Origin of the sequence: Amycolatopsis lexingtonensis (assembly GCF_014873755.1) — a bacterium.
In the GTDB taxonomy this organism is placed as follows: domain Bacteria; phylum Actinomycetota; class Actinomycetes; order Mycobacteriales; family Pseudonocardiaceae; genus Amycolatopsis; species Amycolatopsis lexingtonensis.
In genome coordinates, this window is the sequence record NZ_JADBEG010000001.1 from 9,244,497 (window position 1) to 9,358,493 (window position 113,997).

Here is a 113,997-nt window from a genome sequence, read left to right on the forward strand (position 1 = left end):
CGCGCGTCGAACGACGAGTCGCCGATCCGGCCGGTGAACCAGTTGTCCTCGACGAACTTCAGCACCGACGTCTGGTCGGTCAGCGTGTGGTCGACGTGGTTCACCCGGCTGTAGGGCGAAATCACCAGCAGCGGCAGCCGCGGGCCGTAGCCGCAGCGGTCCGCGTAGCCGCCCAGGACCGTCGGCTTGCCCGTGCAGAACGCCTGGTCCTGCGAAGCGTCGTGCGAGCCGTTGACCACCTTCGAGGCCACGTGGTCGTACCAGCCGTCCGAGTCGTCGTAGGCCAGCACGATCGCGGTCGACTTCCAGTCCGGGGACTGCTGGATCTTGGTGACCTCGTCGATCACGAACTGCTGCTCGTCCAGCGGGTCGGAGTAGCCCGCGTGGCCGTCCTGGTACTCCGGGGCCTTCAGGAAGCTCACCGCGGGCATCGAGCCGGCCTTGAGGGCGTCGTCGAAGTCCGAGATGTCGTACTGGTGGTTCGCGCGGTCGGTCTGCCCGATCGCCTGCACCGAGGACGGCGGGAGGTGCTTCGGGTTCGCCGTCGACGGGTAGTACTGGAACGGCTCGTGGTGCGGGCTGTAGTCGACGACCGCGTTGCCGCCGACGTTCGTGTGCTTCTGGCCGCACACCGCGTAGCCGTTGGCCTCGCCGGTCGGGCGGAAGCCGCCCTGGAACCAGCCCCACGTCACGCGGCGCTGGTTGAGCAGGTCACCGATGTTGCGGCCCTGCATCGTGGCCAGGTTGTCCTTGCTCGTGTGGTTCTTGCCCGAGCAGTCGTCCCACGCCGGGTCGGGGTCGTTGATCACCGTGCCGACGCCGTTGGCGTCCGGCGACGACACCACGTAGGAGTCGCTGACCGGCTGGTGCGTCACCGGATCGACCGCCTGGCCGCCGTGCGTCTGGCCCGAAATGAGGTTCAGCGCGCCCGGGGTCGACGGGCCGAACGTCGTGTTGAACGAGTTGTCGCTCATCGCGTAGTGCTGGGCGTAGTTCCACATGCCGGTGACGGTGTTGCCGTCGTAGTAGTCCATCACCAGGCCGGGCTCGCCGAACAGCACCGGCTGGCCGGTGCACTTGTCCGTCTCGGTCTTCTCGACGAACTTGTCCATCTTGCCGCCGTTGAACGCGGCCTGTTCGGCGCCGTAGTTGTGGTTCTGGTCGCAGGTCATCGCCTGCTCGTGCGTGAGCCGCTTCGGGTTGTACGCGTTCGGGTTGGCGGTCAGCAGCTTCTTGTCGAGGCCGTTGACCTTCGGGGTGCCGTGCGCGGCGGTGAACGGGGTGCCGTCGGTGTTCGCCGCGTTCGGGTACGTGCCGAAGTAGTGGTCGAACGAGATGTTCTCGCCGAAGATGACCACGACGTGCTTGATCGGCGTGGCCGTGGGGATCCAGTGCGCGGGGAACAGGTTCAGCGGTTGCGCGTCCGCGGTGGTCGCCGCGGAGCCGGTGACGACGGCCAGCGCGGCGACCGAGGCGAGGGCCCCGGCGCCGAGCAGGCCGCGCCGTCGCCGTCGTGTTCTCTTGTCCACAGTGGAGCTTCCTTTCGTGGTGGGTGCGTCAGTCAGGTGAGCAGGGAACGCCCGAAGTGGTCGTCCGGGCCGGTGACGCCCGGCAGCGCGAAGAAGTAGCCGCCGCCGAACGGGGAGATGTAGTCGGTCAGGGGTTCGTCGGCCAGCCGCGTCTGGACCGCCTCGAACTGGCGCTCCAGGTCCTGCTGGTAGCAGACGAAGATCAGGCCCATGTCGAGGTTGCCGTTGCTGTCGACGCCCCGGTCGTAGTTCACCGCGCGCCGCAGGATCCGGCTCGGGTCCGTCTCCGGGGTGCGCGGATTGGCCTTGCGGATGTGGCTGGTCAGCGGGATCACCGTGCCGATCGGGTCGTCGGCGTAGCGGGGGACGTCGGTCTCCGCGGTACCGTCGAGCGGGGCACCGGTGTCGCGGCGGCGGCCGAACATGTTCTCCTGCTCGGCCAGCGAAACCCGGTCCCAGAACTCCACCAGCATCCGGATCAGCCGGACCACCTGGTAGCTGCCGCCCGCGGTCCACGCGGGTTCGCCGGCACCGGTCGTCCACACCAGACCGTCCACTTCGGACCCGGTCGGGTTGGCGGTGCCGTCCTTGAACCCCATCAGGTTCCGCGGGGTGCCCGCCGGGCGCGGCGGGGAGCTGAAGCCGGTCAGCTTCCAGCGCGGCTGCATGCCGCCGCGGGTCGCGCGGGCGATGTCGCGCAGCGCGTGCAGCACGGTGTCGGTGGAGTTCGCCGACAGCGTCAGGCTGAGGTCGCCGTGGCACTGCGCGGGGTCGAGTGCGTCGTTCGGGAACGTCGGCATCGGCTTGAGCTTGGCCGGCTTGAGCTTCGCCAGGCCGAACCGGTCGTCGAAGAGCGACGCGCCGGCCCCGAGGATCACGCCGAGGTCGCCGCCCGGCACGACCGGCCCGAGCACCCCGGAGTCGGCCGGTGGCGCGCTGATGCCGAGTGCCGCGGGAGCTCCGCCGGCGGTCAGGAACCGGGCCCGGTCGGTGATCGCGCGGAAGAGGTCGGTCAGCTCGGCCTTGGACTCCGCGACGACGTCGAAGGAGGCGACGATCGTCTGCGCCGGCGGGTTCCGCAGGATCGCGGCCTGGTTCTTGCCGTGGAAGGGAACGGGCGCCGCGCTGTCGATGACGGAGGAGGCGCCGAGCCCGGCCCCGGCGGCGACGGTCAGGCCGGCGCCCATGGCGGCGCGGCGCAGGAACGAACGGCGAGGCAGGCCGGTCACGAAACCCTCCTCGGCTCGGCGATGGCGGCGATCGGGGCGAGCAGCTCGGTCAGCTCGCCGACGTCGGCGTTCAGTTTCTGCCGCTGCGGCTGGGAAAGCTGCGCCAGGCGCGTCCAGCTGCCGTCCGGGCGGTGCGCGGCGTCCAAAGCGGACTGCGTGCGCGTCAGCCAGCTGTCCACCTTGGACAGCTCGGGGTAGCGCGGGGCCAGCAGCGGGCGGAGGACGTCGAGCACCGCGCGCGTGCCGTCGAGGTTGGCGCGGGCGGTGGCGAGGTTGGTGCCGCTGCCGTAGTCGGTGCGGCCGGTGAGTTCGAACTGCAGCGTGTTCTCCATGATCTCGTGCGCGCGCAGCCCGAGGTCGTTGCCGTCGACCTGGCTGCCGCCGAAGGACGCCTGCAGCGCGCGGGCGTCGGTGTCGAGCCGGTCGGCGAAGGCGGCGAGCGCGCCGAGGTCCTCGCCGTGCCAAAGGCCCTGCTCCAAGCGGTGGAATCCGGTGAACCCGGGATCGGCCGGGCCGGCGGGCAGGCCGTCGGCGGTGCCGTTGAGGGCGCCGTCGGAGTCGCCGAACGCGTCGTAGGCGGCGCCGAGGCGTTCGTAGGTCAGGTGCGCGGTCAGCCAGGCGGCTTCGCTCGCCGCGCGGTCGCCGCCGTGGACGGCGTCTTTCAGCGCGGCCGTGTTCGCGACCAGCTCGCCGAGCCCGGTCGCGACGTGCTGCTGGTAGGCCTTGAGCGGGCCGAGCAGGTCGTTGTGCGTCACCGGCGCGACCCCCGGCCCGGTCCGCTCGGCCCCGCCGGTGACCCGCACGGCGGGCCCGACGATCGCGCCCGCGTCCTCGGGCAGGCAGCGGAACGCGTAGCTGCCGTTGCCGAGGTTGACCTGCAGCGGGCGGGTGGTGTCCGGGCCGAGGCCCTCGACCTCGCCGTAGATCACGCCGGTCGCCGGGTCGATCAGGTCGACCTCGGCGGTCACCGAGCCGGTGTTGTGCAGGCGGAACGTCTGCGGCCCCGGCTTCGGCTCGGCCCAGCCGGTGCCGCACGCCGAGCGCGAAACCGCGATCTCCGGATCCCCGGCGGTGGCGCTGTCCGGCCAGGACACCACGACCGCGCCCGCCGCGACGGCGAGCACGACCGCCGCCACGATCCAGCGAGCACGTACTGACCCCGGCACGCGCACTCTCCCGTCACTCGATCGGACCATCACCGGTCACGGATTATGCGAGCCTAACGCCCGCGAAACCGCATCGGATGGCTTCGATCGGCGGGAATTCACCCGGACTTCAGCCGGGCGCCCACGAAAGGGGGAGGATTCAGACTTTTCCTTGTGCCAGATCTGTCGCGTTCAGGAGTAAAGACCGATTGGCCGGGATCACGGAAGGGGGACGCCGGTCTCCAGCAGCGTCTTCAGGCTCGACAGCAGCGCGGGCCAGCCCTGGCTGCACATCGCCAGCGTCGTGCTGTCGTCGTCGAAGCCGTCGTGCAGCACGGTGAGCTTCACCATTTCCCCGTGCGGTTCGATGGTGAACGTGACTTTCGTGCGGCTTTCGCTCTGCAGTTTCGCGAGCGTTTCGGCGTCGATCTTGTTTCCGTTCGCCCAGTCCGCGGTGAAGGTGTGCCAGGTGTAGGAAAGCCGGCCGTACGGCTCCGATTCGAGGACGACCTGTTCCGGGTCTTCCGTTTTCGCGCCGCTTTCGGCCCAGACCATCGTCGAGCCCTTTTTCCAGTCGGTTTCGAAGGAAACGCCCCAGTACTGGCGGGTGAAGGCCGGGTCGGTAAGCGCTTGCCAGAGCTTTTCCGGCGTCGTGTTGATGTAGGTCGTGTAGGCGAATTCGTTCATCGGTGCGGACTCCAGTGCTCGTTTCAGGTCGGCCAGCGCGCCGGCCCGCCTGCGGTCGTAGCGGGTCATCCAGCGGTCGGCGATCGCGTTGATCGGCGCGGCGTCGAGGTAGTGCAGCTTTTCCCGGCCACGCCGGGTGGTCGTGACCAGCCCGGCCGCCTCGAGCACGGCCAGGTGCTTGCTCACCGACTGGCGGGCCATCTCCAGTCCCGCGCACAGCTCGCGCAGGGTCTGGCCGTTGCGCTCGTTGAGCACGTCCAGCAGCCGGCGGCGGCTGGGGTCGGCCAGCGCCTTGAAGACCTCGTCCATCGCGCCCGCTTCCAATAGGCAGCCGGTTGGCTGCCTATTGACGATAGGCAGCCAACCGGCTGCCTGTCAACCGGGGGTCACCGGAAGCGGATCACCGTGATGCCGGCGAGGACGAAGAACACGAGGACGACCAGCGTGCCGGTCTGGCCGCCGGAGGAGCGGGTGACGACCTGGTCGACGGCCCCGGTCAGCCGCACGCCGCACTCGGCGACGACGGTGTGCCGCCCGGCTTCGATGCGGGTGAACTCGACGGGCGCGGTGAACGCGCCGGAGCTGTCGGTGTAGGCCGAGCCGACCTCGGCGCCGTCGGAGGTGAGCGTCACCATCCGCCCCGGCAGGCAGCCCCGCCCGGACGCGGCGAGGGACTCCCCGGGCTGGATGCTCGGCCGGTCGAGCACGAGTTCACCGGGCTGAGGCTCGGTGGTGGTCGTGGTGGGTGTGGTGGGCGGCGGGGTGGTCGTCGTCGGCGGGGTGCTCGTGGTGGTCGGCGGCGTGCTGGTCGTCGTGGGCGGGGTCGTGGTGGTGCCGGGCCGGGTCGGCCGCGTGGTCACGGGCGGCGGCGGGGTGGTCGTCACCGGCGGCGGGGGCGTGGTGGTGGGCGTTCCGGTCACGGTGAACCGGCTGCCCGCGCTCAGTGGCCCGCCGGTGCGGGCGTTGGTGCACGTGCCGGTGACCGGGTAGGTGCCCGGCTGGGCGCCGGCCGGCACTTTGGCCGCGACCGTGCCGCTCGTGTTCTGCAGCGTGGTGTCGGCCGACCACATCGGGGTGCCGTTCCAGGAAAAGGTGACCGGCCCTTTGCAGGGATAGAAATTCCAGGAAATGGTGAACCCGCTCCCGGCAACGCCGCTCGACGGTTTCAAACCAACCGACGAAGTGTATTGTGCGTTGGCGTTGCCCGCCGTCACGAGCAGAAGCAACGTTCCGGCCACGGCGCCGAAAAACAGCCGAACCACGAATCGCATCGGACGTCCCTCCCCGGTGTGTGCTCGCTGTAGCATTCCGGACGAGTTGGATTACGCAAGTAGGGGATGCCCAATGGGACGTGTCATCGCGGCGGGGGTTGCGTTGGGTTTGTGCGCGGTGGTGCTCGGCGCGCCGGCAGCGTCGGCCGATTCCGGCTCGCTCGAGGTGCAGGTGTCGATCGACCAGCGGCCGATCGAGGACGCCACCGTCCCGATCGACCCGGCGAGCCAGGTCGAGCTGAAGGTCGTGGCCACCAACTCCGGCACCGCGCCGGTGAAGGTCCGCAGCGTGCGGCTGTCGGGGGTCGCCCTCGCGCTGACGTTCTTCGCCTACGACACGACGGCGCCGTTCGAGGTGCCCGCCCGCGGCTCGGCGACCCGGACGTTCGTGCTCGACCTCGGCGACCTCAGCGGGCAGGCGACCGGGCTGCTGCCGTCGTCGGTGGAGCTGCTCGACGCGCAGCGCGCCACGCTCGGCGAGGCGACGACGGTCGCCGACGTCCGCGGCTCCGTCTGGTCGGTGTACGGCGTCTTCGGCCTGGCGATGCTCGTGCTGACGATCCTCGCCTGGGCGGCCGCGCTGCTCGCGCTGGCGCGGCACCGGCTGGCGCCCAACCGCTGGCGCCGCGGGCTGCGCTTCCTGCCCGCCGGGTTCGGCACCGGCCTGGTCGCGGTGATCAGCCTGTCGGTGCTGCGGCTCGTCCCGCCGGAGCCGGCGATCGAGATCCCGGTGGTGCTCGGCGCGGCGGCGATCGCGTTCCTGCTCGGCTACCTCACCCCGCACCCGGCACCCCCGGCGGTCACGCCCGCCGAAGACGGCTCCACGGTCCGGCTCCCGCTGCCGTCGACGCAGGAATTCACCCGATGAGCGCACCGGCCGAGCTGATCGCCGCCCTGCCGCAGTACGACATCGGGGCGGAAATCGGCGAAGGCGGCATGGGCGTGGTGTTCGCCGGCGTGCACCGGACGCTCGGCCGCAGCGTCGCGATCAAGCAGCTGCCCTGGGACATCCTCAACCACGCGGCGAGCAGCGAGCTCTTCGACCGCGAGGCGAGGGTGCTCGCGAGCCTGGACCACCCGCACATCGTCCCGGTGTACGACTACGTCCGCACGGGCCGCGAGCACCTGCTGGTGATGGAGCGCCTCGACGGCGGCACGGTCCACAGCCGCTTCCACGGCGACGGCGTGAGCGGCGAGCAGGCGTGCGCGATCGGCCTGGCGATGCTGGCCGGCCTGCACGCGGCGCACCTGGCGGGGGTGCTGCACCTCGACGTCAAGCCGCGGAACCTGCTGTTCAGCACGCAGGGCGTGGTGAAGGTGGCCGACTTCGGCATCGCCCGCGTGATCAGCGAAGGCGCCACCCTGGTGACCCACGGCGGCGAGATCCTCGGCACCCCGGCGTACATCGCACCGGAGCAGGCGATGGGCAACGCCCTGAGCCCGGCGGCGGACGTCTACGCGGCGGGCACGGTGCTCTACGAGCTGCTGTCGGGCCGCCTCCCGTTCGACAACACCCGCGGCGCGATCAGCATGATGCGCCAGCACATGTTCACCGACCCGATGCCGATCGCGGGCGTCCCGATGCCGATCGCGGGCGTGGTGATGCGAAGCCTGGCCCGCGAGCTGGATTCGCGTTATAGGGAGGCGGAGTCGTTCGCGGCCGACCTGGCCGCGGCGGCGACGGCGGTGTACGGGCCCGGGTGGCTGGAGCGGTCCGGGGTGCCCGTGCTGCACCTGCCGCCGAGGGTGATCGCGGGGTTGAACTCGACGACGGGCCCGGCTCCGCAAGCGGTCGGCCTCGGGCCCGCGACCCCTGACCCGTCCCGGACCCGCCCGGTCCAGCGTCCCGGCGCCCCCAACCCCACCCTCGCCGCACCGCACGCCCACCTCGACCCGAACCTCACCAGCGGCACCCCCGGTCGGCCGCCGGAAGATTCCCCCTCGGCAACCCCCATCGTCTGGCTGCGCGCCGGCGCGGCTCTCGCGGCCCTCGCCCTGATCGTCCTCGCCCTGCTCAACCCCGAACGGCTGCCGCATTCGGCGTCGCCGACGCTGAACCTCGGGGGGACCGCCGTCTCGGCGCCGGTCGAGGTGGACCTCAGCAAGCCGCTCATCTTCAGCGGCCCCGGCAACCCCGGCCCCGTTGCGATCGACCTGTCCGCGGCCGGGATCCCGCTCGGTTCGGCCGAAAGCGTCGCGAAACCCGAGGGCAACGGCTTCACCGCGGAGCTCACCCTGCCCGGGATCGCGCGGTGGATCGTCGGCGGCGCGGTCACGGCGACCGTCCGGACCGGCCCGATCACGCAGACCTTCACGCTCCTCACCAGCCAGCACCCGCTGGCCAGCGCGATGGGCGCGGGCAGCCTCATCCTGGCGCTGTTCGCGCTCGCCTACCTCGAATCCGGGCTGCGCACCATCCGCAACGGCCACCGCTGGCGCGGCGCGACGGTCGGCGGCCCGGTGCTGGGCATCCTGTTCGGCGCGGCGGTGTGGCTGTGCGTTTCGGTGCTGCGCCTGCACGAGCCGTCGCCAGGGTTCGGCGCCGGGTGCGCGGTGGCGGGGGCGCTCGCGGCCGGGCTGGTCGTCGCGGCGGCGCGGCGCCGGGCGTCCACAGTGAGGCTTATTCGGCCGTCGGCCGCCACATGACTTTCGCGGTGACCAGCGGTATCCGGTGTGGGCGTGGCGGCCTAACCAGAATAAGCCTCAATGGTCAGTCGACCATCCGGACGGTGACGTGCGGGCTGTAGCTCTTGCGCCGGCTCCACCCGGATTCGGCGCAGAGGCTCAGCTGGATGGCGCGGTCGGCGGGCGCCCAGTAGCCCGTCCGGACGAAGTAGCCCTCCATCGTGTTGAGCGCGGCCAGGCGTTTGCGGGCCGAGCACATCTCCCAACCCCACTGCCGCCCGGTCTTCTCGACGCCGTTGCGCCGCACGGACAGGCACGGATTGCCGACCGCGCGGATGTCGGCGTCACCCTCCGTGACGTAGACGACGCCGTCGATCTTGTAGAACCGGTTGTTGTCGAGCAGCGAAACCTGGCCGCTGAGGGTGACCGCGACCTTGCTGCCTTCCTCGCCCGTGAGCGTCCAATCGAGACAGAATTCCTGGACCGGGAGTTCCAGCGACTGGGTCATGACGAGTCCCCTGTTCTAGCGGTGTCCCCTTAAGAAGATAAGGATTTCCCGGGCACAAGGAAGGGGCGGACGGGAACTTCACCCGAACTGGCCGTCGACGAATGCGTTGTCCCGCATGGGTTTCGGGCCGCGCGGCACGGCGTGTGATGGCCGCGCGTCCGGCCGGGTGGCGCGCACGGCGCGGAAGACGTGCCCGTTACTGTCCGTGAGTCGATGGTAAAGGAACCATTACCTTCGGTCGGGCGTTGAGGGGGCATGAGCGAGCCCACCGTTATCGAACTCGGGCCACGCGACATGCTGGTCGTGGCGGGCCTCCCGGGCGCGGGGAAGACGACGATGCTCCGCCACGCGGCGACGGGCCTGCCGGTGCTGGACTCCGACCAGGTCCGTGAACGTCTCGGGGCGGTGGCCCCCGCGGTGCCGTACCGCTGTTACCGGCCGGTGGTGCACGCCTGGCACCGCGCGCGGATCGTCGGCCGCGCGCTCGGGGCGGGCCCGATCGTGGTCCACGAGCCGTCGACGCGGGCCTCGACCCGCGCCCTGCTGGCACTGGTCGGCGCGGTGAGCGGCCGCCCGGTGCGGCTGCTGTTCCTCGACGTCCCGGCGGAGCAGGCACTGGAGGGGCAACGCCGACGTGGTCGGGTCGTGCGGCCACGGTCGTTCGCGCGCCACGTGCGGCGGGTGGGGAAGTGGCGCGAGGAGCTGCTCGCGGAGCGGGTCCCGGCGGGGTGGAGCAGCGTCCAGGTGATCGACCGCTCCCGCGCGGGCCGGACCCGGCTGGTGACGAAGCTGCTCGTGGAACTCGGTTCTTGATCGCGGGCCGTTGGTCTGGACATTTTACATATTGGTCTAGACAATATCGGGTATCTCCCCGACTGGAGGACCCGATGAGGCGTTCCAGACTGTCCGCAACCCTCGCCGCCGTCGTACTGGCGCTCTCCGGTCTTCTGACCGGGAACGCCGAAGCGGCCAACCTCCTCACCAACCCCGGTTTCGAAGCCGGCTCGCTCTCCGGCTGGACCTGCTCCGGGGCCACCGCCGTCAGCGCGCCCGTGCACGGCGGCAGCTACGCCCTCGCCGCCACGCCGGTCGGTGCCGACTACGCCCAGTGCGCGCAGACCGTGTCCGTTCAGCCGAACACCACCTACACCGTTTCCGCCTGGGTGCGCGGGAATCCCGTCTACCTCGGCATCACCGGCGGCGCCTCCACCTGGTCCGGCAACGCGAGCGCCTACAACCAGCTGCAGCTCACCTTCACCACCGGCAACCAGACCTCCGCCCAGCTCTACCTCCACGGGTGGTACGGCGCCGGCAGCTACTACGCCGACGACGTCGTCCTCGACGGCCCGGGCGGGAACACCCCCGGCACGCCCGGGGCGCCCGGCGTTCCGGCCACCGGCAGCATCACGGCGAACTCCATCGCCCTGACCTGGGGCGCGAGCGCCGGCACCGTGACCGGGTACCGCGTCTACGAAGGCAGCACCGTCGTCGCGACCGTCACCGGGACCAGCGCCACCGTCGGAGGGCTGAAGGCCTGCGAAACCCACAGCTACGCCGTCGCCGCGTACAACAGCGCCGGGGAATCGCCGAAGTCCGCGACGACCAGCGCCACCACCACCGGGTGCGTCGACACCGGGCTGCCCAAGCACGCGCTCGTCGGCTACCTGCACGCCAGCTTCGCGAACGGCTCCGGCTACGTGCGGATGGCCGACGTGCCCGCCGCCTGGGACATCATCGATCTCGCCTTCGGGGAGCCGACTTCGGTCACCTCCGGCGACATCCGCTTCAACCGCTGCCCGGTCACCGAGTGCCCGAACGTCGAGAGCGACGCCGACTTCATCGCCGCGATCAAGGCCAAGCAGGCTCAGGGAAAGAAGGTCGTCATCTCCATCGGCGGGCAGAACGGCCAGGTGCAGCTGACCTCCACCGCCGCGCGCGACACGTTCGTCAGCTCCGTCTCCGCCATCATCGACAAGTACGGCCTCAACGGCCTCGACATCGACTTCGAGGGCCACTCGCTGTCGCTCAACGCCGGGGACACCGACTTCCGCAACCCGACCACGCCGGTGATCGTCAACCTGATCTCCGCGCTGAAGACGCTCAAGGCCAAGTACGGCTCGGGCTTCGTCCTGACGATGGCGCCCGAGACGTTCTTCGTGCAGGTCGGCTACCAGTTCTACGGCGGCTCCGGCGCCGGGGACGCGCGGACCGGCGCCTACCTGCCGGTCATCCACGCGCTGCGGGACGCGCTCACCGTGCTGCACGTCCAGGACTACAACTCCGGGCCGGTCATGGGCCTGGACAACCAGTACCACAACATGGGCGGCGCCGAGTTCCACATCGCGATGACCGACATGCTCAAGGCCGGGTTCAGCGTCGCGAACACCGGCCAGTTCTTCCCCGGGCTGCGGCCGGACCAGATCGCGATCGGCCTGCCCGCCGCGGTCAGCGCGGGCAACGGCTACACCTCGCCCGCGGACGTCCAGACGGCCGTCAACTGCCTGGTCAAGGGCAGCGGCTGCGGCTCGTACACGCTGCGCGGCGGCACGACGCCGGCACTGCGCGGGCTGATGACCTGGTCGATCAACTGGGACAAGTACTACAACTGGGAGTTCCAGAACAGCCACGAGCCGTTCCTGAACTCGCTGCCGTGAGCGCGGGAGTGTGCCCCGCCCCGGCCGGTGGGGCACACTCCTGACGTGGTGAAACGCGACTCCGTGCTGACGCGCGTCGTCCGGATCTTCGAGACGTTCGAGCCGGACGCGCCCGCGCTGCGCGTCACCGACATCGCGCGGCGGACCGGGCTGCACGTCGCGACGGCGTCGCGGCTGATCGAGGAGCTGGTCGGGCACGGCTGGCTGCGGCGCGACACCGATCGGAGGGTCCGGGTGGGCGTCCGCCTGTGGGAGCTGGCTTCCCGCGCCTCCCCGACGCTGGGGCTGCGGGAGGCGGCGCTGCCGTTCATGGAGGACCTGCACGCCGTCGTCGGGCACCACACGCAGCTCGCCGTGCTGGAGGACCGCGAGGTCCTGTTCGTCGAGCGGCTTTCCGCGCCCGGCGCGGTCGTCAACGTGACGCGCGTGGCCGGGCGGCTGCCGTTGCACGCGTCGTCGTCCGGGCTCGTGCTGCTCGCCCACGCGCCCGCCGACCTGCAGGAACAAGTGCTGGCCGGCCCGCTCGGCGCGTTCCGCCGGACCACGCTGACCGAGCCGGCGCGGCTGCGGCGCTTCCTCGCCGACGTCCGGCGGGACGGCTACGCGTACTGCGCGGGCTTCATCGACGAAGAGACCACGGGGATCGCCGTCCCGCTGCGGGGACGCGGCGGCGACGTCGTCGCGGCGCTGTCGGTGATCGTGCCCAACGACGACGCCGCGCGGATGCAGATCCCGGCGCTGCGCGCGGCGGCCCGCGGAATCTCGCGGACACTCTCTCACTGAATGAGAGTCCAGTGGTGGGGGCCGGGCCGCGCGGGGGATGCTCGGAGCCTCTTCGCGTGAAAGGACGTTGCCGTGCGCACCCAGGTCGCCATCGTCGGCGCCGGCCCGGCCGGGCTGCTGCTGTCCCACCTGCTCGGCCTCGAAGGCATCGACTCGGTGCTGCTCGAACGGCAGACCGCCGACTACGTCCAGGCCCGCATCCGCGCGGGCATGCTCGAGGCGGGCACGGTCGGCCTCCTGCGTGAGGCCGGCCTCGGCGCCCGGCTCGACGTCGAGGGCATGGAGCACCGGGGCATCCACCTGCAGTGGCCCGGCGAGCGCCACCACCTCGACTTCGTCGACCTCGTCGGCCGGTCGGTGACGATCTACGGGCAGACCGAGATCACCAAGGACCTCATGGCGGCGCGGGAAAAGGCCGGCCGCCCGGTGTACTACTCGGCCTCCGACGTCACGCTGCACGACGTCACCGGGACGCCGCACGTGACCTTCGTGGACGCCGAAGGACAGGCGCGGCGGGTCGACGCGGACGTCGTCGTCGGCTGCGACGGCTTCCACGGGCCGAGCCGCGCGTCCATCCCCGACGCCGAGATCTGGGAGCGCGCCTACCCGTTCGCCTGGCTGGGCGTGCTGGCCGACGTCGCGCCGTCGGCCGACGAGCTGATCTACGCCTGGCACCCGGACGGCTTCGCGATGCACAGCATGCGCTCGCCACGGGTGAGCCGGTTCTACCTGCAGGTGGCGCCGGACGAGGACATCGCGGAGTGGAGCGACGACCGGATCTGGGACGCGCTCGCCAAGCGGCTGGGGCACCCCGGGTGGGCGCTGGAGACGGGGCCGATCACCGAGAAGAGCGTGCTGCCGATGCGCAGCTTCGTCGCGACGCCGATGCGCCACGGCAACCTCTACCTCGCCGGGGACGCCGCGCACATCGTGCCGCCGACGGGGGCGAAGGGCCTGAACCTGGCGGTCGCGGACGTCGCACTGCTGGCGAAGGCGCTCACCGCTTCCCTGAAGGACGGCAAGGACGAACTCGTCGACGCGTACTCGGACACCGCGCTGCGGCGGGTCTGGCGCTGCACGCACTTCTCGTGGTGGATGACGTCGATGCTGCACCGCCACGGCGACGACTTCGACGCCCAGCTCCAGCTGGCCCAGCTCCGCCGCACGGTGACGTCGGCGGCCGCGGCGACCGAGCTCGCGGACAACTATTCGGGGTTGCCGCTGTAAGCACCGATTCCTTTCCGGTTCGCGCGGTGTCCAACTCTCGGCAGCACCGCAACCGAGCCGCGAGGAGTCCCGAGTGCGCGTCGAAACCCCGCCCACCCCGGCGGTACCGGAGGTAGGAACAGCGAAGCGAAGGTGGGTCCTCGCGATCACCTCCGTCGCTTCGATGATGGTCGTGCTCGACGCGCTCGTCGTGGCGACCGCGTTGACCGCGATCAAGGCCGGCACGGGTGCGTCGGTCGCCGAGCTCGAATGGACCGTCAACGCCTACGGCCTGAGCTTCGCCGTCCTGCTCATGACGGCCGCGGCCGCCGGGGACCGGTGGGGACGGCGGCGGGTGTTCGTGGCCGGCGTGAGCGTGTTCGCGCTGGCGTCGCTGGTCTGCGCCCTCGCGCCGGACGCCGGCACCCTGATCGCCGGCCGGGTGCTGCAGGGCGCCGGGGCCGCGTTCGTCATGCCGCTCGCGCTGGCGCTGCTGGGCGCCGCGTTCCCGCCGGAGCTGCGGCCGAAGGCGCTCGGCGTCTTCGCGAGCGTGAGCGGGCTGGCGGTGCCGCTCGGGCCGCTGCTGGGCGGCGCCGTCGTGGCGGGCATTTCCTGGCCGTGGATCTTCTGGATCAACGTCCCCGTCGGCGCGGTCCTGGCCGTCCTCGCGCTGACCCGGGTCGAGGAGAGCCACGGCCCCGATCGCGCCCTCGACGTGCCGGGCCTGCTGCTGGCCGGCGCGGGATCCTTCGGGGTGGTGTGGGGGCTGGCGCAGGTCGGCACCGCGGGCTGGACCGGCGTCGCGGGACCGGTCGCGGCCGGGCTGGTCGCGTTCGGCGGGTTCGTCGCCTGGCAGCGGCGGGCCGCCCACCCGATGCTCCCGCTCGGGCTGTTCCGCTCGCGCCGGTTTTCGGCGGGCAACGCGGTGATCTTCTTCCACTGGGCCTCGGCGCTGGGCGCGACGTTCTTCATGGCCCAGTTCCTGCAGGAAGGGCTCGGGTACGGGCCGCTGGCCGCCGGGGCCGGGCTGGCGCCGTGGGGGCTGACCACCGTGGCCGTCCCGCAGCTGGCGGGGCGCCTGGTCGGGCGGTTCGGCGAACGGCCGTTCATCGTCGCCGGCCTGGGCCTGCACGGCCTCGCCATGCTCTGGATCGCCGCGGTCGCCGGTCCGGCGAGCACGTACTGGGCGATCGTCGCGCCGCTGGTGCTCTCGGGCACCGGCATCGCGATGTGCCTGCCCGCCGTGCAGAGCGCGGTGCTGACGTCGGCCGGCCCGCGGTTCCTCGGCAAGGCTTCCGGCGCCTTCAGCGCGATGCGGCAGCTCGGCGGGGCCTTCGGGGTAGCCGTCCTGGTCGCCGGGTTCTCGCTGGCCGGCGGCTATTCCGCGTTCACCGAGGGGTTCACGGCCGCCGTCGTGCTCAGCGCCGCCCTCGCCGCCGCCGGTGTGCTGGCCGGCTGTTTCGTCCCCCGCCTCGAACCGAAGGAGAACTGAGCCATGACCGACTTGAAGGCCCACGCCGACCTGCTGCGCGAACTGCACCACGGCGAGCTGCTCGTGCTGCCGAACGCCTGGGACGAAGCCAGCGCCGAACTCGTCGTCGAGACCGGGTTCCCGGTGGTGGCGACCTCCAGCGCCGCCGTGGCCGACGTGCTCGGGCACCAGGACGGCGAAGCGGCGCCGTGGCGGGAGATGTTCGCGGCGGCGGCCCGGATCGCCCGTGCGGTACCCGTTCCGGTGACCGTCGACGCCGAGGCCGGCTACGGCCTGGCGCCGCACGAACTGGTGGACCGGCTCCTCGAAGCCGGTGCGGCCGGGTGCAACCTCGAGGACACCGACCACCGCGCCGGGCGGCTCGCGGACCCGGAAGCGCACGCGGACTGGCTGGCCGAAGTGCGCGCGGCCGCCGACGCGAGCGGGGTCCCGCTCGTCGTCAACGCGCGGATCGACGTCTTCCTGCCACCCGCCGGGGTGCCCGAGGCGGACCGGGTGGCGGAGGCCGTCCGGCGCGGCCGCGGTTACCGGGAGGCGGGCGCGGACTGCGTGTACCCGATCGGGGCGCCCGGCGACGCGCTCGGCCGGCTCGTCGCCGAAGTGGGCGGGCCGGTCAACGGCAACACGAATCCGGCGCTGGACCTCGACGGCCTGGCGGCGCTGGGCGTGGCCCGGGTGTCGTTCGGACCCCGGTTCTACCGCTCCGGCTTCGCCGGGATGAGGGAAGCTTTGGAAGCCATCCACGAACGGGGAGTGCGCGATGTCAGCTGAGGCGATGCCACTGGCCGGGAGCACGCGGCTGCGGGACGAGTTCGACGCGCTCCGCCCCGCGCTGCTCGCCCACTGCTACCGGATGACCGGCTCCTACCAGGACGCCGAAGACGTCGTCCAGGAGACGTACCTCCGGGCCGCGCGCGGGGTCGGCGCGTTCGAAGGGCGCTCTTCGCTCAAGACGTGGTTGTACCGGATCGCGACCAACACCTGCCTCACCGAGCTGCGGCACCACAGCCGGCGGATGCTGCCCGCCGGGCTGGGTGCGCCGTCGAGCGATCCGGACGTCCGGGTGTTCGGGGCCGGCCCGGTCGCGTGGCTCGAGCCGCTGCCCGACGCGGTGCTCGGCGACCCGGGGGAGGTCGTCGTCCGGCGCGAATCGGTGCGGCTGGCGCTGATCGCGGCGTTGCAGCACCTGCCGGCGCGGCAACGGGCGGCGTTCCTGCTCCGGGAGGTGCTGTCGTGGTCCGCCGCCGAAATCGCGGAGACGCTCGATGTCAGCGTGCCCGCGGTGAAGAGCCTGCTGCAGCGGGCCCGGCAGCGGCTCGACGAGCTGGATCTCGACGCGGCGCCGCCGGTTGCGGAGGTCGAACGTGCGCTGCTCGACCGGTACGTCGCGGCGTTCGAGGCGCAGGACACCGCGGCCATCCGGACCGTCATCCACGACGACTTCAGCCTCGAAGCCGTGCCGCACCCGGTGTGGTTCAAGGGGGTCAGCGTGTGCCTGCCGTTCCTGGAGCGGTACGCCTTCCGGGCGGACCAGGGGATCCGGCTGCGGCCCACGCGCGCCAACGGCCAGCCCGCCGCGGGCAGCTACCGCCCGGACGACGCGGGAATCCTGCGTGCGGAAGGGTTGTGGGTGTTCACGGTGACCGGGGATCGCTTGTCGCGCGCGGTCAAGTTCCCCGGCCCGGAACTGGTCACGGCCGCGGGCCTGCCGGCGTCGCTGGCTTGAACCAGGGAGTCCACGCGAGGAGAGCGATCAGACCGGTCAGTATGAACACCGGCCCTAGCCCGATGCTCGCGGCGGCCGCACCGGCCAGCGGGCCGGCCGCGGTCTGCCCGGCGCCCAGCCCGACGTAGGACCAGGTGACACCGCGGGCGGGCCGCTCCGGTGACAGGCGGGCCGCCCAGACGATGCACAGGCCCGTCAACGCCATGTACGTGCTGCCGAAGAGCGCGCTGGACACCAGTGCGCCGACCAGTCCGAGGCCGGGCACGGCCAGGAGGGCGAGGCCGGCCGCGGCGAGCGTCCAGGTCGCGAGGTTGGCGGCCGGCAGCCCGACGCGTTCGACGACCCGGCCGGCCAGGCCGCCGCACAGCCCGGCGACCCCGATCGCGAACCAGCACCAGGTCGCGGCCACCGGGCTCAGGCCGGCTTCGGCGAGCCGGGAGCCGGAGAAGGTCCAGTAGGGCGCGCTCGTCACGCCGATGAGCACGGCGTTGAGCACCAGCGGTTTGAGGCCCCGGCCTGCGCTGGTGGCGACGACGGCCGGGCGGCTGCGGGGGAGCGTGCGCCACGCGAGCAGCGTCACCACCGCGCCGAGCCCGGCGAACGCCGCCCAGACCACGGGCCAGCCGAGGGCCAGCAGCGGCGTGAACGCGGACGCGGCGAGCCCGAGGCCGGTGCCGGTGTTGGCCCAGGTCTGCGCACGGGCCTGGCCGGTGCTCTCCCCGATGAGCTGGGCGACGCCGGGCGACACGAGCCCCGCGCTGGCGCCCGCGACCACGATGCCGGCGGCGAACACGGCGACGGCCGGGGCCAGCGCCATGAGCGCGAGCCCGGTCGTGGCGGCCGCGCCGGCGAGCAGCACGGTGCCGCGCGCCGAGCGTGCCGACGTCCGCGGGGCCAGCAGCAGCCCGGCCGCGTAGCCGGCGGTCGAGAGCCCGCCGAGCACGCCGACGCCGACGGTGGTCAGCCCGAACGTTTCGCTGAACCGGGGCACGAACAGCCCGTAGGCGTAGCGCGCGAACCCGTAGCAGAGGGCGATGACCCCCGCGCCGGCCGCGGCGAGGGGCCACCAGGACGTCGTCTCTCTCGTCTGGGTCGCCATGACCTCCATCAGACAGACCGGTCTGTTTGCTGTCAAGGGCTGGTACGGTTGTGGCAGGTAGTGCGGCAGACCGGGAGGTGTGATGGGCCGGACTCGCCCCGGCGACGCGCGGGGGAAGGTGCTCAAGGCCGCGTCGACGCTGTTCTACCGGGACGGCATCCACGTCGTGGGGGTCGACGCGGTGGCCGCGGCGGCGGGCGTCACGAAGGCGGCCCTGTACGGCAACTTCGGTTCGAAGAGCCGGCTCGTGGTGGCGTACCTGCGGGAGCGCGACCGCGCGTGGCAGGAGCAGGTCGACGAGATCACGGCGGCGCATCCGGAGCCCCGGGAGCGGGTGCTGGCGGTGTTCGACGCTTACGAGGCGTGGTTGTCCCGGGACGGGTACCGGGGTTGCGCGTTCCTCAACGCGACTTCGGAGTTCCCCGACCCGGCCGACCCGGTGCGCGAGGTGGTCCGCCACCACAAGACGGCGCTGCACGGTTACTTGCGGGCACAGCTCGCGCGAGCTGGAGAACCGGACCGGCTGGCCGACGAGCTGATGCTGGTGCTCGAGGGCGCCGCGGTGCAGTCGGTGGTCGCCCAGGACGCGACCCCGTTCCGCACGGCGAAGCGCCTGGCCACGTCCATGCTCGGCGACCGGCCGGCCTGAGCGCCGGCGACGGCTTCGCCGACGTCTTGAATGACTCATTCAGGTCTTCGGAGGTCCTGAATGAGTCATTCAAGACATCGCAGGACCACCCGGTGCGACTTTGCCGGGACCCTGCCTGGTGCCCGCGCCTGATCGCGCGCTGTCCGGTTCTGTCTCTTGACTCGTCACCCTCCCCGTGCGCACCATACCCGCGTAGTAATTCGAATTATCACCGCGCGGGGAAGGCTTCATGAAGGAACTGGGCACCGAGATTCTCATCGTCGGCGGGGGACTCGGCGGCGTCGCCGCCGCGCTGGCCGCGGCTTCCCACGGCCGGCGGGTCGTCCTCACCGAAGAGACCGACTGGCTCGGCGGCCAGCTCACCGCGCAAGCCGTTCCGCCGGACGAAAACCCGTGGATCGAGCGGTTCGGGTCCACCCGCACCTACCGCGAGCTGCGCGCCGGCATCCGCGACCACTACCGCCGCCACTACCCGCTTCGCGCCGAAGCCGCGAAGCACGCCGAGCTCAATCCCGGGGCGGGGAAGGTCAGCAAGCTCTGCCACGAGCCGCGGGTCGCGCTCGCGGTCATCGAAGCCATGCTCGCGCCGCACGTCAGTGCCGGGCGGATCCTCGTTCTGCGCCACCACCGGCCGGTCGAGGTGCACACCGATGGCGACCGGGTCGACGCCGTGGTGATCGAGAACGGCGAAGACCGGGTCGTCGTCAACGCCCAGTACGTCCTCGACGCCACCGAGAACGGTGACCTCCTGCCGCTCGCCGGGACCGAACACGTCACCGGCGCGGAAGCCCGGAGCACCCACGGCGAACCGCACGCGCCGGACGAAGCCGCGCCCGCGAACCTGCAAGGCATCACCTACTGCTTCGCGGTTTCTCACCACGAAGGCGAAGACCACGTCATCGACAAGCCCGCGATGTACGGCTTCTGGCGCGACTACCAGCCGGACTTCTGGCCCGGCCCGCTGCTCGGCTTCGTCGCCCCCGACCCGCGGACCCTCGAGCCGGTCAAACGCACTTTCGTGCCGAACCCGCCCGGCGACCCCCTGGCCGTCAGCGCCGACCAGAGCGCCGACGCCGGCGACAAGGAGCTGTGGACGTTCCGCCGCATCCTCGCCCGCAACCTGCACACCGACGGCGCGTTCGACTCCGACGTCACGCTGGTCAACTGGCCGCTCAACGACTACTGGCTCAAGCCCGCCCTCACGATCCCCGGCCACGCGACCGAAGCCGACGTGCAGACCGCGCACCACGAAGCCAAGCAGCTCAGCCTGTCCGTCCTCCACTGGCTGCAGACCGAGGCACCCCGCGCGGACGGCGGCACCGGCTTCCCCGGGCTCAAGCTCCGCCCCGACGTCACCGGCACGGCGGACGGCCTCGCGAAGTCCGCGTACGTCCGCGAAGCCCGCCGCATCAAGGCCGTCACGACGGTCACCGAGCACGACGTCTCGGCCGAGATCCTCGGGGTCGACGGCCGGGTGCGCCGCGCGGACGCCGTCGGGGTCGGCAGCTACCGGATCGACCTGCACCCGTCGACCGGCGGGGACAACTACATCGACGTCGCCAGCGTGCCGTACGAGATCCCGCTCGGCGCGCTGCTGCCGGTGCGCACCCGGAACCTGCTGCCCGCGGGCAAGAACATCGGCACCACGCACATCACGAACGGCTGCTTCCGGCTGCACCCCGTCGAGTGGAACGTCGGCGAGGTCGCCGGGCTGCTCGCGGCCTTCGCCATCAGCGAGGACGTCGAGCCGAAAGCCGTGCGCGAAGACACCCGGCTCTTCGAGGACTTCGCGCGCGTGCTGGACGCCGCCGGGGTGGAACGCCGGTGGCCGGAAGTGCGGGGGTACTGACCGTGCCGCCGGTAAGGTCTGGCGGAGTCGCGCGAGAAGGAGTCACGGATGACGGCGGGTTCGGGCCGGGTCACGCAGGCCCAGGTGGCGCGCCTGGCCGGCGTCTCGCAGGCCGTCGTGTCCATGGTGCTCAACGGCTCCGACAGCCTGCGCATCACCCCGGAGACCCGCGACCGCGTGCAGCAGGTGCTCCGCGAAACCGGCTACACCGTGGACATCATGGGCCGGCGGCTGCGCGGGAAGTCCAACCAGATCCTCGGCGTCTTCACCTACGAATCGGTGTTCCCGTCCGGGGTGGCCGACTTCTACCGGCCGTTCCTGCTCGGCATCGAGGAGGAGGCCGAGCAGCAGGGCTTCGACCTGCTGCTGTTCACCAGCGGTGGCCGCCGCGACGGGCGCCGCCGCATCTACGAGGCGGGCACGAACCGGCTGCGCATCGCGGACGGCTCGATCCTGCTCGGCAGGCACAACGACCCGCAGGAGCTCGCGCAGCTGGTCGAGGAGCAGTTCCCGTTCGTGTTCGTCGGCCGCCGCGAGTCGCCGACCGGGCCGATCAGCTACGTCGGCGCGGACTACGTCGCCGCCACCCGTGAGGTCCACGAGTGGCTGTGGGGCCTCGGGCACCGCCGGATCGGGCTGCTCAGCGTCACCGAGGAGAACGAGCCGACGCTCGACCGCCGTGCCGGGTACGAGGCCGCCGCGCGCAAGCACCGCCGTCCGCCGCTGGTGTTCCTCGCGGACGACCCGGCGATCGCGTTGCGGCAGGCGCGCGACGAAGGCGTGACGGCGTTGCTCGTCGAGAGCTCGGCGATGGCCGACGGCATCCTGGCGTGCGCGCACGACGTGGGGCTGACCGTGCCCGCGGACCTTTCGCTCGTCGTGCTGGGCGACGCCGACCCGTCGCAGCAGCCGCACGCGCACGCCGTGCCGAGCACCGCGACCGACTGGTCGATGTTCCGCATCCCGCGCCACGAAATGGGCGTGCACGCGGTGCGCGTGCTCGTCGAGCTGTTGCGGAAACCCCAGTCGCGCCAGCTGCTCCTGCCGTGCACGATCCACGAGGGCGCCACCGCGGCCGGACCCTCCACAACAGACTCCCGCTGAGGCCGATCGGCCTGTTGACAGTGCACGGGGCGGCGCTTACCGTCCCTGCTAATTCGAATAACCAGGAGGCATCGTGGCCTACCGGAGAATCCGGCTGCTCGCCGCGGCCCTGTCCGCCGTCGCACTGGCTTCGACGGCGTGCTCGGGCGGCGCCGGCGACGACAAGAACATCGCACTGCGCATGACCGTCTGGACGACGGACAAGAACCAGCTCGCCCTCTTCGACTCCATCGCCACCGAGTACCGCAAGGCCCACCCGGAGGTCGCGTCGGTCAAGTTCGACGTCGTCCCGGGCGACACCAGCGCCTACTCGGCCGCGCTTACCACGCAGCTCTCCGGCGGCAACCCGCCGGACCTCGCGTGGATCCTCGAGCGCGACGCGCCCGACTTCGTCCAGTCCGGCGCGCTCACCGACCTCAAGCCCACCTTGGACGCCGCCGCCGGGTACAACGCGGCCGAACTGGTCCCGTCGGCGACGAAGCTGTGGACCAAGGACAGCGGCCTGTACGCCTACCCGTTCTCGACCTCGCCGTTCGGCATGTTCTACAACAAGAACCTGCTGACGCAGGCCGGGATCACCGAGACACCCGACCAGCTGGTCGCGAGTGGACGGTGGACCTGGGAGGCCGCCCGGCAGATCGCGACGCAGGTCGCCGCGAAGGACACCGGCAAGGCGGGCCTGGTGATCCGCGAGTTCGAGTACAAGCAGTGGGTGCTGCTCGCCTCGGTGTGGCGCGGCTTCGGCGCCGACGCCTGGGGCCCGGACGGCAAGACGTGCGGGTTCACCTCCCCGGAGATGACGTCCGCGATGACCTTCCTGCACCAGGCGATCTTCACCGACAAGGCGCTGCCCGGCCCGGGCACGACGGCGGACTTCTTCGCCGGGGAAGCCGGCCTGACCATCGCGCAGATCAGCCGCGCCGGGCTGCTCAAGGCCAAGCCGTTCGAGTGGGGCATCGTCCCGCTGCCCGCCGGTCCGAAGGCGAACGCGCAGGTCATCGGCCAGGCCGGGATCGGCGTGCCGGTGAAGGGCAAGCACGCCAAGGCCGCCGCGGACTTCCTCGCGTTCTTCACCAACCCGGCCAACTCGGCGAAGCTCGGCCAGTACTTCCCGCCGGCCCGCGACAGCCTGCTCAACGCGGCCACCCTGGCCAAGGCGAACCCGCTGTTCAGCCAGGAGCAGCTGCAGAACGTCGTGGTGAACGGGATCAAGACCGGCGCGGTGCTGCCGTCGCACACCGGCAGCGCGCGGATCGCGTCGCTCGTCCAGTCCGCTTTGGACCCGATGTGGAAGCCGGACGCGAACGTGCCCGCCGCGCTGGCCGGCGTCTGCCAGGCGATCGACCCGGCGCTGAGCCAATGACGTGGACCTCGAGGAAGCGCGAAGAGCTGGCGGGGTGGCTCTTCATCGCCCCGCAGGCTCTCGGGTTCCTCGCCTTCGTCGTCGCGCCGCTGGTCGCGGTGGTCTGGTACAGCCTCCAGGACGTCAACCTCCTCGCCGGGACGTCGACGTTCGCGGGCGCGGACAACTACGCGAAGCTCTTCGACGACCCGACCGCGCCGAAGGTCGCCCGCGCGACGGCGATCTTCTGCGTCGGCCTGGTCGTGCTGAACCTCGCGCTGGCGCTGTCGCTGGCGTTGCTGCTCAACCTGAAGCTGCGCGGTACCACGGTGTTCCGCACGGTCTTCTTCTCGCCGGTGGTCATCACGCTCGTCGCCTGGACGATCGTGTGGAACTTCCTCCTGCAGGACAACGGCGGGATCAACTCGCTGCTGCAGACGATCGGCGTCGACGGGCCGAACTGGCTGCGGGGCAACGGCACCGCGATGCTCTCGGTGATCGTGGTGCAGGTGCTGAAGAACGTCGGGCTCAACATGGTGCTGTTCCTCGCCGCGCTGCAGGGCATCCCGCAGTCCATTGTGGAAGCGTCGCAACTGGACGGTGCCGGGCCGTGGCGCCGGTTCCGCTCGGTGACACTGCCGATGATCAGCCCGACCACGCTGCTCACCGCGATCATCACCGTGGCCGGCGCGCTGCAGGTGTTCGCGCAGATCCAGGTGCTGACGCTGGGCGGCCCCGCCGACAGCACCAACGTCCTGGTCTTCTACTTCTACCAGCAGGCCTTCGCCAACCACGACCTCGGGTACGGCTCGGCGCTGGCGGTCGTGCTGTTCCTCGTCATCCTGGCGCTCACGCTGCTGCAGTGGCGGATGCGGAAGCGGTGGGTGTTCCATGAGTCGTAGGGCGAAGATCGCCTGCTACGCGGTGATGGTCGTGCTGGCCGTGCCGTTCGTGTTCCCCACCTGGTGGATGATCACGGCGTCGCTGCTGCCGGCCAACGAAGTCCTCGCGTACCCGCCGAAGCTGTTCCCGAACCAGCCGCAGTGGGAGAACTACCGGACGGCGTTCACCGACTTCCCGTTGGCGCAGCAGTACTTCAACAGCCTCTACATCGCCGTGCTCGTCACGCTCGGCACGATGTTCTTCTCCTCGCTGGCCGGGTACGCGTTCGCCCGCATCCGGTTCCGCGGCGAGAAGCTCTTCGCGCTGATCCTCATCGGACTGATGGTGCCGAGCGAGGTCACGATCATCCCGCTGTTCCGGGTGGTCGACGACCTGGGCCTGACGAACACGCACTGGCCGCTCATCGTCGTGCCGATCTTCGGGGCGCCGAGCGTGCTGGCGACGTTCGTGATGCGCCAGTTCTTCATCACGATCCCGGGCGAGCTCGAAGAAGCGGGCCGGCTCGACGGCCTCTCGCGGTTCGGGCTCTACCGGCGCGTCGCCCTGCCGATCGCGAAACCCGCGCTGGCCGCGGTCGCGATCTTCACCTTCCTGAACACGTGGAACTTCTTCCTGGAACCGCTGGTCTACCTGACCGACAAGAGCATGTTCACGCTGCCGGTGGCGCTGACGCAGTACGTCGACGTCTACGGCGGTCACCTCTGGAACGTCCAGCTCGCCGCCGCGACCACGACGGTCGTGCCGGTGCTGGTCGTGTTCATCATCGCGCAACGCCAGTTCGTCGAAGGGCTCGCCCAGAGCGGCCTGAAAGGCTAGGAGGCAGTCGTGATCGATCGCAGAACCTTCCTCGGCGGAGCCACCGCCGCCGCCTTGCTCGGCCTGGCGGGGACGGCTTCGGCCGCGGTACCCCCGCCGGCGGGCCCGTTCCCGCCGCTCGCCCCGCTGCCGCCCGGGGCGCCGGACCGGCGGCTCTTCTCGCCGCTGGAGCAGCGTTTCGCGCCCTACCTCGCCATTTTGCCGGGCATTGTCAACGATGTCAGCGTGGATCCGGCCACCCTGGGCTTCTTCGGGGGCGGCTGGTGGCGGACGCCGAGCGAGCCGTACAACGCCCGCGTCCAGGAGCACGTCTACACGCTGAGCTGGTTCTACGCGAACCGGCGGCCGTGGAACCCGTACCACCTGGACCCCGCCCTGCGGAACCGGCTCGACGCGGCGATCGCGCACTACCTGAACCTGCAGCACGCCGACGGCTCGTTCCCGGAGTACTCGATCACCGAGAAGTCCAAGGCCGCCACCGGGTTCGGCATGGGCTACCTCGCGAAGACCCTCGCCCACCTGCGGCAGGTCAACGCGCTGCCCGCCCGGCGCGGCGAGCTGACCGCCGCGCTGCACCAGGGCATGACGTGGTTCCTTAACCCGGCCAACCCGATCTGGGCGCACCCGGTCGAGTACGCCAACCAGAACGCGTCCGGGCTTTCGTCGTCCCAGCTGGCCTTGCGGCTGGACCCGGATCCCGTGCTGGGCAAGCAGCTGCGCGACCGGATCGAGTTCCTCGCCGCGAACGGCCAGAGCCCGGCGGGGTTCTTCTACGAGCCGACCGGCATGGACGTCAACTACAACTTCGAGGTGATGCTCCCGGAAATCGCGGAGATCTACGCACTGACCCGGGACCGGACGGTCGTCGCGATGGCGCGGAAGTTCGCGGACTGGTTCGGCTACAACGTCGTCCGCGAACCCGACGGCTCCGGCTCGCTGACCTACGTGGCCACGTCGAGCCGCACGCACGTGTCGTACTACGACGACGTCATCCCGGACCCGGACCGGACCAACCTCGCGTCGCTGTTCGTCCCGGAAGTACCGGACCTGGCCGCGTTCTTCACCACCCGCGAGGACCGCGCCGAGACGCGCCGGCAGTGGGCGGCGACTCCGGGCCCGGCGATCGGACCGGCCAAACAGGACACTTCCCCGCGCATTCTCGCGCACGTCTCCTACGGCGAAGCTTTCCCTTCACGTGGCGAAAAGCAGGCCGCGCTCCGGCAGCTCCCGTACCTGCGTTCGGCCGACTTCGCCGTGCAGCGCCGGGACGAGGGGCTGAACCAGACCTACGTCTACGTCCGGCGCCCGCAGCTGTACCTCGCGGGGTTCTGGGGCACGCGGCCGTCGAGCTACGTCCGGGGTGCGCAGGGAATGCTGTGGCACCCGCGGGCGGGCATGGTCGTGCATTCCCAGCAGGACGACACGCAGTGCTGGGCCAGCCTGCTGCCCAACGGGACCCCGGACGCGCGCGGCCTGCTCGACGCGACGTACGCCATCGGCGACCGCGCCTGGGACGGCGGCCGGCAGGTGCCCGGTTCGGCGCCGGTCGTCGTCCGGTACGGCTTGGACAGTCGCATCCGGACGGTCCTGACCATCACCCGGGACACCGTGACCCGCGAAGTCCGGGGGACCACGCCGCTGACCGAGCAGATCCCGCTGGTCCTGCACCCCGGCGACGACGTCCGGTTCGCCGACGGAACGCCGGTCGCCCACGGCGCCGGTGCGAGCGCGACGGCGTCAGGGCTGACGATCCGCCGCGGCGGCACGACGATCACCATCGGCTGGGGCGCCGCCCTGGCCGCGACCGTCACCGCGACCACCGTCATCTTCCTGCGTGACGGCGCCCGGCGGCTGCACGTCCTGCGGATTCCGCACCCCGGCACGCTCACCACCGCGATCCGCCTTCGGTAGCCGGACGGTGAACGTCGATCCGCTGTCCACTTCGGACTCGGCGGTGACCGTGCCGCCGTGGGCGTGCACGAGGTGCCGCACGATGGCGAGGCCGAGCCCGCTGCCGCCGGTCTGGCGGCTGCGGGACTTCTCGGCCCGCCAGAACCGGTCGAACACGTGCGGCAGGTCCGCGGCGGCGATTCCGGTGCCGGTGTCCGCGACGGCCAGCGCCACCTCGTCCACAGTGGACGAGACGCGGATCGTCACCCGGCCACCGGGCGGGGTGTGCCGGATCGCGTTCGTCACCAGGTTGCCGACGACCTGCCGCAGCCGCACCGGATCGGCCGTCACCGCGGCGTCGCCGTCGGCTTCGACGGTGAGCCCGATGCCGGCCGCGGCGGCCCGGTCGGCCTGCGCGACGGCGACGTGGCCGGCCAGCTCGGCCGCGTCGAGCGGCTCGGGGTGCAGCCGCAGCTGGCCGGCGTCGGCGGCGGCGAGGTCCTGGAGGTCGTCGACGATGTGCTGCAGCAGCACGGTTTCTTCGAGCAGGGACGCGCTCAGCGCGCGGTCGAAGGGCAGGTGGCCGTCTTCGGCGGCCTCCAGCCGGCCGCGGATGACGTTGAGCGGGTTGCGCAGCTCGTGCGCGATGTCGCTGACCATCGCCTTGCGCAGCTCCTCGATGCGCTCCCGCCGCGCGGTGAGGTCGTTGAACGCGGCCGCGAGGTAGCCGACCTCGTCGCGCGACTTCACCGGCGCCGGGCGATCCTGCTTCGCCGCTTCGGTCAGCGCTCGCAGCGGACGGGACAGCCGGGTCGCGACCAGCACCGTGAGCGCCATGGCCAGCACGAGCACGCCGCCGGTCACCGCGAGGATCCGGGTGAGGTTTTCCCGGGACAGCGTGAACGTCGGCAGCTGCGACCCGCCCGGCCCGAGCGTGAACAGCAGCGCGGGCGGCGCGACGAACGGCGTCAGCTGCTCGCGGCGGGCCGAGTCGAGGCAGCCCTGGGTCGGCCGCTGGTCGATGCCGCCGAGGACCTGCAGGTCGAGGCCCAGTTTCACCTCGTCCGCGCCCTGGCTCCGCAGGCAGCGGTTGACGGCGTCGTTGAGGCTGTCGAGCGCGACCTGCTCGGTCGGCGTCGGCTCGGCCAGCTCGTAGAGGCCGCACTTCGAAGCGAAGTAGCGCGCGGACAGCGGATCGAGCCCGGCGAGCTGCGGCCGCCCGCTCGGTGACTCGCGCACCTGGCTGGGGAGGCCGACCGTGGCGAGGCAGGCGGCGGTCTTCGTGGCCAGCGACGTGAGGTCCTCGCGCTCGCCCGCCGGCAGCCGGAAGGGCCCGGCCGCACGCGGGTCGATCCCGCTCGTCCCGGCCTGGGGCAGCAGCACCGGGTCGACGTGCAGCGGGTCGACCGACGCGGTCGCCTTGACCGGCAGCGTGACCGGGGTGCCGCCGGAGTCGCCGAGGACGTGCCGGTCGAGGGTGGTCAGCACGATCCGGCGGCCGGTCTGCTCGGACAGCGCTTTCAGCCGCGGGCCGACCTGACCCCAGGTGTGGTTGGCCGCCGCGTAGCCCAGCAGCTCGGTGTAGATCGTGGCGTCGCCGGAGAGCGCCTGGCCCTGCTCCTGCTGGATCGCGCGGGTGGTGGTCTGCACCGCGAGCCACGCGGTCGCGGCGATCGAGGCGAGCGCGATCAGCAGCGAGACGGCGGTGAGCCGGACGACGAGACTGCGCCGCCGCGGGAAGCTACGTTTCATTGTCCGCCATCAGCTTGTAGCCCACGCCGAACACGGTCCGCAGGTAGACCGGCTTCTGCGGGTCCGGCTCGAGCTTCTTGCGCAGGTTGAGCACGTGGACGTCGATGATCCGGGTGCTGACGAACCGGTCGTCGCCGCGGGTCAGCTCCAGCAGCTGCCGCCGGGTGAAGACGCGGCCCGGCTGCCGGATCAGCGTCTCGAGCAGCTGGAACTCGCCCGGGGTGGTCTCCACCGGGCGGCCGCCGACCGACACCTCGTGCCGGACCGGGTCGAGCCGCAGCGCGCCGGCGCGCAACGCCGTGTCCGGTGGTTCACGCCGGCCGGCGGTCCGCCGCAGCAGCGTCCGGACCCGGGCCATCAGCTCCCGCGGGCTGTAGGGCTTGGTCAGGTAGTCGTCCGCGCCGAGGTCGAGGCCGAGCAGCAGGTCGTCCTCGGTGGCGCGGGCGGTGAGCATCAGCACCGCCACGTCGGACTCCTGCCGCAGGATCCGGCAGACGTCGAGGCCGTCGACCTTCGGCATCATCACGTCGAGGACCAGCAGGTCGGGGCGGGTGCGGCGGGCTTCGTCGAGGGCAGCCCGGCCGTCCGGGGCCAGCACGACGGTGTGGCCCTCGCTTTCGAGGTAGAGCCGGAGGACCTCGGCCTGCTTCTCGTCGTCCTCGGCGACCAGTACACGTGCGCACACGGGGTCGAGGTTAGGCGTCCTGACACGGCCACCACCCGATCCTGACCGGATCTTCATACCTTGAGGGCACGAGCCAGGTCTTTGTCAAAGTGTTGACCGCGGGACCTGGCGCAGGCAAAGGTCGGATGACAAGGCTGTCGGCTCTGGGAGGCACCGGGTGCGGTACAGGTTCATGGCGGCGCTGGCCGCGACGGCGGTGATCGGGGTCCCCGCCGTCGCTTCGGCGGCTCCGACAACGTTGTCACCGCTGGTCGGCGACCCGGCGGCCTACGTCGACCCGCTGATCGGGACCGGTCGCGGCGGGAGCTCGGTCGGCGAGATCAACAACTTCCCCGGCCCGGCGGCGCCGTTCGGGATGATGCAGTTCTCGCCGGACACCCAGGGCGCGTACGCCGGCTACCAGTACCACTCCGACCGGATCCGGGGGTTCAGCCTCGACCACGCCTCTGTCGGCTGCAACGCGTTCGGCGACGTGCCGATCCTGCCGGTCACCGGCGACGTCGGCAGCGCGCCCTGGGACCGGACCGAGCACTTCGGCCACGACGACGAAAAGGCGAAGCCCGGCTACTACGCCGTGACGCTGGCCGATTCGAACGTCCGGGTCGAGCTGACCGCCACGACCCGCACCGGGCTCGCGGCGTTCACCTACCCGGCCGGCTCGACCCCGCAGGTGCTCGTCAAGGGCGGCGCCAGCCTCGCCGGGAACTCCGCGGCCACCCTGAAGATCACCGGCGACCGCGAAGTCAGCGGGTCGGCCACCACCGGCAACTTCTGCGGCAAGCCCAACAAGTACACGGTCTTCTACGACATCACCTTCGACCAGCCGTTCACCGCGCACGGCACGTGGGACGGCTCGTCGGTGCGGCCGGGCACGGACAGCGTCGACTCGCCGCGCGCGGGCGCGTACCTGACCTTCGCTTCCGGCACCGTGCACGCCAAGGTGTCGATGTCCTATGTGGGCGTCGACGGCGCGAAGGCCAACATGGCCGCGGAAGTCCCCGGCTGGGACTTCGGCGCGGTCCGGCAGTCCACACGGGACAAGTGGGCGCAGGCGCTGGGCAAGATCCGCGTCGCGGGCCGGGATCCCGCGCAGCTCAAGACGTTCTACACCGCGCTGTACCACTCGCTGCTGCACCCCAACACGTTCGACGACGCCGACGGCCGGTACATCGGCTTCGACGACCAGGTCCGGACGCTGCCGAAGGGGCGCCACCAGTACGCGAACTTCTCCGACTGGGACACCTACCGCTCGCTCGCGCCGCTGCACGCCATGCTCTTCCCGAAGGAAGCCAGTGACATGGCGCAGTCGCTGACCAACGACGCCGTGCAGGGCGGCTGGTGGCCGCGCTGGCCGATGGCGAACGACTACACCGGGCAGATGACCGGCGACAGCTCGGTCGCGCTGATCTCGAACCTCTACGCCTTCGGGGCGCGGGACTTCGACGTCAAGACGGCGCTGAAGTACCTGGTCAAGGGCGCGACCTCAGTGGACGGAACACCGGGCGCGTACCAGGAACGCCGGGGCATCGCCGACTACGTCGCCCGCGGGTACCTGCCGAACAACGACGCCTCCCGCGGCGACCACGCCCGCGTCGGCGCGTCGATCACCCTGGAGTGGGCGATCGACGACTTCGCGATCGCGCAGTTCGCGCAGGGGATCGGCGACCGCGACACCGCCCGCGAATTCACGAAACGCGGCCAGAACTGGCAGAACCTCTTCAACCCGCTGACCGGCTACGTCCAGCCGCGCGCGCAGGACGGGCGCTTCCCGGACGGCCCGGCGTACGTCCCGCCGCCGCCCGGAAAGTTCGGCCAGGACGGCTTCGACGAGGGCAACTCGGCGCAGTACACGTGGCTGGTGCCGCAGGACCCGGCCGGGCTGGTGACGGCGATGGGCGGCCCGGCTCTTGTGGCACAGCGGTTGGACACGTTCTTCCAGAAGCTGAACGTCGGCCCGAACGAGCCGTACATGTGGGCGGGCAACGAACCCGACTTCGGCGTCCCGTGGCTGTACAACCACGTCGGCCAGCCGTGGAAGACCCAGCAGGTGGTCCGCGAGATCGCGACCACGCTGTTCAGCGCGACCCCGGACGGCGAGCCGGGCAACGACGACCTGGGCGCGCAGTCGTCGTGGTACGTCTGGGCCGCGCTCGGCATCTACCCGGCCACGCCGGGGACGCCGGACCTGGTCGTGCACAGCCCGCTGGTCGAGCGCGCGGTGCTGGCGCTGCCGTCCGGGCGGACGCTCGACATCCGCGCGCCCCAGGCGCCCGCGACGTACGTCCACGCCCTGTCGCTGAACGGCCGCGACTGGAACCGGACGTCCTTGCCCGCGAACACCGTGCGGGACGGCGGGCGGCTGGACTTCTCGCTGGTGTCCACTCCGGACAAGCGCTGGGCGGCCGACACGGTGCCACCGTCCTATCGGGACGGTGAGAAGCCGTTCCTGGCCTCGGTGACCAACCAGGTCGTCGTCGCGCCCGGGAGCGCCGGGGAGGTCACCGTGAGCGGGCAGCGGCTCGGCGGGCACGACCGGGTGCTGGACGTCGCCACGCAGGCGCCGTCCGGGATTTCGGTGACCGGGCCGCGGCAGCTCCGGCTCGACGGCCGGACCGGCGGGGCGACCGCGAAGCTGAGCGTGGCGGTCGCCGCCGGGACGCCCGAGGGCTACTACCAGGTGCCGGTGACCGTCCGCGGTGGCGCGACGGCCGTGCCCGGCTCGGTGATCGTGCTGGTCGCGCCGCCGGGCGGCCCGGCGGCCGCGTACTCGAACGTGGGCATCTCCGACGACGGCGACGCCGGTTCGGCCGACATCGACGGCGCCGGGAACAGCCTTTCGCGCCAGGCCCTCGCCGCGGCCGGCCTGACCGGCGGCCGAACGGCTTCGGTTTCCGGTACCACGTTCACCTGGCCCGCCGCGCCTTTGGGACGGCCGGACAACGTGGTCCCGGCCGGGCAGACCCTCGCGGTGTCCGGGAAGCGCTTGTCGTTCATCGGCACGGCCTCGAACGGCGACCACCGGGCGTCGGCGACGGTCACGTTCACCGACGGCACCACCGCCCAGGCCGACCTGTCCTTCGGGGACTGGGTCTTCCCGGGCGGCGGCACGGACCCGGTGTTCGGCAACACGCTGGTGGCCCGCACGGACCACCGCAACCGGCCGGGCGGCCAGGGCGGCGGGGCGTCGGTGTACGCGACGGCGCCGTTCGACGCCCCGGCCGGGAAGACGATCGCCTCGGTGACCCTGCCCTCGGACCCGGACCTGCACGTCTTCGCGATCGGCCTCGCCTAGCGTCGTGCGTCCGAGGTTCGTTGACGGCCGGCGGCGCGTGCGAACGTCTTGAATGAGTCATTCAGGTCTTCGGAGGTCCTGAATGACTCATTCAAGACCTTTGGTTCGGGTTGCCGAGCCGGACTTGCTGGGTCAGGAAGAGGGCGGCGCGGTCGAGGGCCTGGTCGGCCTCGTTCAGGACCCCGGCGAAGCACTGGAACACGTGCGGGACGTCGGCGGTGACGTCGAGGACGACGTCCACCCCGGCGGCCCGCGCGCGGGCGGCCAGGCGCGTCGAGTCGTCCAGGAGCAGTTCGTTCGTGCCGACCTGGAGCAGCATCGGCGGGAAACCGGTGAGGTCGGCCAGCACCGCGGGGCTGATCAGCTCCTGGTGCGGGTCCTGGCCCGCGAAGTACATCGCGCCCGTGTGGTCCAGGCCCTCGCGAGTCAGGATCGGGTCGGCGGCCGCCTTCGTCCGCATGCTTTCGCCGGTCCGGGTGCCGTCGAGGCCGGGGGAGAAGGCCACGATCGCCGCCGGCATCGGGAGGCCGGCGGCGCGGGCGCGCAGGCAGGTCGTGACGGCGAGGCCGCCGCCGGCCGAATCCCCGGCGAACGCGACGGCCGACGGGTCCGCGCCGCTTTCGAGCAGCGCCCGGTAGGCCTCGAGCGAGTCGTCGCTCGCGGCCGGGAACGGGTGCTCCGGCGCCAGCCGGTAGTCCAGCGACAACGCCGTGAGCCCGGTCCTGGCCACCAGGTTGCCGGTCAGCGAGAGCGCGGTCTCGGGCGAGCCGAACACGAACGAACCGCCGTGGAAGTACAGGATCGTCCCGGGACGCGGCTCGCCGGCCGGCTCGACCCGCAGGGCCCGGCGGCCGCCGAGCGTGGCTTCCGCGGTCCGGATGTCCTCCGGCACGATCATCGTGTCCATCAGCGCCGCGAACCCCGACCGGATCTCCTCGACCGATCGCGGCCCCGCGGGTGCCGGTGCGCGCAGCATCGCGTCGATCTTCGCGCGTTGTTCCTTGCTCATCGTCGCCCTCCGAAGTAGATGCCGCTACAGTATATGCCGTGGCATCTAAATCGGCGGACCCCTACGTCTTCTTCTCCGACCTCGTCCGCTGTGAGACGCGCCTCTACAACGCGCTCAACGACCGGCTGCGCGAGCGGCACGGGATCGTCACCTCGCAGTACGAATTCCTGCGCCACCTGCGCGAACACCCCGGCGCCCGTGTAGCCGACCTGGCCGCGGAGTTCGCCATCGGCATCGGCGCGACCAGCAAGGGCATCGACCGCCTGGAGCGGCACGGGTGGATCGCCCGGCAGCCGAACCCGGCCGACCGCCGGTCGTCCCTGCTGGTGCTGACCGCCGAAGGCGCGAGCCTGACCGAGGCGGCCGGCCGGACCGTCACCGAGGTGCTGACCGAGCTGGTCGGCGACGCCTTCGACGACGCCGCCGTCCAGGCCGTGTCCCGGCTGCGCGCGACCCTCGAGCGCGACCGGATCGGCTTGCCGACGGGCTGACTCAGCCCGGGGAACCCACCGCGCAGACCTTGATCGGCGCCGCGTTCGCCGGGTCGAGGGCGTTGCGCACCAGGTGCCAGACGTTCAGGTCATACGCCTCCCCGATGTGGCCGACCGGGTCGAACGGGCACGAGTCCTGGACGTAGGTGTTGTGCACGCCGGGCTCGCGGATGAACGACGTCTCCGTCGGGGTCACCAGCTCGTCGTAGCGGGAGGTGATGATCGTGTAGTCGATGCCGGGCTGGGCGACCGGGCCGGTGTTCAGCGCGACGATCGCCGCGCCGCCGTCCAGCTCGTCGGCGAAGATCGGCAGGCCGATCGTCTTCACGATCGTGTCCCAGGTGGACTTGCCGAGCAGCGTGTAGGCCAGCGTCAGCAGGCCGGAGGCGTTGGCGCCGTGCGTCGGCGGGGCGATCGCGACGACCTTGCCGATCTCGCTCTGGATGCCCTGCATCTTGGCCAGGTAGATCGACTGGAGGCCGCCTTCGGAGTGCCCGACGACGTCGACCTGCGCCGCGCCGGTGGCCGTGCGGACCTTCTCGACGAAGTTCTTGATCTCCAGCGACGACTCCGCGACCGGCTTGAGGCCGCCGACGAAGGGGAACTGGGGGTAGGCGCCGTAGGTCAGGGAGAACGTGCAGTAGCCGCGGGAGGCGAGGTCGGCCTGGAGGAAGTTCAGGTCCTCGTAGTAGGTGGAGAAGGTGCCGTGGAGCAGCACGACCGGGTTCGGGTGGGCGGCGCTCGGGCGGCACGCGAAGTCGTTGTTGCCGCCCGCGGCCGCCTGGGCCGGGACCGCCGCGCTCAGCACCAGTGCGCCCGCCAGTCCGATCGCGGCCAGCCATCGTTTCGTTCCCCGCGCCATTGCGAAGTCCCTTCGTCTGGTTGTCATGCACAGCATGCGCTCCTTGATCAACGCTGTCTGCTGGCAAAACGCGCAGAAACTTGCCGTGGCCGTTTGTGCACGGTGACAATGCCGGACATGGATGCCGTCGACGCGCTGTTCCCCCGGGCCGGGGAGATCGCGGCCGCGATGATCGCCCGGTGCGCCGCCGAGATCCCGGCGTACCGGTTGCTGCCGGCGAGCGTGCTGGAGGGTGACCTGGTCGCCAACGCGCGGGCGGTGTTCGAGCTGTTCCTGACGACGGTCGCGGAGGACCGGCGGCCGACCGAGCAGGAGCTGGCGCTGCCGATCGCGTGGGGCGCCGAGCGGGCCCGCGACGGGCTGCCGCTGGACGCCGTGCTGAAGATCTACCCGCTGGCCGCGAGCGTTGCGTGGGACCTGGCGGCGGGGGACCGCGCGCTGCTCGGCGCGCGGATGCTGGACTTCCTCGGCGAGGTGATGCCGCGCGTGGCCTCGGCGTACCTGAAGGAGCGCGACGACCTGGACTGGGAGCGGCGCGAGGATCGCCAGAACCTGGCCGCCAGCCTGCTTTCGGGCCGCCCGGTGCGGCGGCGCGACCTGGCGGAGAGCTACGACGTCGTCGTCTTCCACCTGCCGTCGCTGCCCGCCTCGGCGGGTTCCCGTGCGGCGACGGACCTCTTCCGCGCGGTCCGGTCCGATTTGGACAGCCAGCCGGGCGTCCTGGTGACGTTCAAAGGCGACGGCGGGGTGTTGCTGGTGCCCGCCGGGGTGGCGGCCGACGCCGTCGCGGCGCGGGTCGACCGCGTCTGCGGGCGCCCCTGCACCGCGGCCGCCGCCCACGCGCGGCGGCTCGCGGACATCCCGGCCGCGCACGCCGAAGCCGGCGAAGTCCTCGGCCTGGCGGAGAGCCTGCGCCGGCCGCCCCGGCTGTACCGCCTGGCGGACCTGGCGATCGAGTACCAGCTGGCCCGGCCGAGCCCGGCGCGGGAAGCACTCGCCGCCGTCCTGGTGCCGCTGGCGGAGCACCCGCACCTGATCGACGCCCTGCGCGCGTTCGTGACTTCGGGCTACAACCGCGGCGAAGCGGCGACGGCGTTGAACATCCACCGCAACACGCTCACCTACCGGCTCGGGCGCGTGCAGGTGATCACCGGCTACGACGCGACACGGCCCGAAGACGCCCGCCACTTGGCCGCCGCGATGACGGCGTACGACATCTCCCGACAGGAGTTGTCGGGATAACGCTTGCGTCGCGGTTCTCCGGATCCGTTGCGGATCCCGCCGGCCGCCCGATTCCAGGAGGCGGACACGGAAGAAGGTGATGGCCGTGAACGCGACCAGAATCACCGTGGCCGCCCTGGTACTGCTGGGCGCGGCCGCGTGCGGGATCCCCGTGACCGGCGTGCCCGTGCCGGTCACCGTGGTCCCGCAAGCACCGGTGACCAGCACCGCGACGGTCGCGGTGCCCGCCCCGGTGTACGTCCAGCCGCCGGTTTCCTTGCCGCCGAGGCAAACCGCGGAAGCGGGCGTGGTGCTCGCGTACTACGACGCGATCAACCGGCGCGACTTCGCCACCGCGTGGTCCCTCGGCGGCAGCCGAATCGCGGGCGGCGGCGGATTCACCAAGTACGCCAACGGTTTCGCGACGACGGCGTGGGACACGCTGACGGTCACCGACGTCCGTGGCAGCACGGTGTACGTGGTGCTGTCGGCGGCCCAGACCGACGGCACGACGCGCACGTTTTCCGGCACGTACACCGTTTCCGGCGGCGTCATCGTCGGCAGTCACATGACCAGGACGGGATGAGGACCGCCATGCGTACACTTCGGACAGTCGCGGCGCTTTCCGCCGTGCTCGCGCTGGCGTCGTGCGACTTGCCGCGCACGATCGCCGGAAGCGCTTTCCAGGCCCCGGTTTCGACCGCGACGGTGACGGCCCCGAGCACCCCGACGGTGACCGCGCCGGTCCCGCAGACCGTCTTCGTGCCCCCGGTGACCGTCGCCCCGGCGGGCGTCGCGGCGTCGAGCCAGTGGTACGCCCAGCCGGGCTGGATCAACGCCCAGCCGTGGATCGCCATCAACCCGGCGCCCGGCCAGACGCCGTGCCAGTGGCTGCACGCCGCGGGATACAGCTACGCGCAGGCGTACGCGGCCTGGGCCCAGAACGGCTACCCGGCGAGCTGGTCGGCGACGAACGACGGCTACCCGTGCCAGAAGTCGTACGGCATGCAGCACTGAAACGAAACCGGGCCGGGAGCTTCGCGCTCCCGGCCCGGCCCGGTCCGGTACCTAGGTCAAACTCGAACAAGGTCTCGCATCAGGATCCTTCGCCCCGTTGGGGACCCACCGCACGTTCGCGAACGACGCCTGGAACGCGGCGTCGGTGTAGACCAGGAACGGCGTGTTGATGTGCTCGAAGTCCAACCCGTTGTTGAAGCAGGACAACGGGATCTTGACCGTCGTCTTCGGACCGCCCGCCAGGTCGGTGAACAGCTTCGTCGCGTTCACCTCCGAGAAGCACGGGTAGACGCAGTGCATGCTGATCACCGTCCGGTTGACCGGTGCCTGCTGAACGGTCGTGTCGAACTCCAGCGCCCCGTCCGCGTTCAGGTAGCTGCGCAGGTCGTTCGTGCCCGCCGTGTTCTGCATGTAGAGCTGAGCCGCTCCGGCACCCGTCCAGGTCGCCTTCAGGCCGTCGCCCTGCACGTTGACGTCCGTCGGGACCGTGTTGATCTCCGGGTGCGAAGCCGTGCCGTCCGGGCCGATCACGGTGCCGCCCCAGTTCGAAGCCGAGCCGATCTGGCTGGTGTACGGCGGCACGTCGGTGCGGTCGTAGATCGACAGGTCCTCGGTCGCGGTGCCGCCACCGCCGGTCGAGCCGCAGGCCGCGGGGCCCGGGGTCTCGTCCAGCTGGCCGATCGTGACGCGCTGGCCGCTCTTCAGGCCGTAGCCCAGCTTGAACAGCGGGTCGTAGTCCGGCGACCACGGGTTGAGCGGCGACTGGCACGCGCTCTTCGGCCACGAGTACGACAGCGTGCCCTGGTAGCCGGTGCCGTCCTTGCCCTTGACCAGCATGTCGGCGACGCCGCCGCCCTCGGTGCCGGGCAGCCAGGCCGCCACGAACGCGTCGGAGCGGTTGATCTCCTTGTTCATGTACAGCGGGCGGCCGCCGACGTAGACGGTGACGACCGGGGTGCCCTTGCCGCTGACCTTGTCCAGCACGGCCAGGTCCTCGGGGTAGAGCTTCGACGCCTCGAGGGTCTTGCGGGTCAGGTCGCCCACGCCCTCGGCGTACGGCGTCTCACCGATGACGGCGATGACCGCGTCGTAGCCCTTCGGGTCCACGCTGCCGGTGGCGTCGAAGGTGACGTTCGCGTCGCCCAGGTCCTGCTTGATGCCGGACAGGATCGAGGTGGCGTTCGGGAAGTCGGCGTTGGTGTTGCCGGTGCCCTGCCAGCTCAGCGTCCAGCCGCCGGTCTGGTTCTGGATGTTGTCGGCGCTCTTGCCGACCACCAGCACCTTCGACGTCGGCTTGAGCGGCAGCACGTTGCCGTTGTTCTTCAGCAGCGTCTGCGACGCGCGGGCCGCGTCGCGGGCCAGCCAGTTGTCCTTCAGCGCCTCGTCGGAGTTCGCGTAGGAGCGGTCGGACGGCTTCTGCGACTCGAACAGGCCGTCGCGGAGCTTGACGCGCAGGATGCGCGTGACGGCGTCGTCGATCCGCGCCATCGGGATCTGGCCACTCTGGACCTGCGCGACGGTGTTGGTGATGAACGCCTTCCAGTCGGCGGGCACCATCACGATGTCGATGCCGGCGTTGATCGCCTGCGGGCACGAGGAGTTCGTGCAGCCGGTGACCTGGCCGATGCCGTTCCAGTCGGACACGACCAGGCCGTCGAAGCCCATCTTGCCCTTGAGGATCTGGTTCAGCGCCTTGTCGCTGCCGTGCAGCTTGCCCTCGTTGATGCCGAGGTCGGCGTTGGTCCAGCTGTTGAACGACACCATCACGGTCTGGGTGCCGGCGGCGAGCGCGCCGTAGTAGCCCTGGCCGTGGATGTTGATCATGTCCGCTTCGGACGACGGGTTGACGCCCTGGTCCTGGCCCTTGATCGTGCCGCCGTCGCCGATGAAGTGCTTGGCGGTGGCGATCACGCCGTTGTAGCCGATGCGCTTGGTGGCGCCGTCCTGGAGACCGTCGATGGCTTCGAAGCCGTAGGAGCGCGTGATGCGCGGGTCTTCGGAGAAGCCTTCGTAGGTGCGGCCCCAGCGGTCGTCCTGGACGACGGCGAGGGTGGGCGAGAAGGCCCAGTCCTGGCCGGTGGCGCGGATCTGCCGCGCGGTCGCGCCGGCGATGTCGCGCACCAGGCACGGGTCGTGCGCGGCGCCGAGGCCGATGTTGTGCGGGAAGACGGTGGCGCCGTAGACGTTGTTGTTGCCGTGCACGGCGTCGATGCCCCAGATGACGGGGATCTTGGTGCGGCTGGTCTTGGAGGCGTTCCAGTAGGCGTCGGCGAGGTTCAGCCAGTCCTGCTGGGTGGCGTGCTTGTTGCCGCCGGGCCACGCGCCGCCGCCGTTGAGGACGGAGCCGATGGCGTACTGCTTGACCTCGTCGGGGGTGATCGAGGTGATCTCGGGCTGCGTCATCTGCCCGACCTTTTCCTCGAGGGTCATGCCCGCGAGGATCTTGGCGATGCGCGCCTCGTCGTCGGCCTTGCCCTTGAACCGGCTGTCGACCTTCGGCCAGTCCGCGAGGGTGGGCAGGCTCTTCTCGATCTTGGCGCAGCCGTTCGCGTCCTTGGCGGGCTGGCCGATGACGGGCTGGGCGGGTGCGTCTGCTTGAGCCGGCGTCGCCTGGGCGATCCCGCCCAGCAGGCTCAGGCTCATCAAGGTGACGAGCGAACTTCGGCGCGCACGGACCCACGCGCGGGATCTTCTGGCCATGGTCTGGTCCATTCTGCGATGAACGGCGGACCGGCCGATCCTCACCGGGCGGGCGAGCGACGTCAATAGGTTTCGAGCTAGTTATTTCTCGACATAAAATAAGAGTCGGGCGGCGACGGGATCACATTTAGTCGCTGCGGCGATGAAGTACAAGGGTGCTGCCGGGCAAGGGTTCTGCCCGTTTCGTCAGGGGTGCCGCAGCAGTTCGGCGACGGCCTGGACCCGGATCAGCGTGATCCCGTCCCGCTGCTCGACGGCGAGCGGGTGCCCGGTGGGTTCGACCTCGATCAGCGGCCGCTGCCCGGGCGGGCGGGTGTGGAGGTTGGTCTTGAGGTTGAGGGTGCCGGGCTCGTAGCCGGGCAGCTCGGTCGCGAGCCAGCCGAAGTACGGGGGCTCGGTCGTGCGTTTCGGGTCGTCCCAGAGGTCCTCGGCGCGGAAGAAGTTGTCCTTGCTGACGGAGACCCAGACGCCCCACTCGAAGTCTTCGTCGGCGTCGAGGACCGGGAGGACCAGGCGGCCGCGGAGGAAGTAGTGCTCGCCGCCGATGACGCAGCGTTCGGGTTCGAGGACGTCGGTGGGGGAGTTTTGCCAGAAGGCGGGGGCCGGTGCGCTGTAGGCGAAGGGGAGTTCTTCGTGGTGCTCACCCCAGCACCGAGCCCGGCAGTTCCTCGAAGATCAGCCAAGTCCGCGTCGACCGCACCCCCTCCAGCGCCTGCAGCCGCTCCAGCACGACATCCCGCAACGTCTGGTTGTCCGGCGTCCGCACCAGCAGCAGGATGTCGAAGTCCCCACCCACCAGCGCCACATGGTCGACGTACGGGATCTCATGCAGGTCCGTAGCCATCGTCCGCCAAGACGTCTGCTCGACCGTCACCATGATGTACGCCGACGTCCCCAGCCCCGCGCGCCGCGGATCGATGCGGGCGCCGAAGCCCGTGATCACGCCCTCCGCCATCAGGCGCTCCAACCGCGCGTAAGCGTTCGTGCGCGAAATGTGCAGGCGCTCGGCCAGGGCGCGCACCGCCAGGCGGCCGTCCGCGGACAGCTCCGCCAGCATCGCGCGGTCGACCTCGTCCAGGGCCGGGACCGTTCGTCCTGTCGGCCCGCCGAGAGCCGACGTCGAAAAAGACGTTTGGTCCGCCGAGGCCCCCGTTGAAGACTGTTTGTCGCTCATTTCGCCGAACCCTTGAACACAACACCGCCGAGAACCACCATTTCAGCATCATATGTCTGCGAGAGGTGGTGCCCGTGGAAAGCCTGCTGCCGTCCGCGTCGCCGGTGCGGTTCGTCGCCGAGGACGGGACGCCCGTCGACCGGCACCACGGGTATGCCGAGCCGGCCGGGGAGCGGCTGAAGGAGGCCTACCGGCTGATGGTCCTGGGCCGCCGGTTCGACGTCCAGGCGACCGCGCTCACCAAGCAGGGCCGGCTCGCCGTCTATCCCTCCAGCGCCGGCCAGGAGGCCTGCCAGGTCGCCGCCGCGCTGACGCTGCAGGACAACGACTGGCTCTTCCCCACCTACCGGGACTCCGTCGCCCTCATCGCGCGCGGCCTCAAGCCCGGCGAAGTCCTGACGCTGCTTCGCGGCGACGCGCACTGCGGGTACGATCCGGCCGAGACGCGCGTGGCGCCGCAGTGCACGCCGCTCGCGACGCAGACCCTGCACGCCGCCGGGCTCGCGCACGCCATGCAGCGCCGGGGTGAGGACGCCGTCGCGCTCGCGCTCATCGGGGACGGCGCCACCAGCGAGGGCGACTTCCACGAGGCGCTCAACTTCGCCGCCGTCTTCAAGGCGCCCGCGGTGTTCTTCGTGCAGAACAACCGCTACGCCATCTCCGTCCCCTTCGAGAAGCAGAGCGCCGCGGAAGCGCTCGCGTACAAGGGCGTCGGCTACGGCATGCGCGCGGAGCAGGTCGACGGCAACGACGCCGTCGCGGTCCTCGCCGTCCTCGACGACGCCGTGAAGCACGCGCGCGAGGGCAAGGGCCCGGTGCTCGTCGAGGCGCACACCTACCGCATCGACGCCCACACCAACGCCGACGACGCCACCCGCTACCGCGAAGCCGAAGAGGTCGCGAAGTGGCGTGAAGCGGACCCGCTCAAGCGGCTCGAGGCCTACCTCGGAGACGCGCTGAGCGAGCACGAAATCGAGCTTTGCCACGCCGAAGCCGAGGAGTTCGCCCAGACCGTCCGCGACACCCTCAACGCCGAGCCCGAGCTGGACCCGATGTCCCTGTTCGACCACGTCTACGCCGAGCCGACCCGCCAGCTGGAAGCCCAGCGGGCCGCTCTCAAAGCCGAGTTGGAGGCCTGATGACGACCACGATGGCGCAGGCGCTCAACGCCGCCCTGCGTGACGCGCTCAAGGACGACGACCGCGTGCTGGTCTTCGGCGAGGACGTCGGCGCGCTCGGCGGGGTCTTCCGGGTCACCGACGGGATCACCGCCGACTTCGGCGAGAGCCGCTGCTTCGACACGCCGCTGGCCGAATCCGGCATCGTCGGGTTCGCCGTCGGGATGGCCATGGGCGGCTTCCGCCCGGTCGTCGAGATGCAGTTCGACGCCTTCGCCTACCCCGCGTTCGAGCAGATCACCTCGCACGTGGCGAAGCTGCGCAACCGCACCCGCGGCGCGCTCTCGCTGCCGATGGTCATCCGCATCCCCTACGCCGGCGGCATCGGCGGCATCGGCGGCGTCGAGCACCACTGCGACTCCAGCGAGGCCTACTACACGCACACGCCGGGCCTGCGCGTCGTCACGCCGGGCACCGCGCAGGACGCCTACGACCTGCTCCGCGACGCCATCGAGTCGCCGGACCCGGTCGTCTTCCTCGAACCCAAGGCGCGCTACTGGTCCGGCGAAGAGGTCACCTTCACCCGCACCGGCCCGGCGATGGACAAAGCCGTGGTGCGCAAGGCCGGCAAGGACGTCACGCTCATCGCGTACGGCCCGATGGTCGCCACGGCCATGGAGACCGCCGAAGCCGCGAAGGACGAGGGCTGGGACGTCGAGGTCGTGGACCTGCGTTCGTTGAGCCCGTTCGACGACGGGACCGTGACGGCGTCCGTGCGCCGCACCGGCCGCGCGGTCGTCGTGCACGAGGCCGCGGGCTTCGGCGGCTACGGCGCCGAGGTCGTCGCGCGCGTCACCGAGCAGTGCTTCCACCAGCTGCACGCGCCCGTGCTGCGGGTGACCGGGCTCGACATCCCGTACCCGGCGCCGAAGCTGGAGCGGCACACGCTGCCCGACGTCGACCGGATCCTCGACACCATCGCGCGCCTGCAGTGGCACGACACCCCGGTGGTGGCCGGTGCCTGACTTCCTGCTGCCCGACCTCGGCGAAGGCCTGACCGAGGCGGCGATCCTGAACTGGCACGTGAACGTCGGCGACACGGTCAAGGTCGACCAGATCGTCGTCGAGGTCGAGACGGCGAAGGCCGCGGTCGAGGTGCCGGTGCCGTTCGCCGGCGTGGTGTCCGCGCTGCACGGCGAGCCAGGGCAGCTGCTGCCGGTCGGCGCGCCGCTGCTGAGCGTCGGCGGGTTCGCCGAACCCGGCGTGACGACGTCGGCCGGCAGCGGCAACGTCCTCATCGGCTACGGCACCGCGCCGGCGAGCCGCCGCAAGCGCGTGCGCCGTCCCGAAGCGCCCACGCCGAAGGCCAAGGCGCCCGGCGTGATCTCGCCGTTCGTCCGGAAGCTGGCTTCGGACAACGGGATCGACCTCGCGAAGGTGACCGCCACCGGCGCGGACGGGATCATCCGCCGCGCCGACGTCGAGGCGATGCTGAAGAAGCCCGTCGCGACGGGGAAAGGCAAGCGGATCCCGCTGACCGGCGTGCGCAAGGCCGTCGCCGACAAGCTGACGACGTCCCGGCGCGAGATCCCCGAGGCCACGGTCTGGGTGGACGTCGACGCGACCGGGCTGGTCGCCGCCCGCGCGGCCCTCAACGCCAAGTCCGACCGGCCGGTGAGCCTGCTCGGGCTGATCGCGCGGTTCGCCGTCGCGGGGCTGAAGAAGTACCCGGAGCTGAACTCGCGCGTCGAAGGCGACGAGATCGTGCTGCTCGACGAGATCCACCTCGGGTTCGCCGCGCAGACCGACCGCGGGCTGGTCGTGCCGGTGGTGCGGGACGCCGGGGCGCTGTCGACCCGGGACCTCTCGGCGGCGATCGGCGACCGCGCCCGCACCGCGCGGGACGGCAAGCTGGCGCCCGCGGACCTGACCGGCGGCACGTTCACCGTCAACAACTACGGCGTCTTCGGCGTCGACGGCTCGGCCGCGATCATCAACCACCCCGAGGCGGCGATCCTCGGCATCGGCCGGATCATCGACCGGCCGTGGGTCGTCGACGGCGCGCTGGCGGCCCGGAAGGTCTGCGAGCTGACGCTGGCGTTCGACCACCGCGTCTGCGACGGCGGCACGGCCGGCGGGTTCCTGCGGTTCGTCGCCGACTGCGTGGAGTCACCCGTCACCGCGCTCGGTGATTTGTAGACGCACCGGCGGAGTTGGCCGGTGGTGACGGCCGCGGCACTTAAAGTGTTCGCGTGACGACTCCAGCGCAGCACGACCGCGACCTCGCGGAAGGGCGCGTGGCCCGGCTCAAGCAGGACCTGCGCGCCGGGCTGGCGACCCCGCCCGGCGACGTCGAGGCGATGGACGGGCTCGTCGCGAACGCGCACCGGCTGCTCGACGCCGAGCTGGCGTTCGACGAGGCCAAGCACCGGCTCGCCAACGCCCAGCTCGAGGCCCGGCACGCGGCGACGCAGCGCGCGGTCGTGTGGTTCGCGGCCGCGCCGGTGCTGGTGCCGCTGGTCGCCGCCGCGCTCGTGCTGTTCGAGGTGCTCTCGCCGGTGTGGCTGCTCGCGCTCGTCCCGCTGTTCGCCGCGGGCCTGTGGATCGGCTTCGCGCCGGTCCGCCGGGTCGGCGACGTCATCCGCGAGCGCACGCGCGCGGCGTGGGCGGGCAGCGTGACGGCCGGGCTGCTGATGGCGGCGCTGATCCCGTGGCCGCCGGCGGCGGTCTGCACGATCCTGACGGCGCTCGGGGTCGCGGCCACGGCCGGGCTGCTGTGGCGGGAAAGCCGGATCCCGTGAGCCACGGCTACGCGACCTACGGCGACGACCCCGGGTTCGAGCAGGAGTATGTCGAGCCGGTCGACACCACGCGGCGCGACCTAGACGAGCTGTTCGCGGCGGTCGACGGGCTGCGCGCGGCGGTCCAGGAGACCGACGACCGCTTGCGCGAAGACGTCGCCGACCTCAGCGAGCGGCTCGAAAGCGGCGGCGCGACCCGGCAGGAGGACCGGATCGACCTGCTCGGCCGCCGCCTGGAGCGGCTGCAGCAGCAGGTCCACGCCCTGGAACGCGCGGTCCGCGTGGCCGACGGCGTCCCGCGCGTCGACCTCGACGACGTCGGCGCGGAGACGCGCGCGCTCGCGGCCGAAGCGGCGCGGTGGGACGACCTGCACAAGGAACTCGTCACGAAGGAGCAGCGCGCGCGGTACTCCGACGAAATCGCGCGTGTTGCCTCGGTGCAGGCGGCGTTGTCCCGGTGCGACGCCGACTTGCTCGACGTCATCGGCGTCCTGGCGGCCACCGACCGCGGCTCCCGCGGCCGCGGCGACGCGGAGTCCCGCCTGCGCGCGCTGACGACCCGCCGCCGCACGCTGCTGGACGAGGAGATCCCGGCCGCGGAGCAGGCGGCGGAACAGGCCCGGCTGGCCCTGCGCGAGGCGGACGCGGTCGAGGCGCGGGTGGTGCCGCAGCTGGAGCGCGCCGAACGGGCGTGGCACGACCTGCAGGTTCGGCTCCGCACGCGCATCACCGACGCGCTGGGCTCGAACGCGCTGCTCCCGACCTGGTTCGGCCACGCACTGGGCGTCGCCCCGCCGACCGGCACGACGGGCGACACCTGGCTCCGCACGGCGGCTTCGGTGCTGGCGTACCGGGTGACGTTCAAGATCACGGACCCGGCGCTGCCGCTGGGGCCGCCGGCTTCGGAGGGCGTGGACACGACCGAGCGGCGGTGGACGTGGCGTGCCCGCCTGGAATCCGACCTGGACGACCTCGCGCTGTAGCACCGGTGGCGGCGGAGTCAGGTACGCAGGGCGGTCTCCAGTCGCCGGTGCAGTTCGCCGAGGCGGGTGCGGCCGGGGTTGCCCGGCGGGAAGCGGCGGAGGAGATCGGCCACCTCCGGCGGGGCTTGCGAAAGGGCCCAGCGGATCTCCGCCTCGGCATCGCCGCCCGCCAGCTCGCGCGCCGACGCGGCCTGCTGGGCCGGGCCGACGATGTGCTTCACCTGGTGCGGTGACTCCAGCGGGTGCAGGTAAGCGGCCCCGGCCGCGCCCACCGCCGCCCGCGCGGCCGCCGATGCCACGGGGTCGGTGGTCTCGCCCGCGGCCGCTAGGGCGGCCCAAGCCGTCGTGCGCAACGCCTTCGTCCGCGGATCACCGCCCGCGAACGCCTCCGCCGCGGCGATCGCCGAGCGCGGACGCGGATCGCCGGGCACCCGGGCTTCGTACAGCGGCAAGACCCGCGCGGCGCAGGCCGCCGCCCAGCCCGTCAGCGCGCGGAGTTCGGGAAGGGTCAGCTCCATGTGGCTGAAGCGTATCCTTGAAACCTCGGTTGAGACTTTCAGACGGTCGCGGGCCGCCGGAGGGACTGGCGGCGCAGGCGGTTGAACAGCTTCGCGTTGTTCAGCGCGAACACCCCCACCGTCTCCCCGTCCCGCTGCCACACCGCCACGAACGACGAGGACGACGGGTCGCCGTCGACGAAAGAAACCGTGTCGTCCGGGCGCGGGTGCCCGGCCAGCTGCAGCGTCCCCGAATACTGGTCCGACCAGACGTAACCGCTCGGTTCGTACGTCCGCGAAGTCCGCCCGGCCAGCAGGTTGGCCACCGCGACCGGGGCCTGCTCCGACGCGTTCGTCCAGTGCTCGTGCCGCCGGCCCCCGTAGCGGGCCACGTCGCCCACCGCCACCACCTGGGGCAGTGCCGTGACCAGTCCCGCGTCCGTGTGGACGCCGTTGCCGACCTGCACTCCGGAGCCCGCCAGCCACTCCGTCGCCGGGGTCATGCCGACGCCGGTGACGACCACGTCGGCCGGGACGAGGGAGCCGTCGGCCAGCTCGACGCCGGCCGGGGACAGGCCCGAAACCCGGACGCCGCAGCGCAGGTCCGTGCCGTGGTCGAGGTGCAGCCGGGCGCAGACCTCGGCCAGCGACGGGCCCAGCACCGGGGCCAGCGGCGCGGCCAACGCCTCCAGGACGACCACGTCGAGGCCCAGCGAGCGGCACGTCGAGGCCACCTCGGCCCCGATGAACCCCGCGCCGACGATCGCCACCCGCACCCCGGGCACCAGGGCCGCGCGCAGGGCGACGGCGTCGTCGAGGGTCCGCAGCACGAAAGCGCCCTCGAAGCCCGGCAGCGTGCGCGCCCGGCCGCCGGTGGCGATGACGACGCCGTCCGCGTGCACCGAGCCGCCGTCCGACAACAGCACTCGACGCGAAGCCGGCTCCAGCGCCGTCGCGCGGACGCCGAGCCGGAAGTCCAGGGCCAGCGAGGCGAGGTCGCCGGCGTCGAGCAGCTCCAGGGACGCGGCGGACGCCGTCCCGGCGAGGAAGCCCTTGGACAGCGGCGGCCGGTCGTAGGGCAGGTGGGGCTCCTCGCCGATCAGCACGATCCCGCCGTCGTAGCCCTGCGCGCGCAGCTCCTGCGCGGCGCGGACCCCGGCCAGCGAGGCCCCGACGACGGCGACCCGCTTCACGCGGCGTCTTCCTTCGCCGCGTCGCGGACGTAGACCACACCTTCGTCGACCACGACGGCGTACGTGCGCACGGGCTCCTTCGCCGGCAGGCACGTCGGCACACCCGTGCGCAGGTCGAACAGCGCCGCGTGCAGCGGGCACTCGACGAAGCAGCCTTCGAGCCAGCCGTCGGCGAGGGAGGCGTCCTGGTGGGTGCACGTGTCGTCGATGGCGTACAGCTCCCCGTCGTCGGTGTGGAACACCGCGATGGCGGGAGTCCCGGGGATCCGGACGGACTCACCGGGGGGCAGCTCGTCCACCGTGCACGCGCGAATCATGACGCCTCCGTAAAAGTTGCGCATGGGGGAACATCAACTGTGATACGCAACAAAGTCTGAGTCTCGCGAAGGGCGTCGTCAAGGGGGTACGCCCCGGTAGTTTTCGTTACCGGGTAACGGGTATTCCGGGCATGCCGAACGCCCGTACCGGGGATGGCGGTACGGGCGTCCGTGCGTCCGGGTTACTTCGCGGCGGCTTCGCCGTGCCGGTAGAACGGCAGCTTGACCGGGGCGAGCGGGGTGTTGCCGAGGATCAGGTCGGCGGCCTTCTCGGCGGTCATCATCACCGGCGCGTAGATGTTGCCGTTGGTGATGTAGGGCATCACCGACGCGTCGACCACGCGCAGGCCCTCGGTGCCGTGCACCCGCATGGTCTGCGGGTCGACGACGGACTTCTCGTCCACGCCCATCTTGGCCGTGCACGACGGGTGCAGCGCGGTCTCGGCGTCCTTGGCGACCCAGTCGAGGATCTCCTCGTCGGTCTCCACCGACGGCCCCGGCGAGATCTCCCCGCCGTTGTACGGGTCGAGCGCGGACTGGTTGAGGATCTTCCGCGCCACCCGCACGGCCTCGACCCATTCCTTGCGGTCGGTCTCGGTCGACAGGTAGTTGAACTTGATCGCCGGGTGCTGCCGCGGGTCGGTCGAGGTGATCCTCACCGAGCCGCGGGTGTCGGCGTACATCGGGCCGACGTGCACCTGGTAGCCGTGCCCTCCGGTGGGCGACGAACCGTCGTAGCGGATCGCCACCGGCAGGAAGTGGAACATCAGGTTCGGATACTTCACTTCGTCGTTGGAGCGGACGAACCCGCCGCCCTCGAAGTGGTTGGTCGCGGCCGGCCCGGACCGCAGGAACAGCCACTGCGCGCCGATGTAGGGCCGCTTCCACTTCGCCAGCGACGGCTGCATCGACACCGGCTGCTTGCAGGCGTACTGGATGTACACCTCCAGGTGATCTTGGAGGTTCTCGCCGACGCCCGGCAGGTCCTTGACGACGTCGATGCCGAGCTTCTCCAGGTCCGCCGCGTTGCCGACGCCGGAGAGCTGCAGCAGCTGCGGGGTGTTGATCGCGCCGCCGCAGAGGATGATCTCCTTGCCGTACACCTCGGCCGGCGCCTTCCGGCCCTCGGCGTACTCGACGCCGATCGCGCGCGTGCCGTCGAAGAGGATCTGCGACACGAACGCGTGCGTCTTCACCGTGAGGTTCGGCCGGTGCATCACCGGGTGCAGGTAGGCGCCGGCCGCGGACAGCCGCCGTCCTTTCCGGACGTTCCGGTCGAACGCGGCGAAGCCCTCCTGCCGGTACCCGTTGACGTCGTCGGTGCGCGGGTAGCCCGCCTGCTCGGCGGCGTCGAAGAAGGCCTGGAACAACGGGTTCGACGCCGGGCCGCGCTCCAGTTCGAGCGGGCCGTCGTGGCCGCGCCACTGCCCGTCGGGGGCGTCGGCGAGACAGTTCTCCATGCGGTTGAAGTACGGCAGGCAGTGCGCGTAGTCCCAAGTGGACATCCCGGGGTCGCCGCCCCAGCGTTCGTAGTCCATCGGGTTGCCGCGCTGGAAGATCATCCCGTTGATGCTGGACGACCCGCCGAGCACCTTGCCGCGCGCGTGGTAGATGCGACGGCGGTTCATGTACGGCTCGGGTTCGCTGCGGTAGCCCCAGTCGTAGAACTTCGACCCGATCGGGAAGGTCAGCGCGGCCGGCATGTGGATGAAGACGTCCCACTTGTAGTCCGACCGCCCCGCCTCCAGCACGAGGACCTTGTTCGCCGGGTCGGCCGACAGCCGGTTCGCCAGCGCGCAGCCCGCCGAGCCACCGCCGACGATGACGAAGTCGTAGGTATCGGAAGTCATGCGTCCTCCTGGAGAACCTTATTCAGCCGTCGGCCGGCGCGAGAGTCACTGCCGGCAGGTATGTCACGATCCATAGCGCCGTCCTAACCAGAATAAGATTCTCAGCCGGGCAGGGTGTCCGGGGCGTTGTCGGGCATGTGCTCGGGGCTCGTGTGCGACGAACCCCAGGTGCGGCGCCGGACGTAGAGCATGATCGCACCGATGATCACGATCAGCCCGGTGACGATCACCGCGCCCCACTGGAAGTACCAGTGATCGTCGCCGTAGACCTCGGCGCGCGGCCAGATCAGGTTGACCGTCATCGCGGCGCCGTAGAGCACCGCGACCAGGTTCACCAGCGTGCCCCAGCGGCCGAGCTTGAAGTACGGGCCGTGCTCCGGCCGCGGCCAGTGCCCGCGCAGGCGCCGGACGAGCATCGGGCCGGTGACCATCAGGTAGGGGATGTAGAACAGGATGATCGCGGTCGAGGTCAGGATGAAGAACGCCCGCTGGTTGCCCAGGTTGATCAGCAGCACCACGACGGTGAGGCCGCCGGTGAGCAGCGCGGGCAGCACCGGCACCTTGGACCGCGGCGAGACCTTCGCCATCGCCCGGCTGAACGGCAGGCGGCCGTCGCGGGCCATCGCCCAGGCCATCCGGATGGCGGCGGTCTGCACGGCCAGGCAGCACACGGTGATCGCGATCGCCGAGCAGATCAGGAACGCGTCGCCGAGGCCTTCGCCGAGGGTGCTCTTGAGCAGGTACGGCATGCCGGACGTGCTCAGCTCCTTGGCGCTCAGGTCGCCGACGGCCATCATGCCGAACAGCATGATCAGCCCGCCCACGATGAACGCCGCCGTGATCGCCCGCAGGATCGCGCGGGGCGCGTGCCGCCGCGGGTGGGTCGTCTCTTCGGCCAGTGAGCCCGCGGTGTCGAAGCCGTAGAAGACGTACGCGCTCATCAACGACGCCACCAGGAACGCCCCGAGATACCCGAACGAGTGACCCTCACCGGTGCCGGCGGTGTCGAAAACGAGGCTGGGACCGCGCTTGATGTGGATGGCGAGCGCGATCACGAGCAGGATGCTCGCGCCGAGTTCGACCGCGACGCCGAAGTTGTTGATCTTCGCCATCAGCTTGACGCCGATGATGTTCACGACCGTGGCGAACACGACGAGGATGAGGGCCAGGATGATGGCGTTCTGCGCGCCGCCGGGTGTCGACGTCAGACCGGCGTCTTCGTCGCTGCCGACGATCTGGAACGCGGTCGAGACCTGCGGCAGGATGATCTGGTAGGCCACCGCGACGGCCGCCGCCGTCACGATCGCGCCGATGATCATGATCCAGCCGGCCAGCCACGACGTCGCCGGTTTCGCGATCTGCTTGGCCCATTGGTACACCGAGCCGGCGAGCGGGAACTGCCCGGCGAGCTCGGCGAAGCACAGCGCCACGGCGGCCTGGCCGACGAAGACCAGTGGCCACGTCCAGATGAAGGCCGGGCCCCCCGACCCGAAGCCGAAGAAGAAGAGCTGGAACACGCCGGTCAGGATCGAGATGTAGCTGAACCCGGCGGCGAAGCTGGAGAACGACCCGAGCGAGCGCTCGAGCTCCTGGCGGTAGCCGAACTTTTCGAGTTCGGAACTGTCGTCGGCAGCAGGCCCCCCGCCCGCCGGAATTTCTTGCGTGGTCATGGCAGCGTCCTTACGTGGTGGGTGGGGGACGGGTCAGCCTTTGAACCAGTGCTGCGGAACGGGATCGATGTTCTGGTAGACGTGCTTGCTCTCCTGGTACTCCGCGAGCCCGGACGGTCCGAGCTCGCGGCCGATGCCGGATCTGCCGAACCCGCCCCACTCCGCCTGCGGCAGGTAGGGGTGGTAGTCGTTGATCCACACGGTGCCGTGGCGCAGGGCCCCGGCGACCCGCTGGGCGCGGGACGCGTCCGACGTCCACACGGCTCCGGCGAGCCCGTATTCGGTGTCGTTGGCCAGCGCGATCGCGTCGGCCTCTTCGGCGAAGCGTTCCACGGTGACGACCGGGCCGAAGACCTCTTCCCGGACGATCGCCATGTCCCTGGTGCAGTCGGAAAACACGGTCGGGCGGAGGAAGAAACCCTTTTCGTACTCCGGTCCTTCGGGGCGCTTGCCGCCCGCCCGGAGCGTGGCGCCGTCCCGGAGAGCGCTTTCGATGTAGCCCTCCACCTTCGCGCGGTGCTGCGCCGAGACGAGCGGGCCCGTCTCGGTCGCGGGGTCGAGACCGTCGCCGACCCGGATCTTTTCGGCGCGCGCGGCGAGGTCCGCGACGAACCGGTCATGGATTCCATCTTGGACGATCAACCGCGCGCCCGCCGAACAGACCTGTCCCGAATGGACGAACGCGGCCATCAGCGCGTAGTCCAGCGCGGTGTCGTAGTCGGCGTCGGCGAAGACCACGTTCGGGTTCTTGCCGCCGAGTTCGAGGGCGACCCGCCGGACGCCCTTCGCGGCGGCGGTCATGATCTTCTCGCCGGTCGCGTAGCCGCCGGTGAAGGACACCAGGTCCACGGCCGGGTGCTCGACCATCGCCGCGCCGACGTGGCCCGGGCCGAGCAGCAGGTTGACGACGCCGGGTGGCGCGCCGGCCTCGTCCAGCAGGGCGACCAGCCGGATCGTGGTCAGCGGCGTGACCTCGCTCGGCTTGAGCACGATCGTGTTGCCCGCGGCGAGGGCGGGCGCGACCTTCCAGGACATCTGGAGCAGCGGGTAGTTCCACGGCGCGATCAGCGCGCAGACGCCGACGGGCTCGTGCACGATCCGGCTGACGACGGTCGCGCTGCCCGCGTCGACCAGCCGTCCGGCGTCCTTGTCCGCGAGGCCGGCGTAGTAGCGGAAGACGTTCGTCACGTCGTCGATGTCGATGCGGCCTTCGCCCAGCGTCTTGCCGGTGTCGAGGCTCTCGGTGCGGGCCAGTTCCTCGCGGTCGCGGACCAGGAGGTCGGCCGTCTTGCGCAGCAGCGCGCTGCGCTCGGCGGCGGTCGTGCGGCGCCACGGGCCGTCGTCGAAGGCCCGGCGAGCGGCTTCGACGGCGGCGCCGACCTCTTCGCGGCCGGCCTCGGCGACGGTCTCGATGACCTCGCCGGTGGCGGGGTTCAGCACGTCGGAGTGCGTTCCGGCCGCGGCGTCCGCCCAGCTCCCGTCGATGTACAGGTCTTTCATGCGGCCCTTCCCGGATCGGTAGTGGCTGCTCGGTGCCTGGAGTGCGTACATTTGTACGCGAAGTGTGTACAGATGTCCACAAGGGGGCTCGATGGCCAAGAGCGAACCCGGCGCGACGCGGCGCCGCGGTCCGAACGACCCCGAACGGCGCGCGCGGATCGCCAAGGCGGCGATCGAGGTGGTCGCCCAGCGCGGGATCGACGGGGTCACGCACCGCTCGGTCGCCGCGGCGGCCGGCGTCCCGCTCGGCTCGACGACCTACCACTTCGCGACGCTGGACGACCTGCTGGAGGTCGCCCTGCACGAGGCCGCCGAGAAGAACGTCCACGCGCTGAAGGAGTGGGAGGCCGCGCTCCCGCCGGACGCCGACTTCGCCGCGGCGCTCGCCGACCTGGTGATGGGCTACATCACCGAGCAGTACCGCGACACCGTGGTCGAGTACGACCTGTACGTCGCGGCCCTGCACCGGCCGGCGCTGCGCAAGGCGAGCGCGGCGTGGGACGAAGCGCTCATCGCGTTCTTCGGCTCCCGGACCGACCCGCTCACCGGCCGCCTGCTGGCCGGCTTGTTCTGCGGCCTGCTGATGCAGCTGGCGCTGGCCGACCCCCGGCCGGGCCGCGCGGAGATCGAAACACTGTTCCGGCGGGCGATCGACGGCCCGGCCGCCTGAACCTCCTGCGGGCATTGAAAAACACGGGTTGACAGCCGTGCGTGGCGGCAGTCACTCTGTTCCGGAGTGAGCAACAAGACGCGTTCTGCGCAACTCCCGAACTGATCCGCGGAGAGGACCACGCCGGTGACCGCAATCGATCTCCCGCCGAGCCTGCTCGCCACCCTGCCGGGCGCCTCCTACACCGACCCGGCGATCTTCGCGCTGGAACAGGCGAAGATCTTCGAGGCGGACTGGTTCTGCGCCGTGCGCAGCGCCGACCTCGCCGGGCCCGGGGCGTTCGAGACCGTCCAGGTCGGCAAGGAGAGCGTCCTCGTCTCCCGGGGCCGCGACGGCAAGCTCAACGCGTTCCTCAACGTCTGCCGCCACCGCGGCGCCCGGCTCTGCACGGCCGAGAGCGGCACGGTGAAGCGCGCCTTCCAGTGCCCGTACCACGCCTGGACGTACGGGCTGGACGGCAAGCTCGTCGCCGCGCCGAACCTCACCGGGATGCCGGACGTCGACCGGACCGAGTTCGGCCTCACGAAGGTCCACCTGCGCGAGTGGCTCGGCTACGCCTGGGTCTGCCTGGCCGACGAGCCGCCGTCGTTCGAGGAGACCGTCGTCGGCGCGGTCACCGAACGGCTCGGCGGGCCTGCCGAGATCGACGCCTACGGCATCGACGGCCTCGCGCTGGGCAAGCGCATCGAGTACGACGTGAAGGCGAACTGGAAGCAGATCATCGAGAACTTCATGGAGTGCTACCACTGCGCGACGATCCACCCGGAGCTCACCGAGGTGCTCCCGGAGTTCGCCGACGGCTACGCCGCGCAGTACTACGTCGGCCACGGCGCCGAATTCGGCGGCGAGATCAAGGGCTTCACGATCGACGGCTCCGAAGGCGTCGACCGGCTGCCCGGCGTCACCGAAGCCCAGGACCGCAAGTACTACGCGATCACCATCAAGCCGGGCGTCTTCGTCAACCTGGTGCCGGACCACGTCATCCTGCACCGGATGTTCCCGCTCGCCCCGGACCGGACGCTGGTGCGTTGCGACTGGCTGTACCTGCCGGAGGTGGTCGAGTCCGGGCGCGACCTGAGCCGGTCGGTCGAGCTGTTCCACCGCGTCAACCTGCAGGACTTCGAGGCGTGCGAGCGTTGCCAGCTCGCCATGGACTCGCGCTCCTACGTCAACGGCGGGGTGCTCGTGCCCAGCGAGCACCACATCGGCGCGTTCCACGACTGGGTCCGCGCCCGGCTGGCCGCCGGTTAGACCAGCGCCCGGATGGCGGCCTCGAACCCGGTGACGTGCGCCTGCGTCAGCGCGGCCGCCTTCTCGGCGTCGCCCTCGATGATCGCGGTGAGGAGCGGGACGTGCTCGTCGACGTGGCCGGCCATCCCGGACAGCCGGGGCACGAACACGCACCAGATCCGGGTCGCGAGGTTGTCGTACCGGATCAGCGTGTCCTCGAGGTACGGGTTGTGCACGCAGCGGTAGATCGCCCGGTGCAGGGCGAGGTCGGTGCGCAGCAGCTCGGCGTTGTCGCCGGCCGGGACGCCGGCGTCGAGGCCCGCGCGCAGCTCGGTCAGGGTCGCCCGGTCGGCCGCGGTCGCGCGCGCGGCCGCGGCGGCCGTCGCCATCGGCTCCAGCGTGCGCCGGACCTCGGAGATGTGCGCGAGGTCGGAGATGTTGACGTCGGTGGCGAACGTCCCGCGCCGCGGGTAGGCGACGACCAGCCGCTCGGACTCCAGGCGTTTCAGCGCCTCGCGGATCGGCGTGCGGCCCATGCCGAGCGTGGTGCCGAGCTCCTCTTCGTTGATGGGGGAGCCCGGCGGGATGTCGAGCATGACGAGCCGGTCGCGGACGAAGAGATACGCCTGTTCGGCCAGCGAAGGGGGATTGACCTGGGGATGCACGCCGCTTAGCCTACATCGACGATTGATATATCAGAAGTCGACCACGGAAGGTCTGCGATGACCGCGACGATCGACCCAGTGCTCAACCGGACCCTGGCCGACTACGACCCGGCGGTCGCCGAAGCGATCGGCGCCGAGCTGCGCCGTCAGCGGACGACGCTGGAGATGATCGCCTCCGAGAACTTCGCCCCGCTCAGCGTGCTCCAGGCCCAGGGCTCGGTGCTCACCAACAAGTACGCCGAGGGCTACCCCGGCCGTCGCTACTACGGCGGCTGCGAGCACGTCGACGTCCTCGAACAGCTCGCCATCGACCGCGTCAAGGCGCTGTTCGGCGCGGGTTTCGCCAACGTCCAGCCGCACTCGGGCGCCCAGGCCAACGCCGCCGCGATGGCCGCGCTCCTCAAGCCCGGGGACAAGATCCTCGGCCTCTCGCTCGCCCACGGCGGCCACCTGACGCACGGCATGCGGATCAATTTCTCCGGCCTGCTCTACGACGTCGCCGCGTACGAAGTGTCCGAAAAGGACTACCGCGTCGACATGGCCGAGGTCGCGCGGCTGGCCCGCGAGCACCGGCCGAAGCTGATCATCGCCGGCTGGTCGGCCTACCCGCGGCAGCTGGACTTCGCCCGCTTCCGCGAGATCGCCGACGAGGCCGGCGCGTACCTGATGGTCGACATGGCGCACTTCGCCGGGCTGGTCGCCGCCGGGCTGCACCCGTCGCCGGTGCCGCACGCGCACGTCACGACGACCACCACCCACAAGACCCTCGGCGGCCCGCGCGGCGGCGTCGTGCTGACGAACGACCCGGCGCTGGCCAAGAAGGTCAACTCCGCCGTCTTCCCCGGTCAGCAGGGCGGCCCGCTCGAGCACGTCATCGCCGCCAAGGCCGTCGCGTTCAAGATGGCGGCCGAGCCGGAGTTCGCCGAACGCCAGCAGCGGACTCTGCGCGGCGCGAAGATCCTCGCCGAGCGGCTCCTGGAAGCGGGGATCGACGTGCTGACCGGCGGCACCGACGTCCACCTGGTGCTCGTCGACCTGCGCGGCTCCGAGCTGGACGGCAAGCAGGCCGAGGACCGGCTGCACGAGGTCGGCATCACGGTCAACCGCAACGCCGTCCCGTTCGACCCGCGCCCGCCGATGGTGACGTCCGGCCTGCGGATCGGCACGCCGGCCTTGGCCACGCGCGGCTTCGGCGACGCCGAGTTCCGCGAGGCCGCCGATGTCATCGCCGAAGCGCTCAAGCCCGGCTGCGACGTCGAGAAGCTGCGGGCCCGCGTCACCGCGCTCGCCGAAGCGTTCCCGCTGTACCCCGGGGAGGAGACCCGATGACCGACCTGCCGGAGCACCCGGACTTCCTCTGGGACAACCCCGAGCCCCGCAAGAGCTACGACGTGGTCGTCGTCGGTGGCGGCGGGCACGGCCTCGCCACGGCGTACTACCTCGCCAAGCAGGGCATCACGAACGTGGCGGTGCTGGAGAAGGGCTGGCTCGCGGGCGGCAACATGGCCCGCAACACCACGATCATCCGCTCCAACTACCTCTGGGACGAGAGCTCCGGCATCTACGAGCACTCGCTCAAGCTGTGGGAGGGGCTCGAGGAGGACCTCGGCTACCCGATCCTGTTCAGCCAGCGCGGGGTGCTGAACCTCGCGCACACCCTGCAGGACGTCCGCGACAGCGTCCGCCGCGTCGAGGCCAACAAGCTCAACGGCATCGACGCCGAATGGGTGGACGCCGACGGCGTCAAGGAAATCTGCCCGATCGTCAACACCTCGCCGGACGTCCGCTACCCGGTGCTCGGCGCGACCTTCCAGCCGCGCGCGGGCATCGCCAAGCATGACTACGTCGCTTGGGGCTTCGCCCGCGCTGCGCACGAACTGGGCGTCGACCTCATCCAGAACTGCGAAGTCACCGGTATCTCCACAGTGGACGGCCGGGTGACCGGGGTGGACACCAGCAGGGGCCGGATCGCCGCGGGCAAGGTCGCGCTGTGCGCGGCCGGGCACACGTCGGTGCTGGCGCGCATGGTGGGGCTCGAGCTGCCGCTGAACTCGCACCCGCTGCAGGCGCTGGTGTCCGAGCTGCTGGAGCCGGTCCACCCGACGGTCGTCATGTCGAACGCCGTGCACGTCTACGTTTCCCAGGCGCACAAGGGCGAACTCGTGATGGGCGCGGGCATCGACAGCTACAACGGCTACGGCCAGCGCGGCTCGTTCCACATCATCGAAGAGCAGATGGCCGCCGCGCTGGAGCTGTTCCCGGTGTTCGCGCGGGCGCACCTGCTGCGGACGTGGGCCGGGATCGTCGACGTCAGTCCGGACGCGTCGCCGATCATCGGGCTCACCCCGGTGGAGAACCTGTTCCTCAACTGCGGCTGGGGCACCGGCGGGTTCAAGGCCACGCCCGGCGTCGGCGACGTCTTCGCGCAGACCATCGCGCGGGGCAAGCCGCACGAGTACGCCGAGCCGTTCACCCTCGACCGGTTCACCACCGGTGCCCTCGTCGACGAGCACGGCGCCGCCGCCGTCGCGCACTAGGAGTGTTCGATGCAGCTGATCCCTTGCCCCTGGTGCGGGCCCCGCGAGGAAGCCGAGTTCCACTACGGCGGCCAGGCGCACGTCGCCTACCCGGCGGACCCGTCGGCACTGTCCGATGAGGACTGGGCGAAGTTCGTGTTCTTCCGCGAGAACCCGAGCGGGCCGTTCGCCGAGCGCTGGAGCCACGCCGCGGGCTGCCGCCGGTGGTTCAACGCCGTCCGCGACACCCGCACCCACGACCTGAAGGCGGTCTACCGCCTCGACGAGCCCCGGCCGGTGATCTCATGACCCGACTGTCCGGCGTGCCGCTGAAGTTCACCTTCGACGGCCGCGAGCTGACCGGCTACCTCGGCGACACCCTGGCGTCCGCGTTGCTGGCCAACGGCATCCACCGGGTCGCGACCAGCATCAAGTACGGCCGCCCGCGCGGCATCGTCGGCGCCGGTGTCGAGGACTCGAACGCCTTGGTGCAGATCGAAAAGCCGTTCCCGGAGCCGATGCTGTCCGCGACGACGGTCGAGTTGTACGACGGTCTGGTCGCGCGAGGCCTGTCCGGTCAAGGCCGCCTGTCCACCGAACCGGACCCCGCGCGGTACGACACGAAGCACGCCCACTGCGACGTCCTGGTGATCGGCGCCGGACCCGCCGGTCGCGCTGCCGCAGCCGCCGCGTCGGGCCGGGTGCTGCTCGTCGACGACCAGCCCGACGGCGAAGCTCCCGAGGGCGTCCGGTTCCTCTCGCGCACCACGGCGTTCGGCGTCTACGACGACGGTTTCGTGCTCGCTCTGGAACGCCGGGGCGAGCCCGTGGCCCCCGAACGCATTTCGCGGCAGCGGGTCTGGCGGATCCGCGCGAAGCGGATCGTCATCGCGACCGGCGCCCACGAGCGGCCGATCGTGTTCCCGGACAACGACCGCCCCGGCATCATGCTCGCTTCGGCCGCGCGGACGTACTTGAACCGGTACGGAGTCTTGGTTGGGCAGCGCGTGGTCGTGTTCACCACCAACGACTCCGCGTACGACGCCGCCACCGATCTGGCCGCGGCCGGGGCCGAGATCGTGCGGATCGTCGACGCCCGCGAGGGTTACGGCATCATCGGCACCGACGGCGACTCCCACATCACGGCGGCCCATGTGGCGAAACTGGGCGATACGCGGGGGGAGCGGGTCGAGTGCGACCTGCTGCTCGTCTCCGGCGGCTGGAACCCGGCCGTGCACCTCTACAGCCAGGCTCGCGGGACCCTGCGCTACTCCCCGGAACTCGGCTCCTACGTTCCGGACGGTTCCCTCCCGAACGTGACCGTCGTCGGCGCGGCCGCGGGCGAGGGGCTGCCCGAGACCAAGGTGCTGTGGCAGGTGCCCGCGCCCGAGTCCGAAGTGGACACGCGGTTCGTCGACCAGCAGCGCGATGCCACGGTGTCCGACGTCCTGCGCGCCACCGGCGCCGGGCTCACCTCGCTGGAGCACGTCAAGCGGTACACGACCATCGGCACCGCGCACGACCAGGGCAAGACGTCCGGCATGCTCGCGGCCGGCATCACCGCCGAAGCCCTCGGCGTCGACCTCGCCGACCGCCGCCCGACGACGTTCCGCCCGCCCTACACGCCGGTCTCGTTCGCCGCGCTGGCCGGCCGGAACCGCGGCGAGCTGCACGATCCCGTGCGCGTCACCACGATCCACCCGTGGCACGTCGAGCACGGCGCCGAGTTCGAGAACGTCGGGCAGTGGAAGCGCCCGTGGTACTACCCGCGGTCCGGCGAGTCGATGCGCGACGCCGTGCGGCGTGAATGCCACGCGGCGCGCAACGACGTCGCGGTGATGGACGGGTCCACGTTGGGCAAGATCGACGTCCAGGGCCCGGACGCCGGCTGGTTCCTCGACATGCTCTACACGAACATGATGAGCACCTTGAAGGTCGGCCGGATCCGCTATGGCGTGATGTGCGGCGTCGACGGCATGGTGATCGACGACGGGACCGTGATCCGCGTCGGCGAGGAGCGCTTCCTGGTCACGACCACGACCGGCAACGCGGCCATGGTCCTCGAGTGGATGGAAGAGTGGCTGCAGACGGAGTGGCCGCACCTGCGCGTTTTCGCGACGTCGGTGACCGAGCACTGGACCACGCTCCCGCTGGTCGGCCCGCGCTCGCGGGAAGTCCTCGGCCGCCTGGCGCCCGGCCTCGATGTCTCCAACGAGTCCTTCGGGTTCATGACCTGGCAGGACGCCGAGGTCGCCGGGCTCGCGGCGCGGGTCTGCCGGATCAGCTTCTCCGGTGAGCTGGCCTACGAGATCAACGTCCCGTCGTGGCACGGTCCGGCGCTCTGGCAGGCCATTGTGGACGAAGGCGCCACGCCGTACGGCACCGAGACCATGCACGTCCTGCGCGCCGAGAAGGGCTACCCGATCATCGGCCAGGACACCGACGGCACGGTCACTCCGCAGGACCTCGGCATGTCCTGGGCGGTGTCGAAGAAGAAGGCCGACTTCCTCGGCAAGCGCTCCTTCGCCCGTGCCGAGAACAACCGGCCGGACCGCAAGCAATTCGTCGGCCTGCTGCCGGTCGACCCGTCGGTGCTGCTGCCCGAGGGCTCGCAGATCATCGAATCGGAAGTCGTGCCGGAACCGCCGGTGCGGATGCTCGGCCACGTCACCTCCAGCTACGACAGCGTGGCCCTCGGCCGCACCTTCGCGCTCGCCTTGGTGCACTCGGGCCGCGAGCGGATCGGCGAAACGCTGTTCGTCCCCGTCGGCGATCAGGTCGTGCCGGTGACCGTGACCGAATCCGTCCTCTTCGACAAGGAAGGAGCCCGCCGTGACGGTTGACGTGGTCGAAGAACCGTTCCGCACCCAGCTCACCGTGCGCCTCCGCGACGGGCGGACCCTGCTCGGTGTCCCGCTGCCCGGCCCGTGCACCTACACCAGCGGCAACGGCGCCGACATCCTCTGGATGGGCCCCGACGAGTACCTGGTCCTCGCCGAGCCCGGCCGCCAGGCCGAGCTGGAAGCGGCACTTTCACGTGAAAGTGACGCCGTCGTGGACGTGTCGGCGCAGCGCAATGTCGTGCGGCTGACCGGCTCGCACGCGGCCGACGTGCTGGCGCACGGGTGCTCGATCGACCTGGAGGTTTCGCCGCCGGGTACGTGCGTGCAGACCTTGCTGGCGCGTACCGGGATCGTGCTGATGGTCCGGGAAGAAGGCTTCACCATCCTCGTGCGGCAGTCCTTTTCGGACTACTTCCACGCCTGGCTGGCCGACGCGAGCCTGGAGTACGTCTCGTGACCTTCACCCTGACGCTCAAGTGCCCCGAACGCTCGGGCATCGTGCACGCCGTCACGACGTTCCTGGTCGGGCAGGGCTGCGACATCGTCGAGCACCAGCAGTTCGACGACGACGTCCGCGGCTCGCTGTTCCTGCGCACGTCCTTCACGTCCGCCGAAGAGACTACAGTGGACGACCTGACCCGCGCGTTCGCCCCAGTGGCCGGAGACTTCGGCATGGAGTTCGGCTTCTCCGACGGTACGCCACCGCGGATCCTCGTGCTGGTCTCGAAGTTCGGGCACTGCCTCAACGACCTGCTGTTCCGCTGGCGCGCGGGCGGCCTCGGCGCCGAGATCGCCGTGGTCGTCTCGAACCACGAAGACCTGCGGCCGATGGCCGAGGCGGCCGGCGTCCCATTCGTGCACGTCCCGGTCACGCCGGACACCAAACCCGAGGCGGAGCAACGGCTCCTGGACCTGGTCGGGGAGTACGAGGCCGATCTCGTCGTGCTCGCGCGGTACATGCAGGTGCTGTCCAACGAGCTGTGCCAGAAGCTCGAAGGCCGCGCGATCAACATCCACCACTCGTTCCTGCCCGGCTTCAAGGGCGCCAAGCCCTACCACCAGGCCTACGACCGCGGCGTCAAGTACGTCGGCGCGACCGCGCACTACGTCACGCCCGACCTCGACGAGGGCCCGATCATCGAGCAGGAGGTGCAGCGCGTCGACCACACGTACTCGCCGCGCGAGCTCGTGACCGTCGGCCGCGACGCCGAAGCCCTCGCCCTCTCCCGCGCGGTCCGCTGGCACTGCGAACGCCGGGTCCTGCTCAACGGCAACAGCACCGTCGTCTTCCGTTAGGAGATCCGCCATGACCGCACCGCGAGTCGTGATCATCGGCGCCGGCATCGTCGGCGCGAACCTGGCCGACGAGCTGACCGCCCGCGGCTGGACCGACGTCACCGTGCTGGACCGCGGCCCGCTGCCGCGCACCGGCGGGTCGACGTCCCACGCGCCCGGCCTGGTGTTCCAGACCAACGCGTCCAAGGCGATGACGGACTTCGCGCGCTACACCGTGGAGAAGTTCCTGACCCTGGACTGCTTCAACCAGGTCGGCGGCATGGAGGTCGCGACGACGCCCGCCCGCTGGGAGGACCTCAAGCGCAAGCACGGCTGGGCGACGTCGTGGGGCGTGCCCGGGCGGCTGATCGACGCGGCCGAGTGCGTGGACCGCTGGCCGCTGCTGGACGGGTCGCAGGTGCTGGGCGCGTTGCACACGCCGACCGACGGCCTGGCATTGGCCGCGAAAGCCGTTGAGGTGCTGGCTTCCCGGGCGACCGCACGCGGTGCGCGGTTCATCGGGGCAACGAAGGTGACCGACGTCCTCCAGGAACGCGGGCGCGTCACCGGGGTCCGCACCGATCAGGGCGACTTCCCGGCCGACGTCGTCGTCTCCTGCGCGGGGTTCTGGGGCCGCGAGATCGGCGCGATGGCGGGGATGGACGTCCCGCTGCTGCCGCTGGCGCACCAGTACGCGAAGACCGGGCCGGTCGCGGAACTCGCCGGGCGCAACACCGAGGAGGTCGAGGCGAGCCTGCCGATCCTGCGCCACCAGGACCAGGACCTGTACTTCCGCGAGCACGTCGACCGGATCGGCATCGGCTCCTACGCGCACCGGCCGATGCCGGTCGAAGAGTCCACATTGGATCATTCGGTGACCGAAACCGCGATGCCGTCGATGCTGCCCTTCACCGAGGACGACTTCGCGCCGTCGTGGGAACAGAGCAAGCTGCTGCTGCCCGAGCTGCGCCAGACCAAGGTCGAGGAGGGCTTCAACGGCATCTTCTCCTTCACCCCGGACGGCCAGTCGCTGGTCGGCGAATCCGCGGACGTCCGCGGGTTCTGGCTGGCCGAGGCGATCTGGGTGACGCATTCCGCGGGCATCGCCAAGGCGGTCGCCGAGCTGCTCGTCGACGGGCACGCGCAAGTGGACACCCACGAGATCGACGTCCACCGCTTCGAGGACGTCCAGGTCGCGCCCTCGTACGTGCACGAGACCGCGCAGCAGAGCTTCGTCGAGGTCTACGACGTCGTGCACCCGTTGCAGCCCAAGCTTTCCCCGCGCGACCTGCGCGTGACGCCGTTCCACGCCCGGCAGCGCGAGCTGGGCGCGGTGTTCCTGGAAGCGGGTGGCTGGGAGCGGCCGCACTGGTTCGAGGCCAACGCGCCGCTGCTGAAGAAGCTGCCGCACGACGCGCTCCCGCCCGCGCGGGACGCGTGGTCGGCGCAGTTCCACTCGCCGATCGCGGCGGCCGAGGCGTGGCAGACGCGCAACGGCGTCGCGCTGTACGACATGACCCCGCTGAAGCGCGTGGAGATCAGCGGGCCGGGGTCGCTGGCGTTCCTGCAGTCGCTGACCACCAACCAGCTCGACAAGTCGGTGGGCTCGGTGACCTACACGCTGATGCTCGACAACGCCGGCGGCATCCGCAGCGACGTCACGGTGGCACGGCTCGAACCGGAGGTGTTCCAGGTCGGGATCAACGGGAACATCGACGTCGACCACTTCGTCAAGCACGCGCCTCCCGGCGTCCAGGTCCGGGACACCACCGGCGGGACGTGCTGCATCGGCGTCTGGGGCCCGCTGGCCCGTGACCTCGTGCAGCCGTTGTCGCGAGAGGACTTTTCGCACGCCGGCCTGAAGTACTTCCGGGCGCGGAAGGCGCGGATCGCCGGCGTGCCGGCGGTCGCGATGCGACTGTCCTATGTGGGCGAACTCGGCTGGGAGATCTACACGAGCGCGGACAACGGCTTGCGGCTGTGGGACGCGCTGTGGGCGGCCGGGCAACCTCTCGGCGTCATCGCGGCCGGGCGGGCGGCGTTCAACAGCCTGCGGCTGGAAAAGGGCTACCGGCTGTGGGGCACCGACATGACGACCGAACACGATCCGTACGAGGCCGGCGTCGACTTCGCGGTGCGCCCGGCAAAGGGGGAGTTCCTGGGCCGGGACGCGCTCGAGGGCCGGACGCCGTCGCGGCGGTTGCGCTGCCTGACGATCGACGACGGCCGCACGGTGGTGCTGGGCAAGGAACCGGTGTTCGTCGACGGCGTGGCTTCGGGCTACGTCACCAGCGCGGCGTACGGGTACACCGTGGGGCGGCCGATCGCCTACGCGTGGCTCCCGGCGTCGGCGGACATCGGCAGCGGCGTGGAGATCGAGTACTTCGGCCGCCGGGTCGCGGCCACCGTGGCCGCCGAGCCGCTGGTCGACCCCGGCATGGAACGGATCCGGCGGTGAGCCATGCGTGATCAGATCATGAGCGACTACCTGAAGACCCTCGCGTCCGAAGCGTCCCCGGGCGGCGGCGCGACGGCGGCCCTGCACGTGGCCCAGGCCGCCGCGCTGCTCTCGGCCGAGACGTTGAGCATGCACGCGCTGCGCCTGGCGGAGAAGGAGGCACACGCGTCGCGGACGCTGGCCCGCGCGCACCGGCTGCCGCCGGGTGAGGCGCGGGAGGTCGCGCTGGCCGACGCCCGCCGGCGCGCGTGCGAACCGGCGGCGGAGGTGATCACCGCCGCGGCGGCGGTGCTCGACCTGGCGGAGCGGGTGCCGCCGGGGTGAGCATCGCGGTCCACTCGGGAGCGGCCGACCCGCGGGTCCCCGCGCTCCGCGACCGGGCTACCCGGCTGACGGCGTCGGTGGTTACCGGCTGAGGTCCTCGGGTAAATCACAGCAAGTCCATGGAAGCGCGCCAGGAAATTCTCAGGAAACCGGCGTTTCCTGGAGGGGCCGGAGGCTTGTCGAGGGCTGGAGCTGTGCATGAGCGAGTACGACCGAGGACCGCAGGGCGGCGGCGAATACCCGCCTCACCAGCAGTACTACGGCCAGTACGGCCAGCAGCAGTACTACGACCAGTGGGGCCGCCCCTACCCGCAGTACACCCAGCCGATGTACCCGCCGCCCCCGCCGGTGCCGGTGCGCAAGCGCCACCCGCTGCGCGCGCTGAGCCTCACCGTGGTCGCGATCGCGCTGGCCGTGGTCGCCGGGCTCGGCATCGGGCACCTGATCGCCGACGCGAACAACCCCACCGCGAGCGGCAACCAGAACTTCGGCTTCTCCGGCCAGCCCAGCGCGTCGCAGACGGTGCTCGACGTCGACGCCGTGTCGGCCAAGGTCAACCCGGCCATCGTCAACGTCGAAACCGAGCTCGGCCTGCAGGGCGCGGCCGCGGCGGGCACCGGCATCGTGCTGACCCCCGACGGCGAGGTGCTCACCAACAACCACGTCGTCGCCGGCGCGACCAGCATCAAGGTCACCAGCATCGGCACCGGTGACACGTACACGGCGGACGTCGTCGGCTACAACCGCAGCGAAGACGTCGCCGTCCTGCAGCTGCGGAAGGCGTCCGGCCTGCCCACCGCGGTCATCGGCGACTCGTCGAAGGTCGCGGTCGGCGACCAGATCCTCGGCCTCGGCAACGCGGGCGGCAAGGGCGGCGACCCGGTGCCCGCGCCCGGCACGGTGACGGCGCTGGACCAGTCGATCACGGCGTCGGACGAGTCGAGCGGCTCGTCCGAGCAGCTCAAGGGCCTGATCCAGGTCAGGGCGAACATCCAATCGGGCGACTCCGGCGGTCCGCTGGTCAACGCGGACGCGCAGGTCATCGGCGTCGACACCGCCGCGTCCACCGGCTACCAGCTCAACGGCCGCCGCAGCGGCGGGGCCGGCCAGGGCTTCGCGATCCCGATCAACAAGGCCGTCGACATCGCCCACCAGATCGTCGCGGGCACGGCGTCGGACACCGTCCACATCGGCAAGACGGCGTTCATCGGCGTCTCGGTCACCGACGGCCAGGGCGGCGCCCAGGTCCGCCAGGTGGTCCCGCGCGGCCCGGCGCAGAAGGCAGGGCTCGCGGCGGGCGACGTCATCACGGCCATCGACGGCAAGCCGGTCGACTCGGCGACGACGTTGACGAGCGTGATGGACACCCACCACCCGGGCGACCAGCTGACCCTGACGGTGACGAACGCCGGCGGCGCGCAGCGTCAGGTGCCGGTCAAGGCGATCGAAGGCCCGGTGGGTTAGCGGAGCGTCTCGTTCAGCACTTCGCGGTGGGTCTGCTTCGCCGCGAGGTAGCGCTCACGGCCGGCGTCGGTGATCGTCACGAAGATGCCGCGCCGGTCCACCTCGCACAGCGCACGCTCGACCAGGCCTTCCTTCTCCAGCCGGGCGACCAGCCGTGAGGTGGCGCTCTGGCTCAGGTGGATGGCGCCGGTCAGGTCGGCCGAGCGGCACTTGAAGTCGCAGGTCGCGAGGCGCTCGAGGGCCTCGAACTCGTTCGCGCCGATCCCGTGGCGCTCCTGGAGGCGGCACTCGAGCGTGCTGAACACGGCCGAGTAGCGCGCCAGCAGCTCGTGCCACTCCTGCACCAGGCCTTGCTCAGCGACGTCGCTCACGGCGACCAACCTAGCATGCACGGACATCAGATGCAAATACATTAAATGCTTAGACATTAGATGCGTGTGCATGTACTGTCGCCGCCATGAGCTCTTCCGTGTCCTTGTCCACCACCTCAACCCGGTGGGACGCACGTCTCTGGGGTGTCCTGCTCACCGTTTCGATCGTCATCGGCCTCGACGCGCTCGACGTGTCGATGGTCGGGGTGGCGCTGCCCGCCATCCAGGCCGACCTCGGCCTCTCCACGAACGCGCTGCAATGGGTCGTCAGCGGGTACGTGCTCGGCTACGGCGGGCTGCTGCTGCTCGGCGGCCGCACCGCCGACCTGCTCGGCCGCCGCCGCGTGTTCCTCGTCGCCGTCGCCGTGTTCGCGCTGGCCTCGCTGCTCGGCGGGCTCGTCGACGACGGCGCGCTGCTCATCGCGAGCCGGTTCATCAAGGGCCTGGCCGCCGCGTTCACGGCGCCGGCCGCGCTGTCGATCATCACCACGACGTTCCAGGAAGGCCCCGCCCGCAACAAGGCGATCAGCATCTTCGCCGTGTTCGGCGCCAGCGGGTACTCCGCCGGGCTCGTGTTTTCCGGCCTGCTGACCGAGGTCGGCTGGCGCTGGACGTTCCTGCTGCCGGCGCCGATCGCGCTGATCGCGTTCGCCGCCGCGTGGAAGCTGATCCCGTCGTATCAGCGGGAAGAAGGCCGCGGCTACGACTTCCCGGGCGCCATCACCGGTGCCGCCGGCTCCCTGCTGCTGGTGTTCGGCGTGGTCGAGGCCCCGGAGATCGGCTGGGCCGCGCCGCGGACGCTGATCACGTTCCTGGTCGCGCTGGCCCTGCTGGTGACGTTCGTGGTCATCGAGAAGCGCAGCGCGCACCCGCTGCTGCGGCTGGGCATCCTGCGCTCGGGCCCGCTGGCCCGCGCGAACCTCGGCGGCGCGCTGTTCTTCGGCGCCTACATCGGGTTCCAGTTCGTCGTGATGCTGTACCTGCAGCGGGTGCTGGGCTGGTCCGCGCTGCAGACGGCGCTGGGCTTCCTGCCCGCGGCCCTGATCGTGGCGTTCGGCTCGCCGCGCATCGAGCCGCTGATCGACCGCGTCGGCACCCCGCGCACGATCTTCGCGGGCGTGGTCGCGCACGTCATCGGCTACGCGCTGTTCCTGCGGATCGACGAGCACTCGGGTTACGCGGGCTTCGTCCTGCCCAGCATGATCCTGCTCGGCATCGGCTTCACGCTTGCGTTCTCGTCGCTCAACATCCAGGGCACGGCCGGCATCGCCGACGACGAGCAAGGCCTGGCGGGCGGCCTGCTCAACACGTCCCTGCAGGTCGGCGGCGCGATCGGCCTGGCGGTGGTGACGGCGGTCCTGACCGCCAACGGCGGCCGCGAGGCCTCGCCAGCCGCGCTGCTGACCGGGCTGACCCCGGCGCTGAGCGTGGTCACCGGCATCGCGGTGCTGGGCCTGCTGATCGCGATCAGCGGCCTGGTGGCCCGCAAGCGCCCGGTTCCCGAGCCGGAGCCGGTCCCCGAGGGTGACCTGCTGGCCCTCGCCGACTGATCCCACTGTCTTGAATGACTCATTCAGGTCCTCAGCGGACCTGAATGAGTCATTCAAGACGTTTGGCGCGGGTGCGTCAGGCCGCTCGTTCGTCCGTGCCTGGCACCTTCGCCGTGGTGATGGCGATGCGGTTCCACGTGTTGATGGCGAAGATCAGCGCGAGCAGCTGGGCCAGTTCCTCCTCGCCGAACTGGGCCGCGGCGCGGGCGTAGACGTCGTTGGGGACGCCGCCGTGGACGAGCGTGACGGCTTCGGTCAGCGCGAGCGCCGCCTGCTCCTTCTCGCTGAAGAAGTTCGTGGCCTCGTGCCACACGGCGACCATGTGCAGCCGCTCCTCACTCTCGCCGGCCTTGCGGGCGTCGGAGGTGTGCATGTGCAGGCAGTAGGCGCAGCGGTTGAGCTGCGACGCGCGGATCTGGACCAGCTCGACCAGCGCGGGGTCGAGCCCGGCGCGGGCGGCGGCGTCGAAGCCGATCAGGGCCTTGAAGGCCTTCGGGGCGGTCTTGGCGAAGTTCACTCGGTTCGTCATGACCAGAAATCTAGGGCCCGGTTGACCCGCGTGTAGGGTGCATTTCTGTGGCGGATTCGTGGGTCAATTCGGGGGAGCGGCTCGGCGCCGACCTGCACCTGGAGCTGCCGGGCACCGGCGGCAAGCGGGCCGCGCTCATCACCGCGCTGCGGGACGCCGTCCGCGCCGGGCGGCTCGCCCCGGGCACCCGGCTGCCGCCGTACCGGTCGCTGGCCGCGGACCTCGGCCTGGCCCGCAACACCGTCGCCGACGCCTACGCCGAACTGGTCGCCGAAGGCTGGCTCACCGCCGTCCAGGGCTCCGGCACGCGCGTCGCCGAGCGCGCCGAGCCGCTGGAACCGGTGCGGGTGCCTCGGAAAGCGCCGTCCGCGCCGGAAGCCCGGTACAACCTCCGCCAGGGCCAGCCGGACGCGACGTCGTTCCCGCGCACCGACTGGCTCGCCGCGGCGCGCCGCGCGCTGAACGTCGCCCCGCACGACGCCTTCGGCCCCGGCGATCCGCGCGGCCGCCGCGAACTGCGGGAGGCGCTGGCCGGGTACCTGGCCCGGGCGCGCGGCGTGCGGACGTCGCCGGAGCGGATCGTGGTGTGCTCGGGCTTCGCGCACGCCCTGCGGCTGCTGTTCCCCGCGGTGCTGCCCGGCCCGCTCGCCGTCGAGTCCTACGGCCTCGCGTTCCACCGCTCGATCTTCGCCGCGGCTTCGATCCCGACGGTCCCCCTGGACCTGGACGAGCACGGCGCGCGCGTCGAAGACCTCGACGTCCCGGCGGTGCTGCTGACCCCGGCCCACCAGTTCCCGACCGGCGGCCCGCTGCACCACGACCGCCGCACCGCGGTGCTCGGGCACGTCCGCGCGACCGGCGGCGTCCTGCTCGAAGACGACTACGACGGCGAGTTCCGCTACGACCGCAAGCCGGTCGGCGCGGTCCAGGGCCTGGACCCGGAACACGTCGTCTACGCGGGTTCGGTCAGCAAGAGCCTGTCCCCGGCGCTGCGGCTGGGCTGGCTGGTGCTGCCCGAGCACCTCGTCGACCCGGTGCTCGCGGTGAAGGGCGAGCGCGAGGCGTGGGCGGGCGTGCTGGACCAGCTGACGCTGGCGGAGTTCCTGACTTCGGGCGCGTACGACAAGCACATCCGCCGCATGCGCCAGCGCTACCGCCGCCGCCGGGACCTGCTCGTGACGGCGCTCGCCGAGCGGGCCCCGCACGTGACGCCGACCGGCATCGCGGCGGGCTTGCACGCGGTGCTGCGCCTGCCGCCGGGGACGGAGGCGTCCGTGCTCAAAGCCGCGACGTGGCAAGGCCTCGCGCTGGACGGCCTGGCCGCGTTCCGCCATCCGGCGGCCACGATGTCCACAATGGACGGCTTGGTGGTCGGCTACGCGACCCCGCCGGAACAGGCCTACCCGGCAGCGCTCGACGCGTTGTGCCGAGCGCTGCCACCGGCCTGAGCGCTACCCGACGATGTCGATCTCGAACGGGTCCGCCGAGCTGTAGTTGATGTCCGCCCAGATCGCGCCCGGCAGCTCGTACCGGCGGTGGGACGTCAGCTTGTTGTTGTACCCCGGCGTCTGCGTCGGGTTGTGGCCCACGCCCTGGTGGTCGTTGCCCCACGCGAAGATGTCACCGACCCACATCGGCTTCGAGAAGCCGTCGCCGCCGAGGCGGGGCCGGATGACGACCGCCGCGCCGGGGCTGCCGGACAGGAAGACGCGGACGGCGTTCTGCTCGCCGTTCGGCGGGGTGACGGTGATGCGCTCCATGATCTCCACTCCAGTCGAGGCGGGTGCCGTTCCGTCCACTCCGGGCCAGAAGTCGACGACCGACGAAACGTCGTAGCCCGGGGCGACGTTGCCGGCGTACTGCTTGGCGATCGCGCCGTCCGGGATCGTGGGATCGCCGTTGTAGTGCGCTATCCAGTAGTGCGGCTCGGCGACACCCGCGGAGGAGAACGCCGAGCGCACCGACGGCCAGGTCGCCAGGCTGCAGTAGACGGTGGGGTCCGCGCCCGCCGCGCGGCGCATCCGGACCCAGCCCGGCGCTTCGCCGGGGGTGGCGTCGCCGGGTTCGACGTCCAGGACGTGACCGTCGTTGGTGGACGCCTTCTTGACGATCGTGACCTTGACGGCCTGGGGGAAGCGTCCCCAGTCGGCGGCGGACCAGGGTTCGAGTTTGATCTTGTCGATGTACCCCGCCACCATCCGGGCGTCGGCGGGGATGTTCGCGGCCGTGACCGCGTCGTACATCGTGCGCACGGGTTGCGTCTCCGTTCGGTGCCTCATCGCCGTTTCGGGGACGGCGAAATCGTCTCCGCGATTCGCCATGGTGATGTTACCCAAGTGGGACGGGCGTCAAGCGGCAAACGTTACGCAGTTCTTGTCAATCACCAAAATGGCCGCACGGCGCAATTCCTTCACCACGGCTTCACGAACCGATGGTCACGGTCCGCTGCCGGTACTGGCTTCCCGCTCACCCGGCTGGCAAGCTGCCAGCACTTCACCACGGAAGGACGTGCATGGCGGCACACCCGGCGCGGGCCCGGCGCATCGACGCGCGGGTCGTCGTCCTGAGCGCGCTGCTCGTGGTCGCCCTGCTCGCCTGGGCCGGCGTCGACTACCTCAAGGACCGGCTGGCCGGCGGCGGCTGCGACACGACCACGCCGGTGCGCGTCACGGCCGCGCCGGACATCGCGCCGGTGCTCACCGCGCTCGCCGGGACCGTGCCGCAGCAGGACTGCTACGCCGTCGAAGTCACGTCGAGCGCGTCGACGGCCACCGCCGCCGCCCTCGAAGCCAACGGCGCTACCGGCCCGGACGTCTGGGTGCCGGAGTCGAGCACGTGGCTGCTGCGGGCCCGCGACGGCGGCGCGTGGAACCTGCCCGAGACCGGGCAGTCGGTGGCGAGTTCGCCGGTGGTGCTGGCGCTCACCGAAGACGTCGCGAAACAGGCAGGCTGGCCGGGGAAGTCACCGTCCTGGTCGGACGTCCTGGCGGCGAACCCGGTCGGGCTGCCCGATCCGGGCCGTGATCCCGCGGCGATCTCCGCGCTCGTCGCGCTCCAGCAGCTCACCAAGGACGCGCCCGATCCGGCCGCGGCGTTCACCGAGAAGATCCGCGAGCTGTCGGCGGTCAAGGAGCCCTACACCGCGTCACCGGCGTCGGAGCAGTCGGTGCTGGCCCGCAAGCTCGTCGCCGCGTACCCGGCGGCGGGGGTGCCGGGCTTCGACTACCCGTACGTCGTGCTGCCGCGCGCGTCGGAAGCCTCGCGGTCGGCGGCCGAGCGCTTCCTGCGGCTCCTGCTCGACCAGACCGCGACGAAAGCGTTCGCCGACGGCGGGTTCCGGACGCCGTCGGGCCAGCTGCTCGGCGACCGGCCGCGCGACACGCGGACCGACGCTGCGCCGCGCCCCGCCGGGCCGCCGCCACCGGAGTCGACGTACGCCGTGCTCCAGGCGTGGGCAGGGGCGAACCTCAGCGCCCGCGTCCAGGTGCTGCTGGACGTGTCCGGCTCGATGGCCGCCACCGTCCCGGGCACCGGCCGCAGCCGGATGGCCCTAACCCTCGAAGCCGCGACGCAGGGTCTCGGGTTGTTCAAGCCCACCACCGAGATCGGCCTGTGGCTGTTCTCCACCAAGCTCGACGGCGCCAAGGACTTCAAGGAACTGCTGCCGATGCGGTCGATCTCGCAGCAGCTCGCCGCGGGTGGGGTGGCGACGCTGCAGGCGGTCAAGCCGAAGCCCGGCGGCGCGACCGGCCTGTACGACTCGATCCTCGCCGCGTACCAGAACGCCCGCCAGAACTGGCAGCTCGGCCGGATCAACGTCGTCGTCGTGCTCACCGACGGCCGCAACGAGGACAGCGACTCGATCGGGCTGCCCGGCCTGCTCGCCGAGCTGAACCGGCTGCAGGACCCGCGGAAACCGCTGCCCGTCATCGGGATCGGCATCGGCCCGGACATCGACGCGAGCGAGCTGCGGCAGGTCTCCGCCGCGACCGGCGGCGAGTCCTTCACCACGCCGGACCCGCGCAAGATCTCCGACGTCTTCTACCAAGCGCTGAGCAAGCTGATGTGCCAGCCGCCCGCCTGCAAGAAGTGAGGGACCCCGTGTTGCCGGAAACCGAGCAGCCCGCGCCACGGGTGATCCGAAGACCGTCCACTGTGGTCCTCGCCGCGTTCGTCGCGGGCGTGCTCCCGTTGGCGCTGCACGCGTGGGCGGCGCTGCACGGGAGTTTCGCGCAGGACGACTTCGTCGTCACCTGGCAGGCGGCCGCGGCCGGGCCGTTCGACCCCGGCTTCCTCTTCCAGGACTACCACGGGCACCTGCAGCCCGGCGGGTTCTTCCTCGCCGCCGTGCTGACCTGGTGGGCACCGCTGAACTTCCCGCTGCTCGTGCTGCCGCTGCTGCTGATGAAAGCGCTCGCGACGGTCTTCTTCTGGTGCCTGCTCGTGCGCTGTTTCGGCCGCCGGTGGGCGATCCTGGTGCCGTTCACCGTGTTCACGGCGTCGACGCTGCTGCTGGTCCCGACGCTGTGGTGGTCGTTCGGCATCCAGGTGGTGCCGGTCGTGCTGGCCGCCACCGGGGCACTGCACGCGCACGTCCGGTACCTGGCCGACGGCGGCCGCTGGTGGCTCGGCGCGTTCGCGTGGACGCTGTTCGGGCTCGCTTTCTACGAGAAGGCCGCGGTGATCCCGGTGCTGCTGGCCGTGGTGACCGTCCTGCTCGGACGGTCCTTTCGCGACCACGTCCGCTACTGGCTGGGCCAGGCCGCGCTGCTGGTGGCCTTCGTGGTGGTCTTCTTCGCGCTGACGTCGAGCCAGGTCGGGACGGGCGCGTCGCCGTTGTCGGCGGGCACGGTCGCCGACCTGACCGGCCGGATGCTCGGCGACACCTTGCTCCCGGGCCTGGCCGGCGGGCCGTGGTCCGGGCCGGGACCGGGCGCGACCTGGGCACCTGCGCCGTTCCTCGTCGTGGTCGCACTGGTGATCGCCGCACTGGCGGTGGTGCTCGCCGGCGGCCGGGTCGGCGGACGCCGGGCTTGGGGCGCCTGGGGACTGCTCGCGGCCGTGTTCGCCGTGGACGTCGCCCTGCTCGCGCTGACCCGCCTGCGCGAAGTCGGCCCGTCGGCCGGGGACGACCCGCGGTACGTCGCCGATCTGGCGCTCGTGGCCGCCCTGTGCGGCGCGTTCGCTTTCCTGCCGCCCGCGGAAGTTGCGCCGTCCGGCGGAAAGCGTGAACGGCCGATCGCGCTAGTGCTGTGCGTGCTTTTGCTCGCCAGTTCCGCTTTCGGGTTCTCGCGGCTGGCCCCGGCGTTGCGGTTCGAGCATTCGGGGCAGTACGTCGGGAACGTGCGGGCCGCCGTCGGCGAAGATCCGGACCTGGTTTTCTACGACACCTTCGTGCCGTCGGACGTGGTGCACGAATGGTTCGGCGCGGACTCCCGCGCGTCCCGGGTGGTCGGCCTGCTGCCCGGGACGCACTTCGACCAGCCGACGAGCCGGATGCACCTGCTCGACGCCACCGGTTCACCGCACAGGATCACCGGCGTGGACCCGGTTTCGCGCGGGCTTCCCGGGCCGGTGCCGAACTGCGGCTACGCGATCGGCGAAACCCCGGTGCGCGTCGGCCTGGACAAACCGGTGCTGGGCCGGCACCTGCTCAAGCTCGATTACTACACTTCGGACGGTGGCGAAGGCCTGGTGGACCGCACGCCGGTCTGGTTCCAGGCCGGGCTGCACTCGCTGTACCTGCCGGTGGACGGGCTCTTCGACAGCGTCGCCGTGCGCCTGTCCAGCCCGGGCGCGCCGGTCTGCGTGGCCAAGGCCGAGGTGGGCACGCCCGTGACTCAGTAGGGGTCGTACGGGCTGTCGTGGCCGAGCAGGCGCGCGACCGGCCGCAACCGCAGGCGCAGCAGCACCTTGAGCACGACGTTGCGCAGGAACCACGGCAGCTGCGCCGCCACTCGCAACCGATCGCGAGTGGACGGTGGGGACAGCCGGAACCGCGCCAGCGACGTCGCCCGGTCCAAGTAGGTGTATCGGCGTCCGAAGAGGACCTTCGCGATCGTGCCGAGCGTGACGCCGATCGAGGAAAAGCAGTCGTGGACCAGGATCTCCGCACCCGGTGGCAGGTGCGCCGACCACCGCAGGTCGTCGGTGTAGGTCCAGTAGTCGTGCTTGCCGTCGATGTAAAGCAGCTGTATCGGCCGGTCCCAGTGAGGACGCAGTTCCGTGCTGTAACCGGCGACCAGCTCGACGACGTCGTCCAGGCCGGCGCGGCGGATGTTGCGCTCGAACAGTTGCCGCGTCGGCGATCCGCCGAACAGGCGGCCGTCCACGAAGGGGTCGACCGCGATCACGGTGGCCCCGACCGTGCGGGCCGCCGCGCCGAGGACGATCGTGGACCGGCCCTGGTGGCTGCCGATTTCCAGGACGACGTCGCCCTTTTCCAGCCGGCTCGCGGCCTCCCACAGCGCTTCGCCCTGCGCGCGCGTCATCCAGCCCTTGACCGGCTCGGCCAAAGCCCAGGCATCTTCGAACGAGATGGCGCACCTGCCTGAATTCCGGAGGATCGTCGGCACATGGTAGCCAGGTTTCCGCCTAGTATCTACCGGATGGTAACCGGCACCCGCGAACGAACCCGGGACGACGCTCCACCTTCCGGGCGCGTCCGGAAGGGCGCGTTCTTCCGGCGGCCGAGCACCTGGATCGTGCTGGCGCTGACCACGTTGTCGTTCCTGCAGATGCCGGGGAAGACGACGTTCGACACCAAGCTCGACCTCGCCGTCGACCCGCTCGCCTTCCTGGGCCGCGCGCTGCACCTGTGGAACCCCCAGGCCACGGCGGGGGAGCTGCAGAACCAGGCGTACGGCTACCTCTTCCCGATGGGCCCCTTTTTCGCGCTGTGCCAGGCCGTCGGCGTGCCCGCGTGGATCGCGCAACGGCTGTGGGGCGCGATCCTGCTGTCGGCCGCGTTCGGCGGGGCACTGCTGCTGGTGCGCGCGATGAAGATCGGCTCCGAGCGCACGCGGCTGATCGGCGCGCTCGGCTACGCGCTCGCCCCGCGCATGCTGACCGAAATCGGCGGTCTGTCCGCGGAAATGCTGCCCGCGGTGCTGCTGCCGTGGGTGCTGGTGCCGCTGGTGCGGGCCGGGACGATCGGGTCACCGCGGCGCGCGGCCGGGTTGTCCGCGCTGGCCGTGCTGTGCATGGGCGGCGTCAACGGCGCGATGGTCGTGATGGCGCTCGTCCTGCCGGGACTGTGGCTGCTCACGCGCAAGTGGACCAGCAAGCACGTCGAGCTCGTCCTGTGGTGGTTCGTCTTCGTCGTCGGCGTGACGCTGTGGTGGATCCTGCCGCTGCTGCTGCTCGGCGAATACAGCCTGCCGTTCCTCGACTACATCGAGTCCGCGACGAACACCACCGCGCCGATGTCGCTGTTCGAAGTGCTGCGCGGGACCAACCAGTGGGTCGCCTACGTCGTGCAGGGCACGCCGTGGTGGCCCGGCGGCTGGTCGCTGATCGACAACCCGGTGCTGATGCTGGCCACCGGGCTCGTCGCCGGCGTCGGCCTGTTCGGCCTGACCCGGCGCGGCCTGCCGGAGCGGCGGTTCCTCGTCCTCGGCGTGCTCACCGGCCTGACCCTGCTGACCATCGGCTACGTCGGCACGCTCGACAGCCCGGTCGCCGAGCAGGTCCGGCACCTGCTCGACGGGCCGCTCGCGCCGCTGCGCAACGTCCACAAGTTCGAGCCGGTGCTGCGGCTACCGCTGATGCTCGCCTTCGTGCACGGCATTTCGAGCCCGGCACGGGTGAAGTCCGTGCGCCGGTTCGTGCGGCCCGCGCTGGGCCTGCTGCTGGTGCTGGTGATGGCCGCGCCCGCGTGGCTGCTGAACCTGCGGTCCGGCCCGGGCTGGGACGAGGTTCCCGGCTACTGGTACGACGCCATGGGTTACGTCGCGAAGGCCGATCCGAACGCGCGCACGCTGCTGCTGCCGGCCACCGGGTTCGGCGAATACGACTGGGGCCGCACGGTCGACGAGCCCGCGCAGGCGATCGCGAGGAGCCCGTGGGCGGTGCGCAACCAGGTCCCGCTGGGGTCCGAAGGCAACACGCGGCTGATGGACTCCGTGGACGCGGCGCTCGCCGACGGCCGCGGCGATCCCGGGCTCGCCGCGCTGCTCGCGCGGTCCGGGTACCGGTTCCTGCTGCTGCGCGACGACATCGAGCGTCAGCGGACCAACGCCCCGCCGACCGCCACCCTGCGCGCCGGGCTGGCCGGCTCGCCGGGCATCGCCAAGGCCGCGGCGTTCGGCCCGCTCGAGGTCTACGAGGTGCGGCGGCCGGTGCCGCTCGTCACCGCGACGTCCACAAAGGACGTACCGACGGTGAGCGGCGGCCCGGAGAACCTGCTGCCGCTGATCGATTCCGGCCAGCTCGACCCCTCGACGCCGGCGGTGCTCACCGGCGACGGCGGCTCGCCCGGCGGGCCGCGCCTGGTGACCGACGGCCTGCGCCGCGCCGAGCGGAACGTCGGCGGCGTCCGGGACAACCTCAGCCAGACGCTGACCGCGGGCGAGGCCTACCGCCAGCAACGTGCGGCGGGTGACGTGCTGCCGTTCCCGGGGCAGGAACACCAGACCGTCGCCGCCTACCGGGGGATCCGCGCGGTGACGGCGTCCACGGCGGCGTCCTTCGCGGACGCGTTCGGCGGCTCCGACCCCGGCCACCAGCCGTTCGCCGCGATCGACGGCGACCCGCGCACGGCGTGGCACTCGTCGTCGTTCACCGGGCCGATCGGCCAGTGGCTCGAGGTCGAGCTGGACACCCCGCGGCTGGTGACCTCGGTGGACCTGCAGCTGGTGGACGACATCCGGGTGGGCTGGCCGGCGACCCGGATCCGGATCACCACCGACAACGGCTCGGTCGACCAGCAGGTGATCCGCGGCGCGGGCACGCACAACTACGGCGTCGCGGGCGGGGTCACCCGCAAGGTGCGGATCACGCTGCTGTCGCTGGTGGTCGGGCGGCAGGACGGCAACGTCGGGATCGCGGAGCTGAAGATCCCCGGCACCGAGCCGCAGCGCGCCCTGGAGGTGCCCGCGGACCTGCCGGCCGGCCCGGCGCCCGGCTTCGCGTTCACGCGCGGTGCGTCACCGCGGTACGCGTGCCTTCCCTTGCACGACGCCGTGCGGTGCGACGCTTCGGCCGCGCGCGACGGCGAGGAGCCCGACGGGATCCGGCGCCTGTTCAGCACGCCGGCCGAGGAGACGTACCTGGTCGGCGGTTCGGTGCTGCCCGCGGGCGGCGGCCGGAACCCCGTGCAGCTACCGGGGGTGACGGTCGCTTCGACGTCCCAGCTCGCCGGAGACCCGGCGGCGGCGGGCTTCGCGGCCGTGGACGGCGATCCGGGCACGACGTGGCGCCCGGACGTGACGGACCTGCGGCCGACGCTGACCCTCGGGTGGTCGTCGCCGAAACGGATTTCCGGGCTGCACATCGGGGTTTCGCCCGGCAGCGGGGCTCGTGCGCCGCGGCAGGTCCAGCTGGTCGGCCGGTCCGGTACGCGGACGGTCCAGCTCGACGCGAGCGGGTCGGCGTCGTTCGAACCGCTGGACACCGACCAGCTGCAGCTCGTGCTGCCGGGCGACGACGACGATCCCACGGCCCGCGCGGTCGTCGGCATCGGCAGCCTGGAGCTGTCGGGCACGCCCGGGCTGCTGCCCGGCCCGGACCCGGCGTTCACGGTGCCGTGCGGGTCGGGGCCGAACGTCCACCTCGACGGCCTCGACTACCGGACGTCGGTGCAGGGGACGCTGGCCGACATCACCGCCCACCGGCCGCTGGAGCTGCGGATGTGCCGCGATTCCGAGGGCGGCGTCGCGCTGCCGGAAGGCGGGCACGAGCTGCGGACGGACCGGTCGGACTCGTTCGTCGTCCAGGACCTGTGGCTGCGGCCCGCCAAGGCGTCTTCCACGCCGCCGGTGCACCGGACCGTGCGGGTGGGGAAGTGGGACGCGACGGCCCGCACGGTGACGGTCGGGCCGGGCGAGGAAGCGGTGCTGGCGATCCCGGAGAACGCGAACGCGGGCTGGGTGGCCACTGTGGACGGTCGCGAGCTGGCCCGCACCCGCGTGGACGGCTGGCAGCAGGCCTGGCTCGTCCCGGCCGGCGCGGGCGCGGAGGTTTCGCTGGCGTTCACGCCGGACTTCTCCTACCGGACGGGCTTGCTGATCGGCGCGGTGGCGGTGCTGCTGGTGCTGATCGGCGTGGCCTGGCCGGCCCGGCGGCGGCCGTTCCCGGTCGTCGCGGGTGGTGCCGCGGTGCCGGTGGTGCTGATCGGGCTGCTGGTGGCGCTGGGCGGGATGCTGCCGGTGGTGCTGCTGATCGCGTGCCTGCTGGTGCGCCAGTTCTCCGAGCGGGCACCCCGGTACCTGGCGTTCGGCGGCATGGCCGTGGCGGCGGCGGTTTCGGTGACGGGCCGGATCGTCGGCCACGGCCAGGAGTGGGCGTACGGCCCGGTGACCCAGGCGGCCCTGCTCCTGGCCGCGGCGGCGATGGTGTCGACGTGCGTGGACTGGTTCACGCGCAAAGAGAATCCCACCGCCCCGGCGGCTTCGCCGACGTCTTGAATGAGTCATTCAGGACCTCCGAAGACCTGAATGACTCATTCAAGACACCGCGGGCCCACCCGGCGCGCCCGCAGTTCGAGCACCGCGCCGGCCACCGCGAGGCCGCCCGCGCAGCACGCCGCCGCCGTCACCACCTGGGTGGCGGAGCCGTGCAGCCACGCAACGATCAGCAGCGCCTCCGCGGCCACCGCCGTCCACATCAGCACCGTCACGCGGCGGTCCCCGTCGGCCAGCCGCGCGTACAGCAGGATCTGCACCAGCGCCAGCATCGACCCCGCCAGCGCGAACGGCCAGACCGGCATCGTGCTCCCGGCGTAGCGGGATCCCCCGATCACCGCCAGCAACGCCGGCCCGACGACCACCGAAACCAGCAGCACCAACGCATCCAGGCCGGCGCACACCGCCAGCGCCACCGGCAGCACCCGCCGCCGTCCCGAAGCCGCCGCGAACCGCGGCAGCACCAGCACGCCCACCGCTTGCGGCAGCCAGTACGCGATCTTCGTGACGATCGCGCCCAGCGCGTACTCTCCCGCCGCGCCGGCCGGCAGCGTGTGCCGCGCCAGCACCAGGTCGAGGTTCACCAGGAGTACCAGCGCCAGCATCGCTTGCGCCGTATGGAGCACTTCGCCGCCGTGGCGGTCGGCCCAGCGGGGGCGGGGACGGCCGCAGAGCTGCCAGCCCGCCACCACGACCGCGAGCGAACCGAGCGCGGTCCCGGCCAGCGCGCCGGTCGTGGATCCGGTCAGGAGCAGGCCGAGCAGGGAACCGCCGACCTTGCCGAACCCCTCCAGGGCGATCAGCCCGGCCAGCCGCGCGAACCGGTGCGCGCCCTGCAGGAGCCCGTGGAACAACCCCAGCAGCGTCAACGGCCCGAGCGCGGCCGTCACCAGCAGCGCCGGCGTCAGTGAGCCCAGGTGCAGCAGGAGCACCAGCAACGGGCTGAGCGTCAACGCCGCCGTCGCGACGATCCCGCTCGTCACCAGGCCGAGCGCGAACAGCGGACCCCGGGCCGGTTCGGCCGAGCGGGCCACCCGCAGTGCGACGACCGTCTGCAGCCCCATCGCCGGGACGACGCCGATGACCAGCACCGCCAGCAGCGAACTCAGCTCGCCGAACGCGCCGGGTGCGAGGAGCCGCGCGGCCACCAGGCTGAGCACGTAACTCGCCGCGTTGTTGCCCGCGAGCGCGAGCGAGACGAGGATCGCCGCGACCCGGTTGCCGGTCCGGGCCGGGCTTTCGGTGGCTACGCTCAACGGCGGGCTCCCATTACCGGCGAGTAATGAGCAGCGACCATAACCTCGCGAGCACCGGAAAGGAAGGGCCGTGGACGCACCGGGCAGGCGGTTCGCGCTCCCCGCGTGGTCCGCGGTGCTCGCGTTCGCCGTGTGCGCGCCCTTGCTGCGCCGCGGGTTCACCCTCGGCTACGACATGGTGTTCGCGCCCCGGCAATACTTCGTGCCGGACGCCTTCGGGCTCGGCAGCACCCTGCCGCGTTCGGTGCCCGCCGACGCCGCCGTCGCGCTGGCCACCACGGTGCTGCCCGGCGACCTCGTCCAGAAGATCGTCCTGCTGCTGGCCATTTTCGCCGCCGCGCTCGGGGCGGGCCGGCTGGTCCCGACCGGATCTCTGGGCACGCGGCTCGTCGCGGCGACCGCCTACGCCTGGACGCCGTACCTGGCCGAACGATTGTTCATCGGGCACTGGCCGCTGCTGCTGACCTACGCCTGCCTGCCCTGGATCGCCGCGGCCGGGCTCGCGGTGCGCGCGCACGAACCGAATTCCTTGCCGAGGCTGGTGCTCGCGAGCGCGGCGGCCGTGCTGACCCCGCCGGGCGGCGTGCTCGCGGCCGCCGTCATGGTCGTGTCCGCCGGGTCCCGGCGGCTCTGGCAGACGATCCCGATCGCCGTCGCGCTCAACCTCCCGTGGCTGGTGCCCACGTTCCTCAACGCCGGCGGCACGTTCTCCGACCCGGCCGGGGTGACGGCGTTCAGCGCCCGCGCCGAAAGCTGGGGCCCCGCACTGCTGAGCGTGCTCGGGCTGGGCGGGATCTGGAACGCCGAAACCGTGCCCGGCAGCCGGGCCATGCCGCTCGTCCCGGTGCTGACGCTGGTCGTCGTCGCGATCGCCGTGGCGGGGCTGTGGCCGCTGGCGCGGCGGTGGGGGAAGGCGCCGGCCTGGTCGCTGTCCCTGCTCGGCGTCACGGGTGTGCTGCTCGCGTCCCTGGCGACGTTGCCGGGCGGAACCGCGCTGCTGACCGCGGCGACGCGGTACCTGCCCGGCGCCGGGCTCCTGCGTGACGCCCAGAAGTGGGTGGCCTGGTGGGCGTTGCCGCTCGCGCTCGGCTTCGCGCTGGCCGTGGAAGCCGCCGCGGCGAAGCTGAAAACCGGGCGGGGCCGGATCGCGCTGGCGACGGCGGCGATCGCGCTCCCGTTGGTCACCATGCCGGACCTGGCGTGGGGTGGCTGGGGACGGCTCGGCACCGCGCAGTACCCGGACGACTGGCGGGCGGTGTCCGAAGTGCTCGGTGACCGCCCCGGCGACGTGCTCGCGTTGCCGCTCTCGGCGTTCCGCGGGTTCGCCTGGAACGACGACCGCACCCAGCTGGACCCGGCGCCGCGCGCGCTGCCGAAACCCGTGCTGATGGACGACACTCTGCAAGTGGGGCGCGAGCGCATCGCCGGCGAGGACCCGCGCATCGGCGACGTCCGCGCCGCGACGTCCGCGCGGGAGCTCACCGCCGCCGGGATCGGCTGGGTCCTCGTCGAACACGGGACCCCCGGCTACGTCGACCCGCGGTTGCTCGCCGACGCGACGCCGGTGTGGTCGGGTGAATGGCTGACGCTGTACCGGACTCCGGGTGTGCCGCCGGTGAAAGGGATTTCGTGGGCGCCCGCCTTGGTGGCGAACGGAGTAGCGCTGGGATTGCTGTGCGTCGCACTGTTGTGCCGCATGTTACCGATGCGTACATTGGGCCGCGGCAGGATTTCCCCGCCGCGGAAGGAGTGACACGTGGGCACGGTCATCGGCGCGGTCGTCGCCGTCATCATCGGCGGCGGGGTGGCGACCGGGGCGGGGTTCGCCCTCGTCAAGGGCGCGGACCCGGACACCGCCGCCCAGGTGCAGGACAAGCTCAACGCCCAGGTGAAGTACAACCCGGCCGATCACCCCGGCAAGATCTACGGGGACCGCTGACGGCGTGACCCGGCTCGCCTCCGACCACGCCCACCGCGTCGTCGGGCTCTACGGCGACCCCACCGTTTCCTGGAGCATCCTCCTCGAAGCGGAACTCGCCGCGGCCGCACCGGAACCGGAAAAGCTCCGGGCGCGCCTGGCGGCCGCGATCCAGCAGTACCCGCACCTCGGTGCCGTGCCCGGCATCGAACTCGCGGACGACCTGCCCGCCGTCCGCGACCGGTTCGCTTCCCAGCCCTACGAACGCGCCGCGCCGCTCGTCCGCGTCGCTGTCCGCGCGGAACCGCCCACACTGCTCGTCGCCGCGCACCACGGCGCGCTCGACGGCCTCGGTCTCTTGGCGCTGCTCGGCATCCTCCTCGACGTCCCGGTTTCCTCGGGGGCGACCGGGATCGGCGCACGCGGCGGCGGCAAACCCTTCCTCGTTTCGGCCTTCCAGCGGCTCGCTGAGGCGCTTTTCGCGCCGCCGGGCCGGATCGTGCCGGATCGGGCCGTGCCGTCCTCAGGGGACGTCTTCGCGGCGCGGCACGAACCCCGGCTGCGCCTCGGCGCTCCCGGGTTCGTCACGGCCGCCGCCCGCGCCACCGAACGCTGGAACCGCGCGCACGGCGCCCGGACCGCGCGGGTCGTGGCCGCCCTCGGCGCGTCACGGCGTTCCGGTGCCGCCCCGGAACCGGTGCACGACAGCGCGTTCTTCCGGCTGCGGCTGGGTTCCCGCGCGGCCGACGTCGGCGGGCTGCTGCGGGCGCAGCCGCCCGAGCCGGACTTCCCCGCGCGCAGCAGCCGGGTCGCCCGGCTGGGCACGCGCCTGCTGGCCGGCCGGCTGGGTTCGACGTTCCTGGTGTCGAACCTCGGCCTCGTGTCCACCGGGGACACCGTGCACTCACTGGCGTTCTACCCGGCCGCGAGCGGCCGGTCCGGCGTGGCGTTCGGCGCGGCGACCACCGGCGGTACCACCACGGTCACCGTGCGGGCCCGCCGCAAGGACTTCGACGCGCCTGCGGCGGCTCGCCTGCTCGGCGAGTTCGGCGACGCGGTGCGGGACCAAGCTTGACGTCAGGGCCGCGGCTCGGTCGCTTTGCCGCCGGTAGCCCGCTCGCCCCCACGTCTTGAATGACTCATTCAGGACCTCCGAAGACCTGAATGAGTCATTCAAGACGCAAGCCTGACGTCAGGGCCGCGGCTCGGCGAGTTCCGGCGCCCCGGCCAAGACGCGCGGCCGCGGCGCCGGCTGCCCGGAGACTTCCCGCACCAGTGAAGCGAATTCGGCCGCGCTGCGGTCCCAGCTGAACGTCCCGGCCCGCTCGGCGCCGGCCAGGCCCATCTCCGCGCGCCGCAGGCCGTCCGCGAGCAGGCCGTCGACCTGCGCGGTGAAGTGGTCGAAGTCGTCGGCCAGCAGGCCGGTGCGGCCCTCCACAATGGATTCGGCGACCCCGCCGGCGGCGCGGTAGGCGACCGAGGGCACGCCGTGCGCCGCGGCCTCCATGATGACGATGCCCCAGCCCTCCTTGACCGACGGGCACAGGTGCAGCCAGGAGCGGGCGAGGATCTCGTGCTTGGCCCGCTCGTCGACCCAGCCGTGCAGCACCACGCGGTCGGTGACCCCGCGCGAAGCCGCGTGCGCGCGCAGCACCTCGTCCCACGGTCCCTGGCCGACGACCTCCAGCCGCAGGGACGGCCAGCGCCCGGCGAGCCGCGCGACGACGTCGATGGCGTGCTCGATCCGCTTGTGCGGCACCAGCCTGCTCACCGCGACCAGGGTCGGCTCGGGAGCCCGCTCCGATTCGCACACCGGTGGCGCGTCCAGCCCGTTCGGCACCACGGCGACGCGCTCCGGCTCGACGCCGAGGCCGGCCAGTTCGCCCTTGGTGACCTCGGAAACGGTGACGTAGCGGCACTTGCGGAACAGCCACGGCGCCAGCCGCGACTCGATCCACCAGCCCGCCCGGCCCAGCGCCTCGCCGAGCGCGCTGATCCACTGTTCTTTGTGGACGTGGTGCACGAGCACCAGCACGGGACAGCCGGCCACCAGCCGGGCGAAGAACGGCATGCCGTTCTGGACGTCGACGACGAGATCGGCGCGGGCGCGGCGGATCGCGCGCAACGCGTGCGCGTACACGCCGAACTTCCCGCCGCGGCGCCGGTAGCGGACGCCGTCGCGCCATTCGCCCGCGGTCGCGCCGGGGTAGGCCGCGCACTGGATTTCGACCCGGTAGCCCGCTCTCGCGAGTCCTTCGGCCATCCGCTCGACGTACCGCTCCGACCCGCCGCCCTCGGGGTGGCCGGTGTCGCGCCAGTTGACGAGGAGCACACGAGGACGTTCCATCGGGTTATCCCAACTGTAGCGACGGTGCTAGGTTACTGGTGCGTACACAGTAGATGAACGTATTCGGGAAAGCGACGGTTCAATGGTAGGTAATCCGGTGCTCTCCGCGACCGCGCGGCCCCACCGCGCCACGCTCGGCCGTTCCGTGACGCTGTTCCGGGCGTTCCTCACCGAGCAGACCGACCCCGACGGCTTCTATTCCACGCTCGCCGACGACTCCGTCCGGCAATTGGCGTCCCACACGCCGCTTTCCGGGCGCACGGTGCTCGACGTCGGCGGCGGTCCGGGGTATTTCTCCGACGCCTTCCGTGCGGCCGGCGCGGTCTACCTCGGCCTCGACCCGGACGTCGGCGAGCTGTCCGCGCGCGGCGAGCCGGGGGAGAACATGATCCGCGCCAGCGGCACGGAACTGCCGGTGCGCACCGGATCCGTGGACGTCTGCTACTCCTCCAACGTGCTGGAGCACGTCGCCGAGCCGTGGGTCATGCTCGACGAGATGTGCCGCGTGACCAAGCCGGGCGGCACCGTCTTCGCCTCGTTCACCCCGTGGTATTCACCGTGGGGCGGGCACGAGACCGCGCCGTGGCATTTCTTGGGTGGATACTACGCCCGGCAGCGTTATGCTCGGAAACTCGGGAAGCAGCCGAAGAACAAATTCGGGGAAAGCCTCTTCCCGGTTTCCGTCGGCGCCGCTCTTCGCTGGGCGAAAACGACGCCGCTCGCCGACCTGGTGGCCGGGTACCCGCGCTACCACCCGGGCTGGGCGATGGGGATCGTGCGGATTCCCGGCCTCCGCGAAATCGCTTCGTGGAACCTGGTGCTGGTGCTGAAAAAGCGTTAGGTGCGGGCGAAGGCCACCTGACGCCGCCGCGGCGGCGCGGGTGGCTCGGCCGGGCGCCGGCGGGCGAGCAGGACGATAGCGACGATGATCAGGACACCACCCCCGATCCCCAGCCAGAGCGGGCCGGTGGTCGAGAGGAACTCGAGCCTGCCCTTGTTCGCGTTCACCTGGTCGACCATCTGCGAGATGGTCTTTCCGTTGTAGGCCAAGGTGCCGTCGAAGACGACGGTCGGGGGCGTGGTGCCGGTGCGCAGCTCCTGGTGCTGCTGTTGCTGCTGCTTGACCTGGATCCCGGTGACCGGCTCGACCCACATCGTGTTGACGCCGCGGTAGTACAGCTCCGCGTCGGCGGTCGGCAGGGTGGAGCCGACGAGCGAGCCGGGCACCGACTTCGTCGCGAGCTTGGTGTCCGGGATGTCCTGGACGAACTTGTAGGTCTCGATCCCGTTCACCGTCTCGGTGCCGGTGTAGCGCGCGGTGACCGCCGCGCCGGTGTTGTCGTCGTAGACCTGGTAGTCCTTCTGCTCGGTGCCGAACGGGAACTTGAAGTTCAGCCCGGGCTGCGCCTTGTAGTCGTTGGTCTCCGCCGGCTTCTCGCCGTTCTTGTCCGCCTTGTCCTTGAGCTCGGTGACGAAGCTGCTCTTGGCGTCGCACGGCGGATCGGTGTCCCCGCGCGGGTCGTAGCCTTCACCGGTGCGCCGGTCGAAGCAGACCTGCCGCTTGCTCGCGCTGACCACGGTGTCGTCGGCGTCGTCGCTGACCTGCACGGCGAGCAGCCAGACCGCGTAGTCGGTGTCCTGGCGCATCTCCGGCGCGGCGAAGTTCGCCTGCACGTGGGCGATCGCGGTCAGCTTGGCGTTCTCGCGGATCTCGCTGACCGGGCCTTGGCCCTTGTCGACGACGGCGAGGACCTTGCTCGCGGTGCCCTCGAGCACCGACGTCGAATCCTGGTCCAGCGGTACTTTGGCGAGTTTCGGGTACACATAGGTCGGCAGGAGCACCGCCCCGGCGGCCGCGAACACCCCCAGTGCCAGCAAGATCAGGCCGAAAGCTCGTCGCAACGGTCCTCCAGGGTCGTACTGCGGACACAAATTACCCGGCGGTAATCAGTGCACGGATAGTGGCCCGCGCCACGTCGCGCGTCAAAGTGTGACCGGCGGTCACAGCCACCGCGTGCGACCGGAAGGTGGCATGGGCGCCGCCGTTCGGACCAAGCGACCAAACATGTTTGTTCCCGGGCACAACGGGCATGGCCCCACCATCGGACGGTCCCGTATCCGCCGCGCCGGAGAGCAAAGGAGAAATTCGCTGCTACCGCAGGACCCTTCGATGGTCGCCATCGCGGCCACCGCGCGCTGGCGGGCCCGGATCGTGGCGGCGGCCGCGAGCGCGGGCATCACCATCACCGACCCCCTGGCCGGCGTGCCGGGCATCCGCGTGCTGACGTGCGCCCCCGGCGACCTCGCCCGTCTCGTCCCGAGACTGGGCGCCGAGCCCTCCCGCGCGGCGATCGGCGCGCATTCGGACTCGATCGCCGACCGCGAACTGCGCGACGCGGTGGCCGACGTCGCGGCCCTGCTTTCGTTGCACGGCAACGTGGTCCTCGACCTCGACGCGGGCCGCCGCGGTGGCGGCGTGCGCCCGGACGTGGTCGTTTCGGCCGCTCCCCATAGTCCCCAGTGGACGGAACCGGCGGTCGCCCTCCCGGTCGGCACGGACCGGCGCGGGGCCCCGCTCACGGTGGAGCTGACGGCGGGCCCGGGTTTCGAGGGGACGCTGCTGGAACTGGCGCGCCTGGTCGAGGCGGACGCGGCTTAGGACGTGGCGGGCGCGTAAACCAGTTCGAGGGTCCCGGACGGGAAGGCGGTGCTCTTCACCAGCCGCAGCTTCACGGCCTCGGGCAGTTCCGGGAACAGCGCGGCCCCCTTGCCCGTGACGGCGGGCAGTACCCACAGCCGGTACTCGTCGACCACCCCGAGCTTGATCAGCGAGTGCAGGAACGCGGTACCCCCGGCGGCGACGAGGTCCTTGCCGGGCTCGGCCTTGAGCTTGGCGATCTCCTCCGCCGTGTCCCCACTGGCGATCCGGGTTTCGGGCCAGTCGTCGGCTCTGGTCAGGGTGCGGGAGAACACGACCTTGGGGATCGCGTTCATCGCCTTGGCGGACGGGTGGTCGCTGGTGGGCCAGTACCCGGCCATGATCTCGTAGGTGTTGCGGCCCATGAGGAAGGCGCCGGCCTCCCACAGCCGGCTGACGAAGTACTCCTCCTGCTCGGGGTCGTTGCCTCGGGTTGGGTGCCGCATTGACCGAACCCTGACCGGCGCGAGCCGTCAGAGGTCCTCCTCCACCCACTCCAGCAGGTCGCCCGGCTGGCAGCCGAGGACCCGGCACATCGCTTCCAGCGTGCTGAACCGCACCGCCTTCGCGCGGCCGTTCTTCAGCACCGCCACGTTCGCCGGCGTCAGCCCGACCTTCTCGGCGAACTCCCCGACGCTCATCTTCCGCTTGGCCAGTTCGACGTCGATGCGCACGACGATCGGCATCAGATGACCGCTTCCATGTCGGACTGCAGTGTGGTGGCCCGCCGCAGGAGGGCCCGCATCACGATCAGGAGCAGGCCGAACACCGTGATCGCGACGGTCACCAGGAACAGCACCATCGGCATCCCCGGGTCGTCCGCGTTGAAGCCGACGAAGAGCAGCATGCCGACGAAGACCAGCCACGCGGCGGCCACCGCCCAGACGATCACGTCGACCCACTTCAGGGACGCGGGGGTGAAGATCCGGTCGTTCTTGACCAGTGTCAGCAGCTTCCACGTCGCGACGAGCACGACCTCGACGCACAGCACCAGGAACACCGCGATGGCGGTCAGCGGCCAGCGCAGGTTCGCGTCGTTCGGGTTCTGCGACGTCGTGTAGGCGATCCCGCCCGGCAGCGACAGCGTCTGGAACACGACGAGGACGCCGAACAGCAGCACCAGGAAGACTCTGAGCGCGCGCACGGCCCACTTCTCGGGAATCATGCGACGAATATCGCTCGATATCTATCGAAAGTCAATAGGTCAGTCGAGCTCCGGGTCCAGCCGCACCGACTCCAGCGCGACGTACAGCTCGCCGACGTCGACCGGGTCGGTCAGGGTGCGCTTGGTCAGTTCCTGCACGCGCCGCAGGCGGTAGCGGACCGTGTTGGGGTGCACGAACAGCCGGTCCGCGGCCTCCTTCGCCGAGCCGTGGCCGGCGAACCACGCGAGCAGCGTGTCGAGCAGGACCTTGCGTTCCGCGCCGGGCAGGGCGAGCACCCCGGACAGCGCGGAGCGGACGACGTCGCGGGCCATCCCCGGGGCCGCGGCCACCAGCGTCGTCACCGGCGAATCGCCGAACACGACCACGCCCGCGGTCGCCGACGGCAGGGAGCGGCGGGCGATCCGGGCGCGGTGCAGCGCGTCCGGGACGTCGGGGAACCCGCTGAACGGCCGGCTCATCCCGGCCGCCACCGGCAGCGATCCCAGCACTTCGCGCAGCCGCCGGACGTCCTCGATCCGGTCGATCGCGACCAGGCCGGCCTCGCCGCCGGGCCGCCACGCCGACCGCCAGCGGCGGGCGCGCAGCAGCGCTTCGACGGAGTCCTGCTCCTCGGGCTCGATGCGCTCGGTGACCACCGCGACGAACATTCCCGCGGTCGGCAGGCCCAGGTCGCGCGCCGCCGACTCCATGTCGGCCTGGCTCGCGAGCCGCCCGCGCAGCAGGTCGTCCAGCAGCCGCGCGTTCGCGTGCGACGGCTCGGCTGCGACCTCTTCGTACGCCGTCGTCAGCGCGTCGGAGTAGAGGTCGATCGCCTTCCAGACGTAGGAGTTGATCTCGATCGTCCGGGTCGGGTTGAGGAACTCCGGGCCGGCGAGTTCGAGCAGGGCTTCGTAGACGAAGGTGCCGCCGATCCGGAACGCGCGCAGCACCGCCGGCAGCGGGATGCCCTGGCGCGCCTGGACGAGCCCGGTCTTGCGGGCGGCGTCGAGGGCGAGGCCGCGGCCTTCGACCAGCGCGGTCAGCGCTCGTTCGAGGTTGGCCCGGCAGACCTGGCGCAGTTCGCCCGGCGCGACGTGCTCGACTTGGCGGTAGAACTCGTCCTCTTCGCTGAGCAGGCGGGCGAGCCGATCGGCGAACTCCGGCAGCCTGGCCAGCATCTCGCGCACGAGCTCACGGTGCTCGCGCGGTACCGGCCTGGCCAGAGCTTCGATGCCCATCCCTCACTTTAGCTCGGGTCCCCGGCCCGGGACATGCACGAACTTGAGCAAAATTCATATCCGCCGGGTGATCGTGCCGGTGAGGTCTTGACGAACTCAGCCCGGTTTGCGCGCGGTCAGGTAGACGTGCGGCTCGGCCGCGGCGCCGGGGTGGTCAGGGACGAACTCCGCTTGGTCCTCGCGGATGATCTCCAGGCCGGCTCCCCGCAGCCGCTCGGCGAGCGCATCGGCGGTGAAGCTGCTGGCGCGGACCGGGTGTCCCATGAAGACGATGTCGACCCCGTCGACGTCGGCGGGCACGGTGGCGAACAGCAGCAGGCCGCCCGGCTTCAGCCACGTCGCCAGCCGGCCGATCATCGTTTCCTGGTCGGTCCGGGGGAGCTGCAGCATCGAGAAGAACGCCGTGATCGCGTCCCAGCTGCCGGGCTCGAAGGACAGCTCGCGCATGTCGCCGAGCTCGAACCGGGCGGCGGGGACCTGGGTGCGTGCGAGTTCGACCATCTTCGGCGCGACGTCGTACCCGGTGACGTCGTGGCCGGCGGCGACCAGGAGCTCCGCGGTGGGGCGCCCGGTGCCCGCGCCGAGGTCGAGCACCTTCGCCTCCGGGGGCAGGTCCGCGAGGAGGTCGGTGATCGCCGCGCGCTGGGCGGTCGCGGTGCGGTACGCGGTTTCGTAGTCCTGGCCGAGCGCGTCGAAGACTTCGGCGGCGGATTCGGGACGGGTCATGCCTGAACTGTGCCAGAAGAAACCGAACGCAAGGAATCGACTTCTTCTTGCAAGTTCAGGGCAAAGTCTTGTTTGATGCGCGAGCGTGGCCTAATCTTCCGCCGCAGTCCCTCCGGCGAAACGAGGCCCTGGATGTCGCGACGCACCTTCGGAGCCGCGCTCGCCGTGGTCACCGCGCTCGTCTCGGTGGCGGCACCGGCGGCAGCCGCCGACCGGCCGGTCGTGACGCGCGCCGCGCTCGACCCCGCGCTGGTCGCCGGGCGCGGCGCCGCCGTCGGTTTCCTCGAGCAGGAAGCGGAGAACGCGCGCACCGACGGTGTCGTGATCGGGCCCGACCGCTCGGCGTACACGCTGCCTTCCGAGGCGTCCGGACGGCGGGCCGTCCGCCTGGCACCGGGGCAGTACGTCGAGTTCACGCTGCCCGCCGCGGCGAACGCGATCACCGTCCGCTACAGCATCCCCGACGCCCCGCGCGGCGGCGGGATAACGGCGCCCCTCGACGTCACGGTGAACGGCGGCCACCGGCAGCGGATGACGCTGACGTCGCAGTATTCGTGGCTGTACAACCAATACCCGTTCAGCAACGACCCGGACGCGGACCTGCTGCACCCGGACTGGTGGATCACCGAGTGCGGCTGCGTGCCCGCGGCGACCACGCCGGCGCCGGTGCTCGCGAAACCGTTCCGCCCCAGCCACTTCTACGACGAGCAGCGGCTTCTGCTCGGCCGGTCGTACCGCGCGGGGGACAAGGTGCGCCTCACCGCCTCGGCCGGTGCCGCGTGGACGGTCGTCGACCTGCTCGACTCCGAGCAGGTGGCGCCGCCACGCGTGGTTCCCTTGGCGGTCAACGCACTGCTCTTCGGGGCCGACCCGACCGGCCACCGCGACTCGGCCGACGCCCTCGACCGCGCCATCGCCTTCGCGCGCCGCGCGCACTTGAAGGTCTACCTGCCGCCCGGGACCTACCAGGTCAACCGGCACGTCATCGTCGACGACGTCACGATCGAGGGCGCCGGCAGCTGGTACACGATCCTCAAGGGCCACGGCGTCGGCGTCTACGGCGAAGAAGCCACCGCCGGGGGCAGCCACGACGTCCACCTGTCGGGCTTCGCGATCGAAGGCGACGTCCGGGAACGCGTCGACACCGACCAAGTCAACGCGATCGGCGGCGCGCTCAGTGACTCCACTGTGGACTCCCTGTACCTCCACCACACGAAGGTCGGCCTCTGGTTCGACGGGCCGATGCGGAACACGCGCGTCACGAACAACGTCATCGCCGACCAGATCGCCGACGGGCTGAACTTCCACACCGGAGTCACGGATTCGCTGGTGGCGGGCAACTTCGTCCGCAACACCGGCGACGACGGGCTGGCGATGTGGTCGGAGAAGGCGCAGGACGCGCGGAACACGTTCGACCACAACACGATCCAGACCCCGGTGCTGGCCAACGGGATCGCGCTGTACGGCGGCGTGGACAACACGGTCTCGGGCAACCTCGTCGCCGACCCGATCCGCGAGGGCAGCGCGATCCAGGTGGGCTCGCGGTTCGGCGCCGAGGCCTTCGGCGGGTCGCTGCGGATCACGGACAACACGACCGTCCGGGCCGGGACGTTCGAGCTGAACTGGAAGATCGGGCTGGGGGCGATCTGGTTCTACGCGCTGGAAAAGGACATCGCCGCGGACGTCGAGGTGACCGGCGACCACTTCCTCGACAGCACCTACAACGCGATCATGCTGGTCAGCGACTTCCCGGTGAAGGACGAGTACGCGATCACCGGGCTGAAGTTCGCGGACCTGCGCGTCGACGGCACGGGGACGTCGGTGCTGAGCGCCCGGTCGGCGGGGTCGGCGTCGTTCCGGAACGTCGACGCGCGCAACGTCGGCGCGGTGGGCGTCAACAACTGCGGGTCGTTCAACTTCCCGCCGACCGGTTCGGAGTTCTCGCTGACCGACCTCGGCGGCAACGACGGTGGCTGGCTGGCGCCGTGGCTGCTGCCGAACACGATCACCTGCGACGACCGGCCGCCGGTCGTGGCGCCGCCGGCGCCGTCGCCGTGGTGACCTAAGGTTCGACCGTGGCTGGTTTGCGCGGGGTGTTCGCGGGGTTCGGCAAGAGCAGGGCGTTCGCCGCCGTGGGCCGGGCGCTCGTGCCGGCCGACCGGGTGCTGCTGCGGATCAGCGGCGGCCGGGTCGGCGTCGGCGCGGCGGTCGGGCTGCGGACGTTGCTGCTCACGACCACGGGCCGCCGCAGCGGCGAGCCGCGGCAGGTGCCGCTGCTGTACGTCGAGCGCGCGGGCGGCTACGTCGTGATCGGCTCGAACTGGGGTGGCGAAACCCACCCGGCCTGGTCGGCGAACCTCCTCGCGCACCCGGCGGCCACAGTCACCCGGCACGGGCGGACCGTGCCGGTCACCGGCCGCCTCCTGACCGGCGACGAGCGCCGGGAGATGTGGGACGCCGTCGCCGCGTACTGGCCCGCGTACGACCGGTACGCCGTGCGGGCCGAGCACCGCGAAATCCGCGTCTTCCTGCTGGAGCCGGTCAGCCGATGAGGTCGGTGTGCCGGATCCGGTACACCTGCAGCCGCAGGTTGTAGTACTTGTCGGTCTCCCCGACCCACCGCATCCCGAGCCGCTTGGCGACGGCGATCGCCCGCGTGTTGTTCGGCCGCGCGACCGCGAAGAGCTCCTCGGTGTCCTGGGTGAAGGCCCACTCGATGAGCGCCGACGCGGCTTCCGACGCGTACCCGTGGCCCCAGGCACCGGGGCTGAGCTGCCACGACAGTTCGAGGTCCTCTTCGAACGGCGGCAGCAGCCGGATGCCGAGCCCGCCGATCACGGCACCGTCCTCTTTGCGCTCGATCGCCCAGCGGCCCCGCGGCGGCGGCAGGTTCGGCTGCGCCTCCTGCCAGGCGTGCAGCACCGCGCGCATGGCGCCGATGTCGCCGACGCGGTCCATGGCCGGGGTGAGCCAGTGCGTGACGTCTTCCGCGCCGTAGACGGCGAACGCGGCTTCGGCGTCGTCCACCGTCCAGTCCCGGATCACGAGCCGGTCGGTGTTCAGCGGGATCTCCATATCAGGACGCTACGCCGGGAGGGCCGGGATTGTTCCCGCGGCAACGTGCTCATGGAGAAAATCGAGGGCATCCCGGTGTCCGGGCCCGGTCTACAGTCGGCGCGTGGACGAGATGCGTGACCTCCTGATCCGTGCCGCCGAGCTGGCCGCCGACTACCGGGCGGGTCTCCCGGAACGGCCGGTCGTGACCGGGGCGGCTCCCGCGGCCTTCGGTGGTCCCCTCCCGGACGGCCCGACCCCACCGTCCGAAGTGCTCGAAGAACTCGCGCGCGTCGCGGACCCCGGGCTCGTCGCCACCGCCGGGCCGCGCTTCTTCGGGTTCGTCATCGGCGGCGCGCTGCCCGCCGCCACCGCGGCCGACGTCCTCGCCGCCGGGTGGGACCAGAACGCCTTCAACGCCGTGCTCTCCCCGGCCGCGGCCGCCGCGGAGGACACCGCCGGGCGCTGGCTCAAAGAGCTGCTCGGCATCCCGGCCACCGCGTCCGCCGGGTTCGTCACCGGCGGCCAGGGTGCGAACACCGTCGGGCTCGCCGCCGCGCGGCACCACGTCCTCGCCGAAGCCGGGTGGGACGTCGAACGCGATGGGCTCGCCGGCGCGCCGCGAGTCCGGATCGTCGCGAGCGAAGAACGGCACGCCACGATCGACCGCGCCCTGCGGCTGCTCGGCTTCGGCACCGGCGCGATCGAGCCGGTGACCGCCGGCGCGCAAGGGGCCATCGACGTCGACGACCTCCGGGCCACACTGGACGCCGGCCGCGGGCCGGTGATCGTCTGCCTCCAGGCGGGCAACGTCAACACCGGTGCCTGCGACGACCTCCGCGCCGCCTGCGAAGCCGCGCACGCCCACCGGGCCTGGGTGCACGTCGACGGCGCCTTCGGGTTGTGGGCCGCGGCGAACCCGGCCACGGCGCCGCTCCTGGACGGTGTCGAGCTCGCCGACTCCTGGGCCTGCGACGGCCACAAGTGGCTGAACGTCCCGTACGACTCGGGGTTCGTCTTCTGCGCCCGGCCGGACGTCCACGCCGAAGCGATCGCCTACCGCGCCGCCTACCTGGCCGGTGCCGGTGAACTCGCCGGCATGGGCGACCTGACCTTGGAGTCCTCCCGCCGCGCGCGGGGCTTCGCGGTCTGGGCGGCGCTGCGCGAGCTGGGCCGCGACGGCGTCGCCGAACTCGTCGACCGCTGCTGCCGGCTCGCGCGCCGGTTCGCCGACCGGCTCGAGGAGGGCGGCGCCGAAATCGCCAACGACGTCGTGCTCAACCAGGTCCTGGTGTCCTTCGGGGACGGAACGGACGAACTCGTCCGGAAGGTGCAGGACGACGGCACCTGCTGGCTGGGCGGCACCACCTGGCGCGGCCGCCGCTACCTGCGGATCTCGGTCTCCAACTGGTCGACGACGGAAGCCGACGTCGACCGTTCGGCCGCCGCGATCCTCCGGCTGGCTCAGTAGCCTTCGCGCACCGAAAGGGAGTCCGTCCGCCAGCCGATCCGCTTCTCCTCGCCGGTCGGCCAGCTCGACGACAGCCGCCGCCGGACGCTGCCGAGCGCGCCGAGCTCCGCGAGGTCCACGCGGGACCCCTGCGCCGCCAACGACGTCACCTCGGTGGTGGTGAGCGGGACGAAGTCGAAGTACTGCGCGTCCTCCCCGCCCTTCCAGTCGACGAATTCCGTGAAGATCGCGGCGAAAGCCTGGCCGCATTCGGGGCATTCGCGCAGCGAAATACCGAAATGCGAGCGTTCGACCAACCTGTGGATTTCGCGCAGGCGGGTCGTGCAGAACGCCAGCGCGGTGAGGGCGTCGGCGCCCGAGCAGCGCGCGCAGCCGAACTCGGTCATCCGCCGATCATCGCACGCCGTGAATCCGCGCCCGGCTGCGGGGGTACCGGGAAACCCTTTGACCCCAACGTTTCGCTCTGGTCGGCAGTGGTCTGGACCTGTTAACGTGCGCCGGATGAGAAAGAGCATCGTCGTCGCCGCGCTGGCGCTCGCCGGCGCCACCGTCATCGCGCCGCCCGCCGACGCCGGGCAGGCACAGGGCAAGGTGATGGCCTACTTCGCCGATTGGGACGTCTACGCGCGCAACTACCACGTCAAGGACATCGAAACGTCCGGTTCGGCCGCGAGGCTGACCCACATCAACTACGCCTTCGGCAACGTGACGGGTGGCGGCTGCGCCGTCGGCGACCCGTGGGCCGACCACGACATGCCCTACGACGCCGCCACGAGCGTCAGCGGCCAGGCGGACAGCGGCACGCTGCACGGCAGCTTCAACCAGCTCCTCGAGCTGAAGAAGCTGCACCCGAAGCTGAAGGTGCTGTGGTCGTTCGGCGGCTGGACCTGGTCGGCCGGCTTCGGCGAGGCGGCGAAGAACCCGGCCGCGTTCGCCGAATCCTGCTACAACCTCGTCAACGACCCGCGCTGGGCCGGCGTCTTCGACGGTATAGACATCGACTGGGAGTACCCCAACGCCTGCGGCGCCACCTGCGACACCAGCGGGCCGAAGGCGTTCACCGAACTGGTCAAGGCGCTGCGCGCGAAGTTCGGGCACCGGCAGCTCGTCACCGCCGCCATCACCGCGGACGGCTCGAAGAACGGCAAGATCGACGCCACCGACTACGGCGGCGCGAGCCGGTACCTCGACTGGTACAACGTCATGACGTACGACTACTTCGTCGCCGGCGGCCAGCCGACCGGGCCCACCGCGCCGCACTCGCCGCTGCGGTCCTACCCGGGCATCCCGCACGCCGGGTACTACGCGGACGCGGCCGTCCAAAAGCTTCGTCACCAGGGCGTGCCGTCGTCGAAGATGCTGCTCGGCCTCGGTTTCTACGGCCGCGGCTGGGACGGCGTAACGCAGAAGCAGCCCGGCGGCACCGCGACCGGCCCGGCGCCGGGCACGTACGAAGCGGGCGTCGAGGACTACAAGGTCCTCAAGACGACCTGCCCCGCGAACGGGAAGGTCGCCGGTACGGCGTACGCGAAGTGCGGCTCGCAGTGGTGGAGCTACGACACGCCCGAGACGGCCTCGGCCAAGGCGGGCTACGCGAAGTCGCAGGGGCTCGGCGGCGTGTTCGCCTGGGAGCTGTCCGGCGACACCGCGAACGCGGAACTGCTGCGGGCCATCGCGGGCCGCTGCTAGAAGCTGGAGGGCCCGGGCGCGAGCGCGCCCGGGCCCTTCGTCCACTCAGGACGCGGGGAACCCGTGCCGCCGCGCGCCGAGCACCACGGCCAGCACCGGCAGCAGCAGGACCAGCAGCGTCCAGGGGAACGACGACGGCCCGGCGGCGTCGAGCAGGACCCCGCCGGCCACCCCGCCCGCGGCCATCGCGGCGTTCCACAGCGTGACGAGCATGGCCTGCGCGTTGTCCGCCGCGCCGCCGCCCGCGCGGCCGGCGGCCGTCTGGAGCAACGTCGGGACCCCGCCCCAGCCGAGTCCCCACAGCGCGACGGCGGCGTAGACCAGCGCCGGGCCGGCGGCGAAGATCGCCAGCAGCGCCGCGGCCACGGCGACCAGGACCGTGCTGAACACCATCAGCGTGCGCGGCGCCCGGTCGATCACCGCGCCGACGATCCCGATGCCCGCCATCGAGGCGACGCCGAACACGAGCAGGACGACGTCGACCGAACCACCGAGCCCGGCGTGGGCCAGGAAGGTCGCGATGTAGGTGTAGAGCACGGTGTGCGCCAGGACGAACACGAGCGTCACGGCCAGTACGGGTGCCACGCCCGGCACGGTCAGCGTGCGCCGGACCGGGATCCGGCCGCCTGCCTGCCCGGGCTGATCGGGGACTTTGGTGGCGATCCAGGCCAGCAGGACGGCCGCGAGCACCGACATGACCCCGAACGCCCAGCGCCAGCCGAGCAGGTCGCCGAGGAACGTCCCGGCCGGGATGCCCAGCGACAGCGCCAGCGGAATGCCCGCCATCACGGTCGCGATCGCCTTGCCCGGCGCGTCCGGGACGAGCCGCCGCGAGTACCCCGCGAGCAGCGCCCAGACGACCCCCGCGGCGATCCCGGCGACGAACCGCGCCACCATCGTCAGCGCGTAGTCCGAGGAGAGGGTGGTCACGGTGTTGGCCACGGCGAACCCGGCCACTCCGGCCAGCAGCAAGCGTTTGCGGGACCAGGCGGCGGTCGCCGCGGCGAGCGGGATCGCGGTGAGCGCGGTGCCGAGCGCGTAGACCGTGACGGCCTGCCCCGCGGCGGCCACGCCGACCCCGAGCCCGGCACTCATCCCGGGCAGCACCCCGGCGGGCAGCGCCTCGGTGAGCACGGTGACGAACGCGGCGGTGGTCAACGCGAGGAGGGCGGGGGTCGCCGTCCGGGTGCTGGAGATCGTCATGCGGTTATGCTGAAACCTTCACATACGTGTGAAGGTCTACGTGAGGTGGCGCACATGCGGATCGGCGAACTGGCGGAACGCACCGGAACCGCGCGCCGGCTGCTCCGGTACTACGAGGAACAGGGCTTGATCATCGCCTCCCGCGGGGCGAACGGGTACCGCGATTACGACGAGCCGACGGTCGATCGGGTGCTGCAGGTACGCGGGTTGCTCGATGCCGGGCTGCCGACCCGGATCATCAAGCAGATCCTGCCGTGTCTCGACAAGCCGCGGGCGATCTATTTTCCGGACGCCACGCCGGAGATGCTGGCGACGTTGGAGGCGGAGCGCGACCGGATGGCGCGGCGCGCGGAATGCCTGCTGCGGAACCGGGACGCGATTTCGGAGTACCTCGACGCGGTGCGGGAGTACAACCGGGTCTAGTGGTCGGCGGCCGTCAGTGCGTGCCGTTCGGCCCGGTCCGAACATTGCTGCGGCGCCGGGGGCGAGTTGCCCGGTGGTGAGTGTTCTGTGGTCGGCTCGTATTGGTGAGGCCGGGTGCGGGCCCGGATTGCTTCGGTCTTGTAGTGGCTGCCGTTTCGGCTCTGCGGCTGAGGACGGACTGCGGGAGGTCGGGTGGGCTGTGGTGCGCTGACCGGCTGCGGGGTGGGCGGTCCTGGCGCGGCCTGCCTGTAGGTGTGGACGTGGGTGTAGGCCCGTAGCCGGTGGCTGCGGACCTGTCCCATCTTCAGGCTGCGAATGGCAGGGGCTGATGGATGTTGTTGCGCCGGGGTTTTCGGCGTTTGTCCAAGAACCGCGGCGGCAGGAATTCGGGGTGGCCGTCGGTGGCGATGCGGACCTGCCAGCCCGACCGGTGCAGCAACCGGTGATGGTGGCCGCACAACAGGACCAAATTGGCCAGATCGGTCAGGCCGCCGTCGGACCAGTGACGGATGTGGTGACCCTGGCAATGCCGGGGCGGGCGGTGACAGCCTGGGAACGCACAGCCGCGGTCGCGGAGGAACAGGGCGCGGCGCAGTCCGGGTGAGATGAGGCGGCGGGCCCGGCCGAGGTTCAGCGGTTCGCTGGCGGTGCCCAGGACCGCGGGGATGAGGGTGCAGTCGCAGGCATGGATCCGGGCCTCGGCGGCGGAGGTCAGGCCCGTATCGCCCAAGGTCGCGTGGCCGAGTCCGGAGCGCAGGTCGGACAGGGACACCGCGACCATCACGTGGGTGCGTTCCCCGGCCTGGGTGGGCAGGTCGGGCGAGTTGAGGGCCAGGTCGAGGGCGTCGGAGAAGGCGTCGCCGTAGCGTTCCTGCGGGGAGCGGAAGTCTGGGCCATCATCGGCACCGCGACGTTCGGCGAGGGCGTCGAGGAGGGCGCTGGCGCGGGTGCCGGTCTCGTCGTCGAAGCGGCCGGTGAGTTCCCAGGTGCCGGTGCGTTTGCGGCGCAGGGAGAGTTCCCGCACCGGGGTGGCGGGTTCGGTGTCCTCAGGGGCGGTGCCGTCGGGGTCGAGGTGGGCCAGGATGCGGGCGCCGAGGGCGGCGACTTGTTTGTGGCCGCCCTCGGCGGCGAAGGCCAGCAGGTCCGCTTCGGCGGTGTCGCGGTGGGAGGCGGGGATCCGGGAAACGGCGTCGATGATGGTGTCGATCATCGGGGTGCTCAACCGACCAGCAAGGGCAGCGACACCGGTGGCGGGAGCAACGGCGGGGGTGGCGTCGAGAGAGTGGCTGGGGTGCAGGGCGTGGGCGCGTTTGACCATCTTGTCCGCGGCGGCGCGCGGTAGGTCGGCGAGGTGTTCTAAGAGTCGGGCGGCAGAGCGGTAGCCGAATAGTTCCAGCGCACCACGGGATTCGATTTCCACCAGCAGCGCACCGATTTCCGCTTCAGCAGACCGCATGACGGTGAGCAGGCTGCGGAGGCGGTCGGCCAAGGCCTCCGCGTCTGCTTGCCACACCGTTTCTCTGTCCACGCAACAAGATTACCGGCGTACGAACAGACGTTCATCACACGATCAGGTGGTGATGATCAACCCTCAAGAGCGAGGAAACACGCCTCGACTTCCTTGAGCTGCGCGCCTTCCGGATGCGCCCGGTAACGGTCGAGCGCATCATGAAGCACCCGCCGCGCATCGTCCTCGCGGCCCACGATGCGATAGCTGTCGCCGAGGCCGACGAGGAAGAACGTCGCGTGGCGCTCGTTGCCGATCCTCGTCAGGATCTCGACAGCCCGCTCCAGGTTTTCGACGGCCGAGGGCCAGTCTCCGCTGCGCAGGGCGACAAAACCCAGGTTGCCGAGTGCGTGCGCTTCGCCGTCCGGGTCGCCGTACTTGCGCGCCACCGCCGCCGCCCGATCGAGCCAGTGGCGGGCCTGGTGCCAGTCGCTCCACTGGAGGTGGCAGAAGCCGACCAGGTCGAGGGCTCTGATGTAGAGGCGGGGTGCGTCGTCCGGCTCGATCAGCTCGAAAACGCGTTGGCACTCCTCGAGTTCGGCCCGGTAGTCCTTCGAGTGGTACTCCCGCGCGCCGGCCAGGACGTAGTGCAGGTGGGCCTGCTGAAGCCGGTCGCCCGCGCGCTCGGCCAGCGCCAGCGCTCTCGGCAGGCACTCGAGCGCGACTTCGGGGTGTCCCGCGAAAATGCTTGCGCTGGCGTGGATCCGGTACGCGATCAGCTGTGCGGTGACGTCGCCGAGCTGCTCCGCCGCCGCCAGTGCGAGGCGGCCCGCGGCTTCTCGCTCGCGCAATTGTCCTTGGCGGGCGCGGAATTCGTTGAGGAGCCAGGCCAGCCGCCAGACCTGCGAGTGCCAGCCGCGCTCGGCCGCCAGTTCGGTCGTGGCGGTCAGGCAGGCGTGCTCGGTGGCGAACCAGCGCACCGCTTCGGACTGGCCGTCGAACCGCTGGGCTTCGACTCCGGGCAACGGCGGCTCGAGCGGGATCGGTGTCTGGAGCGGCTCGATCGCGAGGTGGCCGTGCCAGGACGTCCGGAGGTAGAAGTCGGTCACGCGCCGCAGCGCGTCGTCGCGGGCGGCTCCCGGCAGTGTCCGCTCGGCCGCGTAGAGCCGGACCAGGTCGTGCATCCGGTAGCGGCCGCTTGCCGTCCTCGTCAGCAAGTGCGCGTTTTCCAGTGCGCGCAACACCTTCCGCGTTGCCGCGGGCGGGCGGCCGGCCAGTGCCGCCGCGGCGGGGAGGCCGATGTCGGGGCCGGGCGCGGTGGCCAGCAGGCCGAACAACGCCGCAGCCTCGTCGGTCAGGTGGCGCAGGGACCAGGAGAACACCGTCCGCAGGCTCAGTCCGGCTTCGCCCGCGTCCAGGCCGTCCAGCCGTGCGGCCTGGTCGCGCAGTTCCTCGGCCAGCAGCGACGGCGGAAGTTCCGGTGACGTGACCGCGCGTGCGGCGACGATGCCCAGCGCGAGCGGCAGCCCGGCGCAGAGGCGGATCAGCTCGGCCGCCGTTTCGTCGTCGAGCCGGTCGGGGCCGATCTGGCGGTCGAGCAGTTCCCGCGCTTCCTGCGGGGACAGCACGTCCAGCGGGACCGGCCGGGCGCCGTGCGCCGCGACGAGGCCACCGAGGCGGTTGCGGCTGGTCACCAGCACGCGGCAGGTGGGGCTGCCGGGCAGCAGGGGAGCGGCCTGTGCGCTGTCGGCGGCGTTGTCGAGCACGATCAGAACGCGCTTTCCCGCGAGCAGGCTGCGGTACAGCGCGAGCTGGGCGTCCGGATCCGGGGGCACCGCGGCGCCGTCCACGCCGAGTGCGTGCAGAAATCCGCGCACCGCGACGGAAACCGGCATCGGCTCGGCGACCGGGTCGAAGCCGCGCAGGTTCACGTACAGCTGTCCGTCCGGGAATTCGGCGAGCTTCCCGGCGGCCCAGTGCAGCGCCAGCCACGTCTTGCCGATCCCGCCCGCGCCGCCGATCGCCGAAATCACCACCGGTCCCGCGGTTTCCGCGGCCCGGTCGAGCTCGGCCAGCAGGGCGGCGCGGCCGACGAACGACGCCGGGGCGGCCGGCAGCTGGTGCGGCACTGGCCTCGCCGCGGCGGGGCGCGGACGCGGATCGCCGCGCAGGACCTGGTCGTGCACCTGCCGCAGCGCCGCGCCGGGGTCGGTGCCGAGCTCTTCGGCCAGCAGGCGGCGGATCCGGTCGTACTCGCGCAGGGCGTCGCCCTGGCGGCCGGCGCGGTGCAGCGCGAGCACGAGCTGCCCGCGGACGCGTTCGTCCAGCGGGTGGGCTTCGGCCAGCGCGGTCAGCTCGGGCACGAGGTCGCCGGGCCGGTCGCCGCGCAGCCCGACGTCGGCGAGGTCCAGCTGCGCGCCGAGGCGGCGGCTCGCCAGTGCCTCGCGCTGGTTCACGAACCACGGCGTGTCCAGGCTGCCGTACGGATCGCCGCGCCACAGGGCTAATGCCCGCGTCAGCAGCGCCGCCTTCGCTTCGTCGTCGGTGGTCGCGCCGGCCTCGCCGAGCAGCCGCCGGAAGACGTGCAGGTCGACGGTTTCCGGGTCCGCTGTCAGCAGGTAGCCGCCGGAGCGCTGGGTGATGAGCGCTTCACCGAGTGCCGTCCGCAGCCGGGAAACGTAGCTGTACAAGGCATTGCGCGGATGGGCGGGCAGCCGCTCGCCCCAGACGCGTTCGGCGAGGACGTCGGCGGGCACCACCTTGTTCAGATCGGTCAGCAGCGCGGTGAGCAACCCCTGGAGGCGGGGCCGCCGGATCTCCACGGCGCGGTCGCCGGCGCGGACGTCGAGCTCGCCCAGCAGCCAGAACCGCACCGATTTCCCTCCCCGTGCCCGCCCGGGCGCCCACTGTAACCGACCCGGAAAGGGGCGGGAAAGGTCCGCGCAAGGCCCGTCCGGCACCGTGGCACGGGTCGGTGGCACGGCACGAACCGTCGAGGGGGCGGTTCGTGTTTCCCTGTCACGGCCGCGGGCCGGATCGTCTTTCCCCGTGGCGGCCGCCTACTCCACCGGCCGCCGTCGATCCGGCGTCCGGCGGAGCGGGCCCGGGCACCCTCGAACCCCGGGTCCGTTCCGTCACCTCACCAGCGGCGGGAGGGGTCGATTACGTGGACGGCGGCTTCCTCCGCCGAGGCCGCGCCGCCGTCGATGCCCGCGTCCGACGCGTACAGCTCTTCGTCGCTGTCCTCGCCGAAGCCCTCGTCCGTGGCGACCAGCCGGCCCGCGCGGACGTCGCCGACCTCGTCGTCCACCAGCTCGCCGTCGGTGTCCTCGCTGTCGCCGAGGCCGTCGTCGTCGGACGAGACGTCCGGTACTTCACGGGCCAGCCGCGCCTTCCAGCTTTCGCCCTCCGCCGTCTCGCGGGCGGTGGTGCCCCAGCCTTCGGTCGCCTGCGCGCGTTCGGGCGGGGAATACCCCTCCGCCAGTTCGTCGCGGTCGTCCAATGTGTCCTCGGGGTCGAGGATGCCGTCGTCGGCGCGGTCTTCGGAGTCGTCCATGCCCTCCATCCTCGCGCAACTCCTTGGCTGTGCCGAGCCTGGGTGATAGGACCGAGCGAGCCGCCGCACGGGCGGCACTGGTGGGAAAGGTGATCCCCATGCCGATGAGACGCAGGGTGCTGGCCGCGGGGCTGGCCGGGGTGTTCGGCGCCGCGCTGTCCGGGCGGACGGCGCAGGCGGCCCCGCCGGTGCGGCTCGACCAGCTCAACCTGGTCAACCTGTCGCACGTCAACGACCCGGCGACGACCAACGTCTTCCCCGGCGACCCGGCCTTCGAGCTGGAAACCATCGCCACCATCCCCGACGACGGCTACTACCTGCAGTTCGTCCGCGAAGGCGAGCACACCGGAACGCACTGGGGCGCGCCCGGCCACTTCAACACCGGCGAGCCGCTGGCCGACGACATGGACCCGGCCGATCTGTTCCGGCCCGCGGTGAAGATCGACGTAAGAACGAAGGCGGCGCAGAACCCGGACTACGCGGTGACGATCGACGACCTCAAGGCGTGGGAGCGGCGCAACGGCCGGATCCCCGACGAGAGCGTCGTCGTGCTGTGGACCGGCTGGGACGCCAAGTGGGGCACCCCGGCCTACCCGAACACCGGCGCGGACGGCGTGCTGCACCAGCCCGGGTTCTCGATTCCCGCGGTCCAGTGGCTGATCGACACGGGACGGCTCGGCCGCCGCGGCGGCACCGGAACGGACACGTTCAGCCCGGACGTCGGCACCGACGAGACGTACACGGTGTCGAAGCTGGTCTACCGGCGGCACCGGATCAGCCTGGAGATCCTGGCGAACCTGAAAGCACTGCCGACGACGGGGGCGTGGGTGCTGGCGGGCGGCCCGATCAACCGGCGGGGCGCGGGTTCCACGGCGACGATCTTCGGGGTCCTGCCGCCGGGGGTGAAGGCGGACTAGGCGCTTTCAGCCCGCGGTGAGCGGAGTGGCGGACAGGCGGAGCGAGGAGAGCGGGGCCGGGTGGCCGAACCGGTAGCCCTGGGCGGTCGGGCAGCCCGCCTTGGTGACCAGCTCCGCCTGCTCGGCCGTCTCGATGCCCTCGGCGACCACCGCCACCTCGAGGTCGCGGCACAGCCCGACCAGTGACCGGCACAGCGCCGCGTCGCGGTCGGGCCGGACGCCGGTCGTCAGCGCCCGGTCCAGCTTGATCAGGTCGACCGGCAGCGCGTGCAGCACGGTCAGCGAGCTGTACCCGGCGCCGAAGTCGTCGAGCGCCACCCGGACGCCGAGGTCCTGCAGGCGGCGGATCGCGGCGGCGCCCGCGGTGAGGTCCGGGACCGGGACCGTCTCGGTGATCTCGACGACGAGGCGCTCCGCGGGCAGTCCGTAGCGGGCGAGGCTCGCGCTGACGCTCTGCTCCAGGGCCGCCGCGCCGAGGCGGCTGGCGCACACGTTGACGTGCACCGTCAGGTCGACGCCGGCCGCGGTGATCTCGCGGCAGGCCAGGTCCAGCACCAGCGCGTCCAGCTCCGCGCCGAGGCCCGCGCCCTCGGCCGCGCGGACGAACGTCTCCGGCGACACCGACGTGCCGTCGCGCGTGGTCCACCGGGCCAGCGCCTCGACCGCCACCGGGGTCGCGTCCGGCAGCCGGACGATCGGCTGGAACACCAGGCAGAAGCCCTCCGGGAGGCCGCCGTCGGCGCGGCGCAGGGCGGCGGGGAAGTCGGGCGGGCCGTCGTCGGTGGGGCGGTACACCACCGTGGTGTCCTTGCCGAGCCGCTTGCCCGCGTACATCGACGTGTCGGCGCGGCCGAGCAGCACGTCCGACGTGATCAGCGGTTCGGCCGGGTCCGGCACCACCAGGCCCATGCTCGCCCGGACCGGGACCAGCGTGCCGTGCACCGCGAACGGCCGCCGCAGCACGCCCTGGATGCGGTCGGCGACCGCTTGCGGTGCGTCCACCTCGCCCTCCAGGAGGATCGCGAACTCGTCGCCGCCCAGGCGCGCCACCGTGTCGCCCGCGCGCACGCAGCTCAGCAGCCGCTGGGCGACGGCGTGCAGCAGGACGTCGCCGCCCGCGTGCCCGAAGCGGTCGTTGACCTCCTTGAAGTCGTCGAGGTCGACGAAGATGAGCACCAGCGGCCGGGGCCCGTTCTCCACCGCCCGGTCCAGCCGGTCGGCGAACAGCGCGCGGTTGGCCAGGCCGGTCAGCGGGTCGTGGTAGGCCTGGTGGGTCAGCTGCTGCTGGCCTTCGTACACCCGGCGCAGCAGCAACCTGTTGTCCAGCAGGGAAAGCAGCTGCCGGGCGAGCACGAGGAACACCACGAGCACGCCGACGTACACCTCGACCGCGTCCGGGCCCGCGCCGGCCACCACCTGCACGGTGATCAGCAGCGCGACCGCCGTGACCGGCACGTACGGCAGCGCCAGCTGCCACCAGTCGATCCCGACCGGCTGGTTCGCGTCGTCGCGCCGCCGGGTGCCGGGCGTGGCCAGCAGCGCGAAGGCGATGAACAGCGGGCCGAGCACGAACCCACCGTCCGACCACGGCTTCATGCTCTCCGCGCCGATGCTGACCAGGTAGGCGAACACGCTGTCGGACGCGGCCAGCGCGACGATCCCGACCGCGGCCAGCAGCAGGTTCGCCCGGTAGGGCCGGTCCACCCGGTCGAACACCACCAGCAGCACCGCCACGACCACGATCACCAGGTCCGACAGCGGGTAGGAGATGGCGACGGCCCAGGTCAGCTTGTCCGGCGCGGTGGCGCGGACCAGCTGCGCCAGGGCCGCGGTCCAGGTGAGGATGAACAGCGAGCCGGTGACGATCAGGCCGTCGAGCACCACCGCGACGCCGAAGTGCGCCGTCCACTGCGCGGGCTGGAAGCGTTCGCGGTCCGGCCGCACCCGGGCCCTGGCCAGCGTGACCAGTGCGGCGAGCGCGAACACCGGGAAGCTCAGGTAGCCGACGTCGGCCAGCGACGGCGACGGCAGCCCGCGCCCGTCGACCAGCTGGTACCACGACCAGACGCACTGCCCGAGCGACCAGCCGGCCATGCCGATCGCCACCAGTACCCGCCACCAGCGCTGGTGCCCGCGCACCCGCCGGGCGACGACGACGCCGCAGACGACCGCGGCGATCCCCGCGCTCAGCTGCATGGCGTCGTCGATCCACAGCGCGAAGGTGTCGCCCCAGAACGCGAAGCCGTTGACCACGACGAGGGCCGCCGTGAGGACGACGAGCAGGATCGCGACCGGGTACCGCCGCACTGTCATGGCACCTCACGTGGTCGCGGCCGCCGGTCGGACCGGCAAACACTACACCGGGCGTGACCGGGCACAAGCGCACCGCACCGGGCGCTCAGGCGATGTCACGCCGGTGCAGCAGCCAGCCGCCGAGGACGCCGAAGACGATCACGTACCCGGCCAGGACGAGGGCGGCCTGCCCGGATCCGACGATCTGCCCGACCCCGGGCGCGCTCGCCCCGAACGCGGCGGCCAGCGCGCCCGCGTTCGGCCCAGGCAGCCCCTTCTGCAGCTGCGCGACCCAGTCCAGCAGCGGCGCGGCGATCGACGCCAGGAGGTTCTGCACGGCCAGCAGCCACACCAGGCCGAGCCCGATCGGCAGCGCGACCGAGCGCAGGCCGATCGCGAGCAGCACGCCGAGCGCGCCCCACATCGTGGTGACCAGCCAGCCGGCGCCGAGGCCCCGCACGACGTCGAGGACCGGCGGCCAGGTCAGCGGCTGGTCCTGCAGCGCCGCGACGAGCGCGCTCGCGCCCGCCGTCACCGCGAACAACGTGAGCACGACGGCCAGCGCGGCGAGCGCGACGGTGACGAGCTTCGCGCTGTAGACCGCGATCCGCGAGGGGTGCTGCACCAGCACGGTCTTCCAGGTCCCGTAGCCGTATTCGCTGCCGGCGACCAGCACGCCGAAGATCAGCGCGAGGGCGCCGACGAAGATCGGCAGCCCGCCCAGCGCACTGCCGACGAACGCGTCCGGCAGCATCGCGGCGAGCCCGCGGTTCGAGCCGGGCGGCCCGGACGTCGCCCCGCTCAGCCCGGCGTACGGGATGGCGTAGCCGAAGGTCAGCGTCAGCACGACGGCGACGGCGAGCAGCAGCCAGCTCGCGGGACGGCGGGATTGCTTGAGGAGCTCGGCTCGGATGTCACGCAGCATCGGAGGTACCTCCGGTCAGGGCGAGGAAGGTCTGTTCCAGGTCGGGTTCGCGCCAGCGCAGCTCGCTGACGACGCACCCGGCGCCGACGAGCCCGGCGTTCACGCGCCCGGCTTCGCCCGCGTCGACGTCGAGTTCGAGCGCCCGGCCGTCGACGCGGACGCCGCCGTACCGCCGGCGCAAGTGTTCGCGGGCCTGGGGAAGCGGCTCGGCGACGACGCGCAGCGCGCCGCCCGCCCGCAGGTCCGCCACGGTGGTCTCGATGACCAGCCGCCCGCGGTCGAGCACGCCGACGCGGTCGCAGATCTGCTCGACCTCGGTCAGCAGGTGGCTGGACAGCAGCACGGTGCAGCCGTCCGCGGCGAGCTTGCGCAGGGTGACCCGCATGTCGGCCATGCCGGCCGGGTCGAGGCCGTTGGTCGGCTCGTCGAGGACGATCAGCTCGGGGTCCTTCAGCAGCGCCGCGGCGAGGCCGAGCCGCTGCTTCATGCCGAGCGAGTACGTCGAATACCGGTCCTTGGCGCGGTCGGTGAGGCTGACGACGTCGAGCACGGCGTCGACGCGGGTCCGCCGCACCCCGGCGTGGTCGGCGAAGATCCGCAGGTTCGCCCGGCCCGAGAGGTACGGGTAGAACGCGGGGCCTTCGATGAGCGCGCCGACACGGGTGAGGCTGCCCGGGCCCGGCTCGGCGCCGAGCACCCGGACGCTCCCGGACGTCGGGCGGATCAGGCCGAGCAGCATCCGCAGGGTCGTCGTCTTGCCGGCGCCGTTGGGGCCGAGGAAGCCGTACACCTCACCGGCGGGCACCGAGAGGTTCAGGTCCTCGACCGCGGCGGCCGGTCCGTAGCGCTTCGTCAGCGAGGTCGTTTCCACGGGATGGGTCACGGGATTCCTTCCGGAGGCGGCCCCACGGCTTGAAGACCGCGAGGACGCTGGCGAACAGCAGCAGGGCCGGGGCGACGACCACGGGGTAGAGCAGGCCTTCCGGCTGCTCGGTGGCCACGTCGATCCCGGGGCGCAGCGCGAAGAGGATCAGCACTGCCATCAGGACGTTGACCGCGAGCTTCGCGGCCACCCACCAGTAGCGGACCAGGCCGTACTTCGAGCCGAGGCCGAGCACGGCACCGGTGGTGAGGGTGAGGAGCGCGGTGGTGAACATCGGCCACACGGCGAACAGCCCGAGTGCCTCCAGGCCGGTGGCACGGACGGCGGGGTCGTCGGTGAGCAGCGCGGTGCAGACCAGGATGCCGAGCACGGCGTCGATCCCGATCCACAAGCCCGCCGAGACGATGTGCCCGACCAGCCACCACTTGCGGGCCTGGCTCTTGAGCCTCATGGGCGCCTCCTTTTCGACGTCTCCCATCCTCGGGATTCCGGCCGTCGCGGTCGTCCGCCGACGTACGGCTCTTGCGGCTACGACCGGGTGCGTACGCGGGTACGTTCGGTGTGGTGGTCATCCGCATCCGGGGGTACGCCCTGCCGCACGGCGAATACGTCGACCTGTACGCCGACGGGGACCGCTGGACGACCGATCCGGTCCCGGGCGCGACGCTCGCCGGCGAGGGCTGGCTCGTGCCCGGCCTGGTCGACGCGCACACCCACCCCGGCGCGACCGAGCCGGGGCAGCCGATGGACGACGAGGTGCTGCGGGAGCAGCTGCACCAGCACGTCGACGCCGGGGTCACGCTGATCCGGTCGCCGGGGCTGCCGGGCGAGCCGCCGCCGTGGTTCGGCGAGGACCCCGACGTGCCGCGGGCCCGGCACGCCGGCCCGTGGCTGGCGCAGCACGGCCAGTTCTTCGACGGCTGGGGCCGCCGCGCGGACCACGCCGAGCTGCCCGCGCTGGCCGCGGCGCAGGCCGCGCGGACCGGGTGGGCGAAGATCGTCGCGGACTGGCGCGTCGGCGATTCCGCGGTCCCCGCCGACGTGCTGGCGGCCGTCGTCCGTGAGGTCCACGCGGCCGGCGGGCGGGTCGCGGTGCACAGCCAGCACCCGGAAGGCGGCGCGGCGGCGGTCGCGGCGGGCGTCGACTCCCTGGAGCACGGCATGTGCCTCGACCCGGACCTGCTGGCGCGGATGGCCGCGCAGGGCACGGCGCTGACGCCGACGTTGTCGGTCATCAACGCGGGCTTGGTGCGCGCGGAAGGGTGGCCGGACGGCCCCAAGCGGAGCTGGTACCTCTCCGGCGCCCGGGTCCACGCCCCGCTGACCGCAGCCGCGGCGGAAGCCGGGGTGCGGGTGCTGGCGGGCACGGATTCCCTGCCGCACGGTGGGATCCTCGCCGAGATCCGCGCGCTGGCCGCGTCCGGCGTCCGGCCGCACGACGCGCTGGCGGCGGCGTCCTGGAGCGCGCGCGAGTGCCTCGGACTGCGGGGGCTGGAGCCCGGCGCCCCGGCCGACGCCGTGGTCTACGACGAGGATCCGCGGGAAGACCTCGGCCGGCTGGCCGCTCCGGTGGCGGTCGTGCTGCGGGGCCGGTGCGTGCGTCACAACCGGGCGCCGGAACTCGTCAGATGACCGTGACCACTGCGATCGAGCACGAGCGGCGGCAGCTGACCGGGCTCGCCTACCGGCTGCTGGGTTCGCTGAGCGACGCCGAAGACGTCGTCCAGGAGGCGTTCGGGCGGTGGTACGCGCTGCCCGCGCCGCAGCGCGAGGCGATCGAGTCGCCCGGCGCGTGGCTCACGACGGTCGCCGGCCGCATCTGCCTCGACCACCTCGGCTCGGCGCGGGTCCGGCGGGAGCGGTACGTCGGCGAGTGGCTGCCCGAGCCGATACCCGAAGACCCGCTCGCCGATCCCGCCGACCGCGTCGCGCTGGCCGAGTCGGTCACCATGGCGTTCCTCGTCGTGCTGGACGCGATGACCCCGGCCGAACGGGTGGCGTTCGTCCTGCACGACGTGTTCGGCTACCCGTTCGCCGAGGTCGCGGCGGTCCTCGACCGGTCGGTGGCCGCCTGCCGCCAGCTCGCCTCCGCCGCGCGGCGCCGGGTCCGGGTGGCGCGGGAACCGGCGCCGGCGCGCGCGGGTGTCGTGCGGGCGTTCAAGACGGCGTGGGAAGCCAAGGACATCGACGGCCTGATCGGCCTCCTCGATCCCGAAGCGACCTTGACGGCCGACGGCGGTGGCCTGGCCGCCGCCGTCCTGCGCCCGGTCGAAGGCCGCGAGCGGATCGCGGGTTACGCCGTGGGCCTCGCGGCCCGCGTTTCCGCGATGACGCTCGCCGAGCGCCCGGTCAACGGACGGCCCGGCCTGGTCGCGAGCCAGGACGGCGTGGTCGTGGCCGTCATCGCCTTCGACGTCGCCGGGGACTCGATCAGGCGCGTGTGGGCGGTGCGGAACCCGGAGAAGCTGCGCCGGTGGCAAGCAGCTGCTGCTTGATCTCCGCCTTCAGCACCTTGCCCACCTTGGACCGCGGCAGGTCCGGCCAGACGAGCACGTCCTTGGGCGCCTTGACGCTCCCGAGCAGTCCCTTCGCGAACGCCCGCAGCTCGTCGGCGGCGACTTCGCGTCCCGCGTGGAACTGCACCACGGCGGTGACCTGCTCGCCCCACTTCTCGTGCGGCAGCCCGACGACGGCGCAGTCGCGGACCGCGGGGTGGCTCAGCAGCGCCTGCTCGACTTCCGCGGAGTACACGTTGAACCCGCCGCTGATGATCATGTCCTTCAGGCGGTCCACGATGTAGAGGTAGTTGTCCTCGTCGAGGTAGCCGATGTCCCCGGTGTGGTGCCAGCCGCCCGCCGACGCCTTGGCCGTGGCCTCGGGGTCCTTGTAGTACCCGGCCATCACGAGCGGTCCGCGCACGACGATCTCCCCGCGTTCGCCCGGCGGCAGGACGCGGCCGTCACCGTCCACTATGGACACCTGGGTGAGCGGGGTCGGCTTGCCCGCCGAGGCGAACCGTTCCACCGCGAGCGTTCCGTCCGGGTACAGGTGGTCCGCGGGGGCCAGCGTGGAGATCATCATCGGGGCCTCGGACTGCCCGAACAGCTGGCCCAGCACCGGCCCGATCCGCTCGATCGCCTCCCGCAGCCGCGCGGTGGACATCGGCGCCGCGCCGTACCAGAGGCACTGCAGCGACGAGAGGTCCGTGGTGTCCAGCGCGGCGTTGTCCAGCAGCAAGTAGATCAACGTCGGCGGCAGGAACGCGTGCGTGATCCCGTGTTTCTCGACCAGGCCGAGGAACTCGGTCAGGTCCGGGGCCGGCATCACGACGACCTCGCCGCCGAGCGCGAGCACCGGGAAGCACAGCACGCCCGCCGCGTGCGTGAGCGGCGCCAGCGCCAGGTACCGCGGCCGCCCGGCGAAGGGGTAGCTCATCAACGTCAGTGCGGTCATCGTCTCGATGTTGTGCCCGGTCAGCACGACGCCCTTGGGGCGGCCGGTGGTGCCCCCGGTGCCGACGACCATCACGACGTCGTCCACCGGCGGCGCTTCCCAGGGCGCGGCGTCGCCGAGCCAGTCCTCGAACGAGCCGTCGTCGAGGCAGACCACCGTCTTCAGCTTCGGCAGGTCCGGCCGCAGCTGTTCGACCAGCGGCGCGAACGACGACTGGTAGATCAGGCACGTGCAGTCGAAGAGGTCCAGGAGGTCCCGGTTCTCCCCGGCGGCGTTGCGCGGGTTGACCGGGCACCACACCGCGCCCGCGCGCGAAACGCCGAAGACGCACGCGAACGCGGTGGGGTCGTTGGCGGAGAGGATGGCGACCTTTTCGCCCGGCCGGACGCCCGAACCGGACAGGGCCCGGGCGATCCGCCAGGACAGCTCCTGGACGGACGCGTAGCTCAGCGAGGCGCCGGCCATCGTCAGGCACGGCGCCGAGGGACCGAGGGTGGCCCCCTTGTCGAGGTAGTCGACCAGGCGCATCGCGATCAGGTCCGGGTCACATGCCCATGCCGCCGTCGACCGGCAGGCCGGCGCCGGTGACGAAGCGGGCGGCGTCGGAGGCCAGGAAGACGACGGCGTCGGCCATGTCGGTGACCTCGCCGAGCCGGCCGGCCGGGGTCTGCCCGACGACGGCGCCGATCGCGTCCTCGACGCTGGGGAAGAGCCCGAGCCGCACGACGTCGGTGGCGAGCTGGTTGCCCATCTCGGTCGGGACCAGGCCGGGGTAGACGCAGTTGACGCGCACGCCGTAGCCGAGCTTCCCGGCTTCCATCGCGGCCACGCGGGTCAGCCGGTCGACCGCGGACTTCGTCGCCGAGTAGCCCGCGATGCCGGGGAAGGCGATGGTCGCGGCGACCGAGGCGATGTTGACGACGGCGCCGCCGTTGCCCGCCGGGCCGCCCGGGCGCATCGCGCGGAAGGCGTGCTTGATGCCGAGCGCGGTGCCCAGGACGTTGACGTCGAGCATCCGCCGCACGTCGGCCGGGTCGAGGTCGGCGACCAGGCCGGAGATCTCCACGCCGGCGTTGTTGACCACGATGTCCAGCCCGCCGAGCTCGGCGATGGTGGCGGTGACGGCCTGCTCCCAGCCCGCGTCGTCGGTGACGTCGAGCGGGACGAACGCGGCGGTCGCGCCGGTCTGCTTGAGCGCGTCGGCGGTCGCCCGGCCCAGGTCCTCCCGGACGTCGGCGATCACCACCGCGGCGCCCGCCCTGGCCAGCGCTTCGGCCATGCCGGCCCCGAGGCCGCGTGCTCCGCCGGTGACCAGCGCTGCTCGTCCGGTCAGGTCGTACCCACCCATGACATCTCCTCCTTGAGACGGCTGGGCCACAGCATCAGCCAAAGTCTGGACAGTCGTCAAGAGTTTCCTGGACACTCGTCAAGCAAATGTTGGTCAAGTGCCCGATAGACTGATCCCGCCCACTCAGGAAACGACGGACGGTGCAGGTGACAGAGGCGAAGGAGCGGACCCGGGACCGGATCTCGCGCCGCCAGGTCGACAAGTTCGAACAGCGGCGCGCGCAGCTGGCCGAGTCGGCGCTGCAGACGCTGGCCGAGCTCGGCTACGCGCGGACGAGCCTGCGCGAGATCGCGCAGAACTCGGACTTCTCGCACGGCGTGCTGCACTACTACTTCGCCGACAAGGTCGACCTGCTGACCCACTGCGTCCGGCAGTTCGAAGAAGTGTGCGTCACCCGGTACGACGAAATCGTCGCCCGCGCGCGCACGGCGGCGGAGCTGCAACGCGACTTCGCGAAGGCGATGGCGGCGACGCTGCGCGCGGACGCGAAGCTGCACCGGCTCTGGTACGACCTGCGCAACCAGAGCCTGTTCGAGGAGTCGTTCCGCGCCGACGTGCTGGAGATCGACCGGCGCCGCGAAGAGATGATCTGGCACGTGGTGTCGCGTTACGCGGAACTGGTGGCCGCCCCGGTGGACGTCCCGCCGTCGGTGGCGTACGCGCTGCTGGACGGCCTGTTCCAGCAGGCACTGCTGCGCCACCTGGCGGGGGTGGAGCACGCGGCGGCGGACCTCGAGCGGGAGGTCCCGTCCGTCCTGGCCCGGGTGGTGGCTAGCTAGTCCCCTCGGGGCTCGCGCCGATCGGACCGGACTGTCTTGAATGAGTCATTCAGGACCTCCGAAGACTTGAATG

At 71.6% G+C, this 113,997-nt stretch carries 99 protein-coding genes and 1 pseudogene (1 of these 100 cut by a window edge); 55 read left to right on the plus strand and 45 right to left on the minus strand.

Annotation, left to right across the window (positions count from 1 at the left end):
• The 5 genes from H4696_RS43245 to H4696_RS50470 form a co-directional block, all read right to left on the minus strand.
• A protein-coding gene (locus H4696_RS43245) for a phospholipase C (RefSeq protein ID WP_086855912.1) crosses the window boundary here: on the minus strand, positions 1-1,529 show its 5' portion. Its footprint begins 94 nt before the window's first position; only the first 1,529 of its 1,623 coding nucleotides appear in the window; it begins with the start codon at positions 1,527-1,529; its stop codon lies off the left edge, out of view.
• 32 nt (positions 1,530-1,561) lie between these two features.
• Positions 1,562-2,758, minus strand: a complete 1,197-nt coding sequence (locus H4696_RS43250; protein WP_086855911.1) for a Dyp-type peroxidase — start codon at positions 2,756-2,758, stop codon at positions 1,562-1,564.
• Positions 2,755-3,924 carry an EfeM/EfeO family lipoprotein gene (locus H4696_RS43255; RefSeq protein ID WP_249026805.1) on the minus strand — a complete coding sequence of 390 codons (1,170 nt, stop codon included), beginning with the start codon at positions 3,922-3,924 and terminating at the stop codon, positions 2,755-2,757. The genes H4696_RS43250 and H4696_RS43255 overlap by 4 nt, the downstream gene beginning before the upstream one ends.
• Before the next feature lie 198 nt (positions 3,925-4,122).
• On the minus strand, positions 4,123-4,899 hold the full coding sequence (locus H4696_RS43260) for an ArsR/SmtB family transcription factor (RefSeq protein WP_086855909.1): 777 nt from the start codon (positions 4,897-4,899) through the stop codon (positions 4,123-4,125).
• A gap of 77 nt (positions 4,900-4,976) precedes the next feature.
• Entirely contained in the window at positions 4,977-5,660 is a 684-nt protein-coding gene (locus H4696_RS50470) for a hypothetical protein (protein WP_225955975.1), read from the minus strand.
• Between the two features lie 274 nt (positions 5,661-5,934).
• On the opposite strand from H4696_RS50470, the gene H4696_RS43270 reads away from it, so the two are divergent.
• Complete coding sequence (locus H4696_RS43270) at positions 5,935-6,729, plus strand: hypothetical protein (protein ID WP_086865471.1); 795 nt, start codon at positions 5,935-5,937, stop codon at positions 6,727-6,729.
• A complete protein-coding gene (locus H4696_RS43275; protein ID WP_192782846.1) occupies positions 6,726-8,507 on the plus strand; it encodes a serine/threonine-protein kinase in 1,782 nt (593 codons plus the stop codon). The genes H4696_RS43270 and H4696_RS43275 overlap by 4 nt, the downstream gene beginning before the upstream one ends.
• A 64-nt stretch (positions 8,508-8,571) precedes the next feature.
• Here the strand turns inward: H4696_RS43275 and H4696_RS43280 are convergent, their stop codons facing one another.
• Positions 8,572-8,994: a hypothetical protein gene (locus tag H4696_RS43280; RefSeq protein ID WP_086861847.1), complete on the minus strand. Its 423-nt coding sequence runs from the start codon at positions 8,992-8,994 to the stop codon at positions 8,572-8,574.
• Between the two features lie 255 nt (positions 8,995-9,249).
• On the opposite strand from H4696_RS43280, the gene H4696_RS43285 reads away from it, so the two are divergent.
• From H4696_RS43285 to H4696_RS43315, 7 genes are all read left to right on the plus strand, one after another.
• Positions 9,250-9,807: a P-loop nucleotide/nucleoside kinase family protein gene (locus tag H4696_RS43285; protein ID WP_086861848.1), complete on the plus strand. Its 558-nt coding sequence runs from the start codon at positions 9,250-9,252 to the stop codon at positions 9,805-9,807.
• Between the two features lie 74 nt (positions 9,808-9,881).
• Positions 9,882-11,648 (plus strand): chitinase, encoded by a 1,767-nt coding sequence (locus H4696_RS43290; RefSeq protein WP_086861849.1) that lies wholly within the window; start codon positions 9,882-9,884, stop codon positions 11,646-11,648.
• 45 nt (positions 11,649-11,693) lie between these two features.
• Positions 11,694-12,431: an IclR family transcriptional regulator gene (locus H4696_RS43295; RefSeq protein WP_420831539.1), complete on the plus strand. Its 738-nt coding sequence runs from the start codon at positions 11,694-11,696 to the stop codon at positions 12,429-12,431.
• A 72-nt stretch (positions 12,432-12,503) separates the two neighbouring features.
• On the plus strand, positions 12,504-13,658 hold the full coding sequence (locus H4696_RS43300) for a 4-hydroxybenzoate 3-monooxygenase (RefSeq protein ID WP_192782847.1): 1,155 nt from the start codon (positions 12,504-12,506) through the stop codon (positions 13,656-13,658).
• 73 nt (positions 13,659-13,731) lie between these two features.
• Positions 13,732-15,129, plus strand: a complete 1,398-nt coding sequence (locus H4696_RS43305) for a DHA2 family efflux MFS transporter permease subunit (RefSeq protein WP_249027218.1) — start codon at positions 13,732-13,734, stop codon at positions 15,127-15,129.
• A 3-nt stretch (positions 15,130-15,132) separates the two neighbouring features.
• Positions 15,133-15,900, plus strand: a complete 768-nt coding sequence (locus H4696_RS43310) for an isocitrate lyase/PEP mutase family protein (protein WP_086864531.1) — start codon at positions 15,133-15,135, stop codon at positions 15,898-15,900.
• Positions 15,890-16,855, plus strand: coding sequence for an RNA polymerase subunit sigma-70 (locus tag H4696_RS43315; protein ID WP_169735172.1), 966 nt, complete (start codon positions 15,890-15,892; stop codon positions 16,853-16,855). Before H4696_RS43310 ends, H4696_RS43315 begins: the two co-directional genes overlap by 11 nt.
• On the opposite strand, the gene H4696_RS43320 is transcribed toward H4696_RS43315, so the two are convergent.
• A complete protein-coding gene (locus H4696_RS43320) occupies positions 16,821-17,954 on the minus strand; it encodes a YbfB/YjiJ family MFS transporter (RefSeq protein ID WP_086864534.1) in 1,134 nt (377 codons plus the stop codon). The genes H4696_RS43315 and H4696_RS43320 overlap by 35 nt on opposite strands.
• Positions 17,955-18,036: 82 nt before the next feature.
• On the opposite strand from H4696_RS43320, the gene H4696_RS43325 reads away from it, so the two are divergent.
• From H4696_RS43325 to H4696_RS43350, 6 genes are all read left to right on the plus strand, one after another.
• Positions 18,037-18,603, plus strand: coding sequence for a TetR/AcrR family transcriptional regulator (locus tag H4696_RS43325; protein WP_086864532.1), 567 nt, complete (start codon positions 18,037-18,039; stop codon positions 18,601-18,603).
• A gap of 229 nt (positions 18,604-18,832) precedes the next feature.
• Positions 18,833-20,452: an FAD-dependent oxidoreductase gene (locus H4696_RS43330; RefSeq protein WP_086858564.1), complete on the plus strand. Its 1,620-nt coding sequence runs from the start codon at positions 18,833-18,835 to the stop codon at positions 20,450-20,452.
• Positions 20,453-20,500: 48 nt separating this feature from the next.
• Entirely contained in the window at positions 20,501-21,556 is a 1,056-nt protein-coding gene (locus H4696_RS43335; RefSeq protein ID WP_086858565.1) for a LacI family DNA-binding transcriptional regulator, read from the plus strand.
• A gap of 73 nt (positions 21,557-21,629) precedes the next feature.
• Positions 21,630-22,919: an ABC transporter substrate-binding protein gene (locus H4696_RS43340; RefSeq protein WP_249026946.1), complete on the plus strand. Its 1,290-nt coding sequence runs from the start codon at positions 21,630-21,632 to the stop codon at positions 22,917-22,919.
• On the plus strand, positions 22,916-23,800 hold the full coding sequence (locus H4696_RS43345; RefSeq protein WP_086858566.1) for a carbohydrate ABC transporter permease: 885 nt from the start codon (positions 22,916-22,918) through the stop codon (positions 23,798-23,800). Before H4696_RS43340 ends, H4696_RS43345 begins: the two co-directional genes overlap by 4 nt.
• Positions 23,790-24,617, plus strand: a complete 828-nt coding sequence (locus tag H4696_RS43350) for a carbohydrate ABC transporter permease (protein ID WP_086858567.1) — start codon at positions 23,790-23,792, stop codon at positions 24,615-24,617. The genes H4696_RS43345 and H4696_RS43350 overlap by 11 nt, the downstream gene beginning before the upstream one ends.
• A gap of 1,737 nt (positions 24,618-26,354) precedes the next feature.
• On the opposite strand, the gene H4696_RS43355 is transcribed toward H4696_RS43350, so the two are convergent.
• Positions 26,355-28,259: a sensor histidine kinase gene (locus H4696_RS43355; RefSeq protein WP_086858568.1), complete on the minus strand. Its 1,905-nt coding sequence runs from the start codon at positions 28,257-28,259 to the stop codon at positions 26,355-26,357.
• Entirely contained in the window at positions 28,249-28,944 is a 696-nt protein-coding gene (locus H4696_RS43360) for a response regulator transcription factor (protein WP_086858569.1), read from the minus strand. Before H4696_RS43360 ends, H4696_RS43355 begins: the two co-directional genes overlap by 11 nt.
• Before the next feature lie 157 nt (positions 28,945-29,101).
• On the opposite strand from H4696_RS43360, the gene H4696_RS43365 reads away from it, so the two are divergent.
• Positions 29,102-32,236: a GH92 family glycosyl hydrolase gene (locus H4696_RS43365; RefSeq protein ID WP_249026947.1), complete on the plus strand. Its 3,135-nt coding sequence runs from the start codon at positions 29,102-29,104 to the stop codon at positions 32,234-32,236.
• A gap of 91 nt (positions 32,237-32,327) precedes the next feature.
• On the opposite strand, the gene H4696_RS43370 is transcribed toward H4696_RS43365, so the two are convergent.
• Positions 32,328-33,245, minus strand: coding sequence for an alpha/beta hydrolase (locus H4696_RS43370; protein ID WP_086858571.1), 918 nt, complete (start codon positions 33,243-33,245; stop codon positions 32,328-32,330).
• Positions 33,246-33,283: 38 nt separating this feature from the next.
• Between H4696_RS43370 and H4696_RS43375 the strand changes: the two genes are divergently transcribed.
• Entirely contained in the window at positions 33,284-33,736 is a 453-nt protein-coding gene (locus H4696_RS43375; RefSeq protein ID WP_086858572.1) for a MarR family winged helix-turn-helix transcriptional regulator, read from the plus strand.
• A 1-nt stretch (position 33,737) separates the two neighbouring features.
• Here the strand turns inward: H4696_RS43375 and H4696_RS43380 are convergent, their stop codons facing one another.
• Entirely contained in the window at positions 33,738-34,598 is an 861-nt protein-coding gene (locus H4696_RS43380; RefSeq protein WP_086858573.1) for an esterase/lipase family protein, read from the minus strand.
• 117 nt (positions 34,599-34,715) lie between these two features.
• Between H4696_RS43380 and H4696_RS43385 the strand changes: the two genes are divergently transcribed.
• The 3 genes from H4696_RS43385 to H4696_RS43395 all read left to right on the plus strand — a co-directional run bounded on the left by H4696_RS43385 (position 34,716) and on the right by H4696_RS43395 (position 36,836).
• Positions 34,716-35,840 carry a PucR family transcriptional regulator gene (locus H4696_RS43385; protein ID WP_086858574.1) on the plus strand — a complete coding sequence of 375 codons (1,125 nt, stop codon included), beginning with the start codon at positions 34,716-34,718 and terminating at the stop codon, positions 35,838-35,840.
• Positions 35,841-35,919: 79 nt separating this feature from the next.
• Positions 35,920-36,405, plus strand: a complete 486-nt coding sequence (locus H4696_RS43390) for a hypothetical protein (protein WP_086858575.1) — start codon at positions 35,920-35,922, stop codon at positions 36,403-36,405.
• Positions 36,406-36,413: 8 nt separating this feature from the next.
• Positions 36,414-36,836, plus strand: coding sequence for a hypothetical protein (locus H4696_RS43395; RefSeq protein WP_225955976.1), 423 nt, complete (start codon positions 36,414-36,416; stop codon positions 36,834-36,836).
• Between the two features lie 51 nt (positions 36,837-36,887).
• Here H4696_RS43395 and H4696_RS43400 read toward each other — a convergent pair whose 3' ends face one another.
• The 3 genes and pseudogenes from H4696_RS43400 to H4696_RS43410 all read right to left on the minus strand — a co-directional run bounded on the left by H4696_RS43400 (position 36,888) and on the right by H4696_RS43410 (position 40,710).
• On the minus strand, positions 36,888-39,479 hold the full coding sequence (locus tag H4696_RS43400; RefSeq protein ID WP_086858577.1) for a glycoside hydrolase family 3 protein: 2,592 nt from the start codon (positions 39,477-39,479) through the stop codon (positions 36,888-36,890).
• A gap of 243 nt (positions 39,480-39,722) precedes the next feature.
• Positions 39,723-40,127, minus strand: a pseudogene (locus H4696_RS43405) (DUF2199 domain-containing protein); the annotation flags it as partial.
• Positions 40,128-40,176: 49 nt separating this feature from the next.
• On the minus strand, positions 40,177-40,710 hold the full coding sequence (locus tag H4696_RS43410) for an Lrp/AsnC family transcriptional regulator (protein WP_086858578.1): 534 nt from the start codon (positions 40,708-40,710) through the stop codon (positions 40,177-40,179).
• A 68-nt stretch (positions 40,711-40,778) separates the two neighbouring features.
• On the opposite strand from H4696_RS43410, the gene pdhA reads away from it, so the two are divergent.
• The 5 genes from pdhA to H4696_RS43435 are packed head-to-tail and all read left to right on the plus strand — an operon-like array spanning position 40,779 to position 45,612.
• Positions 40,779-41,849: a pyruvate dehydrogenase (acetyl-transferring) E1 component subunit alpha gene (gene pdhA, locus H4696_RS43415; protein ID WP_192782848.1), complete on the plus strand. Its 1,071-nt coding sequence runs from the start codon at positions 40,779-40,781 to the stop codon at positions 41,847-41,849.
• On the plus strand, positions 41,849-42,853 hold the full coding sequence (locus H4696_RS43420; protein ID WP_086858579.1) for an alpha-ketoacid dehydrogenase subunit beta: 1,005 nt from the start codon (positions 41,849-41,851) through the stop codon (positions 42,851-42,853). Before pdhA ends, H4696_RS43420 begins: the two co-directional genes overlap by 1 nt.
• Positions 42,846-44,027 (plus strand): dihydrolipoamide acetyltransferase family protein, encoded by a 1,182-nt coding sequence (locus tag H4696_RS43425; protein WP_086858580.1) that lies wholly within the window; start codon positions 42,846-42,848, stop codon positions 44,025-44,027. The genes H4696_RS43420 and H4696_RS43425 overlap by 8 nt, the downstream gene beginning before the upstream one ends.
• Positions 44,028-44,080: 53 nt before the next feature.
• Entirely contained in the window at positions 44,081-44,629 is a 549-nt protein-coding gene (locus H4696_RS43430; protein WP_086858581.1) for a hypothetical protein, read from the plus strand.
• Positions 44,626-45,612, plus strand: coding sequence for a coiled-coil domain-containing protein (locus tag H4696_RS43435; protein ID WP_086858582.1), 987 nt, complete (start codon positions 44,626-44,628; stop codon positions 45,610-45,612). Before H4696_RS43430 ends, H4696_RS43435 begins: the two co-directional genes overlap by 4 nt.
• Before the next feature lie 17 nt (positions 45,613-45,629).
• On the opposite strand, the gene H4696_RS43440 is transcribed toward H4696_RS43435, so the two are convergent.
• The 6 genes from H4696_RS43440 to H4696_RS43465 all read right to left on the minus strand — a co-directional run bounded on the left by H4696_RS43440 (position 45,630) and on the right by H4696_RS43465 (position 52,639).
• Positions 45,630-46,130: a putative immunity protein gene (locus tag H4696_RS43440; RefSeq protein ID WP_086858583.1), complete on the minus strand. Its 501-nt coding sequence runs from the start codon at positions 46,128-46,130 to the stop codon at positions 45,630-45,632.
• A gap of 38 nt (positions 46,131-46,168) precedes the next feature.
• Positions 46,169-47,302: an NAD(P)/FAD-dependent oxidoreductase gene (locus H4696_RS43445; protein ID WP_086858584.1), complete on the minus strand. Its 1,134-nt coding sequence runs from the start codon at positions 47,300-47,302 to the stop codon at positions 46,169-46,171.
• The gene (locus H4696_RS43450; protein WP_086858585.1) at positions 47,299-47,619 is read right to left on the minus strand and encodes a bifunctional 3-phenylpropionate/cinnamic acid dioxygenase ferredoxin subunit; all 321 of its coding nucleotides are present in this window, start codon (positions 47,617-47,619) and stop codon (positions 47,299-47,301) included. Before H4696_RS43450 ends, H4696_RS43445 begins: the two co-directional genes overlap by 4 nt.
• A gap of 182 nt (positions 47,620-47,801) precedes the next feature.
• On the minus strand, positions 47,802-49,469 hold the full coding sequence (gene betA, locus H4696_RS43455) for a choline dehydrogenase (protein ID WP_086858586.1): 1,668 nt from the start codon (positions 49,467-49,469) through the stop codon (positions 47,802-47,804).
• A 101-nt stretch (positions 49,470-49,570) separates the two neighbouring features.
• On the minus strand, positions 49,571-51,139 hold the full coding sequence (locus H4696_RS43460; protein WP_086858587.1) for an amino acid permease: 1,569 nt from the start codon (positions 51,137-51,139) through the stop codon (positions 49,571-49,573).
• Positions 51,140-51,172: 33 nt separating this feature from the next.
• Positions 51,173-52,639 (minus strand): aldehyde dehydrogenase family protein, encoded by a 1,467-nt coding sequence (locus H4696_RS43465; protein ID WP_086858588.1) that lies wholly within the window; start codon positions 52,637-52,639, stop codon positions 51,173-51,175.
• 91 nt (positions 52,640-52,730) lie between these two features.
• Here H4696_RS43465 and H4696_RS43470 point away from each other — a divergent pair, with 91 nt between their 5' ends.
• Entirely contained in the window at positions 52,731-53,309 is a 579-nt protein-coding gene (locus H4696_RS43470; RefSeq protein WP_086858589.1) for a TetR/AcrR family transcriptional regulator, read from the plus strand.
• Positions 53,310-53,435: 126 nt separating this feature from the next.
• Entirely contained in the window at positions 53,436-54,560 is a 1,125-nt protein-coding gene (locus H4696_RS43475) for an aromatic ring-hydroxylating oxygenase subunit alpha (RefSeq protein WP_086858590.1), read from the plus strand.
• Here H4696_RS43475 and H4696_RS43480 read toward each other — a convergent pair.
• Positions 54,557-55,204 (minus strand): GntR family transcriptional regulator, encoded by a 648-nt coding sequence (locus H4696_RS43480; RefSeq protein WP_086858591.1) that lies wholly within the window; start codon positions 55,202-55,204, stop codon positions 54,557-54,559. The two genes, H4696_RS43475 and H4696_RS43480, sit on opposite strands and share 4 nt — an antisense overlap.
• Positions 55,205-55,261: 57 nt before the next feature.
• Here H4696_RS43480 and glyA point away from each other — a divergent pair, with 57 nt between their 5' ends.
• The 9 genes from glyA to H4696_RS43525 all read left to right on the plus strand — a co-directional run bounded on the left by glyA (position 55,262) and on the right by H4696_RS43525 (position 66,084).
• Positions 55,262-56,533, plus strand: coding sequence for a serine hydroxymethyltransferase (gene glyA, locus H4696_RS43485; RefSeq protein WP_192782849.1), 1,272 nt, complete (start codon positions 55,262-55,264; stop codon positions 56,531-56,533).
• Positions 56,530-57,741: a sarcosine oxidase subunit beta family protein gene (locus tag H4696_RS43490; protein ID WP_086858592.1), complete on the plus strand. Its 1,212-nt coding sequence runs from the start codon at positions 56,530-56,532 to the stop codon at positions 57,739-57,741. Before glyA ends, H4696_RS43490 begins: the two co-directional genes overlap by 4 nt.
• Positions 57,742-57,750: 9 nt before the next feature.
• Positions 57,751-58,029 carry a sarcosine oxidase subunit delta gene (locus tag H4696_RS43495; protein WP_086858593.1) on the plus strand — a complete coding sequence of 93 codons (279 nt, stop codon included), beginning with the start codon at positions 57,751-57,753 and terminating at the stop codon, positions 58,027-58,029.
• Positions 58,026-60,563 carry a 2Fe-2S iron-sulfur cluster-binding protein gene (locus H4696_RS43500; RefSeq protein WP_086858594.1) on the plus strand — a complete coding sequence of 846 codons (2,538 nt, stop codon included), beginning with the start codon at positions 58,026-58,028 and terminating at the stop codon, positions 60,561-60,563. The genes H4696_RS43495 and H4696_RS43500 overlap by 4 nt, the downstream gene beginning before the upstream one ends.
• Complete coding sequence (locus H4696_RS43505; protein WP_086858595.1) at positions 60,553-61,020, plus strand: sarcosine oxidase subunit gamma; 468 nt, start codon at positions 60,553-60,555, stop codon at positions 61,018-61,020. Before H4696_RS43500 ends, H4696_RS43505 begins: the two co-directional genes overlap by 11 nt.
• Positions 61,017-61,859, plus strand: coding sequence for a formyltetrahydrofolate deformylase (purU, locus tag H4696_RS43510; RefSeq protein WP_086858596.1), 843 nt, complete (start codon positions 61,017-61,019; stop codon positions 61,857-61,859). Before H4696_RS43505 ends, purU begins: the two co-directional genes overlap by 4 nt.
• Before the next feature lie 10 nt (positions 61,860-61,869).
• Positions 61,870-64,296 (plus strand): GcvT family protein, encoded by a 2,427-nt coding sequence (locus H4696_RS43515; protein WP_086858597.1) that lies wholly within the window; start codon positions 61,870-61,872, stop codon positions 64,294-64,296.
• 3 nt (positions 64,297-64,299) lie between these two features.
• The gene (locus H4696_RS43520; protein WP_086858598.1) at positions 64,300-64,620 is read left to right on the plus strand and encodes a hypothetical protein; all 321 of its coding nucleotides are present in this window, start codon (positions 64,300-64,302) and stop codon (positions 64,618-64,620) included.
• Positions 64,621-64,818: 198 nt separating this feature from the next.
• Positions 64,819-66,084: a S1C family serine protease gene (locus H4696_RS43525; RefSeq protein WP_192782850.1), complete on the plus strand. Its 1,266-nt coding sequence runs from the start codon at positions 64,819-64,821 to the stop codon at positions 66,082-66,084.
• On the opposite strand, the gene H4696_RS43530 is transcribed toward H4696_RS43525, so the two are convergent.
• A complete protein-coding gene (locus tag H4696_RS43530) occupies positions 66,081-66,455 on the minus strand; it encodes a MarR family winged helix-turn-helix transcriptional regulator (protein WP_086861350.1) in 375 nt (124 codons plus the stop codon). The two genes, H4696_RS43525 and H4696_RS43530, sit on opposite strands and share 4 nt — an antisense overlap.
• Before the next feature lie 86 nt (positions 66,456-66,541).
• Here H4696_RS43530 and H4696_RS43535 point away from each other — a divergent pair, with 86 nt between their 5' ends.
• Positions 66,542-68,005 (plus strand): MFS transporter, encoded by a 1,464-nt coding sequence (locus tag H4696_RS43535; protein WP_086861346.1) that lies wholly within the window; start codon positions 66,542-66,544, stop codon positions 68,003-68,005.
• A 76-nt stretch (positions 68,006-68,081) separates the two neighbouring features.
• On the opposite strand, the gene H4696_RS43540 is transcribed toward H4696_RS43535, so the two are convergent.
• On the minus strand, positions 68,082-68,534 hold the full coding sequence (locus H4696_RS43540; protein ID WP_086861344.1) for a carboxymuconolactone decarboxylase family protein: 453 nt from the start codon (positions 68,532-68,534) through the stop codon (positions 68,082-68,084).
• 47 nt (positions 68,535-68,581) lie between these two features.
• Between H4696_RS43540 and pdxR the strand changes: the two genes are divergently transcribed.
• Positions 68,582-69,982 (plus strand): MocR-like pyridoxine biosynthesis transcription factor PdxR, encoded by a 1,401-nt coding sequence (gene pdxR, locus H4696_RS43545; protein ID WP_086861342.1) that lies wholly within the window; start codon positions 68,582-68,584, stop codon positions 69,980-69,982.
• 3 nt (positions 69,983-69,985) lie between these two features.
• On the opposite strand, the gene H4696_RS43550 is transcribed toward pdxR, so the two are convergent.
• On the minus strand, positions 69,986-70,786 hold the full coding sequence (locus tag H4696_RS43550) for a hypothetical protein (RefSeq protein WP_086861340.1): 801 nt from the start codon (positions 70,784-70,786) through the stop codon (positions 69,986-69,988).
• Positions 70,787-71,046: 260 nt separating this feature from the next.
• Between H4696_RS43550 and H4696_RS43555 the strand changes: the two genes are divergently transcribed.
• Entirely contained in the window at positions 71,047-72,627 is a 1,581-nt protein-coding gene (locus H4696_RS43555; RefSeq protein WP_086861338.1) for a substrate-binding domain-containing protein, read from the plus strand.
• Positions 72,628-72,635: 8 nt separating this feature from the next.
• Complete coding sequence (locus tag H4696_RS43560) at positions 72,636-74,381, plus strand: hypothetical protein (RefSeq protein ID WP_420831540.1); 1,746 nt, start codon at positions 72,636-72,638, stop codon at positions 74,379-74,381.
• On the opposite strand, the gene H4696_RS43565 is transcribed toward H4696_RS43560, so the two are convergent.
• Entirely contained in the window at positions 74,375-75,049 is a 675-nt protein-coding gene (locus tag H4696_RS43565) for a class I SAM-dependent methyltransferase (protein WP_086861336.1), read from the minus strand. The genes H4696_RS43560 and H4696_RS43565 overlap by 7 nt on opposite strands.
• A gap of 93 nt (positions 75,050-75,142) precedes the next feature.
• Here H4696_RS43565 and H4696_RS43570 point away from each other — a divergent pair, with 93 nt between their 5' ends.
• Positions 75,143-79,159 carry an alpha-(1->3)-arabinofuranosyltransferase gene (locus H4696_RS43570; protein WP_086861334.1) on the plus strand — a complete coding sequence of 1,339 codons (4,017 nt, stop codon included), beginning with the start codon at positions 75,143-75,145 and terminating at the stop codon, positions 79,157-79,159.
• A gap of 35 nt (positions 79,160-79,194) precedes the next feature.
• Here H4696_RS43570 and H4696_RS43575 read toward each other — a convergent pair whose 3' ends face one another.
• On the minus strand, positions 79,195-80,412 hold the full coding sequence (locus H4696_RS43575) for a polysaccharide biosynthesis protein (RefSeq protein WP_086861332.1): 1,218 nt from the start codon (positions 80,410-80,412) through the stop codon (positions 79,195-79,197).
• A 70-nt stretch (positions 80,413-80,482) separates the two neighbouring features.
• On the opposite strand from H4696_RS43575, the gene H4696_RS43580 reads away from it, so the two are divergent.
• From H4696_RS43580 to H4696_RS43590, 3 genes are read left to right on the plus strand one after another with little or no spacing between them, the layout of a single operon-like run.
• Positions 80,483-82,165 (plus strand): MmpA family trehalose lipid delivery protein, encoded by a 1,683-nt coding sequence (locus H4696_RS43580; protein ID WP_192782851.1) that lies wholly within the window; start codon positions 80,483-80,485, stop codon positions 82,163-82,165.
• A gap of 3 nt (positions 82,166-82,168) precedes the next feature.
• Positions 82,169-82,351, plus strand: a complete 183-nt coding sequence (locus H4696_RS43585; RefSeq protein ID WP_086858486.1) for a hypothetical protein — start codon at positions 82,169-82,171, stop codon at positions 82,349-82,351.
• Between the two features lie 4 nt (positions 82,352-82,355).
• Positions 82,356-83,405, plus strand: a complete 1,050-nt coding sequence (locus H4696_RS43590; RefSeq protein ID WP_086858485.1) for a hypothetical protein — start codon at positions 82,356-82,358, stop codon at positions 83,403-83,405.
• 117 nt (positions 83,406-83,522) lie between these two features.
• On the opposite strand, the gene H4696_RS43595 is transcribed toward H4696_RS43590, so the two are convergent.
• Entirely contained in the window at positions 83,523-84,662 is a 1,140-nt protein-coding gene (locus H4696_RS43595) for a glycosyltransferase (protein ID WP_086858484.1), read from the minus strand.
• Positions 84,663-84,822: 160 nt separating this feature from the next.
• On the opposite strand from H4696_RS43595, the gene H4696_RS43600 reads away from it, so the two are divergent.
• Complete coding sequence (locus H4696_RS43600) at positions 84,823-85,518, plus strand: class I SAM-dependent methyltransferase (RefSeq protein ID WP_086858493.1); 696 nt, start codon at positions 84,823-84,825, stop codon at positions 85,516-85,518.
• On the opposite strand, the gene pgfA is transcribed toward H4696_RS43600, so the two are convergent.
• On the minus strand, positions 85,515-86,579 hold the full coding sequence (gene pgfA, locus H4696_RS43605) for a cell envelope lipid trafficking protein PgfA (RefSeq protein ID WP_086858483.1): 1,065 nt from the start codon (positions 86,577-86,579) through the stop codon (positions 85,515-85,517). The two genes, H4696_RS43600 and pgfA, sit on opposite strands and share 4 nt — an antisense overlap.
• Positions 86,580-86,847: 268 nt before the next feature.
• On the opposite strand from pgfA, the gene H4696_RS43610 reads away from it, so the two are divergent.
• Positions 86,848-87,336 (plus strand): hypothetical protein, encoded by a 489-nt coding sequence (locus H4696_RS43610; RefSeq protein ID WP_086858482.1) that lies wholly within the window; start codon positions 86,848-86,850, stop codon positions 87,334-87,336.
• Here H4696_RS43610 and H4696_RS43615 read toward each other — a convergent pair.
• From H4696_RS43615 to H4696_RS43635, 5 genes are all read right to left on the minus strand, one after another.
• Positions 87,333-87,821, minus strand: a complete 489-nt coding sequence (locus H4696_RS43615; protein ID WP_086858481.1) for a dihydrofolate reductase family protein — start codon at positions 87,819-87,821, stop codon at positions 87,333-87,335. The genes H4696_RS43610 and H4696_RS43615 overlap by 4 nt on opposite strands.
• 27 nt (positions 87,822-87,848) lie before the next feature.
• On the minus strand, positions 87,849-88,061 hold the full coding sequence (locus H4696_RS43620) for a helix-turn-helix domain-containing protein (protein WP_086858480.1): 213 nt from the start codon (positions 88,059-88,061) through the stop codon (positions 87,849-87,851).
• Complete coding sequence (locus H4696_RS43625) at positions 88,061-88,540, minus strand: DUF2975 domain-containing protein (protein ID WP_086858479.1); 480 nt, start codon at positions 88,538-88,540, stop codon at positions 88,061-88,063. The genes H4696_RS43620 and H4696_RS43625 overlap by 1 nt, the downstream gene beginning before the upstream one ends.
• 39 nt (positions 88,541-88,579) lie before the next feature.
• Positions 88,580-89,758, minus strand: coding sequence for a PucR family transcriptional regulator (locus H4696_RS43630; RefSeq protein WP_086858478.1), 1,179 nt, complete (start codon positions 89,756-89,758; stop codon positions 88,580-88,582).
• 96 nt (positions 89,759-89,854) lie between these two features.
• The gene (locus H4696_RS43635) at positions 89,855-90,484 is read right to left on the minus strand and encodes a class I SAM-dependent methyltransferase (protein WP_086858477.1); all 630 of its coding nucleotides are present in this window, start codon (positions 90,482-90,484) and stop codon (positions 89,855-89,857) included.
• A 132-nt stretch (positions 90,485-90,616) separates the two neighbouring features.
• On the opposite strand from H4696_RS43635, the gene H4696_RS43640 reads away from it, so the two are divergent.
• Positions 90,617-92,545, plus strand: a complete 1,929-nt coding sequence (locus tag H4696_RS43640) for a glycosyl hydrolase family 28-related protein (RefSeq protein WP_192782852.1) — start codon at positions 90,617-90,619, stop codon at positions 92,543-92,545.
• Positions 92,546-92,568: 23 nt separating this feature from the next.
• Complete coding sequence (locus H4696_RS43645; RefSeq protein WP_169734924.1) at positions 92,569-93,036, plus strand: nitroreductase family deazaflavin-dependent oxidoreductase; 468 nt, start codon at positions 92,569-92,571, stop codon at positions 93,034-93,036.
• Here H4696_RS43645 and H4696_RS43650 read toward each other — a convergent pair.
• Positions 93,026-93,559 carry a GNAT family N-acetyltransferase gene (locus H4696_RS43650; RefSeq protein WP_086858475.1) on the minus strand — a complete coding sequence of 178 codons (534 nt, stop codon included), beginning with the start codon at positions 93,557-93,559 and terminating at the stop codon, positions 93,026-93,028. The two genes, H4696_RS43645 and H4696_RS43650, sit on opposite strands and share 11 nt — an antisense overlap.
• Before the next feature lie 112 nt (positions 93,560-93,671).
• Here H4696_RS43650 and H4696_RS43655 point away from each other — a divergent pair, with 112 nt between their 5' ends.
• Positions 93,672-95,009 (plus strand): pyridoxal phosphate-dependent decarboxylase family protein, encoded by a 1,338-nt coding sequence (locus H4696_RS43655; protein ID WP_086858492.1) that lies wholly within the window; start codon positions 93,672-93,674, stop codon positions 95,007-95,009.
• Here the strand turns inward: H4696_RS43655 and H4696_RS43660 are convergent.
• Entirely contained in the window at positions 95,003-95,395 is a 393-nt protein-coding gene (locus H4696_RS43660; protein WP_086858474.1) for a hypothetical protein, read from the minus strand. The two genes, H4696_RS43655 and H4696_RS43660, sit on opposite strands and share 7 nt — an antisense overlap.
• Before the next feature lie 115 nt (positions 95,396-95,510).
• On the opposite strand from H4696_RS43660, the gene H4696_RS43665 reads away from it, so the two are divergent.
• Positions 95,511-96,698 (plus strand): glycoside hydrolase family 18 protein, encoded by a 1,188-nt coding sequence (locus H4696_RS43665; protein ID WP_225955979.1) that lies wholly within the window; start codon positions 95,511-95,513, stop codon positions 96,696-96,698.
• 45 nt (positions 96,699-96,743) lie between these two features.
• Here the strand turns inward: H4696_RS43665 and H4696_RS43670 are convergent, their stop codons facing one another.
• Entirely contained in the window at positions 96,744-97,901 is a 1,158-nt protein-coding gene (locus H4696_RS43670; protein ID WP_086858472.1) for an MFS transporter, read from the minus strand.
• A 54-nt stretch (positions 97,902-97,955) separates the two neighbouring features.
• Between H4696_RS43670 and H4696_RS43675 the strand changes: the two genes are divergently transcribed.
• Complete coding sequence (locus tag H4696_RS43675) at positions 97,956-98,324, plus strand: MerR family transcriptional regulator (protein ID WP_086858471.1); 369 nt, start codon at positions 97,956-97,958, stop codon at positions 98,322-98,324.
• Positions 98,325-98,628: 304 nt separating this feature from the next.
• Here the strand turns inward: H4696_RS43675 and H4696_RS43680 are convergent, their stop codons facing one another.
• The 3 genes from H4696_RS43680 to H4696_RS43690 all read right to left on the minus strand — a co-directional run bounded on the left by H4696_RS43680 (position 98,629) and on the right by H4696_RS43690 (position 103,327).
• On the minus strand, positions 98,629-99,780 hold the full coding sequence (locus tag H4696_RS43680; RefSeq protein ID WP_086858491.1) for an HNH endonuclease signature motif containing protein: 1,152 nt from the start codon (positions 99,778-99,780) through the stop codon (positions 98,629-98,631).
• Between the two features lie 128 nt (positions 99,781-99,908).
• Entirely contained in the window at positions 99,909-102,644 is a 2,736-nt protein-coding gene (locus H4696_RS43685; protein ID WP_158104290.1) for an AfsR/SARP family transcriptional regulator, read from the minus strand.
• 266 nt (positions 102,645-102,910) lie between these two features.
• Entirely contained in the window at positions 102,911-103,327 is a 417-nt protein-coding gene (locus tag H4696_RS43690; RefSeq protein WP_086858490.1) for a DUF5709 domain-containing protein, read from the minus strand.
• A 98-nt stretch (positions 103,328-103,425) separates the two neighbouring features.
• Here H4696_RS43690 and H4696_RS43695 point away from each other — a divergent pair, with 98 nt between their 5' ends.
• Complete coding sequence (locus H4696_RS43695) at positions 103,426-104,244, plus strand: cyclase family protein (protein ID WP_086858469.1); 819 nt, start codon at positions 103,426-103,428, stop codon at positions 104,242-104,244.
• A 6-nt stretch (positions 104,245-104,250) separates the two neighbouring features.
• Here H4696_RS43695 and H4696_RS43700 read toward each other — a convergent pair whose 3' ends face one another.
• From H4696_RS43700 to H4696_RS43715, 4 genes are all read right to left on the minus strand, one after another.
• Positions 104,251-106,557 (minus strand): putative bifunctional diguanylate cyclase/phosphodiesterase, encoded by a 2,307-nt coding sequence (locus H4696_RS43700; RefSeq protein ID WP_086858468.1) that lies wholly within the window; start codon positions 106,555-106,557, stop codon positions 104,251-104,253.
• A gap of 85 nt (positions 106,558-106,642) precedes the next feature.
• Positions 106,643-107,461, minus strand: coding sequence for an ABC transporter permease (locus H4696_RS43705; protein WP_192782853.1), 819 nt, complete (start codon positions 107,459-107,461; stop codon positions 106,643-106,645).
• Positions 107,451-108,344 (minus strand): ABC transporter ATP-binding protein, encoded by an 894-nt coding sequence (locus H4696_RS43710; protein ID WP_086858466.1) that lies wholly within the window; start codon positions 108,342-108,344, stop codon positions 107,451-107,453. Before H4696_RS43710 ends, H4696_RS43705 begins: the two co-directional genes overlap by 11 nt.
• Entirely contained in the window at positions 108,253-108,795 is a 543-nt protein-coding gene (locus tag H4696_RS43715) for a hypothetical protein (protein ID WP_225955980.1), read from the minus strand. Before H4696_RS43715 ends, H4696_RS43710 begins: the two co-directional genes overlap by 92 nt.
• Positions 108,796-108,908: 113 nt before the next feature.
• Between H4696_RS43715 and H4696_RS43720 the strand changes: the two genes are divergently transcribed.
• Complete coding sequence (locus H4696_RS43720; RefSeq protein ID WP_192782854.1) at positions 108,909-109,976, plus strand: amidohydrolase family protein; 1,068 nt, start codon at positions 108,909-108,911, stop codon at positions 109,974-109,976.
• A complete protein-coding gene (sigJ, locus tag H4696_RS43725) occupies positions 109,973-110,839 on the plus strand; it encodes an RNA polymerase sigma factor SigJ (RefSeq protein ID WP_086858464.1) in 867 nt (288 codons plus the stop codon). Before H4696_RS43720 ends, sigJ begins: the two co-directional genes overlap by 4 nt.
• Here sigJ and H4696_RS43730 read toward each other — a convergent pair.
• Both H4696_RS43730 and H4696_RS43735 read right to left on the minus strand, forming a co-directional pair.
• On the minus strand, positions 110,775-112,325 hold the full coding sequence (locus tag H4696_RS43730) for an acyl-CoA synthetase (RefSeq protein ID WP_086858463.1): 1,551 nt from the start codon (positions 112,323-112,325) through the stop codon (positions 110,775-110,777). The two genes, sigJ and H4696_RS43730, sit on opposite strands and share 65 nt — an antisense overlap.
• Positions 112,326-112,341: 16 nt before the next feature.
• Positions 112,342-113,145, minus strand: coding sequence for an SDR family NAD(P)-dependent oxidoreductase (locus H4696_RS43735; protein WP_086858462.1), 804 nt, complete (start codon positions 113,143-113,145; stop codon positions 112,342-112,344).
• 146 nt (positions 113,146-113,291) lie between these two features.
• On the opposite strand from H4696_RS43735, the gene H4696_RS43740 reads away from it, so the two are divergent.
• Positions 113,292-113,924: a TetR/AcrR family transcriptional regulator gene (locus H4696_RS43740; RefSeq protein ID WP_086858489.1), complete on the plus strand. Its 633-nt coding sequence runs from the start codon at positions 113,292-113,294 to the stop codon at positions 113,922-113,924.
• Positions 113,925-113,997: the final 73 nt, after the last annotated feature.

Bases quoted from the DNA above. Each gene is read 5' to 3' on its own strand.
- H4696_RS43260 (WP_086855909.1), bottom strand. From the start codon at position 4,899: ATGGACGAGGTCTTCAAGGCGCTGGCCGACCCCAGCCGCCGCCGGCTG.
- H4696_RS50470 (WP_225955975.1), bottom strand. From the start codon at position 5,660: ATGTGGTCGGCCGACACCACGCTGCAGAACACGAGCGGCACGGTCGCG.
- H4696_RS43270 (WP_086865471.1), top strand. From the start codon at position 5,935: ATGGGACGTGTCATCGCGGCGGGGGTTGCGTTGGGTTTGTGCGCGGTG.
- H4696_RS43275 (WP_192782846.1), top strand. From the start codon at position 6,726: ATGAGCGCACCGGCCGAGCTGATCGCCGCCCTGCCGCAGTACGACATC.
- H4696_RS43280 (WP_086861847.1), bottom strand. From the start codon at position 8,994: ATGACCCAGTCGCTGGAACTCCCGGTCCAGGAATTCTGTCTCGATTGG.
- H4696_RS43285 (WP_086861848.1), top strand. From the start codon at position 9,250: ATGAGCGAGCCCACCGTTATCGAACTCGGGCCACGCGACATGCTGGTC.
- H4696_RS43290 (WP_086861849.1), top strand. From the start codon at position 9,882: ATGAGGCGTTCCAGACTGTCCGCAACCCTCGCCGCCGTCGTACTGGCG.
- H4696_RS43310 (WP_086864531.1), top strand. From the start codon at position 15,133: ATGACCGACTTGAAGGCCCACGCCGACCTGCTGCGCGAACTGCACCAC.
- H4696_RS43315 (WP_169735172.1), top strand. From the start codon at position 15,890: ATGTCAGCTGAGGCGATGCCACTGGCCGGGAGCACGCGGCTGCGGGAC.
- H4696_RS43320 (WP_086864534.1), bottom strand. From the start codon at position 17,954: ATGGCGACCCAGACGAGAGAGACGACGTCCTGGTGGCCCCTCGCCGCG.
- H4696_RS43325 (WP_086864532.1), top strand. From the start codon at position 18,037: ATGGGCCGGACTCGCCCCGGCGACGCGCGGGGGAAGGTGCTCAAGGCC.
- H4696_RS43330 (WP_086858564.1), top strand. From the start codon at position 18,833: ATGAAGGAACTGGGCACCGAGATTCTCATCGTCGGCGGGGGACTCGGC.
- H4696_RS43335 (WP_086858565.1), top strand. From the start codon at position 20,501: ATGACGGCGGGTTCGGGCCGGGTCACGCAGGCCCAGGTGGCGCGCCTG.
- H4696_RS43345 (WP_086858566.1), top strand. From the start codon at position 22,916: ATGACGTGGACCTCGAGGAAGCGCGAAGAGCTGGCGGGGTGGCTCTTC.
- H4696_RS43350 (WP_086858567.1), top strand. From the start codon at position 23,790: ATGAGTCGTAGGGCGAAGATCGCCTGCTACGCGGTGATGGTCGTGCTG.
- H4696_RS43355 (WP_086858568.1), bottom strand. From the start codon at position 28,259: ATGAAACGTAGCTTCCCGCGGCGGCGCAGTCTCGTCGTCCGGCTCACC.
- H4696_RS43370 (WP_086858571.1), bottom strand. From the start codon at position 33,245: ATGAGCAAGGAACAACGCGCGAAGATCGACGCGATGCTGCGCGCACCG.
- H4696_RS43380 (WP_086858573.1), bottom strand. From the start codon at position 34,598: ATGGCGCGGGGAACGAAACGATGGCTGGCCGCGATCGGACTGGCGGGC.
- H4696_RS43385 (WP_086858574.1), top strand. From the start codon at position 34,716: ATGGATGCCGTCGACGCGCTGTTCCCCCGGGCCGGGGAGATCGCGGCC.
- H4696_RS43390 (WP_086858575.1), top strand. From the start codon at position 35,920: ATGGCCGTGAACGCGACCAGAATCACCGTGGCCGCCCTGGTACTGCTG.
- H4696_RS43395 (WP_225955976.1), top strand. From the start codon at position 36,414: ATGCGTACACTTCGGACAGTCGCGGCGCTTTCCGCCGTGCTCGCGCTG.
- H4696_RS43400 (WP_086858577.1), bottom strand. From the start codon at position 39,479: ATGAGCCTGAGCCTGCTGGGCGGGATCGCCCAGGCGACGCCGGCTCAA.
- H4696_RS43410 (WP_086858578.1), bottom strand. From the start codon at position 40,710: ATGAGCGACAAACAGTCTTCAACGGGGGCCTCGGCGGACCAAACGTCT.
- H4696_RS43420 (WP_086858579.1), top strand. From the start codon at position 41,849: ATGACGACCACGATGGCGCAGGCGCTCAACGCCGCCCTGCGTGACGCG.
- H4696_RS43440 (WP_086858583.1), bottom strand. From the start codon at position 46,130: ATGGAGCTGACCCTTCCCGAACTCCGCGCGCTGACGGGCTGGGCGGCG.
- H4696_RS43450 (WP_086858585.1), bottom strand. From the start codon at position 47,619: ATGATTCGCGCGTGCACGGTGGACGAGCTGCCCCCCGGTGAGTCCGTC.
- betA (WP_086858586.1), bottom strand. From the start codon at position 49,469: ATGACTTCCGATACCTACGACTTCGTCATCGTCGGCGGTGGCTCGGCG.
- H4696_RS43460 (WP_086858587.1), bottom strand. From the start codon at position 51,139: ATGACCACGCAAGAAATTCCGGCGGGCGGGGGGCCTGCTGCCGACGAC.
- H4696_RS43465 (WP_086858588.1), bottom strand. From the start codon at position 52,639: ATGAAAGACCTGTACATCGACGGGAGCTGGGCGGACGCCGCGGCCGGA.
- H4696_RS43470 (WP_086858589.1), top strand. From the start codon at position 52,731: ATGGCCAAGAGCGAACCCGGCGCGACGCGGCGCCGCGGTCCGAACGAC.
- glyA (WP_192782849.1), top strand. From the start codon at position 55,262: ATGACCGCGACGATCGACCCAGTGCTCAACCGGACCCTGGCCGACTAC.
- H4696_RS43490 (WP_086858592.1), top strand. From the start codon at position 56,530: ATGACCGACCTGCCGGAGCACCCGGACTTCCTCTGGGACAACCCCGAG.
- H4696_RS43495 (WP_086858593.1), top strand. From the start codon at position 57,751: ATGCAGCTGATCCCTTGCCCCTGGTGCGGGCCCCGCGAGGAAGCCGAG.
- H4696_RS43500 (WP_086858594.1), top strand. From the start codon at position 58,026: ATGACCCGACTGTCCGGCGTGCCGCTGAAGTTCACCTTCGACGGCCGC.
- H4696_RS43515 (WP_086858597.1), top strand. From the start codon at position 61,870: ATGACCGCACCGCGAGTCGTGATCATCGGCGCCGGCATCGTCGGCGCG.
- H4696_RS43520 (WP_086858598.1), top strand. From the start codon at position 64,300: ATGCGTGATCAGATCATGAGCGACTACCTGAAGACCCTCGCGTCCGAA.
- H4696_RS43525 (WP_192782850.1), top strand. From the start codon at position 64,819: ATGAGCGAGTACGACCGAGGACCGCAGGGCGGCGGCGAATACCCGCCT.
- H4696_RS43535 (WP_086861346.1), top strand. From the start codon at position 66,542: ATGAGCTCTTCCGTGTCCTTGTCCACCACCTCAACCCGGTGGGACGCA.
- H4696_RS43540 (WP_086861344.1), bottom strand. From the start codon at position 68,534: ATGACGAACCGAGTGAACTTCGCCAAGACCGCCCCGAAGGCCTTCAAG.
- H4696_RS43555 (WP_086861338.1), top strand. From the start codon at position 71,047: ATGGCGGCACACCCGGCGCGGGCCCGGCGCATCGACGCGCGGGTCGTC.
- H4696_RS43570 (WP_086861334.1), top strand. From the start codon at position 75,143: ATGGTAACCGGCACCCGCGAACGAACCCGGGACGACGCTCCACCTTCC.
- H4696_RS43610 (WP_086858482.1), top strand. From the start codon at position 86,848: ATGGTCGCCATCGCGGCCACCGCGCGCTGGCGGGCCCGGATCGTGGCG.
- H4696_RS43615 (WP_086858481.1), bottom strand. From the start codon at position 87,821: ATGCGGCACCCAACCCGAGGCAACGACCCCGAGCAGGAGGAGTACTTC.
- H4696_RS43620 (WP_086858480.1), bottom strand. From the start codon at position 88,061: ATGCCGATCGTCGTGCGCATCGACGTCGAACTGGCCAAGCGGAAGATG.
- H4696_RS43625 (WP_086858479.1), bottom strand. From the start codon at position 88,540: ATGATTCCCGAGAAGTGGGCCGTGCGCGCGCTCAGAGTCTTCCTGGTG.
- H4696_RS43630 (WP_086858478.1), bottom strand. From the start codon at position 89,758: ATGGGCATCGAAGCTCTGGCCAGGCCGGTACCGCGCGAGCACCGTGAG.
- H4696_RS43635 (WP_086858477.1), bottom strand. From the start codon at position 90,484: ATGACCCGTCCCGAATCCGCCGCCGAAGTCTTCGACGCGCTCGGCCAG.
- H4696_RS43640 (WP_192782852.1), top strand. From the start codon at position 90,617: ATGTCGCGACGCACCTTCGGAGCCGCGCTCGCCGTGGTCACCGCGCTC.
- H4696_RS43650 (WP_086858475.1), bottom strand. From the start codon at position 93,559: ATGGAGATCCCGCTGAACACCGACCGGCTCGTGATCCGGGACTGGACG.
- H4696_RS43655 (WP_086858492.1), top strand. From the start codon at position 93,672: ATGCGTGACCTCCTGATCCGTGCCGCCGAGCTGGCCGCCGACTACCGG.
- H4696_RS43660 (WP_086858474.1), bottom strand. From the start codon at position 95,395: ATGACCGAGTTCGGCTGCGCGCGCTGCTCGGGCGCCGACGCCCTCACC.
- H4696_RS43665 (WP_225955979.1), top strand. From the start codon at position 95,511: ATGAGAAAGAGCATCGTCGTCGCCGCGCTGGCGCTCGCCGGCGCCACC.
- H4696_RS43670 (WP_086858472.1), bottom strand. From the start codon at position 97,901: ATGACGATCTCCAGCACCCGGACGGCGACCCCCGCCCTCCTCGCGTTG.
- H4696_RS43675 (WP_086858471.1), top strand. From the start codon at position 97,956: ATGCGGATCGGCGAACTGGCGGAACGCACCGGAACCGCGCGCCGGCTG.
- H4696_RS43680 (WP_086858491.1), bottom strand. From the start codon at position 99,780: ATGCGGTCTGCTGAAGCGGAAATCGGTGCGCTGCTGGTGGAAATCGAA.
- H4696_RS43690 (WP_086858490.1), bottom strand. From the start codon at position 103,327: ATGGACGACTCCGAAGACCGCGCCGACGACGGCATCCTCGACCCCGAG.
- H4696_RS43695 (WP_086858469.1), top strand. From the start codon at position 103,426: ATGCCGATGAGACGCAGGGTGCTGGCCGCGGGGCTGGCCGGGGTGTTC.
- H4696_RS43700 (WP_086858468.1), bottom strand. From the start codon at position 106,557: ATGACAGTGCGGCGGTACCCGGTCGCGATCCTGCTCGTCGTCCTCACG.
- H4696_RS43705 (WP_192782853.1), bottom strand. From the start codon at position 107,461: ATGCTGCGTGACATCCGAGCCGAGCTCCTCAAGCAATCCCGCCGTCCC.
- H4696_RS43715 (WP_225955980.1), bottom strand. From the start codon at position 108,795: ATGAGGCTCAAGAGCCAGGCCCGCAAGTGGTGGCTGGTCGGGCACATC.
- sigJ (WP_086858464.1), top strand. From the start codon at position 109,973: ATGACCGTGACCACTGCGATCGAGCACGAGCGGCGGCAGCTGACCGGG.
- H4696_RS43730 (WP_086858463.1), bottom strand. From the start codon at position 112,325: ATGCGCCTGGTCGACTACCTCGACAAGGGGGCCACCCTCGGTCCCTCG.
- H4696_RS43735 (WP_086858462.1), bottom strand. From the start codon at position 113,145: ATGGGTGGGTACGACCTGACCGGACGAGCAGCGCTGGTCACCGGCGGA.